This window comes from Streptomyces sp. NPDC027663, assembly GCF_055566415.1.
The window spans coordinates 486192-597841 of the sequence record NZ_JBVHSK010000002.1; the positions used below are offsets into that span (position 1 = coordinate 486192).

99 protein-coding genes and 5 pseudogenes (2 of these 104 cut by a window edge) are annotated in these 111650 nt (G+C 71.1%); 50 read left to right on the top strand and 54 right to left on the bottom strand.

Annotated elements, in window-relative coordinates; genetic code table 11:
- The 4 genes and pseudogenes from ACZ4SF_RS07050 to ACZ4SF_RS07065 form a co-directional block, all read left to right on the top strand.
- On the top strand, positions 1–42 hold the final stretch of the coding sequence (locus ACZ4SF_RS07050) for a hypothetical protein (protein ID WP_468379340.1). 1077 nt of this gene lie to the left of the window's left edge; 42 of the gene's 1119 nt are visible here — the last part of the coding sequence; its start codon lies off the left edge, out of view; its stop codon occupies positions 40–42.
- Between the two features lie 421 nt (positions 43–463).
- Positions 464–2095: a M48 family metallopeptidase gene (locus tag ACZ4SF_RS07055; protein ID WP_468379343.1), complete on the top strand. Its 1632-nt coding sequence runs from the start codon at positions 464–466 to the stop codon at positions 2093–2095.
- A 100-nt stretch (positions 2096–2195) separates the two neighbouring features.
- A complete protein-coding gene (locus ACZ4SF_RS07060; protein ID WP_468379345.1) occupies positions 2196–3284 on the top strand; it encodes a hypothetical protein in 1089 nt (362 codons plus the stop codon).
- A gap of 165 nt (positions 3285–3449) precedes the next feature.
- Positions 3450–3596 (top strand): annotated as a pseudogene (locus ACZ4SF_RS07065) (DUF4291 family protein); the annotation flags it as partial.
- A gap of 60 nt (positions 3597–3656) precedes the next feature.
- Here ACZ4SF_RS07065 and ACZ4SF_RS07070 read toward each other — a convergent pair.
- Entirely contained in the window at positions 3657–5717 is a 2061-nt protein-coding gene (locus tag ACZ4SF_RS07070; RefSeq protein ID WP_468379348.1) for a restriction endonuclease, read from the bottom strand.
- On the opposite strand from ACZ4SF_RS07070, the gene ACZ4SF_RS07075 reads away from it, so the two are divergent.
- The 4 genes and pseudogenes from ACZ4SF_RS07075 to ACZ4SF_RS07090 all read left to right on the top strand — a co-directional run.
- Positions 5610–6266, top strand: a complete 657-nt coding sequence (locus tag ACZ4SF_RS07075; RefSeq protein WP_468379351.1) for a restriction endonuclease — start codon at positions 5610–5612, stop codon at positions 6264–6266. The genes ACZ4SF_RS07070 and ACZ4SF_RS07075 overlap by 108 nt on opposite strands.
- 83 nt (positions 6267–6349) lie before the next feature.
- Entirely contained in the window at positions 6350–7000 is a 651-nt protein-coding gene (locus tag ACZ4SF_RS07080; protein ID WP_468379353.1) for a hypothetical protein, read from the top strand.
- A 135-nt stretch (positions 7001–7135) separates the two neighbouring features.
- Positions 7136–7612 carry a DUF4291 domain-containing protein gene (locus ACZ4SF_RS07085; RefSeq protein WP_468379356.1) on the top strand — a complete coding sequence of 159 codons (477 nt, stop codon included), beginning with the start codon at positions 7136–7138 and terminating at the stop codon, positions 7610–7612.
- 75 nt (positions 7613–7687) lie between these two features.
- Positions 7688–7906: pseudogene (locus tag ACZ4SF_RS07090) on the top strand (hypothetical protein); the annotation flags it as partial.
- Here the strand turns inward: ACZ4SF_RS07090 and ACZ4SF_RS07095 are convergent.
- The gene (locus ACZ4SF_RS07095; protein WP_468379358.1) at positions 7896–9212 is read right to left on the bottom strand and encodes a vanadium-dependent haloperoxidase; all 1317 of its coding nucleotides are present in this window, start codon (positions 9210–9212) and stop codon (positions 7896–7898) included. The pseudogene ACZ4SF_RS07090 and the gene ACZ4SF_RS07095 sit on opposite strands and share 11 nt — an antisense overlap.
- Positions 9213–9652: 440 nt before the next feature.
- Between ACZ4SF_RS07095 and ACZ4SF_RS07100 the strand changes: the two genes are divergently transcribed.
- Together ACZ4SF_RS07100 and ACZ4SF_RS07105 are read left to right on the top strand one after the other, a co-directional pair.
- Complete coding sequence (locus tag ACZ4SF_RS07100; RefSeq protein ID WP_468379361.1) at positions 9653–11911, top strand: tetratricopeptide repeat protein; 2259 nt, start codon at positions 9653–9655, stop codon at positions 11909–11911.
- A 145-nt stretch (positions 11912–12056) separates the two neighbouring features.
- The gene (locus tag ACZ4SF_RS07105) at positions 12057–12653 is read left to right on the top strand and encodes a DUF3885 domain-containing protein (RefSeq protein ID WP_468379364.1); all 597 of its coding nucleotides are present in this window, start codon (positions 12057–12059) and stop codon (positions 12651–12653) included.
- Positions 12654–13130: 477 nt separating this feature from the next.
- On the opposite strand, the pseudogene sigJ reads toward ACZ4SF_RS07105, so the two are convergent.
- Positions 13131–14012 (bottom strand): annotated as a pseudogene (sigJ, locus tag ACZ4SF_RS07110) (RNA polymerase sigma factor SigJ); the annotation flags it as partial.
- 449 nt (positions 14013–14461) lie between these two features.
- Here sigJ and ACZ4SF_RS07115 point away from each other — a divergent pair.
- Positions 14462–14869 carry a hypothetical protein gene (locus ACZ4SF_RS07115; RefSeq protein ID WP_468379366.1) on the top strand — a complete coding sequence of 136 codons (408 nt, stop codon included), beginning with the start codon at positions 14462–14464 and terminating at the stop codon, positions 14867–14869.
- 175 nt (positions 14870–15044) lie between these two features.
- Entirely contained in the window at positions 15045–15806 is a 762-nt protein-coding gene (locus ACZ4SF_RS07120) for a type 1 glutamine amidotransferase family protein (RefSeq protein WP_468379368.1), read from the top strand.
- A 143-nt stretch (positions 15807–15949) separates the two neighbouring features.
- On the opposite strand, the gene ACZ4SF_RS07125 is transcribed toward ACZ4SF_RS07120, so the two are convergent.
- The gene (locus ACZ4SF_RS07125; protein WP_468379371.1) at positions 15950–16993 is read right to left on the bottom strand and encodes an NAD(P)-dependent alcohol dehydrogenase; all 1044 of its coding nucleotides are present in this window, start codon (positions 16991–16993) and stop codon (positions 15950–15952) included.
- Between the two features lie 169 nt (positions 16994–17162).
- Here ACZ4SF_RS07125 and ACZ4SF_RS07130 point away from each other — a divergent pair, with 169 nt between their 5' ends.
- Positions 17163–18074 carry an MmyB family transcriptional regulator gene (locus ACZ4SF_RS07130; protein WP_468379372.1) on the top strand — a complete coding sequence of 304 codons (912 nt, stop codon included), beginning with the start codon at positions 17163–17165 and terminating at the stop codon, positions 18072–18074.
- 15 nt (positions 18075–18089) lie between these two features.
- Here the strand turns inward: ACZ4SF_RS07130 and ACZ4SF_RS07135 are convergent, their stop codons facing one another.
- The 6 genes and pseudogenes from ACZ4SF_RS07135 to ACZ4SF_RS07160 all read right to left on the bottom strand — a co-directional run bounded on the left by ACZ4SF_RS07135 (position 18090) and on the right by ACZ4SF_RS07160 (position 26109).
- Positions 18090–18860, bottom strand: coding sequence for a globin domain-containing protein (locus tag ACZ4SF_RS07135; RefSeq protein WP_468379375.1), 771 nt, complete (start codon positions 18858–18860; stop codon positions 18090–18092).
- 78 nt (positions 18861–18938) lie between these two features.
- On the bottom strand, positions 18939–22187 hold the full coding sequence (locus tag ACZ4SF_RS07140) for a S8 family peptidase (protein ID WP_468379378.1): 3249 nt from the start codon (positions 22185–22187) through the stop codon (positions 18939–18941).
- 302 nt (positions 22188–22489) lie between these two features.
- A complete protein-coding gene (locus tag ACZ4SF_RS07145) occupies positions 22490–23173 on the bottom strand; it encodes an ABC transporter ATP-binding protein (protein WP_468380411.1) in 684 nt (227 codons plus the stop codon).
- Between the two features lie 201 nt (positions 23174–23374).
- Positions 23375–24162, bottom strand: a pseudogene (locus ACZ4SF_RS07150) (ABC transporter permease); the annotation flags it as partial.
- 133 nt (positions 24163–24295) lie between these two features.
- Entirely contained in the window at positions 24296–25546 is a 1251-nt protein-coding gene (locus ACZ4SF_RS07155; protein WP_468379382.1) for a L,D-transpeptidase, read from the bottom strand.
- A 218-nt stretch (positions 25547–25764) separates the two neighbouring features.
- A complete protein-coding gene (locus tag ACZ4SF_RS07160; RefSeq protein ID WP_468379385.1) occupies positions 25765–26109 on the bottom strand; it encodes a hypothetical protein in 345 nt (114 codons plus the stop codon).
- A 109-nt stretch (positions 26110–26218) separates the two neighbouring features.
- Here ACZ4SF_RS07160 and ACZ4SF_RS07165 point away from each other — a divergent pair, with 109 nt between their 5' ends.
- Together ACZ4SF_RS07165 and ACZ4SF_RS07170 are read left to right on the top strand one after the other, a co-directional pair.
- A complete protein-coding gene (locus ACZ4SF_RS07165; protein WP_468379388.1) occupies positions 26219–26542 on the top strand; it encodes an LAETG motif-containing sortase-dependent surface protein in 324 nt (107 codons plus the stop codon).
- Between the two features lie 42 nt (positions 26543–26584).
- Positions 26585–27367, top strand: coding sequence for a hypothetical protein (locus tag ACZ4SF_RS07170; RefSeq protein ID WP_468379391.1), 783 nt, complete (start codon positions 26585–26587; stop codon positions 27365–27367).
- Positions 27368–27419: 52 nt separating this feature from the next.
- On the opposite strand, the gene hutH is transcribed toward ACZ4SF_RS07170, so the two are convergent.
- The 3 genes from hutH to ACZ4SF_RS07185 all read right to left on the bottom strand — a co-directional run bounded on the left by hutH (position 27420) and on the right by ACZ4SF_RS07185 (position 31312).
- Positions 27420–28958 (bottom strand): histidine ammonia-lyase, encoded by a 1539-nt coding sequence (hutH, locus tag ACZ4SF_RS07175; protein WP_468380413.1) that lies wholly within the window; start codon positions 28956–28958, stop codon positions 27420–27422.
- An 88-nt stretch (positions 28959–29046) separates the two neighbouring features.
- On the bottom strand, positions 29047–30189 hold the full coding sequence (locus tag ACZ4SF_RS07180) for a GGDEF domain-containing protein (RefSeq protein ID WP_468379394.1): 1143 nt from the start codon (positions 30187–30189) through the stop codon (positions 29047–29049).
- A 328-nt stretch (positions 30190–30517) separates the two neighbouring features.
- Positions 30518–31312: an enoyl-CoA hydratase/isomerase family protein gene (locus ACZ4SF_RS07185; protein WP_468379396.1), complete on the bottom strand. Its 795-nt coding sequence runs from the start codon at positions 31310–31312 to the stop codon at positions 30518–30520.
- Between the two features lie 188 nt (positions 31313–31500).
- Here ACZ4SF_RS07185 and ACZ4SF_RS07190 point away from each other — a divergent pair, with 188 nt between their 5' ends.
- Positions 31501–32118 carry a hypothetical protein gene (locus tag ACZ4SF_RS07190; protein WP_468379399.1) on the top strand — a complete coding sequence of 206 codons (618 nt, stop codon included), beginning with the start codon at positions 31501–31503 and terminating at the stop codon, positions 32116–32118.
- A 3-nt stretch (positions 32119–32121) separates the two neighbouring features.
- On the opposite strand, the gene ACZ4SF_RS07195 is transcribed toward ACZ4SF_RS07190, so the two are convergent.
- The gene (locus ACZ4SF_RS07195; RefSeq protein WP_468379402.1) at positions 32122–33243 is read right to left on the bottom strand and encodes an adenylate/guanylate cyclase domain-containing protein; all 1122 of its coding nucleotides are present in this window, start codon (positions 33241–33243) and stop codon (positions 32122–32124) included.
- A 230-nt stretch (positions 33244–33473) separates the two neighbouring features.
- On the bottom strand, positions 33474–34334 hold the full coding sequence (locus tag ACZ4SF_RS07200; RefSeq protein WP_468379405.1) for a biotin--[acetyl-CoA-carboxylase] ligase: 861 nt from the start codon (positions 34332–34334) through the stop codon (positions 33474–33476).
- Between the two features lie 110 nt (positions 34335–34444).
- On the opposite strand from ACZ4SF_RS07200, the gene ACZ4SF_RS07205 reads away from it, so the two are divergent.
- The 4 genes from ACZ4SF_RS07205 (at position 34445) to ACZ4SF_RS07220 (ending at position 37235) form a co-directional block, all read left to right on the top strand.
- The gene (locus ACZ4SF_RS07205) at positions 34445–36055 is read left to right on the top strand and encodes an acyl-CoA carboxylase subunit beta (protein ID WP_468379408.1); all 1611 of its coding nucleotides are present in this window, start codon (positions 34445–34447) and stop codon (positions 36053–36055) included.
- Between the two features lie 24 nt (positions 36056–36079).
- Complete coding sequence (locus ACZ4SF_RS07210; RefSeq protein WP_468379411.1) at positions 36080–36289, top strand: acyl-CoA carboxylase epsilon subunit; 210 nt, start codon at positions 36080–36082, stop codon at positions 36287–36289.
- Between the two features lie 167 nt (positions 36290–36456).
- Positions 36457–36585: a morphogenic membrane protein MmpB gene (gene mmpB / locus ACZ4SF_RS07215; protein ID WP_468379414.1), complete on the top strand. Its 129-nt coding sequence runs from the start codon at positions 36457–36459 to the stop codon at positions 36583–36585.
- Between the two features lie 32 nt (positions 36586–36617).
- Positions 36618–37235 (top strand): Maf family protein, encoded by a 618-nt coding sequence (locus ACZ4SF_RS07220; RefSeq protein WP_468379417.1) that lies wholly within the window; start codon positions 36618–36620, stop codon positions 37233–37235.
- Here ACZ4SF_RS07220 and ACZ4SF_RS07225 read toward each other — a convergent pair.
- Positions 37207–37776: a hypothetical protein gene (locus tag ACZ4SF_RS07225; RefSeq protein ID WP_468379420.1), complete on the bottom strand. Its 570-nt coding sequence runs from the start codon at positions 37774–37776 to the stop codon at positions 37207–37209. The two genes, ACZ4SF_RS07220 and ACZ4SF_RS07225, sit on opposite strands and share 29 nt — an antisense overlap.
- Before the next feature lie 365 nt (positions 37777–38141).
- On the opposite strand from ACZ4SF_RS07225, the gene ACZ4SF_RS07230 reads away from it, so the two are divergent.
- Positions 38142–39914, top strand: a complete 1773-nt coding sequence (locus ACZ4SF_RS07230; RefSeq protein ID WP_468379423.1) for an acetyl/propionyl/methylcrotonyl-CoA carboxylase subunit alpha — start codon at positions 38142–38144, stop codon at positions 39912–39914.
- A gap of 376 nt (positions 39915–40290) precedes the next feature.
- Here ACZ4SF_RS07230 and ACZ4SF_RS07235 read toward each other — a convergent pair whose 3' ends face one another.
- Together ACZ4SF_RS07235 and ACZ4SF_RS07240 are read right to left on the bottom strand one after the other, a co-directional pair.
- The gene (locus ACZ4SF_RS07235; protein WP_468379426.1) at positions 40291–41220 is read right to left on the bottom strand and encodes a DeoR/GlpR family DNA-binding transcription regulator; all 930 of its coding nucleotides are present in this window, start codon (positions 41218–41220) and stop codon (positions 40291–40293) included.
- A gap of 166 nt (positions 41221–41386) precedes the next feature.
- Positions 41387–42835 (bottom strand): NAD(P)H-quinone dehydrogenase, encoded by a 1449-nt coding sequence (locus tag ACZ4SF_RS07240; RefSeq protein ID WP_468379428.1) that lies wholly within the window; start codon positions 42833–42835, stop codon positions 41387–41389.
- A gap of 95 nt (positions 42836–42930) precedes the next feature.
- Between ACZ4SF_RS07240 and ACZ4SF_RS07245 the strand changes: the two genes are divergently transcribed.
- From ACZ4SF_RS07245 to ACZ4SF_RS07255, 3 genes are all read left to right on the top strand, one after another.
- Positions 42931–43368 carry a gamma-glutamylcyclotransferase family protein gene (locus ACZ4SF_RS07245; RefSeq protein WP_201831960.1) on the top strand — a complete coding sequence of 146 codons (438 nt, stop codon included), beginning with the start codon at positions 42931–42933 and terminating at the stop codon, positions 43366–43368.
- A gap of 134 nt (positions 43369–43502) precedes the next feature.
- A complete protein-coding gene (locus ACZ4SF_RS07250) occupies positions 43503–44327 on the top strand; it encodes a purine-nucleoside phosphorylase (RefSeq protein WP_468379431.1) in 825 nt (274 codons plus the stop codon).
- Positions 44328–44627: 300 nt separating this feature from the next.
- Positions 44628–46274 (top strand): phospho-sugar mutase, encoded by a 1647-nt coding sequence (locus ACZ4SF_RS07255; RefSeq protein ID WP_468379433.1) that lies wholly within the window; start codon positions 44628–44630, stop codon positions 46272–46274.
- 57 nt (positions 46275–46331) lie between these two features.
- Here the strand turns inward: ACZ4SF_RS07255 and ACZ4SF_RS07260 are convergent, their stop codons facing one another.
- Positions 46332–48044, bottom strand: a complete 1713-nt coding sequence (locus ACZ4SF_RS07260) for a hypothetical protein (protein WP_468379435.1) — start codon at positions 48042–48044, stop codon at positions 46332–46334.
- Between the two features lie 266 nt (positions 48045–48310).
- Positions 48311–49012 (bottom strand): PH domain-containing protein, encoded by a 702-nt coding sequence (locus tag ACZ4SF_RS07265; protein ID WP_468379438.1) that lies wholly within the window; start codon positions 49010–49012, stop codon positions 48311–48313.
- Positions 49013–49148: 136 nt separating this feature from the next.
- On the opposite strand from ACZ4SF_RS07265, the gene deoC reads away from it, so the two are divergent.
- From deoC to ACZ4SF_RS07280, 3 genes are read left to right on the top strand one after another with little or no spacing between them, the layout of a single operon-like run.
- Positions 49149–50186, top strand: coding sequence for a deoxyribose-phosphate aldolase (deoC, locus tag ACZ4SF_RS07270; RefSeq protein ID WP_468380416.1), 1038 nt, complete (start codon positions 49149–49151; stop codon positions 50184–50186).
- A 5-nt stretch (positions 50187–50191) separates the two neighbouring features.
- The gene (locus ACZ4SF_RS07275; RefSeq protein ID WP_468379441.1) at positions 50192–51643 is read left to right on the top strand and encodes an aldehyde dehydrogenase family protein; all 1452 of its coding nucleotides are present in this window, start codon (positions 50192–50194) and stop codon (positions 51641–51643) included.
- Complete coding sequence (locus ACZ4SF_RS07280; protein WP_468379444.1) at positions 51636–52520, top strand: aldehyde dehydrogenase family protein; 885 nt, start codon at positions 51636–51638, stop codon at positions 52518–52520. The genes ACZ4SF_RS07275 and ACZ4SF_RS07280 overlap by 8 nt, the downstream gene beginning before the upstream one ends.
- An 87-nt stretch (positions 52521–52607) precedes the next feature.
- Here ACZ4SF_RS07280 and ACZ4SF_RS07285 read toward each other — a convergent pair whose 3' ends face one another.
- Positions 52608–53006: a hypothetical protein gene (locus ACZ4SF_RS07285; protein WP_468379447.1), complete on the bottom strand. Its 399-nt coding sequence runs from the start codon at positions 53004–53006 to the stop codon at positions 52608–52610.
- Positions 53007–53133: 127 nt separating this feature from the next.
- On the opposite strand from ACZ4SF_RS07285, the gene ACZ4SF_RS07290 reads away from it, so the two are divergent.
- Entirely contained in the window at positions 53134–53769 is a 636-nt protein-coding gene (locus tag ACZ4SF_RS07290) for a uridine kinase family protein (protein ID WP_468379450.1), read from the top strand.
- A gap of 161 nt (positions 53770–53930) precedes the next feature.
- Here ACZ4SF_RS07290 and ACZ4SF_RS07295 read toward each other — a convergent pair whose 3' ends face one another.
- Positions 53931–54671 carry a SigE family RNA polymerase sigma factor gene (locus ACZ4SF_RS07295; RefSeq protein ID WP_468379453.1) on the bottom strand — a complete coding sequence of 247 codons (741 nt, stop codon included), beginning with the start codon at positions 54669–54671 and terminating at the stop codon, positions 53931–53933.
- A gap of 240 nt (positions 54672–54911) precedes the next feature.
- Between ACZ4SF_RS07295 and afsQ1 the strand changes: the two genes are divergently transcribed.
- The 6 genes from afsQ1 to ACZ4SF_RS07325 all read left to right on the top strand — a co-directional run bounded on the left by afsQ1 (position 54912) and on the right by ACZ4SF_RS07325 (position 59466).
- Positions 54912–55589 (top strand): two-component system response regulator AfsQ1, encoded by a 678-nt coding sequence (gene afsQ1, locus ACZ4SF_RS07300; protein WP_468379456.1) that lies wholly within the window; start codon positions 54912–54914, stop codon positions 55587–55589.
- Complete coding sequence (locus ACZ4SF_RS07305) at positions 55586–57175, top strand: ATP-binding protein (protein WP_468379459.1); 1590 nt, start codon at positions 55586–55588, stop codon at positions 57173–57175. Before afsQ1 ends, ACZ4SF_RS07305 begins: the two co-directional genes overlap by 4 nt.
- Complete coding sequence (locus tag ACZ4SF_RS07310; protein WP_468379462.1) at positions 57172–57774, top strand: hypothetical protein; 603 nt, start codon at positions 57172–57174, stop codon at positions 57772–57774. The genes ACZ4SF_RS07305 and ACZ4SF_RS07310 overlap by 4 nt, the downstream gene beginning before the upstream one ends.
- Before the next feature lie 65 nt (positions 57775–57839).
- Positions 57840–58358, top strand: a complete 519-nt coding sequence (locus tag ACZ4SF_RS07315; protein ID WP_468379465.1) for a hypothetical protein — start codon at positions 57840–57842, stop codon at positions 58356–58358.
- 233 nt (positions 58359–58591) lie between these two features.
- Positions 58592–59155, top strand: a complete 564-nt coding sequence (locus ACZ4SF_RS07320) for a VanZ family protein (RefSeq protein ID WP_468379467.1) — start codon at positions 58592–58594, stop codon at positions 59153–59155.
- Positions 59156–59265: 110 nt separating this feature from the next.
- A complete protein-coding gene (locus ACZ4SF_RS07325) occupies positions 59266–59466 on the top strand; it encodes a PspC domain-containing protein (RefSeq protein WP_468379470.1) in 201 nt (66 codons plus the stop codon).
- Between the two features lie 80 nt (positions 59467–59546).
- Here ACZ4SF_RS07325 and ACZ4SF_RS07330 read toward each other — a convergent pair whose 3' ends face one another.
- Both ACZ4SF_RS07330 and ACZ4SF_RS07335 read right to left on the bottom strand, forming a co-directional pair.
- Positions 59547–59930 (bottom strand): ATP-binding protein, encoded by a 384-nt coding sequence (locus ACZ4SF_RS07330; protein WP_468379472.1) that lies wholly within the window; start codon positions 59928–59930, stop codon positions 59547–59549.
- Positions 59931–60081: 151 nt separating this feature from the next.
- Entirely contained in the window at positions 60082–61257 is a 1176-nt protein-coding gene (locus tag ACZ4SF_RS07335) for an adenosine deaminase (protein ID WP_468379474.1), read from the bottom strand.
- Between the two features lie 134 nt (positions 61258–61391).
- Between ACZ4SF_RS07335 and ACZ4SF_RS07340 the strand changes: the two genes are divergently transcribed.
- Complete coding sequence (locus ACZ4SF_RS07340) at positions 61392–62153, top strand: prolyl oligopeptidase family serine peptidase (RefSeq protein ID WP_468379477.1); 762 nt, start codon at positions 61392–61394, stop codon at positions 62151–62153.
- Positions 62154–62352: 199 nt separating this feature from the next.
- Here ACZ4SF_RS07340 and ACZ4SF_RS07345 read toward each other — a convergent pair whose 3' ends face one another.
- Complete coding sequence (locus ACZ4SF_RS07345; RefSeq protein ID WP_468379480.1) at positions 62353–63315, bottom strand: LysR family transcriptional regulator; 963 nt, start codon at positions 63313–63315, stop codon at positions 62353–62355.
- A 63-nt stretch (positions 63316–63378) separates the two neighbouring features.
- Here ACZ4SF_RS07345 and ACZ4SF_RS07350 point away from each other — a divergent pair, with 63 nt between their 5' ends.
- A complete protein-coding gene (locus ACZ4SF_RS07350) occupies positions 63379–64662 on the top strand; it encodes an MFS transporter (protein WP_468379483.1) in 1284 nt (427 codons plus the stop codon).
- A 118-nt stretch (positions 64663–64780) separates the two neighbouring features.
- Positions 64781–65794, top strand: coding sequence for a sigma-70 family RNA polymerase sigma factor (locus ACZ4SF_RS07355; RefSeq protein ID WP_468379485.1), 1014 nt, complete (start codon positions 64781–64783; stop codon positions 65792–65794).
- Here the strand turns inward: ACZ4SF_RS07355 and ACZ4SF_RS07360 are convergent.
- Entirely contained in the window at positions 65678–66064 is a 387-nt protein-coding gene (locus tag ACZ4SF_RS07360) for an STAS domain-containing protein (RefSeq protein ID WP_468379487.1), read from the bottom strand. The two genes, ACZ4SF_RS07355 and ACZ4SF_RS07360, sit on opposite strands and share 117 nt — an antisense overlap.
- A gap of 208 nt (positions 66065–66272) precedes the next feature.
- Between ACZ4SF_RS07360 and ACZ4SF_RS07365 the strand changes: the two genes are divergently transcribed.
- A complete protein-coding gene (locus ACZ4SF_RS07365; RefSeq protein ID WP_468379490.1) occupies positions 66273–67193 on the top strand; it encodes an AEC family transporter in 921 nt (306 codons plus the stop codon).
- An 8-nt stretch (positions 67194–67201) separates the two neighbouring features.
- Here the strand turns inward: ACZ4SF_RS07365 and ACZ4SF_RS07370 are convergent.
- The 8 genes and pseudogenes from ACZ4SF_RS07370 to ACZ4SF_RS07405 all read right to left on the bottom strand — a co-directional run.
- Positions 67202–67380 (bottom strand): annotated as a pseudogene (locus ACZ4SF_RS07370) (Uma2 family endonuclease); the annotation flags it as partial.
- A gap of 95 nt (positions 67381–67475) precedes the next feature.
- The gene (locus ACZ4SF_RS07375) at positions 67476–68759 is read right to left on the bottom strand and encodes a thymidine phosphorylase (protein ID WP_468379493.1); all 1284 of its coding nucleotides are present in this window, start codon (positions 68757–68759) and stop codon (positions 67476–67478) included.
- Positions 68760–68833: 74 nt separating this feature from the next.
- Complete coding sequence (locus ACZ4SF_RS07380; protein ID WP_468379496.1) at positions 68834–69238, bottom strand: cytidine deaminase; 405 nt, start codon at positions 69236–69238, stop codon at positions 68834–68836.
- A complete protein-coding gene (locus tag ACZ4SF_RS07385) occupies positions 69235–70521 on the bottom strand; it encodes an ABC transporter permease (RefSeq protein WP_468379499.1) in 1287 nt (428 codons plus the stop codon). The genes ACZ4SF_RS07380 and ACZ4SF_RS07385 overlap by 4 nt, the downstream gene beginning before the upstream one ends.
- Positions 70521–71648, bottom strand: a complete 1128-nt coding sequence (locus ACZ4SF_RS07390) for an ABC transporter permease (RefSeq protein ID WP_468379502.1) — start codon at positions 71646–71648, stop codon at positions 70521–70523. Before ACZ4SF_RS07390 ends, ACZ4SF_RS07385 begins: the two co-directional genes overlap by 1 nt.
- The gene (locus tag ACZ4SF_RS07395) at positions 71645–73171 is read right to left on the bottom strand and encodes an ABC transporter ATP-binding protein (RefSeq protein WP_468380418.1); all 1527 of its coding nucleotides are present in this window, start codon (positions 73169–73171) and stop codon (positions 71645–71647) included. Before ACZ4SF_RS07395 ends, ACZ4SF_RS07390 begins: the two co-directional genes overlap by 4 nt.
- Before the next feature lie 199 nt (positions 73172–73370).
- Positions 73371–74426: a BMP family lipoprotein gene (locus ACZ4SF_RS07400; protein ID WP_468379505.1), complete on the bottom strand. Its 1056-nt coding sequence runs from the start codon at positions 74424–74426 to the stop codon at positions 73371–73373.
- Positions 74427–74704: 278 nt separating this feature from the next.
- Positions 74705–75943 (bottom strand): amidohydrolase, encoded by a 1239-nt coding sequence (locus tag ACZ4SF_RS07405; RefSeq protein WP_468379508.1) that lies wholly within the window; start codon positions 75941–75943, stop codon positions 74705–74707.
- Between the two features lie 235 nt (positions 75944–76178).
- On the opposite strand from ACZ4SF_RS07405, the gene ACZ4SF_RS07410 reads away from it, so the two are divergent.
- The gene (locus ACZ4SF_RS07410; protein ID WP_468379510.1) at positions 76179–76832 is read left to right on the top strand and encodes a class I SAM-dependent DNA methyltransferase; all 654 of its coding nucleotides are present in this window, start codon (positions 76179–76181) and stop codon (positions 76830–76832) included.
- 44 nt (positions 76833–76876) lie between these two features.
- On the opposite strand, the gene ACZ4SF_RS07415 is transcribed toward ACZ4SF_RS07410, so the two are convergent.
- The 7 genes from ACZ4SF_RS07415 to ACZ4SF_RS07445 all read right to left on the bottom strand — a co-directional run bounded on the left by ACZ4SF_RS07415 (position 76877) and on the right by ACZ4SF_RS07445 (position 84557).
- Entirely contained in the window at positions 76877–77404 is a 528-nt protein-coding gene (locus tag ACZ4SF_RS07415; protein WP_468379513.1) for a hypothetical protein, read from the bottom strand.
- A gap of 15 nt (positions 77405–77419) precedes the next feature.
- The gene (locus ACZ4SF_RS07420; protein WP_468379516.1) at positions 77420–79240 is read right to left on the bottom strand and encodes an alpha/beta hydrolase; all 1821 of its coding nucleotides are present in this window, start codon (positions 79238–79240) and stop codon (positions 77420–77422) included.
- A 10-nt stretch (positions 79241–79250) separates the two neighbouring features.
- The gene (locus ACZ4SF_RS07425) at positions 79251–79706 is read right to left on the bottom strand and encodes a hypothetical protein (RefSeq protein WP_468379519.1); all 456 of its coding nucleotides are present in this window, start codon (positions 79704–79706) and stop codon (positions 79251–79253) included.
- A 132-nt stretch (positions 79707–79838) separates the two neighbouring features.
- Positions 79839–80984: a hypothetical protein gene (locus ACZ4SF_RS07430; RefSeq protein ID WP_468379522.1), complete on the bottom strand. Its 1146-nt coding sequence runs from the start codon at positions 80982–80984 to the stop codon at positions 79839–79841.
- 49 nt (positions 80985–81033) lie between these two features.
- Entirely contained in the window at positions 81034–81972 is a 939-nt protein-coding gene (locus tag ACZ4SF_RS07435; RefSeq protein ID WP_468379525.1) for an N-acetylneuraminate synthase family protein, read from the bottom strand.
- A gap of 12 nt (positions 81973–81984) precedes the next feature.
- Complete coding sequence (locus ACZ4SF_RS07440) at positions 81985–83214, bottom strand: cytidylyltransferase domain-containing protein (RefSeq protein ID WP_468379528.1); 1230 nt, start codon at positions 83212–83214, stop codon at positions 81985–81987.
- Positions 83215–83237: 23 nt separating this feature from the next.
- Positions 83238–84557 (bottom strand): DUF6716 putative glycosyltransferase, encoded by a 1320-nt coding sequence (locus ACZ4SF_RS07445; RefSeq protein ID WP_468379530.1) that lies wholly within the window; start codon positions 84555–84557, stop codon positions 83238–83240.
- A 198-nt stretch (positions 84558–84755) separates the two neighbouring features.
- Between ACZ4SF_RS07445 and ACZ4SF_RS07450 the strand changes: the two genes are divergently transcribed.
- Both ACZ4SF_RS07450 and ACZ4SF_RS07455 read left to right on the top strand, forming a co-directional pair.
- A complete protein-coding gene (locus ACZ4SF_RS07450) occupies positions 84756–85733 on the top strand; it encodes a glycosyltransferase family 2 protein (protein WP_468380421.1) in 978 nt (325 codons plus the stop codon).
- A complete protein-coding gene (locus ACZ4SF_RS07455; protein WP_468379533.1) occupies positions 85730–87064 on the top strand; it encodes an alpha-2,8-polysialyltransferase family protein in 1335 nt (444 codons plus the stop codon). The genes ACZ4SF_RS07450 and ACZ4SF_RS07455 overlap by 4 nt, the downstream gene beginning before the upstream one ends.
- A 182-nt stretch (positions 87065–87246) precedes the next feature.
- Here the strand turns inward: ACZ4SF_RS07455 and ACZ4SF_RS07460 are convergent, their stop codons facing one another.
- Positions 87247–89568, bottom strand: a complete 2322-nt coding sequence (locus ACZ4SF_RS07460) for a glycosyltransferase (protein ID WP_468379535.1) — start codon at positions 89566–89568, stop codon at positions 87247–87249.
- Complete coding sequence (locus tag ACZ4SF_RS07465; protein ID WP_468379538.1) at positions 89565–91022, bottom strand: glycosyltransferase family 29 protein; 1458 nt, start codon at positions 91020–91022, stop codon at positions 89565–89567. The genes ACZ4SF_RS07460 and ACZ4SF_RS07465 overlap by 4 nt, the downstream gene beginning before the upstream one ends.
- Before the next feature lie 261 nt (positions 91023–91283).
- On the opposite strand from ACZ4SF_RS07465, the gene ACZ4SF_RS07470 reads away from it, so the two are divergent.
- Positions 91284–92468 (top strand): acyltransferase family protein, encoded by a 1185-nt coding sequence (locus ACZ4SF_RS07470; protein ID WP_468379541.1) that lies wholly within the window; start codon positions 91284–91286, stop codon positions 92466–92468.
- Here ACZ4SF_RS07470 and ACZ4SF_RS07475 read toward each other — a convergent pair.
- Positions 92461–93111: a TetR/AcrR family transcriptional regulator C-terminal domain-containing protein gene (locus ACZ4SF_RS07475; RefSeq protein WP_468379544.1), complete on the bottom strand. Its 651-nt coding sequence runs from the start codon at positions 93109–93111 to the stop codon at positions 92461–92463. The two genes, ACZ4SF_RS07470 and ACZ4SF_RS07475, sit on opposite strands and share 8 nt — an antisense overlap.
- Before the next feature lie 71 nt (positions 93112–93182).
- Here ACZ4SF_RS07475 and ACZ4SF_RS07480 point away from each other — a divergent pair, with 71 nt between their 5' ends.
- Positions 93183–94547, top strand: a complete 1365-nt coding sequence (locus ACZ4SF_RS07480; RefSeq protein WP_468379547.1) for an FAD-dependent monooxygenase — start codon at positions 93183–93185, stop codon at positions 94545–94547.
- A 7-nt stretch (positions 94548–94554) separates the two neighbouring features.
- Here the strand turns inward: ACZ4SF_RS07480 and leuE are convergent, their stop codons facing one another.
- Together leuE and ACZ4SF_RS07490 are read right to left on the bottom strand one after the other, a co-directional pair.
- A complete protein-coding gene (leuE, locus tag ACZ4SF_RS07485; RefSeq protein ID WP_468379549.1) occupies positions 94555–95205 on the bottom strand; it encodes a leucine efflux protein LeuE in 651 nt (216 codons plus the stop codon).
- A gap of 71 nt (positions 95206–95276) precedes the next feature.
- Positions 95277–96857, bottom strand: a complete 1581-nt coding sequence (locus ACZ4SF_RS07490; RefSeq protein WP_468379551.1) for an acyl-CoA mutase large subunit family protein — start codon at positions 96855–96857, stop codon at positions 95277–95279.
- Positions 96858–96936: 79 nt separating this feature from the next.
- Here ACZ4SF_RS07490 and ACZ4SF_RS07495 point away from each other — a divergent pair, with 79 nt between their 5' ends.
- Positions 96937–97749 carry a L,D-transpeptidase family protein gene (locus tag ACZ4SF_RS07495; protein ID WP_468379553.1) on the top strand — a complete coding sequence of 271 codons (813 nt, stop codon included), beginning with the start codon at positions 96937–96939 and terminating at the stop codon, positions 97747–97749.
- A 716-nt stretch (positions 97750–98465) separates the two neighbouring features.
- Here the strand turns inward: ACZ4SF_RS07495 and ACZ4SF_RS07500 are convergent.
- The 8 genes from ACZ4SF_RS07500 to ACZ4SF_RS07535 form a co-directional block, all read right to left on the bottom strand.
- Positions 98466–99671 carry a hypothetical protein gene (locus ACZ4SF_RS07500; RefSeq protein WP_468379556.1) on the bottom strand — a complete coding sequence of 402 codons (1206 nt, stop codon included), beginning with the start codon at positions 99669–99671 and terminating at the stop codon, positions 98466–98468.
- Positions 99671–100333: an RNA polymerase sigma factor gene (locus ACZ4SF_RS07505; protein ID WP_468379559.1), complete on the bottom strand. Its 663-nt coding sequence runs from the start codon at positions 100331–100333 to the stop codon at positions 99671–99673. The genes ACZ4SF_RS07500 and ACZ4SF_RS07505 overlap by 1 nt, the downstream gene beginning before the upstream one ends.
- A gap of 594 nt (positions 100334–100927) precedes the next feature.
- Positions 100928–101866 carry a hypothetical protein gene (locus tag ACZ4SF_RS07510; RefSeq protein WP_468379561.1) on the bottom strand — a complete coding sequence of 313 codons (939 nt, stop codon included), beginning with the start codon at positions 101864–101866 and terminating at the stop codon, positions 100928–100930.
- The gene (locus ACZ4SF_RS07515; protein WP_468379564.1) at positions 101863–102504 is read right to left on the bottom strand and encodes an RNA polymerase sigma factor; all 642 of its coding nucleotides are present in this window, start codon (positions 102502–102504) and stop codon (positions 101863–101865) included. Before ACZ4SF_RS07515 ends, ACZ4SF_RS07510 begins: the two co-directional genes overlap by 4 nt.
- Positions 102505–102877: 373 nt before the next feature.
- On the bottom strand, positions 102878–103189 hold the full coding sequence (locus tag ACZ4SF_RS07520; RefSeq protein ID WP_468380423.1) for a hypothetical protein: 312 nt from the start codon (positions 103187–103189) through the stop codon (positions 102878–102880).
- A gap of 221 nt (positions 103190–103410) precedes the next feature.
- On the bottom strand, positions 103411–103998 hold the full coding sequence (locus tag ACZ4SF_RS07525; RefSeq protein ID WP_468379567.1) for a hypothetical protein: 588 nt from the start codon (positions 103996–103998) through the stop codon (positions 103411–103413).
- A gap of 92 nt (positions 103999–104090) precedes the next feature.
- Positions 104091–104795: a DUF4328 domain-containing protein gene (locus tag ACZ4SF_RS07530; RefSeq protein WP_468379570.1), complete on the bottom strand. Its 705-nt coding sequence runs from the start codon at positions 104793–104795 to the stop codon at positions 104091–104093.
- A gap of 162 nt (positions 104796–104957) precedes the next feature.
- On the bottom strand, positions 104958–106577 hold the full coding sequence (locus tag ACZ4SF_RS07535; RefSeq protein ID WP_468380426.1) for a beta-N-acetylhexosaminidase: 1620 nt from the start codon (positions 106575–106577) through the stop codon (positions 104958–104960).
- A gap of 197 nt (positions 106578–106774) precedes the next feature.
- Here ACZ4SF_RS07535 and ACZ4SF_RS07540 point away from each other — a divergent pair, with 197 nt between their 5' ends.
- From ACZ4SF_RS07540 to ACZ4SF_RS07565, 6 genes are all read left to right on the top strand, one after another.
- Entirely contained in the window at positions 106775–107323 is a 549-nt protein-coding gene (locus ACZ4SF_RS07540) for a 2-oxo-4-hydroxy-4-carboxy-5-ureidoimidazoline decarboxylase (protein WP_468379573.1), read from the top strand.
- A gap of 191 nt (positions 107324–107514) precedes the next feature.
- Entirely contained in the window at positions 107515–107895 is a 381-nt protein-coding gene (gene sdhC, locus ACZ4SF_RS07545; protein ID WP_468379575.1) for a succinate dehydrogenase, cytochrome b556 subunit, read from the top strand.
- Between the two features lie 5 nt (positions 107896–107900).
- A complete protein-coding gene (locus ACZ4SF_RS07550) occupies positions 107901–108383 on the top strand; it encodes a succinate dehydrogenase hydrophobic membrane anchor subunit (protein WP_468379578.1) in 483 nt (160 codons plus the stop codon).
- A 19-nt stretch (positions 108384–108402) separates the two neighbouring features.
- Positions 108403–110157 (top strand): succinate dehydrogenase flavoprotein subunit, encoded by a 1755-nt coding sequence (gene sdhA / locus ACZ4SF_RS07555; protein WP_468379581.1) that lies wholly within the window; start codon positions 108403–108405, stop codon positions 110155–110157.
- A complete protein-coding gene (locus ACZ4SF_RS07560) occupies positions 110157–110936 on the top strand; it encodes a succinate dehydrogenase iron-sulfur subunit (RefSeq protein ID WP_468379583.1) in 780 nt (259 codons plus the stop codon). The genes sdhA and ACZ4SF_RS07560 overlap by 1 nt, the downstream gene beginning before the upstream one ends.
- Positions 110937–111061: 125 nt before the next feature.
- A protein-coding gene (locus ACZ4SF_RS07565) for an FG-GAP and VCBS repeat-containing protein (protein WP_468379586.1) crosses the window boundary here: on the top strand, positions 111062–111650 show its 5' portion. 779 nt of this gene lie beyond the right edge of the window; 589 of the gene's 1368 nt are visible here — the first part of the coding sequence; its start codon is at positions 111062–111064; its stop codon lies off the right edge, out of view.

Sequence of the window (111650 nt, forward strand, 5' to 3'; positions counted from 1 at the left end):
TACGAGGCGAACGGCGGCAGTCCGGCGGGCCTGCCCGGCTGACCGGTGGACATGCTGACCAGCGGGCACGGCTGACCGGTGGACATGCTGACCGACGGACACGGCTGACCGGTGGACATGCTGACCGACGGACACGGCTGACCGGCGGGCACGGCTGACCGGCCGGACGTGCCGGAGCAGGCCGGACACCCTCGCCGCACCCGCACACCGGCCGGCTCACCCCGCCCCCGAGCCACCCCCGGCCTTTTCACATTGCCCTGCTGACCTGCAGTAGGGCATACTCCGCATCCCCCCACACGCACCGCCTGCACCGCCTGCACCACCTGAGCACCTGCACCAGCTGCACACGGCACAACCTGCACAACCTGCACAACCGCACCACCCCTAGTGCATCCACCGGCCGCCAGGTCCGGTGTTCTGTCATGTCCCGTTCCTTCTGAGGTCCTGTGGGGGGATCTGCCCGATGGGCGCAACTCTGCGCGCGCTGCGCGCCCTCGTCCTGCTGCTCGGCTTCTATCTGCTGAGCCTCGCCCTGCTCGCCGCGCTGATCGGCCTGGACGTCCTCGTGTTCACGTGGGGACACGGCCCGCTCACGGTGAAGGTCGGCTTCATCACGGTGCTGCTGGCCATCCCCGTCGTCCGCGGCATGCTCATGCTGCGCACCCCGAAGGGTGACGACGGGCCCGGCATCCAGGTCACCGAGGCCGACGAACCCCGGCTGTGGGCACTGGTCCGGGAACTCGCCGCGGAGGCCGGCACCCGTGCCCCCGACCGGATCCTGCTCACCGGCGACGTCAACGCGGCCGTCAGTGAGAATCCGCGGCTGCTCGGTCTGTTCCCCGGCCGGCGCCGCCTCTACCTCGGCGTACCGCTGCTGATCGGCCTGACCGAGGCTCAGCTGCGGTCCGTACTCGCCCACGAATACGGACACTTCACCGGCGGCGACACCCGGCTGTCCGCGCTCGTCGTGCGCGGGCGTGTGCAGATCGGCCGGGTCATCGGCCAGTTCCACGCCAGGGCGGACGACAAGGTGGCCGCCGACCGGGCCCGGCAGGAGAAGGCGTCCGCCAAGCGGGTCGCCAAGGGCAAGAAGGCCAAGCACATCGACACCACCGGCGTCGGGGCGACGTACCGGACGATGGCGAAGATCTACACCGCGTACGGCAAGCTCTACCTGCGCACCTCGCTGTCCACCGCGCGCGGCCAGGAGTACGCCGCCGACCTGACCGCCGCCCGGATCGCCGGACGCGACGCCACCGCGTCGGCGCTGCGCGAGATCCCGGTCCTGTCCGCCTCGCACGACTTCTACATCGACTCCTACGCCACCCTGGGCCTGCAGGCCCGGATGCTCCCGCCGCGCGGCGAGTTCTTCGGCGGCTTCGGCCGGCTGCTGACGGCCCGTGAACCGGAGCTGGTGAAGCTGCGTTCGGACCTGCCGGAGGAGCCCGCGGGCCCCTACGACTCGCACCCGCCGATCGCCGACCGGGTACGCCGGATCGAGGCACTGCCCGCCGACGGCCGCACCGAGGAGGCCAGGAGCGCGGCGCTGTCCCTGCTGACCGACCCGGCGCGCACGCTGGCAGCGCTGGAGGATGCCGTCCTCGTCGACGAGTTGCTCTCCTACCCGCGCGCCGCCGGCTGGGAGGAGCTGCTGGACGCCTCCATGGCCGCGGGCCTGTCCGCCACGCAGACCCCCCTGCACCGTGCGCTGGCCGCGTACACCGGGCAGCCGGCGACGCTTTCGGCGCTGCTCGACGTCATCGACGACGGCCGGCTGTGGCGGCTGGCGGAGCAGCTGCAGCTGTCGGAGGAGGCGTCCGCCGCGAAGGGCCGGGCGTTCCGCGAGTTCGTACGGCCCTCGCTGCGCCGCTCGCTGCGCACCATGGTGCTGGCCGAGTTCAGCTCCCGTTCCCTGCTGCACTGGGAGTTCTCCTGGACCCGCCCGGCGTCCGTGCGGCTGCCCGGCTGGGGCTCGGAGACGGAGGACGACGGTCCCGAGGCCGCGCTGGAGGCGGCGGTGGATGCGGCACTCGCCGACCACCCCGACACCACGGCGCTGCGGGCACTGCTGCCCCCGGCCGTCCTGAACGCCTGACCGGCCGCTGCGCGCCAGCCAGCCACCGTCCCTCCAGCCGCCGTCACTCCCGCCTCCGCCCCTCCCGCCGCCGTCCCTCCCCACGAACGGAACGACCCCGATGACCGTCCTCCTCTGGATCCTGGCCGTCCTGGCCGTCCCCACGCTGATCATCGTGTTGTGGCTCGCCAAGGTGTTTTTGAAGGAATTGTTCTCCCCGACCCCCGACGACAGCACGCAGGCCGCAGAGGCCGCGGAGAAGCTCGGCCTGCTGCCCGCCGAGCGGCAGAACACCGACCTCGCCGCTCCCCTGCCGGCGGAGTGGTCCGCCGCCCTCGCCGCGACGCGCGGCGGCGACTGGCAGCCGGCAGCCGAACTGCTCGCCGTGATCGGCCGGGACTGGGACCGGCGCTCGGCGGTCGCCTACCTGCTGGCGGAGAGCGCGGCCGAGGAGGACGAGTGGCTGCTGGCGTGGGAGGCGGCACGGCCCGGTGACCCCGACGCGGCCGTGGTCCGCGCGCGCAGCACGGTGATCCTGGCCTGGAACGTCCGCGGCGGCAAGCAGGCCCAGTACACGACGCGGGAGCAGTTCGAAGGGTTCCACCGCACGCTGGCCTCCGCCCGCGACGAGGTCGCCAAGGCGGCGGAGCTGAACCCGGACGACCCGACCCCGTACATCGCGGAGATCTGGGTGGCGCTGGGCCTCGGCTATCCGAACGCCGAGATGGACAAGCTGTGGTCGGAGATCACCTCCCGCGCCCCGCACCACTACGAGGCACACTTCTCGGCGCTGCAGTACTGGTGCGCGAAGTGGCGCGGATCCGAGCGGCTGGCCTTCGAGTTCGCCGAGCGCGCGGCGGCCGACGCGCCCGTGGGCAGCCTGCTGACGGCGCTGCCGCTCATCGCGCACTTCGAGCACGACGACTCGGAGGACGCCGCGGCTGACAACACCCCGGAGATGGTGGCCAGGGTCGAGGCGGCTCTCGCGGACGTGGCGGCAGCGGACCCCTCCCACCCGCGCCTGCCGGAACTGCGCCACCTGCTGGCCTTCTACCTCCACCTCCAGGACCGCAACGAGGCGGCGCTGGAGCAGTTCAAGCTGGTCGACGGCTATGTGGACGCCCTGCCGTGGCGCTACCGGCACGATGTGGCCGGCTACTACTGCCAGGTCCGCAACTCGGTGGTGCACGCGGTGGCGGGAACGGTCTGACCGGAATCCGCCGGGCTTCCCGGACGTTGCGCGGGGCCGGTTCCGCCGAGGCGGCCGGCCCCCGCTCCGGACCGACAGGGAGACCCCGCGCTCCTCGCCGGATTGCGATGCGCAGCAACCGAGGACCAGTGCCTGCCCGGACCTGGCGGCCCCACGCTGTACGCCATGGAAGAACCGCAACGCAGGATCCGTGCGGCCTATACGGAATCCACGGTCACCGTCTACCAGGCGTACCGCCCGGAGACCGGCCGGCCCGCTGCCCGTTCGGGCCGATTCCCCTCCTCGTGGAAGCGGGACAGGATGACGTGGATCATCAAGGCTCGTTCACAGACCCCAGCCAGTGCAGCGGGACTGGAACCCTGAGCCCTGGCTCTACTCCACCTCGATGCCGAAATCCTGAACGAGCTCTTCCAGACCGCCCGTGTAGCCCCTGCCGCCCAGGACGAAGTCCCAGTCCCCGTTCGACCTGCGGCGGAAGGAGCCGAGCACCAAGGCGGTTTCGCCTGGTCGGCCGTCAGAGACTTCCAGTCGTCCCAGCTCTGCCAGCCTCGGGTCGAGCAGACGGATGCATGCGTCGGTGAAGCCCGAGAGGTCGGCGTTCGGGTTGACCTCTGGGTCGACGGCAGCCACGAGTACGAATCGGTCGGCCTCATCCGGCAGCGCGTCGAAGGAGACGCAGATCGCGGCTTTGTCAGGCGCGGTGGCGGGAAGGGCGCGCACGGAGCCGTCGGGTGTCTGCGGGTTGTTGTAGAAGACGAAGTGATCGTCGTCGAGGACGCGGTTGCCGCCGCAGACGAGAGCGCATACGTCCAGGGCAACGCTGCCGGTCCACGACATGCCCAAGACGTTGTAGTCGTCGGGCAGTCGAGTGTCCGCAACCGTCGGTGTCGGCTGAGCCGCGGATTGACGGGCACCATCGCCCAGGCGCCCCCGCAGCCCATGACGGTGCAGCAGGTCGACGAGCTCGGTTCCCGAGATCAGTTCCAACGGCTTGCCGTTGGCGAAGGTGTGGGAGCCAGGGCCGAATTTCGACGTCGTCACGAGGACGCCCTTGTTGGCGCCGGCGTCCTGTACGGTCCCGTACAAGTCACGCACAGCGGTGGGCGGCACCGTGTTGCGGTAGCGCTTCACCTGCACGACGATCTTGCCGCCTCGGATCGGTGTCGGATCCAGTGCGTCGACGTCCACCCCGCCGTCGTTCGAGCGCTGGGTGGTGACCGCCTGCATCCCCATGGCCCGGAAGAGATCAGCAACGAGGTTTTCGAAGGCGATGGGATCCATCTCGTACAGGTCGGGTTCCTCATCGCTGCCGTGGGTGACGACACGGTTCCCGACCTCCTGCGGCCGGCGGCTCGGCCGCACCGGCGTGAGTTGGTCGGGACGAGCCGAGAGTTGTCCGCGCAGCGCATCAGCCAGGCAGCTACCGGCGTCCACCTGTGCCAAGTGCAGGTCACGGAAGGTTGAGCGCGGGGCCATGACGGTTGCCAGACAGATGTGACCTGGTCGGCCCGTCGTGGGATCATGCCCGTCCACGAACCCGTTCAAGATTACTGACTCGAGCGCGCCCAGCTCATCCGCGGCGAAGAGTTCGCGCAGGACGAGCAGCATGCACTGCGCCAGAACCTCTCGGTAAAGAGCCCGACGCTGAGTTACTGGCCGGGGACTCTCCTTGTGTTGGTCCACCCCGTACATGTACCGAACAGATTTGGCCTCAGGAACGACGCTGTAAGCAGGCAGCTCCCAGTCCAGCACCAACTCTCCGGCTGCGGAGTCGTAGGCCGCCGCCACCTGACGTGGGAAGCCCTCCGGCCATGCAGTCGATGCGTAGAGGGCAGCGGAGAAGTACTCGACTACGGCGTCGGGATCGCGGCGCCTCGCTCCTTCGGTCAGCTCGACGACGCCGGCGTTGTGTCGCCGCACCTCTGCCAGCTGGGCATCGGCCCACTGCTGGTACTCCCTCTGGTACGCCGCCAACTGTTGCTGCCGCTGCACCTCCGCCGCCTGGGCCGCGTGCCAGTCCCGCTCGAAGCGCGCCCGAGCTTCGGCCTGCGCCTGAGCGCGGCGACCGGCAGTCCATCCGCTCTGCGCTTGGTACTGAGCAGAATCCGGCATGGGCACAGGCTGCGCCAGTGGGCCTGGGGCGAATGGTTGGACCTCTTCAGTACGCATAAGGGAGGAAGCCCTGAAAGCCGGAGCCTGACAACCCGAGGCGAGAAGACCTTGCAGCGACGCAACCTGTGCGTCCAGTTCCTCAGTGCGACGCAGTGCCTCTGTTTGCATGTACTCGCGGTGGCTCTGGGCTGCTCGCCGTTGGTAGGCACGTGCTTGCTGCGCTTCTTGTCTCTGTCGCCTGGCGTCGGCCTCCAACTGGCGCTGCTGCTGCCTCTGCATCTCAGCCCAGACGCCGACCAAACCATCAGAACGACGACTCATGCGTTGCAGGTCCTCCCCGAGACGCTCTGGTTGTCCCCACAACCAGTTGTAACGGGACGACTTTATCCAGTGATGGCCACCTCGCATACCGCCCAGCAAGAGCAACCTGCTCAGGCGTCTCCGCAAGCCGATGTGACCGGTCCGATCGAGTTCGAGCACCTCGTTCGGCGCCTGTTCGAGGCCATTGGCCTCAAGGTCTGGGTGACGCAGGTTTCCCCCGATGACGGTATCGACGCCGTCGCCACCACCGAGGATCCCATCGTGGGTGGGCTGTGCATCATCCAAGCGAAGCGCACCCGCAATGCGGTACCAGCCGACACGGTGCGCGCTCTGGCCGGCGTCATGCATGACAAAGCCGCAGCGAAGGGGATCATCGTCACCACCGCATGGTTCGGTAAGGCCGGCAAGGATTTCTCCTACCGCACCGGCCGTATGGAACTCATCGACGGCCGCGGACTCAAAGCTCTCCTGCTGGAGCACCTAGGGATCGATGCTCTGATCGGCCCGCCCAAGACTCCGCCCGGCTGGGAGCCCCGTGACCGGCACTGACCGCTGAGCCGGTGCGCTCTGGGCTGCTGCCTGGATGTTGGAACTGCGTTGGGCGAAACTGATGCAGTATGGATCATGGTCGCGTGACGAAGTGGACGAAGGACGAACCTCCGGTCGAGCAGCCAGGTCCTGAGCCGGAGCTTTCCCCGTACCAGCAGGCGATGAGGCAAAGGCTCCTCGCCGCCCCGGTGGTACAGGCCCCCGAGCCCTGGCGGCGCATCGCGTACGCCCCCGTCGGCGGACTTCTCGGTATCGGCTTCGCCTCGCACCCCGGCACCGGCCAGGACTTGGTGATGGTCGTCTCGCACGACGGTCACGGTCTCTTCGACGCCGTCACGGGAGAGAAGATCGCGCGGGATCGTGACGCGGACCCCGAGGACAGCAGCCCCGACGCGGATCCCGCTCTGCGGTGTCCTGGATTGGGACCGGTCGCCGGAAGCAGGGTGCGCATCGCCGGGCTTTTCGGAGGCGGGCTGCACACCACCAGCGGAGACGGCTGGAAGCTGGAGGTCGTTGCCCCGGCCTGGCCGAATGAGCGCGTCCTGCTCTCTCGCGACGGCGGTCTGCCGCACTCCGGTCAGCACGGGGAGCGCTGGTGGCACATCTTCCACTCCAACTACTCCGAGCTCCGTGCCGCTGGATTCTCGCCCTCAGGGCGGACCCTCGCCGTAGCGACGAGCAGCGATCTGTCACTGTGGACTCGTGGCGCCGACCACAGTCGCAGTAACGACTGATGATCAGCTAGAACCTGGGAGTGAGATCGTCAGTCTGCTGATTCTCGCTGGCCACCAGGCGCAGGCTACGAGGTTCCAGGTGTGGCCCGTCGCGTTGCCCGCGCTCGGAAGCGGGGGTGTCGCCCCGCTCCACACATGGTTTGTGAGCGCGACTTGACGTGGATCAAGCCGTCGTTCCTGTGGATGATGTACCGGTGCGGCTGGGGCGCCAAGGAGGGGCAGGAGACCGTCCTCGCTGTCGACATCAGCCGTGACGGCTTCGAGTGGGCGCTGCGTCACGCGTGCCTGTCCAGCTACGCCCGCGGGGTACACACCGACCGAGCCGCCTGGCAGCGTCCGTTGAAGCGGGCACCGACTCGCGTGCAGTGGGACCCCGAGCAGGACCTGCACCTGCGGCCCCTGCCGTACCGTTCCCTGCAACTCGGCCTCTCCGGTGAGGCCGCACGACGCTACGCGGACGAGTGGACAGTGGCCATCCGCGACGTGACCCCACTCGCCCACGACATCCACGCCCTGGTCAACGGCGGCGACCTGGACTCCGCCGCCCGGCTGCTCCCCCAGGAACGCCCCTATCCCCTGGGAAACGGACCGCTTGCCCACCTACTCGGATGACGGACCCGTCCACCCGACAGCCGGCTTCGGCCCATGGATCACACTGCGGTACAGGCCCGTCGGGACGGTGGCGAGGTGAGTACTCCGTTCGAGACGAACCGGGGCGCCTCGTGCCCGACGGACATCTCTTCCACGGTGGCCGACGTAGGCCGATCTCGCGCCTCCCACACCGGCGTTCTCGGTGGTGAGGTGGTGCTCGGGGAAAACCCCTGCACCATCAAGCTCGCCGACGGACGGATCATCATGAACCCGGGCGGCGGCCCCGCCCCCGACAAGCCGGACGTCACCCTGCGCCAGGGTCGTCGCCGCACTTCGGCTCGGTGAGCCGGTCCTGCCGGGCCGTTCGCGTCGGCGGGGACGGGTGGCCGTGCTTGGCGACCGGCTGGAAGTAGTGGTCCAGCGCCCAGGCGGCCACGTGGGTGCCGGCCCGGCAGCCGGCTACGTCCGCCGTGCGGGAGTGGACGCCGCCCCACACACGGGCGTCGACGACGTCCCGGTTGAGGTCGTCGGCGGATCCGTAGAACCGCGTGGTGCCGGTGACGTCGGAGGGGACGTGGAGGTCGATGCGCGAGGTGCCGAGGACGCCGGTCAGGGCGCGTGCCACGGCGGCGGCGACGGTCGTGTGGCCGGCGATGTAGTCCGGGTGTGGTGGGGTGAGGAGCAGCGGTTCCCAGGCCGGGTCTGCCGTCGTCGCGGGGTTGCCGTCGGTGTCGGCGAGGCGGATGGCGGTGATCGGCCGCCAGGTGCCGTAGTGGTACTTGGCGTCCCATGCGGTGACGACGGCGTCGGTCGCCGACGCGTTCACCGCGGCGAACAGCCGGGCCGTCTCGGTGATGCCGAGCCGGTGCCGGGCGGCGTGGTCCCGTACCGCTGCCTGGACCTGTTCGACCAGGTTGCCGCTGAAGAAGAGGGCGGTCTCGGTCTGCTGGGCGCTCCTGCCCGAGCCGGTCTTCGCGCCCATGGCCTGCAACTCCCGCACGTCCTCGGCGTAGGCGGCCGAGGAGAGGGCGGGTGGTTCGGCGGGGCGGAACTGCTGCGGGGAGGCGAGGAGGAGGGGGCGGAGCCTGGCGAGCCAGGTGTCGAAGAAGGGCTGGAACGCGGGCGGGGTGGGCCGCCAGACCCCCGGTGCCGGGGAAGCGGTGAAGGGAACGTCCGCGAACCTTCCGTCTCCTTCCCGGAGTTCGATGATGCGGGCGGCGGCGCGCTTTCCGTAGTCCACGCCCCGGTCTCGGGCCTGACCGGCCGGCACAGCGGCGAGCGAGTCCGCGTAGGCGGTGTCGAGCCGCTCCTTGAAGGCAGGGAAGTAGGTGAGCAGCACGTCGTGGGCCGCAGTGGCGGCGGCCGCCGCGGAGGATGCCTTGGCCGGACCGCGCTCGCGCCATTTGTACGGGGCGTAGCCGCCTTCGATCCCCACCACGGCGTTGTACACGGCGAGGGAGACGAACCCCTCCCAGATCGCTGCCTGCCCGGAGGGGCGTGGGCCGAGGCTGGTCCTGATCGTGTCGGTGGCGATGGCGTTCCACTCGCGGACCGTGGCTGCCGGGTCCGCCGCGGTCCGGGTGTCCGCGTCGGGGGGACTTGTCGCGGCGGTGAGCGTCACGAGGGCGATGGCCGCGACGGCGCAGATGAATGCCCTGATACGTGGACGCGGAGGAACGGGAAGAGGGGGCTCTTGATGCACAGCGTGCTCCCTGGAGTCGAGTGCCCCAGGCTTAGCAACGGCCCACTGCGTGGGCAAGACAACTCGCCGCGAACCGGGCAGGCCAAGGATGCCTCGAACGCCAAGGACCAGCAGCAGGCCGCATGGCAGCCTCCGGTCGAGCGATCAGGCTTGGTCAGGCAGCCGGACCACGCGGGCGTGGAGCCGGGCTGCGTTGAGGACGCATCAGGCTTTCCGGTGTCGCCGGCCCGAACCGCGGGCATGGATAGCTCCGTAACGGCACGCCGGGCGAGGAGCAGGGCATGCGGCGGCGGTCACGGGCCCGCACGGGTGCGGGAGTGTCCGGCTTACTGGCTGCCATCACGATGCTCCTGGGCCCGGTGACGAACTACGCCAGCGACTCCGTGCCGGCGTGGGCCAGTCGTGCGTGGGTGATCTGGCCGGCCTTCGCCGGGTTGGCCGCGCTCAGCGTCGGTCTGACGTGGTTCAGCCAGCAGCTGGGTGGCGGGGATCCCCCGCTCTCTGCGCTGCCCCCTGTACGCCCACTCGCCGAGGCAAGTCCGGTATCCCTGCGGCCCCCGCACATCGATACGGAGCGCATGCGCGGCCGACAGGCGGACCTGGACCGTCTGACCTCCCTGCTCCGCACGCCGAACGGACGCTTCGCAGTGGTCTGCGCAGGTGGCGGCATCGGCAAGACCACGGTGGCCGCGATGCTGTGCGCCGACGCGGTGGGCATGGGGTACGACGTCTTCTGGATACGCTGGCAGGGCCTTGCGCCCTTGCAGGCTCAATTGATACAGGTCGCCGTTGCCTGTGGCCTACCCAACGAGCTCTTGGAACGGGCCCGGGCAGGTCATGACAACCTGCCGGACGTCTTCTGGCTGCACCTGGCCCGCACGCGCAAGTGGCTGCTTGTCATCGACAACATCGACGATCCCAGTCCGATCGTCCCGGGCACCGAACAACTCAGTGACTACCGTGGCTGGATCCGGCCCTATGGCGGTGGCCTCCTGCTCATCACGAGCCGTGACACGAGCCAAGACGTCTGGGGCCCGGCAGCCGAACTGTTGAAGCTCCGGCCGCTGACGACACCGGCAGGAGGGCAGGTTCTTCTCGACCTGGCTCCCCGGGCGGGCACGTTGTCCGAGGCCGAGTCGCTCGCTGCCCGCTTGGGGGGCCTTCCCCTTGCACTGCGGGCAGCCGGCCGCTACCTGACCGAGCAGACCAGCCGATACCGCGGGTTCACCGAGTACCAGCAGGCGCTGGACCAGGATCTGGCTCCCTTGCTCGGCCCGGAACAGCCCGATGCCACCGACCCGGATACAGCCCGCGCCCTGGTCCGCCACACCTGGGAGCTCTCCCTCGATCAGCTCGCCGCGGACCGGAGGCCACTCGCCCGCCCCGTTCTGCGGCTGCTGTCGCTGTTCGCCGACGCACCCATTCCCCGGGACCTGATCGTCGGAGACTTCGTCCAGGCGGTCGTCGGCGAGACCGTCGGTGAAGGGGCCCTCGACGAGGCCCTGTCCGGCCTCCGCCGTTATGACCTCCTGCAGACCACGGAGATTCACCTCGGGAACGAAGTCTCGGTCCCATGCCTCGTCCTGCACCCGCTGGTGCGCGAAGTGAACGCGTACATCCTGTCAGCGACGACAGCGGACCTTCCGGGGTGGCGCCGGAAGGTCGCGATGCATCTGATGTCAGGAGCCCGGGAACTGTCCGCAGTCGCGCAGCCGTCATGGGACCGCGCCCGGCTCATTGCTCCGCACTTCGGTCTCGTCGCCGAACTCGGTGCAGAGGGCTCCATTCCGCTGACCGATGCCCGGGACGCACTCGAGAATCTCGCCGCACTCCTCAGTGACGCGGGCGCTCATCCGCTCCAGCTCACCTTGCGGCGAAGCGCACACGACATGGCCCGGCAGGTTCTGGGGGCCGACCACCCGGACACCCTGGAGTGTCTGGGCAAGTACGCTCGCGCGCTCCGTGCCATGGGTGACTACAGCGCGGCCGTCGACCGGCACAGAGAGGTCCTGGCCGCAAGGATCCGCGTGCTCGGCCGACGTCACCTCGACACGATCACGAGCCGTCACCACCTGGCAAGGGCGCTGCGGTACCTGGGTCGTCACGCCGAGAGTGCTGATCTGGCCAGGGACACCACCAACGCCCTGACCACCGTGCTCGGCCCGGGCCATCCCGAAACGCTGGCCAGCCGTGATGTGCTCGCCCTGGCCCTGGACAGCTTGGGAAGTCACCGGGAGGCGGCCGAGATCCACACCGAGGTGGCGGAGATCCGTACGCGGGTGCTGGGGCCTGCCCATCCTCGTACGATCTCCAGCTTCAACCACCTGGCCGACTCGCTGAACCGCCTGGGCGAACACGCGCAAGCCGCTCGTCTCGCGCGCGAGACCGTGCGGACGGCCCACGAGGCACTCGGTCCTGATCACCCTCGCACCCTGAACGGCCGCCACGCACTCGCCACGGCCCTGCACGGGCTGGGTGAGTACGGGGCGGCGGCCCGAATCCACCAGGAGGTGCTACAGGCCAGGACGCGGATCCTGGACGCCGAACATCCGGAAGCTGTAGAAAGCCGTGACGCACTCGAACGCTCTTTGGCCGCGCTGCGCCTGACCGGCCGCTGACATCCCCGGAGACGAGTTTCTTGCGCACCTGCACGGATGACGAGCCGGTCCGGCCGGCGGCCGGCTCCGGCCTTGCGTCGCACGGCGGTACGGACTCGCCGGGACGGGCGTGTCCTGCCCGGCCGGCGCTGCCGGGGGCCGACCGATGAGCGCTGACGTCACACCCGCCCGGCTCGCGGCGTTGTGGCGGGAGCGGCGGCCGGAGGGACCGCCCATCGCCCACGGATTCCGCACCCTGTACGCGGACCGCTGGGTGCGGTTCCACAGTCTCCCCGAGTCCAAGCGCTACCCGGAGTCCGAGGACGAGTACGCGGTCGTGCTGGAGCGGTACAACACGGTCCTCGACGAACTGTTTGCCGGCCTGGACGTGTTCGTCGTGACCATGGACTGGTCGTACACCCCGACCGGCCCCGCCGGCTACCCGACCCGGCGCGCAGAACTCCACCCGCAGGGCGCTCACTGGTGGACCGAGCCGGACCGGGACGACCCCGACCCCGATCTCCACGTCTGCACACGCCTCTACGCGGACCGGCGTCCGTGGCGGCACGGCTGCGTCGATGCGTTGCTGCGCGCCGTCGCCGACGACGCGGTGGTCGAGGTGTTCGTCACCGACACAGAGCTGCGACGTGTCCACCATCCCTACGACGGCGGCGCGGACGTCATCCTGACCACGCCCGCCGAACGAGACCTGCTCCGCGCCCGGTACTCCGGCTGGCTCCCCTCGAACGCGGCCGGACTCTGACGGAGGAGCGCCCACCGGGGCCCGCCGGTCGAGGCCGGGACGGGTACGGGCGCTCAGAAGTACCGGCGCTCAGAAGCGGCCGTCGGGGCCGACGGCCGTCTCGCACGCATCGCAGAGAGTCAGTTCGATCGGCCGGGTCTCGCGCAGCATCCCGGTGTTGCCGCAGCGTTCGCAGACACGCTCGCTGGCGGCCCTGAAGCCGTCGGTCAGCGCGTCGAGTCTGTTCGCCTCCTCGGTCGTCCAGCTCCCGTTCCGCTGCCGCGGCCGAGGAATCGCCTGGAAGGCCAGGGCTCCCCACTTCTGCTTCACGGCCAGAAGTTCGTACTCGGGAAACTCCGCGACGACCGCCTCGTGGCACCGCAGCACGAGGGACCGCCAGCCGGGGCCCACATCGCATGTGGCCGAGGGGTCACGGAAGTGCTGTCGGAGCGGCTCCGGCTCACACGAGCCGGGCGGTTCGGCCGGGTCCGGGACCTCGGTCCAGGGGCGGAGCTTTTCCGGGTTGCGGATCGCCCAGATGTGACTGACACAGCCGTCGGTGAGGCCGAACGCCGCCACGGTCACGGTGACGCCGGAGTGCTGGGCGACCAGGCCGGGCTGCCCGTTGACCGTCCGTTCAAGGAGCGTCATCCCGGGTGCCTTGCCGGCGATGTGGATCAGGTACTGGGCGATGCGCTCGCCGCCCTCGACCGGGCGAAGGGCGGAGCTGACGAGTCCGCCGCCGTCGGCGACCATCGTGGCGTCGGGGTCGAGGAGCCCGACCAGGGCCTCTATGTCCTTGCTCTCCCACGCCTTCTTGAACCGTCGCACCACGCCCGCCTGCCCGGTCGCCGCGACCGCCGGAGCCCGCGCCGCGCGGACACGCCGACGGGCCGAGGACGCCAGTTGCCGGCAGGCCGCCGGTGTGCGGCCGACAATCCCGGCGACCTCGTCGAAGGGGTACCGGAAGACGTCGTGCAGGATGAACGCCACGCGTTCGGCCGGCGTCATCGACTCCAGTACGACGAGGAAGGCCATGTTCACCGACTCGTCCAGGGTGACCCGGTCGGCCGGGTCCTCCCTGCCGCCGCCCGCCGGCCCGCCGACCCACTCCGTACGGTCCGGAAGCGGCTCGGGTATCCACTCGCCGACGTACCGCTCGCGCCGGACCCGCGCCGAGCCGAGCTGGTCCAGGCAGATGCGGCCCGCCACCGTCGTCAGCCAGGCGCCGGGCGACTTGATCGCCTCCTGCTGCGGCCGCGACATCGCGTACCAGCGGGCGTAGGCCTCCTGCACGGCGTCCTCGGCCTCGGTCAGCGAACCGAGCAGCCGGTAGGCGACGTTGATCAGCCTGCGCCGCTCGCCGAGGACCACCCGCAGACCCGGCTCGGACCCGTCATGCCCGGACTCGGAGCGGTCACGTCCTGGCTCGGAGCGGTCATGCGCCGGCTCGGAGCGGTCACGCCCCGGCTCGGGCCCGTCATGTCCCGGCTCGGAGCCGTCGTACTCCGGCTCGGGTGAGGTGCTCATGGCTGCGACCGCTCCCTGCTTCTGCTCGTCCGGTTCCGCTGCTCCGGTTCCGCTGGTCCGGTTCCGCTGGTCCGGTTCCGCTGGTCCGGTTCCGCTGGTCCGGTTCCGGTCGTCCGGTTCCGGTCGTCCGGTTCCGGTCGCTCCTGGCCTGCCAGTCCGCTTCCGCTCACGCCGCCTTGCGGAAATCCCGCGCCGCTGCAAGAAGTTCGGCTCGCCGCCTCACATGTCGCGGGGCTGCGTCGTCGGACTACCGAGACAGTACCGATCATCGCCGCGAGGCAGACAAGGGGGACCGCGTCATGGCCACCACACAGACGACGGCAGGACAGCGCACACTCACGTTCGTGCAGGTTGCGATAGCCCTGCAGACCCTGGCCATCTTCTTCCAGGCGGTCACCGCCGGACTGCTGCTGTCCACCTCCCACGGCGAGGTGCTGCACGGCGTCGGAGCGCGCGTGATGTACGGCGCCTCGATGCTGTACGTGCTCGCTGCGATCCTGGCGTGGCGGCCGGGCGGTGGGGCGCCGCGCCCCATCCTGTACGCGTCCGGCTTCCTCGTCCTCGCCTCGGTGCAGGTGGTGCTGGGCATCGCTCACGTGCCCTCGTTCCATGTCCCCCTGGGTGTCCTGATGTTCGGTCTGAGCGTGCTGGCTCTGGGTCAGGCGCTGTCCGCCCGGTTCTCGGGGCGCTCCGGTACCCGGTCCTAACCCCCGCTGATTCGTGCGACGATTCCCACGCCCGGCCCGTAGATTCGCCCCTCGGCCACGAGCCGGAAGCCAAGCCGAGTGCCGGAAACCGGAAGCCGGAAAGCAGACGGCGGAACGGAAAGCGCAGACGGCAGACGGCGGACCAAGGACGAAGGACGAAGAGGAGGGGGAGGGCGTGGGCAGTCGTGCGTTTCTGATCGGCGGTGGATGGAGCCGTGCCGAGGTGTACGAGCCGTTCCTGCGGGCGGTGCGCGGGGAGCGGCGGGTCGGGTGCCTGATCGTGGACGAGGGGGACGGGACCGCGCAGTTCGAGCGGTATGCGGGGGCGCTGCGGACGGTGGATCCGTCGTGCGTGCCGGTGCCGTTGCTCGTACCGCTCGGCGGGCGCTTCCCGCCGGAGTCCGCGCCGAAGTCCACACTGGAGTCCGCGCCGGATTCCGCGCTGGACGGGATCGACGGACTGCTGGTCTGTGGTGGGCTCACGCCCGCGTATCAGGAGGCGCTGGCCGGGTGCCGGGAGTGGCTGGCGCCGCTGCTGGCCGCACGTGGGATGCCGTACGCCGGTTTCTCCGCCGGTGCCGCCGTCGCCGCCCGGCGGGCCGTCGTCGGCGGGTGGCTGGTGGGCGGGGTGCCGGTGTGTCCGGAGGAGACCGGCGAGGATCTCGACGAGGTCGAGGTGCGGGAGGGGCTCGGGCTGGTGCCGTTCGCCGTGGACGTGCATGCCGCCCAGTGGGGGACGCTGGCCCGGCTGGTCGCGGCGGTCGGACGCGGGGACGTCCCGTACGGGGCCGCCGTGGACGAGGACACGCTGCTCACCGTGGCGGACGGCGAGGCCCGGGTGGCGGGGGCCGGGCGGGTCCATGTCGTACGGCCCGGCGGGGACGGGGGCGTGGTCGTGCGGGCCTACGGCGCCGGGGAAGGATTCCGCGCGGAGTAGGCCACGGCCCGCGCCCACCACCGGCGGCTGTGAACGCTCCGGCCGCCCGCCCGCGCTCCGCCGGCGGTGCTCACACCCACCGTTGCCCGGAAGCACGGCCGACCCCCGTAGTCCGAGGCCCGGTCGTGCTCCCGTCGGCGGGGTCAGAGCGTGGCCGTGTCGATGACGAAGCGGTAGCGGACGTCGCTGGCCTGTACCCGCTCGTACGCCTCGTTGATCTGGTCGGCGCGGATCAGCTCGATCTCCGCGCCCAGGCCGTGCGCGGCGCAGAAGTCCAGCATCTCCTGGGTCTCGGCGATGCCGCCGATGCCGGAGCTGCTGACGCTGCGGCGGTTGCCGAACAGGGACTGCAGGACGATCTGGACCGGCTCCTCGGGGAGGCCTACGTTCACCAATGTGCCGTCCGTGCGCAGCAGGGACAGGAACGCGGAGAAGTCGAGCGGCGCCGAGACGGTGTTCAGGATGATGTCGAAGGTGCCGGCCAGTTCCTCGAAGGTGTCCGGGTCGCTGGTGGCGTGGTAGTGATCGGCACCCAGCCGCAGGCCGTCGTCCTTCTTGCGCAGGGACTGCGACAGCACGGTGACCTCGGCACCGAGCGCGTGCGCGATCTTGACGCCCATGTGGCCCAGACCGCCCAGGCCGACGACGGCGACCTTCTTGCCGGGGCCGGCGTTCCAGTGCTTCAGGGGCGAGTACGTGGTGATGCCCGCGCACAGCAGCGGCGCGGCCACGTCCAGTGACAGGCCCTCGGGGATCCGGACGACGTAGTTCTCGTCGACGACGACCTTCTCCGAGTAGCCGCCGTACGTGGGCTCGCCGTCCTTGCCGACGGCGTTGTACGTCCAGACGGGGCCGCCGCCGGTGCAGTACTGCTCCAGACCGGCCTTGCAGTCGTCGCACTCGCGGCAGGAGTCGACCATGCAGCCCACGCCCACCCGGTCACCGACGGCGAACCGGGTCACGCCGGAGCCGACCTCGGCGACGACGCCGGCGATCTCGTGGCCGGGGACCATCGGGAAGATGCCGGGGGCCCAGCCGTCCTGGGCCTGGTGGATGTCGGAGTGGCAGATACCGGCGAACTTGATGTCGATGAGGACGTCGAATTCACCGACCGCGCGCCGCTCGATGGTGGTCCGCTCCAGCGGGGCCTTCGGTGCGGGCGCGGCGTAAGCAGCAACAGTGGTCATGCCGGGGTTCTCCTCATGGGGTGACGCGTCCGGTTGCCTTCCGACCGGGCACATGTCCAGCCTGCATCCGGTCCGGGTGCACCACCCAGTCCACGGGTCTGCGTACGACCGCTGTGCCTACCACCGGCAAGGTCAGGCTCCCGTGCCTGCCACCGGGAATACTGGACGCATGGACAGCAGGGACGAGCAGCCGGACGCAGCAGCCGCCACCGGCCGGCCCCTGGACCGGCGGGCGGAGCTGAGTGAGTTCCTGCGCAGCCGGCGGGCCCGGCTGAAGCCGGAGGACGTGGGGCTGCCCGACTTCGGGCGGCACCGCAGGGTGCCGGGGCTGCGCCGCGAGGAGCTTGCGCAGCTGGCCGGGGTGTCGGTGGCGTACTACACCCGCCTCGAGCAGGGCAACGGACGGAACGTCTCGGCGGAGGTGCTGGACTCGATCGCGCGGGCGCTGCGGCTGACGGACGCCGAGCACGCCCACCTCACCCATCTGGCGAAGCCGAAGACGCACAAGAAGAAGCCGGCGGCACGGCAGCAGCAGGTGCGTGCGGTGCTGCGGCAGCTGCTGGACACGCTGGACGGCGTACCGGCGTACCTCGTGGGCCGGCGCTCGGAGATCCTCGCCTGGAACCGGATGGCGGCGGCTCTGTTCGGCGACTGGGGGCAGCTGCCGCCCGCCGAACGCAACTGGGCCCGGCTGGTGTTCCTGAAGCCCGAGTACCGGGAGCTGTTCGTCGACTGGGAGCAGAAGGCGATCGACATCGTGTGCGCGCTGCGCATGGATGCGGGCTGCTACCCGGACGACCCGCGGCTGTCGGCTCTGGTGGGTGAACTCTCCGTCAAGAGTGGGGAGTTCCGGCGGCTGTGGGCCACGCACGACGTCAAGGAGAAGAGCCACGGCCTCAAGCGGCTGCACCATCCCCTGGTCGGCGATCTCGCCCTCAACTTCGAGAGCTTCCGGCTGACCGACGGCACCGAGCAGTCCCTGATCACCTACCACGCCGAACCGGGCTCCCCGTCCGCGGACTCGCTGCGTCTGCTGGCCAGTTGGGGCACGGACGCGACCCGCGCCGTACCGTCGGTCTGAGCCGCCGGGCCCTCGTCACCCCTGGTAGGGCGGCATGGCTCCCCATGTCCACTTCGGTACCGGCTGCTCGGCGGGCGGCTGGGCGTCCGGGCCGGAGAAGTACACGGCCAGGCGCGTCCCCCACTCCACGTACGCCACGAAAGCCGAGCGGAACTCCGCGTCCGTCGGCAGGCCCGCCTCGTCGGCAGCGTCCTGGACGAGGTTCACCCAGCGGCGGCGCTGGGCCTCGGTGATGTTGCGGCCGAAGTGCTTGGCGACCATGTGGCCGTGGCCGCCCTGGGTCTCGGAGTAGCGTGCCGGTCCGCCGAAGACCTCGGCAAGCCACAGGGCCACGTGCTCCGCGTGCTCGGGGGCCAGGCCGGCGAAGAGGGGGGCCAGGAGGTCGTCCTTCAGTACCTTGGCGTAGAAGACCTCGGTCAGGCGGGAGAAGGCCTCGGCGCCACCGGCCCAGTCGTACAGGGTGGGGACGGCGGCCCCGCTGCCGTGCACGCCGGTCGGCCGGTAGTGGCGCATCTCCTCGATGTTCCCGACGTACGGGCGGATCTGTGCGAGGAACGGCGGGAACAGCTGCGACTTGCGAAAGCCCTCCAGATGCTGCTCCGTGGACGTCCAGGTGATCCGCAGGGTCCAGGACTCGGGCTCCTCCTCGCAGCGGGCCAGGTCGTAGTCGACGCACTGCGGTGCCGCGGTCAGCTGGGCCGCGGCGCGGGTGTAGGCGGCGAGGAACTCCGCCGACTGCTGCTCGGGGATGCGATACCGGATGTATTCGATCGTGTGAGCCGTCATATGTGTACCCAAGCACGAACGGCCCACCGGACGCTGCTGCTCCGGTGGGCCGTTCGTTTCTGGCTCAGCGCCTGCGGCTCACTTGCCGAAGTAGGCGTTGTAGATCGTGATCTCCGACGTGTTGCCCTTCTTGTCGGTGATCTTGGCGCGGAACGAGATGGCCTTGTCCTTCGCCGGGTTCTTCACGGTGATCTTGCCGCCCCGGACGTCGGCCTTCTTGAAGTTCTTGCCGTCGTAGGAGACGTAGACGGCGAGGGACTTCAGGTTGCCGCCCGCGGCCGAGCCCTCCACGGTGACCGGGAAGGTGACCTTCTTGCCGGCCTCGACCCGGCTGTCCAGGCCGGTCGTGGCGCCGAAGTCCAGGGTCGATGCGGGCAGCTGGGCGAAGTCGTCGGACGGCTTCTTGGAGCGGAAGGTCCAGGCCGCGTCGATCCGCGTCGAGGCCTCCGACACCTTCGCGGACCGCTTGACCGAGGTGGTCAGCTTGTACGCCGCGTCACCGGCCGGCACCTTGAAGGTCTTGTCACCGAACAGCGGGTCGTTGTTGGAACCGACCTTGGTGCCGTTGCGGTACAGGGTGGTGGTCACCGAGGTGTAGTCCGAGTACCCGGCGTGCCTGGCGGAGTCCGCGACCAGCGGCAGCACACCGAAGATCTCGTTGCCGTCGCGGAAGAGGCCGAGGTCCTTGCTGACGTGCGGGGCGAACACCGCGGTGTTGACCGTCTTGGTGTAGGTCCGGCCGGCCTTGAAGGTGAACTGGCCGAGGTTGTAGCCGGCGTCGGCGACCGGGAAGCCGTCCTGGTCGACCCCGGCGGTCTGCTCGAAGTCCAGCCCCCAGCTCACGCCGCCCTGGGCGGACAGGTGCAGGGTGCGGGTGCCGGGCAGGGTCTGCGGCACGCTGATGGAGGAGGCGCCGGAGCTGCCGGGCAGCCAGCCGATCGCCGAGACGGAGCCCTTCTTGCCGCTCGCGGCCGCACCCAGCCGGGCCTTCACCGTGGCGAGGTCGCCGGCCTTGTAGTGCTTGGTGTAGCCGGTGGCGAGCTGCTTGACCGCGCCGCCGGAAGTGACGGCGTACTCCTCGTTCGCCCCCTTGGTCCAGTGGCCGTCCCACTGCTGGCGCAGCGTTCCGGCGGGCAGCTGCGGGCCGAGGTGGGCGGTGCGGAAGTTCTGGTACGTGTCCAGGAACCAGCCGTAGCCGTACTGGCCGTTGCCGATCGTGACGTCGTACTCCGGCGAGGCGAACGCGGACTTCACGCCCGAGGCGGGGACGGTGATGTCGACCGGCTTGGCCTTGCGCGCGTCGATGGTGATCGTCTGCTTCTTGCCGACGGTCAGCTTCGGCTGCGCGATCCAGTCGATGCCCTTGGAGGCGTCCTGCGGGTCGCCGTAGATGGCGGTGTTGAGGATGTACGTGCCCTTGGGCGCGCGCACCTTCACCGTGCCGGACTTGTCGTACGGGGTCAGCCAGACGCCGTTGGCCAGGCCCGCCACGCCGCTGAGGTCGGCGCCGTAGTAGGGGGCCGGCTTGCCGTCACGGCCGATGAACTTCAGGGTGACGTCGTACGACTCCACCTCGCGCTGCACCGCTGCGGCCGTGCGGACCGTCTGGCCGCCGCCCGTCGCGGTCACGTACGCGGAATAGGCGCCGTCGAGGGTGCCGCCCAGCTTGGTGTTGACGGTGAAGCCGACCGAGGCCTTGCCGTGCGCCGGGACGGTCACGGTCGTCCTGGCCAGCTTGAAGAAGCCGGACGGGGCCGCCGCGCCCTTGGGGTTGGTGGCGGTGGAGGCCAGCTTGAGCGTGACGTCCTTGGCACCGAGGTTGCGGTAGGTCAGTTTCTCGGTGGCCGGCTTGTCGTCGGTGTGCGGCCACTGCTGCACACCGAAGCTCACCGAGACCGGGTCGGCGACGATCGACTGCTTGATGGCCTTGTCGACCTGGATGCGGCCCGAACCCTGCTGGAAGGGCGTGTACTTGCCGCCCTTGGTGGAGCCGGTCAGCGCCCCCTTCAGCTCGGAGGAGCCCCAGCCGGGGTGCTCCTGCTTCAGGATGGCGGCGGCGCCCGCGACGTGCGGGGTGGCCATGGACGTGCCGGAGATGGTCAGGTAGCCCTCGGGCTTCTCACCGACCTCCTGGTCGAGGACGCTGCCCTTGGCCGCGGCCGCGGTGATGTCCACGCCGGGCGCGGTGACGTCCGGCTTGATGGCGCCGTCGCCGGCGCGCGGGCCGGTGGAGGAGAAGTCCGCCAGGACGTCCTTCTTGTCGACGGCGCCGACGGTGAGCGCGGCGTCCGCGCTGCCCGGCGAACCGATCGACTGCGGTCCTTCGTTGCCCGCGGCGATCGCGAACAGGATGCCCTTCTCGGCGGAGAGCTTGTTGACCTCGGCCTCGAGCGGGTCGATCTCGGGCGTGTCGTAGCCGCCGAGGCTCAGGTTGATGACGGAGGCGCCCTGGGAGGCCGCCCACTCCATGCCGGCGAGGATGCCGGAGTCGTCACCGGATCCGGTGTCGTCCAGGACCTTGCCGTTGAGGATCTTGGCGTCCGGGGCCACGCCCTTGTATTTGCCGCCCGACTTGGCGCCGGTGCCCGCCACGATGGAGGCGACGTGTGTGCCGTGGCCGAAGTGGTCCTTGGCGTCGGTGGCGGCGGTGAAGTTCTTGGACTCGGTCACCTGGTCCTTGAGGTCCGGGTGCGAGGCGTCCACGCCGGTGTCGAGGACGGCGACCTTGACGCCCTTGCCGGTGTAGCCGGCCTTCCAGGCGGTGGGGGCGCCGATCTGCGGCACGGACTTGTCGAGCGAGGCCTTGCGGACGCCGTCGAGCCAGACGTGCGCGATGCCGGAGGCGGTCCCGTCTCCGTCGGTGACCGCGTCCCAGAGATCGGCGGTGTCCTTGACGGGGGTCTGCACGGCGTCCGCGTTGAGCGCCTTCAGGCTGCGGCGCAGGGTGCCGGCGTCGCGGACGTCGGCCTTGGTGGCCGTGGCGGCACCGCGGTAGCCGACGATGACCTTGAGGCCGTTCTTCTGGGCCTTGCGGGTGGCGGCCTTGTTCAGCTCGGTGATGTCGAACAGGCGCTGGTCCAGCGTGCCGGAGGCGACCAGGTGGGCCGCGTCGGCGGGGATGACCAGCATGTGTCCGGCGGCCTTGCGGACCTGGAAGGGTATGTGCTCGCGTCCTTCGGCCCGCTGCAGACCGACGATCCGGCCCTTGGCGTCGAGGGCGACACGGTCGCCGGTGATCAGGGTGACGTGGTGCTTGGCAGTGACCTTCGAGGCGGCCGCGGCAGCCGCCGAGGCGCGTGCGGGCTTCGCCGACGCGGGGCTGGTCATACCCACTGCGAGGGCGACGGCTGCGGCCGATGCCACGGTGGCCGCAGCTGCACTTTTCACTTGTCTGCGCAAGTTCTCCCCCTGGAGATGGAGTACCGGGCGAATTCCCCGTTCACCCGGCCGAGGGGAGTTTCGTACGTATGCACGTCAACCCCCCGGGTGACGAAGTATGCCGGGGGGTGATCAGACGGCTCAATAGATGAGAGGACGGTGTGAAAGCGCGTCCTGAAACTGTTACGGGGTGGCCGAGACACCGTTACACAACCGGGAAGTGCCGTGTGTTTCGGCGGTGTTGTACGCCGTCAGGCGCCGGCGTTCTCCTTCACCGCGATCCTGCCCTTGCGCAGCGTGGCCAGGCGTGGGGCCTTCTTCGCGAGCGTGGAGTCGTGGGTGACCATGATGAAGGTCAGCCCGTGTTCCTTCCACAGGCGTTCGAGTACGTCCATGATCTCGTCCCGCATGCCCTCGTCCAGGTTGCCGGTCGGTTCGTCGGCCAGCAGCACCTTCGGCTTCTTCACCAGGGCCCGGGCGATGGCGACGCGCTGCTGCTGGCCTCCGGACATCTTGGAGGGAAGGTGGACGAGGCGTTCTCCGAGGCCGACGGATTCCAGTGCCGCGACGGCCAGTTCACGGCGTTCCCTGACCTTGATACCCAGAGGGACGAGGGCGGTTTCCACGTTCTCCTGCGCGGTGAGGGTGGGGATCAGGTTGAAGGACTGGAAGACGAAGCCGATGTTCTCGCTGCGGACCCTGGTCAGCCGTGCCTCGGTCAGCGTGGCCAGGTCCGTGCCGTCCAGGAGCACTTCGCCGGAGGTGGGGCGGTCGAGACCGCCGAGCATCTGGAGGAGGGTGGATTTCCCGCCGCCGGTGGGGCCTTGGACGACCAGGCGGTCGCCGTCGCCGATGGTCAGGTCTATGCCGTCGAGGGCGTGAACGGTGTCCTTGCCTCGCGTGTAGCGCTTGGTGACGTTTCTCAATTCGTACATGTTGGCTCCTGGGAGGGGTTCGGGGTGGTGCGCATCGTCGTTCGGCTGCGGGTGGGTGGGGGCCGGCCGCGCCCGCGCGGCGGAGCCGCCTGCCGATGCGGCCCCGGCCCCTTCGGCCGGTCCCGTCGCCCTCTTCGTCCGCTGACCGCTACTCCACCCGTCGCAGCGCGTCCGCCGGACGGAGCCTCGACGCCCGCCAGGGGAGGTGGTGACCGTCGTGCCGGAGACGTTCTTCCGGATGGCGCTCTTGACGGTGCCGATCTGCTGGGAGTCGGTCGCCTTGACGTAGATCGTGGTGACCTTGTTCTTCCGGCCCGCGAGGGTCTGCGCCTGCTTCAGCGGGATGTACAGGTCGGCCGCCGAGTCACCGCTGGTCGCGGTGGCGATGCCGATCACTATGAACTTGCTGCCCTTGACCGTGACGGTGGAACCGACCTTGTACTTCTTCTCCTTGGCGTACGAGGAGTCGGCCACGGCCACCTCGGCGTCGGTCTCGGTGGTCGTGAAGCCGCGACCGCTGGTGATCTCCGAGGAGGTCAGCGGGCCGAGGCCGGTCCGGGTGATGTCGGTGCCGTAGACCGAGTACTGGTCGATGCCGAAGTCGGCAGCGCCGCCTTGGACCTCGCCCTGCGGCCGGCCGGTGCCGCCGCCCCGCTGGGATCCGCCGGCCCCTCCGTCGCCGTTGTCCTGCAACCGGCCCCGGGTGGACTGCCCGCTGACCTTGACCACATCGAGGCTCAGGCCGCCGACGGCCTGCGCAACGCCGGCCGCTGGGAGTTGCTCGCGGCCGGCGTGGCCGCCTTGGTGACCGTCATGTCCGTACCGAGCCCGTACAGCGACTGGAGGACCTCGTCCTGGGCCTTGCCCATGCCGTTGGACACGGAGTTGACCACGATGACCAGCGCGATGCCCAGCGCGAGTCCGGAGGCGACGACGAGGGCCGCCTTTCTGCGGCGGTGCAGTTCGCGCCTCAGGTAGGTGAAGAACATGGCCCGCAAGCCAGGGACGGACCGTGATGACACCATAAGGCCGTCATAAGAGAAGCATGAGAAGGCCGTGGCCGGGCCCGGAAACACCGATGCCGCCCCTGGGGGCGGCATCGGCGAGGAGATACAAGGGGCGTCAGACGGCCGAACCGGCCTTCCACTGCGCCCAGTCGATGTTCCAGCCGTTGAGGCCGTTGTCCGGCGAGACCGTCTTGTCGCCGGTGTGCTGGACGACCACGACGTCACCGATCAGCGTGTGGTCGTAGAACCAGGCCGCCGGCGTCCCCGAGTCGTTCGCGCCCTTCTTGTCCTGCAGGCCGACACAGCCGTGGCTGGTGTTGACGTTGCCGAACACCGAGGGGGCGCCCCAGTAGTTGCCGTGGATGAAGGTGCCGGAGGTGGTCAGACGCATGGCGTGCGGCACGTCCTTGATGTCGTACTCGCCCTTGCCGTCGTCGTCGGTGAAGCCGACCGTCGCACCGTTCATGCGGGTCTGCTTGAACTTCTCGGAGATCACCATCTGGCCCTCGTACGTCTTGTTGTCGGGAGAGCCGGCGGAGATCGGGATGGTCTTGACGACCTTGCCGTCCTGCGTGATCTTCATCTGCTTGGTCTGCGCGTCGACGTAGGTGACCTGGTTGCGGCCGATGTGGAAGGTGACCGTCTTCTGCTGGACGCCGTAGACGCCGCTCGCGCCCTCGACGCCGTCGAGCGCCAGCTTCAGGGTGACGGTGGAGCCTTCCTTCCAGTACTCCTCCGGGCGGCAGTCCATGCGGTTGGCGTTGAACCAGTGGCAGGCGACCTCCTGGCCGCCGCTGGAGGTGACCGTGATGCCCTTCTGCACGGCCGCCTTGTTGCTGATCGCCTTGTCGAAGTTGATCGACACCGGCATGCCGACGCCGACCGTGGCGCCGTCGTCGGGCGTGAAGGTGCCGATGAAGCTGTTGGCCGGGGAGACCGTGGTGAAGGAGGCGTTCTCGTGGGCTATGCGGCCCTCGGAGTCCTTGGCCTCGGCGGCGAGCTTGTAGGTGGTGGAGCGCTCCAGCTGGGTGCTGGGCTTCCAGCTCTTCTTGTCGGCGGACAGCTGGCCGGCGACGGACTTGCCGTCCTGGGCGGTCATGGTGACGGCGGTGAGTGTGCCCTTGCTCACGGTGACACCGGCGGAGTTGTTGATGGAGGCGTTGTTGGAGCCGTCCTTGGGCGTGATCTTGATCTGCGCCTCGGACGACTTCTTGGCCGCCGCCGCGTCGGCCTGTGCCTGCGAGGAGTCGCCGCTGCCACTTCCGGAGGCGTTGTCGTCGCCGCCCGAACACGCCGTGAGCACCAGCACACCGCCGAGCAGAGCGGACGCGGCCATCAGGCCCTTGCGCCGCTTACTGTCCGTCATCACAAGCTTCTCCATCGTTGCCGAGTAGCGAAAACCCCGAGTGTCCCCGTAAGAACCTTCAACGCTACGGCCGCTCCGTGCCGTTCCACATCCGTTGGATCTGTGGGGCACACCACGTCCGCGGGGCGCGGGTGGCGCGTGAGCGGTCCGTGCGCCCCCTGGGACGACAAAACCCCGGACGGCGGTTGCCGTCCGGGGTCAGGGGTTCCCCCGTCGGCTCAGCCGATGCCGTCCTCTTCGTCCTCGTCCCGCCCATCATCCTCGTCCAGGTCCCAGTCGGGCGAATCGGGGTCGTAGTCGACCCGCTCGCTGGACCAGGAGGCCTGCTGCAGCTCCACCCCGGGCACCTCACTGACCAGGTCGAACGGGTCCACGAGGTAGGCCAGGGCCTCCGCGGTGTCTTCCGTCACAGTGCTTTCGGCCTGGGCCCGCTCCTCCTCGGGCAGTTCATGGTCCGCGGCGAGCCTGCGGACGGCGGCCTTGGTCAGCTCGTCGTCGTCCTGCACTTCCAGCACCAGCTCCAGGCGAAGCCGTACAAAACGTGATGTCTCTTCAGTGGTCATGGCGGGAGCGTACGACCGAAACCTCCCGTGACTTTCCTGTGACCCGCGACTTTCACTAACATCGCCCCACACGGCCAATTCGCCAGCGTCACAAGGGGATCGATATTCCGTGTCATCCGCTCGCCGTCCGCTGCTGACCGCCACCGCCGCGGGCACCCTGCTCTGCGCGCTGTGGTTCGTCCCGTCCGCGAACGCCTCGCAGGAAGCCCCGGCGAGAGAGACGGCGGTCAAGTCCGCCCCGATGCAGGTGACACAGGCCAGAGCGGTGACGGCGGTGACCACCGAGTCCGGGGAGCAGCCGGCGCAGGAGACCGAACTGGCCGACACGGGGAGCCCCGACACCACCCCGTACGTCGTCGGGGGCAGCCTTTTCCTCGCCGTGGGCGCCGGTTTCGTCATGTATTCGGTGCGACGGGAACGTCTGGGCTTTTAATTCTTCTTGACGAATGTTTGACAGTCCACACATAGTTCGCTCATGAAGAGATCATCGGGCGTGCGGCTGTGCGCCACTGCAGCTGTGGGCGCTCTGTCGCTCGCCCTCGTCACGGGCTGTGGCGACAAGGGCTCGGACGGCTCCGGGTCCACGTCGGACAAGCCCGCCGCAAAGGCGCTGAGCGCCGCGGAGTTGGCAAAGCGGATCATCGGCAAGAACGACGTGCCGGGCTACAAGGTGGGACCCGTCGAGGGCGGCATCCCGGCCGAGAGCAAGGTCAAGTCGGACAACGCCACGTGCGACCCGATCGTCAAGGCGCTGACGGGCATCGCGCCCGGTGACCCGGCTGCGAACACCAGCCGCATGGCGACGCAGGACAAGAAGGCCCCCACGGACGACGCCACGTCCCTGGACGACCTGGCCGACGGCAAGTTCGAGGACGCCCTCAACGATTCCATGGACCTGGACGTCACCGTGGTCACCCTGGCCTCGTACGACGGCGACGGCGCCGAGCAGGCCCTGAAGTCGGTCTCCGACGCGGTCAAGTCCTGCTCGGGCGGCTTCTCCGGCGAGCAGGACGGTGAGAAGGGCAAGTTCACCAAGGTCGGCGAGGAGAAGTCCTCGGGGACCGGTGACGAGTCGGTGGCGTTCACCGCGACCAACGACGCGGGCAAGGACGGCGCCCTGCCGCTGCACGCCGAGGTGGTGCGGCACGGGAACACCCTCGCCACCTACACCACCATCAACATCGGCGCGATGATGACCAAGAAGGCCTACACGGTCTCCGCCCCGGTCGTGAAGGCCCAGGCGGCGAAGCTGAAGTGACGCGCTGAAGCAACGTTTCGGGGCCCCGGCTGCTGCCGGGGCCCCTTCGCGTTCACAGGAGCGGGCCGGTGACCTTCTCCACGGCCGCGACCAGCTCTCCGCGGCGCACGAAGGCGTCGGCGGCGGCCAGGTCGGGCGCCAGGAACCGGTCCGGGCCCGGGCCCTGCACGCCGGCGGCCCGTACGGCCTCGATGACGGCCTGCGAGGCGGGTGCCGGGGTGAGGCCCTCGCGCAGCTCGATGGCGCGGGTGGCCGCGTACAGCTCGATGGCGACGATCCGGGTGAGGTTGTCGACGGCGGTGCGCAGCTTGCGCGCGGCCGACCAGCCCATGGACACGTGGTCCTCCTGCATGGCGGAGGACGGGATGGAGTCGGCCGAGGCCGGTACGGCCAGCCGCTTCATCTCGCTGACCAGGGCGGCCTGCGTGTACTGGGCGATCATGAGCCCGGAGTCGACACCGGCGTCGTCGGCGAGGAACGGCGGCAGCCCGTGGCTGCGGTTCTTGTCCAGCAGCCGGTCGGTGCGCCGCTCGGCGATGGAGCCGAGGTCGGCGGCGGCGACGGCGAGGAAGTCCAGGACGTAGGCCACGGGAGCGCCGTGGAAGTTGCCGTTGGACTCCACGCGGCCGTCGGGCAGCACGACGGGGTTGTCCACGGCGGAGGCGAGTTCCCGCTCGGCGACCAGGCGGGCGTGCGCGATCGTGTCGCGTCCGGCACCGGCGACCTGCGGGGCGCAGCGTACGGAGTAGGCGTCCTGGACGCGGGGCGCGTCGTCCTGGTGGTGCCCGGTGAGTTCCGAACCCTGGAGGACCGCCAGCATGTTGGCGGCCGAGGCGCCCTGTCCCGGGTGCGGCCGGATGGCGTGCAGCTCGGGCGCGAGGACCTTGTCGGTGCCGAGCAGCGCCTCCAGGCTGAGGGCGGCAGTGACGTCGGCGGACTTGTAGAGGGTGTCGAGGTCGGCGAGGGCCATCACCAGCATGCCGAGCATGCCGTCGGTGCCGTTGAGAAGGGCGAGGCCCTCCTTCTCGCGCAGCTCGACGGGCTGGATGCCGTGCTCGGCGAGCAGCTCGCCGGCGGGCCGGACGCGCCCGTCGGGGCCCTCCGCGTCCCCTTCTCCCATCAGGGCGAGGGCGCAGTGGGAGAGCGGGGCCAGGTCGCCGGAGCAGCCGAGGGAGCCGTACTCGTGCACGACCGGGGTGATTCCGGCGTTGAGCACGTCGGCCATGGTCTGCGCGACCTCGGGCCGCACGCCGGTGTGACCCGAGCAGACGGTCTTGAGCCGCAGGAACATCAGGGCCCGTACGACCTCACGCTCCACCCGCGGGCCCATGCCGGCGGCGTGCGAGCGGACGATGTTGCGCTGCAGCTGGGCGCGCAGTTCCTGGCTGATGTGCCGGGTCGCCAGGGCGCCGAAGCCGGTGGAGACGCCGTAGACGGGCTCCGGCTTGGCCGCCAGCGCGTCCACGATCTCCCGGGCAGCCGCGAGGGCCGCCACCGCCTCCGCCGACAGCTCGATGCGGGCACCGCCGCGCGCCACGGCGAGAACGTCGGACGCCGTGACACCGGACGTCCCCACCACCACAGTGTGCATATCCATATTCAGGAGCGTACGCATTGAATGCGGTGATGTCACTAGTGGGGAGCGGGGGTGACCCTTACCGCGGGATGTGGGCTTCGCCTCATGGCCGGCGCCCGCGGAACCGGCGCCGTTCGGCACGCGCGGGCGGCGGCTCGTCGGCCAGCCGCACCACCGGATCGTTCGGCCCCTCCCGGCCCGCCACCACCGGTCGGTCCGCGCGCAGCGCCTTGGCCCGGTACTGGGCCGCGTCCGCGAGCCGGAACAGCCGCCGGGCGTCCCGCACCTCGCCGATGGGATCCTCGGTCGAGGCGACTCCGCACGCCACCCCCTCCCCAGGCTCCAACTCGGCTGCCCTGCGGCACAGTTCGTCCGCCGCCTTCACCACGTCATCGGCCGGCGGCCCGACCGCGACCAGGCAGAACTCGTCCCCGCCGAGCCGCGCGGCCAGCGCGCCGGGCACCATCGCACCGCACAGCGACAGCACCGAGCCGAAGCGCTCGAGGAGCCGGTCGCCGACGGCGTGCCCCAGGGTGTCGTTGACCCGCTTGAGCCCGTTGAGGTCGCAGACGACGAGGGTGACGGCGGCGCCCTCCGCGCGGTGCCGCTCGACGGCCTCCTCCAGATGCACGTCCACGGCACGGCGGTTGGCGAGACCGGTCAGGGCGTCGGTGAACGCGAGCCGGCGGGCCTCCTCCAGCCGCTCGGTCTGGGCGAGGCCCGCGGCGACGACGGCCGCGAGTACGGTGGCGAAGTCGGCGTCCGCCCGCCCGAACAGGGGCTCGCCGGCCGCGCGGGCCACGTACAGCTCGCCCCAGGCCCTGCCGTGCAGCACGACGGGGGCGACGACACAGCAGCCGCGGCCCCGGCGGCGCAGGGCGGCGACCCGCTGGTGGAAGTAGCCGGGGGTGCCCGCGGCCTCCCCCTCGGCGGTCTCCACCCAGGCGTTGGGGCCACCGCCGCCGGCCCACCGCTCGTGCAGGAACTCGGTGATCTCCGGGAACTGGTGCACCGGGTAGGTCTCGGCCTCCGGGAACTCCTCCTCGTCCGAAGCGCGCTCCCCCACGTTCGCGAGGACGCGCAGCCGGCCCAGCTGCCGCTCCCACACCGACAGTGCGGCGAAGCTGCCGTCCAGCGCGTGGCAGGCGCCGAGGGCGGCGGCCTGCCAGCACTCCCGCGGGGTGTGAGCCGCCGCCATTCCCTGCGCCAGCGCCACGACGGCGGCCAGCCGCTTGTCCTGACCCATTACTCCAGGCTAGGGAGGAATGGGGCATTGCGGGACATCGGTGCGGCGATCAGGTGGACCGCGCGGGTGCGGGGGCGAACCGTGCGGCTACGAGCACGGGGATGCGGACCGGCGCCGGGTGCGGGTCCGCCACGACTGATCGCGCAGTTCTGGTCGCGCAGTTCCCCGCGCCCCTGGGGAACTGCAGCCCCCTCGGCCGCATGGTGGCGCCCCGCCGGCGCGGGCAAGTGGACCCGTGCCCGCCCCGCCCAGGACGCCTCGCTCGGCCGCATGATGGCGCCCCGCCGGCGCGGGCAAGCGGACCCGTGCCCGCCCCGCCCAGGACGCCTCACTCCCCCGGCCACTGCGGCCGGCGCTTCTCGTTGAAGGCGGCCACGCCCTCCGCACGGTCCCCCGAGAACGCCACCGAGCGCCACGCCGCGTCCTCCACGTCCAGCCCGGCCCGCAGATCCAGCCCGTGCCCCAGACGCAGCGCCCGCTTCGCGGCACGCAGGCCGACGGGCGAGTTCGCGGCGATCCGCGCACCCAGGGCCAGCGCCTCCTCCCGGTCCCGCCCGTCCTCGACCAACTGGTCCACCAGCCCCAGCCCGGCCGCCTCGGCCGCCTCCACCCGCCGCGCCGAGAAGATCAGCTCGGCCGCACGCGCCGCACCGACCCGCCGCGGCAACAGCTGCGTGCCGCCACCGCCCGGGATCACCCCCACGGACACCTCGGGCAGCCCCACGACGGCCGTACGGTCGGCCACGATCAGGTCGCAGGAGAGCGCCAGCTCGAAACCGCCGCCCAGCGCGAACCCGTGCACCGCGGCGATCGTCGGCATCGGCAGCTCCAGCACCCCGGTGTAGGCCGCCCGCGCCACCGGCCGCTGCCGTACGAGATCGGCGTCGGTGAAGGAGTTCCGCTCCTTCAGGTCGGCACCCACGCAGAACGCCCGTTCGTGCGAGGAGGTCAGGACGACCACGCGGGCGTCCCGGTCGGCGGCGAGCGCGGCGCACGCACCCGCGAGGGAGCGGGCCATCTCCGTCGAGACGGCGTTCATGGCCTTGGGCCGGTCCAGCACCAGCTCGACGACGTGCCCGTGCCGCCGCACCAGCACGAACTCCCCGAACCGCTCCTCGCTCATGACACCCTCCGGTTAACGCGGGTTAACTGACTGTCGCCCGATCATCGCAGCCGGGCCCGATCTCGTGAAGCCCGGGGGGCTACACCCGTTCGAGTGACATCCCGGCCGTCTCCACCCACACCGCCCACGGCAGCGCATAGCGTGCGCTCCGCCACGGCGCGCCCGGGGCGCACGGCGGGGAGGGAACCATGACACCGATACCTGCACAGTCCGGAGCGGAGCAGGAACGCGAGCCGGGCGGCACGCCCGGCGTACGCCGCGGGCGCCATCGCAAGCCCCGTCCCCGCAAGGCCCTGCTCGCCGCAGGCGGACTCGCACTCGCCGCAGGGGTGCTCAGCCTGGTCCGGGTCGCCCCGGAGTCGGGGGTCGGCGCGCCGGGCACCGCGGAGGCCGAGGCCCGGCTCGATCCGGGCGGCGGCAGCGTCACGGACCGCTCCGCCAACACCGCGGCCACCATCGCCGCCGCCCCCACCGCGCTGCCCTCGGCGACCTCCGTCATGGGCGGCAGAAGCCCCGCCCCCACACCCACCGGCTCCCCTGCTCCCACGGCCCCGGGCACGGTCACGGCACCGGCCGACGACACCGCCGTACCCACCCCCGTCCCGACCGGCGCCCCGGACACACCCGGCGGCACATCCCGGCCCGCACCCACGGCATCCGCCCCGCGCCCGGTCCCGGCGACGCCGGCCCCCACTCCGACACCGAAACCGACCCAAGGTCACGGCCCGAAGGATCCCGACCCGGGCGGAGTGTGCCTGCCGGTGATCGGCCTGTGCGTGGACCTGTCCGGCGGCTCGGACGAGTAGCGGTTACGGCCGGCCGTCGCGGCGCGCGAGCAGCCAGGGCTCGACGACACCGAGCCCACGCACCGGGCGCTGCCACATCGGCTGGAGCGCGAAGCGGTACGCCGGCGGCTCCTCGCCCTCCTTCTCGGCGGCCGCCGCGGCCTCCGCCGCCTCCGCCTCCGAGGCGGGCGCCTCACCGGAGCGGATCAGTTCCTCGGCGAAGGCGCTGTCCACCAGCACCGCGTCCCGGGGCGCTATCGAGGTCAGCCGGGAGGCCAGGTTCACCGTCGTACCGAACACATCGCCCATTCGGGTGGTCACCGTGCCGAACGCCATGCCGACGCGCAGCTCGGGCATCGTCTCGTCGTTCGCCAGCGTCTCCACCAGCCGCAGTGCGATGTCCGCGGCGACACCCGCGTCGTCCGCCGCGTACAGCACCTCGTCACCGAGGGTCTTGATGAGGCGGCCGCCGCGCGCGGCCACCAGGTCGGCGGCGGTCGTCTCGAAGGCCTCGACCAGCTCGCCCAGCTCCTCCTCCTCCATCCGGCGGGTCAGCCGCGTGAACCCCACGAGGTCGGCGAAGCCGACGGCCAGCCGCCGGTCGACCATCTCCTCGTCGTCACCCGTCTGCACCACCCGCCCGGCCGAGGCGGCGAGCTGGCGGCGCCACACATAGACCAGGAACTCCTCCAGCTCGGGCAGGAGCAGTTCGACGATCGGGTACGTCACCTCGGTCCGGGTCATCCCCGGCTCCGGCGGCTCGGTCAGCCCCTCCAGGAAGGAATCGATCTGCCACTCGGCCAGACGGGCGGTGGTCTGCCCGGTCGACCGGGCCACCTGCACGGCCATGGCCTCGCTCAGCAGCCCCGCCTCCACCAGACCGGCGAGCCGCCGCAGCGCCAGCACGTCGGCCTCGGTGAGCGCCTTGGCCTGCCCGATGTCGGCGAAGCCCATGGCCCGCCAGAACCGGGACGCCAGCTCCATGGAGACGCCGGCGCTGCGGGCGGCCTGGAACGGCGTGTAGCGGCGCTCGGCGCCCAGGATGAGCTGTTCGAGCCGCAGGGCCAGCGGGTCCTCGCCGTTCTCGGGGGCGTGGGGATCCACCCGGCCGTCCCCGCCGCCGGAGCCCGTGTCGTCGACGGTCACGCCTGCTGCCCTTCCGATCTGCCGCGGTCATGTATCGACCGGCCTCAACTCTACGGCAGGTGTGCGCCAGCTCACTCCGTCGGGTTCGGCCGGCGGCACGGGTGTGTTACACCGACAAGCACATTCGAAACCGCGAGGACCGCACCGGGGCCTGCAGCCCCCGCAACGACCGGTCGAGGCCCACCCACGGACCCGCAGCAGCAATCACCACCCGCACCCCCCGCACCCCCTCACGCCGGCCGCAGATGCACGATGTCCCCCGCCCCCACCGGCTCCTGCACCCCGCTGTCCGTGGCGATGACCAGCCGCCCGTCCCCGTCCACGGCCACGGCCTCCCCCACCAGCGCCCGGCCCCCCGGCAGCTCCGCCCGCACCACCCGCCCGAGCGTTGCGCACCCCGCTGTGTACGTCTCGTGCAGCCCGCTCACCGCGGCGTCCCCACCCGCGGCCCGCCACCGCCCGTACCAGTCCTCCAGCGCCCGCAGCACCGCCCGCAACAGCGGATCCCGGTCCGTCCCCACCGCCCCGGCCAGCGCCAGCGACCCCGCCTGCGGAACCGGAAGCTCGTCCGCCCGAAGGGTGACGTTGATGCCGACGCCGATGACGACACCGTCGTCGCCGGCCCGCTCCGCGAGGATGCCTCCGGCCTTCCGCTCCTCGCCCCTCACGGAAACCAGCAGGTCGTTCGGCCACTTGAGTGCCGTGTCCACGCCCGCCGCCCGGGACAGCCCGGTCGCCACCGCCACACCCGTCAGCAGCGGCAGCCACCCCCAGCGCTCCACCGGCACCTCGACGGGTTTCAGCAGCACGGAGAAGAACAGCCCGGACCGCGGCGGTGCCGTCCACTGCCGGTCCAGCCGGCCCCGGCCGGCCGTCTGCTCCTCCGCCACCAGCACCGCCCCTTCGTCGGCGTTCCCGGCGGCAGCCAGCCCGGCGAGGTCGGAATTGGTGGATCCGGTCCGCTGCACCACCTCGATGTCGCAGTACAGGCTGTCCTCCTGGACCAGCCCTCGCCGCAGCGCCGCGGCGTTCAGGGGCGGACGGTCCAGGTCGGACCAGCGGCTGTCGTCTGATGCATTGTGCGGCGTCATGCAAGCCACCCTAGGTGTGGTAAACGACGCACTGCTGATCGGTAGGCGCGCCACTACCCTACGAATGAGTAACCGTCCCCCCTTTTGAGCAGGCAGGGAGCCGCATCCCGATGTCCGAGCCGGAAGAGCGTCAAGAGATCCAAGCGATCGACATCCACACGACCGCGGGGAAGCTCGCGGATCTCCAGCGCCGCATCCACGAAGCGACGCACGCCGGCTCGGAACGTGCCGTCGAGAAGCAGCACGCGAAGGGCAAGCTGACGGCCCGTGAGCGGATCGAACTCCTCCTGGACGAGGACTCCTTCGTCGAACTCGACGAGTTCGCCCGCCACCGCTCCACCAACTTCGGCCTGGACAAGAACCGCCCGTACGGCGACGGCGTCGTCACCGGCTACGGCACGGTCGACGGCCGCCCGGTCGCGGTCTTCTCGCAGGACTTCACGGTCTTCGGCGGAGCCCTCGGCGAGGTCTACGGCCAGAAGATCGTCAAGGTCATGGACTTCGCGCTGAAGACCGGCTGCCCGGTGATCGGTATCAACGACTCCGGCGGCGCCCGCATCCAGGAAGGCGTGGCCTCCCTGGGCGCCTACGGCGAGATCTTCCGCCGCAACACCCACGCCTCCGGCGTCATCCCGCAGATCAGCCTGGTCGTCGGCCCCTGCGCGGGCGGCGCGGTCTACTCCCCGGCGATCACCGACTTCACGGTGATGGTCGACCAGACCTCGCACATGTTCATCACCGGCCCGGACGTCATCAAGACCGTCACCGGTGAGGACGTCGGCTTCGAGGAGCTGGGCGGCGCCCGGACCCACAACGCCGCCTCCGGCGTGGCGCACCACATGGCGGGCGACGAGAAGGACGCCATCGAGTACGTCAAGCAGCTGCTGTCGTACCTGCCGTCCAACAACCTCTCGGAGGCCCCGGTCTTCCCGGAGGAGGCGGACCTCGCCGTCAGTGCCGAGGACCTGGAGCTGGACACCCTGGTCCCGGACAGCGCGAACCAGCCGTACGACATCCGCACGGTGATCGAGCACGTCCTGGACGACGCCGAGTTCTTCGAGACGCAGGCGCTGTTCGCGCCGAACATCGTGACCGGCTTCGGCCGGGTCGAGGGCCACCCCGTCGGCATCGTCGCCAACCAGCCGATGCAGTTCGCCGGCTGCCTGGACATCGACGCGTCCGAGAAGGCCGCCCGCTTCGTCCGCACCTGCGATGCGTTCAACGTCCCGGTGCTGACCTTCGTGGACGTGCCCGGCTTCCTGCCGGGTGTCGACCAGGAGCACACCGGCATCATCCGCCGCGGCGCCAAGCTGATCTACGCCTACGCGGAAGCCACCGTCCCGCTCATCACGGTCATCACCCGCAAGGCCTTCGGCGGCGCCTACGACGTCATGGGCTCCAAGCACCTGGGCGCCGACCTCAACCTGGCCTGGCCGACCGCCCAGATCGCCGTCATGGGCGCCCAGGGTGCGGTCAACATCCTGCACCGCCGCACGATCGCGGAGGCGGAGGCCGCCGGAGAAGGCGAGGCGACCCGCGCCCGGCTGATCCAGGAGTACGAGGACACCCTCCTCAACCCCTACGTCGCGGCCGAGCGCGGCTACATCGACGCGGTGATCATGCCGTCCGACACCCGCGCCCACATCGTCCGGGGCCTGCGTCAGCTGCGCACGAAGCGGGAATCCCTGCCTCCGAAGAAGCACGGCAACATCCCCCTCTAGGCCCCGCGGACCCTGGGAGCGGTCATGAACATCAAGGTCGTACGAGGCAACCCGACCCCGGAGGAGCTGGCCGCCGCTCTGGCGGTGGTCCGTGTCCGCGCCGCGGCGGCTGCTACGGCACCGCCCGGCGCGGAGGGCCCGAAGGACGCGTGGGCGGACCCGTCCCGCATCGCGGCGGCCCGCGTCCCCCAGCCCGGGCCGGCGTCGTGGACGCGCACCTTCTGGCCGAGCTGAGGGAAGCCGGCCTCGAGGCACACGAGGCCGTACCGGTGTGTGACCCCGTGGCGGGGCCGCACACCGGTGCGGCCCCGCCACGGGGTCGCACACAAGCACGGAAGAGGGCGCCGACTTGAGTACCTCTACTCAGGCGCCCTCCCCGGCCCAAGCCGCACGCTGGGGGCATGCTGTGGTCAGACCCGGAGAACGAGCCGCCCCAAGAACTGCGCGACATGCAGAACATGCTGCGGCGGCTCGGCGTCTTCATGGCTCTGGCCATGGTCCTGATCATGATCGTGATCGGTACGAGGTGAGCCGGACGGCACCGCCTGACTAACCTGACCGCATGACTGCTACGCGCCGCAGGCGACTCGTGCTCGCTTCCCAGTCCCCCGCCCGGCTGGGTCTGCTCCGGCAGGCCGGCCTCGCCCCCGAGGTGATCGTGAGCGGCGTCGACGAGGACGCCGTCACCGCACCCACCCCCGCCGAGCTGGCGCTCGCCCTGGCCGAGGCGAAGGCGTCGGTCGTCGCGGCGAAGCCGGAGGTGCAGGGCGCCCTGGTGATCGGCTGTGACTCGGTGCTGGAGCTGGACGGCCAGGCGCTGGGCAAGCCCGCGGACACCGAGGAGGCCGGTGCCCGCTGGAAGGCGATGCGCGGGCGGGCCGGAGTGCTCCAGACGGGTCACTGCATCTGGGACACGGAGGCCAAGCGGTACGTTTCGGCGACCGCGTCCACCGTCGTCCGTTTCGGTGACCCGACCGACGAGGAGATCGCCGCCTACGTGGCCTCCGGAGAGCCTCTCCACGTCGCGGGGGCGTTCACCCTGGACGGCCGTTCGGCGCCGTTCATCGAGGGCATCGACGGCGACCACGGCAATGTGATCGGCATCAGCCTGCCCCTGGTCCGCAAGCTCCTCGCCGAACTGGGTGTAGGTATCACGGAGTTGTGGGCGCCGGCCGGGTGACCTGGGCGGGGACGGAGTCCTGCGGCTCGTCGTCCCCGTCCTGCGGCTCGTCCGTGCGGCTCGCCGGCGCACCCGCGCCAGCGCCGGCCGCGGCCGGCTCCGTCCGGGCCACCGGGCCGCCGCCCTCCTCGGGCGTGCCTCCGGAACCCGCGTCCTCGGGGCCGCCCGTGCGGTCGTACGTCATCAGGAGCAGGACGATCAGGCCGAGCACGACGACCATGAAGAGGAACGCCGTCCAGCCGACCAGGCCCCAGGCGAACGCGCCCAGCAGGCCGTGCACCACGGCCGCGCTGATCAGCAGGACCCGGCCGAAGCCGGCCGGGGCGCGGTTGCGGACCGCGACGAGCACGGCCACCAGCGCGCACAGTGCGAAGTAGGCACCGAAGACGATGCCGCCGATCTTCGAGGACGTCGCCATGGTGGACGGGTCGAGGCCGGCCAGGGACATGTCCTGACGGTCGACGACCACCCCGAGGAACCAGTTGAGCGCCGCGATGAGGACCGCCTCCGCAAGGAGGACGACCGCCACGATCCCTGCCACCGGTCTGCGTATCACCGGTCCCACCCACTCTCACGCCAGCAGCCTGTTTTTGCGCAGCGCGAACGCTACTAACGGGTAAACCCTGGGACAAGGGTTCGGGCGCCGGCAAAGAATCATTGGGCCATTCGTAGGGACTCGACAAAGAATCCGAGTGGGCCGCGGCACGCTCTCACAGAGACCTTGACCACATGACAGGGCTAGGGTTTCCCGAAGGAGCCCTGCGTACCGAGGTGCGACAAGGGCTTTCGCGGGTCGGGCGAGCCTCGCATCACGCTCCGTGTGGGCAAGCTCACCATTGGGGACGGGTCGAAGTGTCGTGTCGGCAGTCCCTAAACTCGGCTTGTTTCAAGGAGGGAGCCTCAATCGTGCGCAAGGTGCTCATCGCCAACCGTGGCGAAATCGCTGTCCGCGTGGCCCGGGCCTGCCGGGACTCCGGGATCGCGAGCGTGGCCGTCTACGCCGACCCGGACCGGGACGCTCTGCATGTCCGCGCCGCGGATGAGGCGTTCGCTCTGGGCGGTGACACTCCGGCGACCAGCTATCTGGTCATCGAAAAGATCCTGAACGCCGCGCGCGAGTCCGGCGCGGACGCCGTCCATCCGGGTTACGGCTTCCTCTCGGAGAACGCCGACTTCGCGCAGGCGGTCCTCGACGCCGGCCTGATCTGGATCGGCCCGCCGCCGCAGGCCATCCGCGACCTCGGTGACAAGGTCGCCGCCCGGCACATCGCCCAGCGGGCCGGTGCCCCCCTCGTGGCGGGCACGCCGGACCCGGTGAGCGGCGCCGACGAGGTCGTGGCCTTCGCCCGGGAGCACGGCCTGCCGATCGCCATCAAGGCCGCCTTCGGCGGCGGCGGACGCGGCCTGAAGGTCGCCCGCACTCTCGAAGAGGTCCCGGAGCTGTACGAGTCGGCGGTGCGCGAGGCGGTGGCCGCCTTCGGCCGCGGCGAGTGCTTCGTCGAGCGCTACCTGGACCGCCCCCGGCACGTGGAGACCCAGTGCCTGGCCGACAAGCACGGCAACGTGGTCGTCGTCTCCACCCGTGACTGCTCGCTGCAGCGCCGCCACCAGAAGCTGGTCGAGGAGGCCCCTGCGCCGTTCCTCTCGGACGAGCAGGTCGCCGAGCTGTACCGGGCCTCGAAGGCCATCCTGAAGGAGGCCCGCTACGAGGGCGCCGGTACCTGTGAGTTCCTGGTCGGCCAGGACGGCACGATCTCCTTCCTGGAGGTCAACACCCGCCTCCAGGTCGAGCACCCGGTGACCGAGGAGGTCGCCGGCATCGACCTGGTCCGCGAGATGTTCCGGATCGCCGACGGCGAGGAGCTGGGCTACGACGACCCGCCGCTGCGCGGACACTCGTTCGAGTTCCGCATCAACGGCGAGGACCCGGGCCGCAACTTCCTCCCGGCCCCCGGCACGGTCACCCGGTTCGACCCGCCGGCGGGTCCCGGTGTCCGGCTGGACGCGGGCGTGGAGTCCGGCAGCGTGATCGGCCCGGCGTGGGACTCGCTCCTCGCCAAGCTGGTCGTCACGGGCCGCACCCGCAAGGAGGCCCTGGAGCGGGCCGCCCGTGCCCTGGAGGAGTTCCAGGTCGAGGGCATGGCTACGGCGATCCCCTTCCACCGCGTGGTCGTGAAGGACCCGGCGTTCGCTCCCGAGCTGACCGGCTCCGCAGAGCCGTTCACCGTGCACACGCGGTGGATCGAGACCGAGTTCGTCAACGAGATCAAGCCCTTCGCCGCCCCGGCCGACGCCGAGGCGGAGGAGGAGGTGGGCCGCGAGACCGTCGTCGTCGAGGTCGGCGGCAAGCGCCTGGAGGTCTCCCTTCCGTCCTCCCTGGGCATGTCGCTGGCCCGCACGGGTCTGGCGGCCGGTGCCAAGCCCAAGCGGCGCGCTGCGAAGAAGTCCGGGCCCGTCGCCTCCGGCGACACCCTCGCCTCTCCCATGCAGGGCACGATCGTGAAGGTCGCGGTCGAGGAGGGCCAGGAGGTGAAGGAGGGCGACCTGGTCGTCGTCCTGGAGGCCATGAAGATGGAGCAGCCCCTGAACGCCCACAAGGCGGGCACCATCAAGGGCCTGAGCGCCGAGGTCGGCGCCTCCCTCACCTCGGGCGCCGCGATCTGCGAGATCAAGGACTGACCCCAGCCTCACAGTGACGCCCGGTGGACCGGTTGCTCCGGTCTGCCGGGCGTCGCCTTTGCAGAGACGCATCGGGCAACTCGCCACACGCCACGAGCCCCGAGACACGACCACCCTCAAGGGGCGCGAGAAACGGCGCAACAAGCCCGCCCCACCGCTTCACTCCCTGGAGACCGGCCGACCTGAAGGGGCGCGAGGAACTGCGCGACAAGCCACGACGCACCCGCACCCGCCGACGACCGCCCGCCCGCCCCACAGCTTCACTCCTCGGAGACCGACCACCCTCAAGGGGCGCGAGGAACTGCGCGACAAGCCACGACGCACCCGCACCCGCCGACGGACCGCAGCCCGCTACGGCGACAGGGCGCCGCGCCCCTCAACGTCGCCGCAGATCAGCGACCCGCCCCCGCTCAGCCCCCGTCGGCTCCCCATAACCCGCGCCGGACCGAAGCGCCATCCCCCTGCGTGGCCCCGGCAGGGGAGCGCGCCGCGCCGGGGCCTGCTCACCCCCCGGAGGCGCTCCGTTCGCCCCCGCCACGGCGATGTGCACCCCCTGGTCGGCGAGCGCCTGCAACTCCGTGACGGCACGGTCGTCGTGGCCCGGCGGCTCATCGGTGACCAGCCGGGTGACGAGGTCCGTCGGCACGGTCTGGAACATGGTGTCCGTGCCGAGCTTGGTGTGGTCGGCGAGGACCACGACCTCCGCGGCGGCCTGCACCAGCGCCCGGTCGACGGACGCGGAGAGCATGTTGGAGGTGGACAGCCCGCGTTCGGCGGTCAGACCGCTCCCGGAGAGGAAGGCCTTGGACACCCGCAGCCCCTGGAGGGACTGTTCGGCGCCGGAGCCGACGAGGGCGTAGTTGGAGCCGCGCAGGGTGCCGCCGGTCATCACGACCTCCACCCGGTTGGCGTGGGCCAACGCCTGGGCGACCAGCAGGGAGTTGGTGACCACCGTCAGGCCCGGGACGCGGGCGAGCCGGCGGGCCAGCTCCTGTGTGGTGGTACCGGCGCCGACCACGATGGCCTCGCCTTCTTCGACGAGGCCCGCGGCGAGGTCGGCGATGGCCGTCTTCTCGGCGGTCGCGAGATGCGACTTCTGCGGGAAGCCGGACTCTCGCGTGAACCCGCCCGGCAGTACCGCACCGCCGTGCCGGCGGTCGAGGAGTCCTTCTGCCTCCAGTGCCCGCACGTCCCGCCGTACGGTCACTTCAGAGGTCTGGACGACGCGGGCGAGCTCACGGAGCGACACGGCACCGTTCGCTCGCACCATTTCGAGGATCAATTGGCGACGTTCAGCAGCGAACACGAAACTGACAGTAACCCCAGCGACCGTCTGCTTTCAGCAGTTTGCGCCGAATAACAGAAGTTGTTCGCATGGCAGGCCGGGAGGTGGTATAGCACCTACCCGCCCCGACTATGCCGCCCGCACACGCGGCAACTCCCTGTGACCAGCGGGGAGAACGCCCTGGCCGTCAGGCCTCCGCGCTCGCCTTGCGGGTGTGCAGCTGCCGGGCGACCTCCGCGATCGACCCCGAAAGGGAGGGGTACACCGTGAACGCGTTCGCGATCTGTTCGACCGTCAGATTGTTGTCGACGGCGATCGAGATGGGGTGGATGAGTTCCGAGGCGCGCGGGGCCACGACCACACCGCCGACGACGATGCCCGTGCCCGGCCGGCAGAAGATCTTCACGAAGCCGTCCCGGATGCCCTGCATCTTGGCGCGCGGGTTGCGCAGCAGGGGCAGCTTCACGACCCGGGCGTCGATCTTGCCGGCGTCGACGTCGGCCTGCGTGTAGCCGACGGTGGCGATCTCGGGGTCGGTGAAGACGTTCGAGGAGACCGTCTTGAGGTTCAGCGGGGCCACCGCGTCGCCGAGGAAGTGGTACATGGCGATACGTCCCTGCATGGCGGCGACGGACGCGAGAGCGAAGACCCCGGTCACGTCACCGGCCGCGTAGACGCCGGGAGCGGTCGTGCGCGAGACCTTGTCGGTCCAGATGTGCCCGGAGTCGCGCAGCTTGACCCCGGCCTCCTCCAGGCCGAGACCCGCGCTGTTGGGGATGGCGCCGACGGCCATGAGGCAGTGCGAGCCGGTGATCACGCGGCCGTCGGCCAGTGTCACCTCGACCCGGTCGCCGACGCGCTTGGCTGACTGCGCGCGGGAGCGGGCCATGACGTTCATGCCGCGGCGCCGGAAGACGTCCTCGAGGACGGCGGCGGCGTCGGGGTCCTCGCCGGGCAGCACGCGGTCCCGGGAGGAGACGAGGGTGACCTTCGACCCCAGCGCCTGGTAGGCACCGGCGAACTCGGCACCGGTCACACCGGAGCCGACCACGATCAGCTCGTCCGGCAGCTCGTTGAGGTCGTAGACCTGGGTCCAGTTCAGGATGCGCTCGCCGTCGGGCTGGGCGTCGGGCAGCTCGCGCGGGTGACCGCCCGTGGCGATGAGCACGGCGTCGGCGGCGAGGGTCTCCTCAGTGCCGTCGGCGGCGGTGACGACGACCTTCCGGGACCCGTCGAGGGCCTGCATGCCGTCGAGCCGGCCACGGCCGCGCATGACCCGGGCGCCGGCGCGCGTGACGGAGGCGGTGATGTCATGGGACTGGGCGAGCGCGAGCCGCTTCACACGCCGGTTGACCTTGCCCAGGTCCACCCCGACGACCCGGGCCGCCTGCTCCATCGGCGGGGTGTCGTCGGCGACGATGATCCCCAGCTCCTCGTAGGAGGAGTCGAAGGTGGTCATCACCTCGGCCGTAGCGATTAGGGTCTTCGACGGCACGCAGTCGGTCAGTACCGACGCTCCGCCCAGACCGTCGCAGTCGACGACGGTCACCTCCGCGCCGAGCTGAGCGGCCACCAGCGCCGCTTCGTATCCGCCGGGTCCGCCACCGATGATCACGATCCGAGTCACGTACTCCATTGTCCCGCACGCTTCAAGGTGCTACTGCCCGGGGGCGCCACGGGCGACTCACGGGACACCGGGGCCGCGCGGTGCGCCTGCCGTACCCTCTCTTCATGTCGCTCTATGCCGCGTACGCCGGCAATCTCGACGCGCGTCTGATGTCGCGCCGCGCCCCGCACTCCCCGCTGCGCGCCACCGGCTGGCTGAACGGCTGGCGGCTGACCTTCGGCGGCGAGCAGCTGGGCTGGGAGGGCGCACTGGCGACGATCGTCGAGGACCCGCTGGCCCAGGTCTTCGTCGGCCTGTACGACATCGCGCCCATGGACGAGGAGTCGCTCGACCGGTGGGAGGGCGTGGGCCTGGAGATCTACCGGCGGGCACGCGTGCGCGTGCACACCCTGGACGGCGAGGAGCCGGCCTGGACGTACGTCCTCAACGGCTACGAGGGCGGGCTGCCGTCGGCGCGCTATCTGGGCGAGATCGCCGACGCGGTGGAGTCGGCGGGAGCCCCGCACGACTATGTGATGGAACTCCGCAAGCGCCCCTGCTGAGCAGGTCTCTCCCTCCGGCCTGCGGTTTTGCGCCCTTTTCTGCCGGGTTTGTGGAAACCGACAAGACAACGGACCCCAATCCCGTGGGCTCTGTCATCTACGCGCGTAGGCGAAGACCGGTTACCCTCGTCGGCGTGAACGCATTTCTTCTTCCGGACGACATCCAGGGCGACCCGTACGCCGCCGCCGACGCCGCCGCCGCGCGCCTGCGCGAACTCACCGGCGCCGAGACCCACGACGTCGCCCTCGTGATGGGCTCCGGCTGGGCTCCGGCCGTCGACGCCCTGGGCGCACCCGACGCCGAGTTCCAGGTCACCGAGCTGCCCGGCTTCCCGCCGCCGGCCGTCGAGGGACACGGCGGCAAGATCCGCTCGTACTCCTCCGGTGACAAGCGCGCCCTGGTCTTCCTGGGCCGCACGCACTACTACGAGGGCCGTGGCGTCGCCGCCGTCGCCCACGGCGTCCGCACCGCCGTCGCCGCCGGCTGCAAGACCATCGTGCTGACCAACGGCTGCGGCGGCCTGCGCGAGGGCATGCGCCCCGGCCAGCCGGTACTGATCAGCGACCACATCAACCTCACGGCGACCTCTCCGATCGTCGGCGCCAACTTCGTCGACCTGACGGACCTGTACTCGCCGCGCCTGCGCGCCCTGTGCAAGGAGATCGACCCCACGCTGGAGGAGGGCGTCTACGCCCAGTTCCCCGGCCCGCACTACGAGACCCCGGCCGAGATCCGCATGGCCCGCGTCATCGGCGCGGACCTGGTCGGCATGTCCACGGTCCTCGAGGCGATCGCCGCGCGTGAGGCGGGCGCCGAGGTCCTGGGCATCTCCCTGGTCACCAACCTGGCCGCGGGCATGACCGGCGAGCCCCTCAACCACGAGGAGGTCCTCCAGGCGGGCCGCGACTCGGCAGCCCGGATGGGCGAACTGCTCGGCCAGGTGCTGGGCAAGCTGTAACAGGCACCCCGCGTCGGACCGACGCGCCGGGCCAGGTGGTGGGCAAGCTGTAGCAGGCAGCCGACGTCGGACCGACGCAAGCACGCCGCCGGTGGCACGCACCGGTGGCACGCACCGGTGGCACGCACCGGTGGCGCGCCGGCGGTGGCGGGCCGGTGCCGGCACGCAGCAGGTGGCGCGCCGGCGGCGGTGTGATCCCTTCCGCCCGCTTCCCGGCCGACCGAGTCGGGCGGGACGGGTGGGCGAACGGGGGTCTGGGGGCGGAGCCCCCAGCGAAGACGAGGAGAGGTTGATCCCAAGGTGCACGACGATCTCATGGCCAAGGCCGAAGCATGGCTCGCCGAGGACCCCGACCAGGAGACGCGCGACGAACTCGCCAAGCTGATCGAGTCCGGTGACGTGACAGAGCTGTCGACCCGCTTCAGCGGCACGCTCCAGTTCGGCACCGCCGGCCTGCGCGGCGAGCTGGGCGCCGGCCCGATGCGCATGAACCGCGCGGTGGTCATCCGCGCCGCCGCCGGTCTCGCCGCGTACCTGAAGAAGAACGGGACCCCACACGGGGACGCGGGCGCCGGCCTCGTCGTGATCGGCTACGACGCCCGCCACAAGTCCGCGGACTTCGCCCGCGACACCGCCGCCGTGATGACCGGCGCCGGCCTGCGCGCGGCCGTACTCCCCCGCCCGCTCCCCACCCCCGTCCTGGCCTTCGCGATAAGGCACCTCGGCGCGGTCGCCGGCGTGGAGGTCACCGCCAGCCACAACCCGCCCCGGGACAACGGCTACAAGGTCTACCTCGGCGACGGCTCCCAGATCGTGCCGCCCGCCGACGCGGAGATCGCCGCCGAGATCGACGCGATCGCCTCGCTGAACGACGTACCCCGCCCGGAGGCCGGCTGGGAGATCCTGGACGACGCGGTCCTGGACGCCTATCTGGCCCGTACGGACGCCGTCCTGGCCACAGACTCCCCGCGTACCGCCCGCACGGTCTACACGGCCATGCACGGCGTCGGCCGGGACGTCCTGCTGGCCGCGTTCGCCCGCGCCGGCTTCCCCGAGCCGGTGCTGGTGGCCGAGCAGGCCGACCCGGACCCGGACTTCCCGACGGTCGCCTTCCCGAACCCGGAGGAGCCGGGCGCGATGGACCTGGCGTTCGCGCAGGCCCGCGCCACCGACCCGGACCTGGTCGTCGCGAACGACCCGGACGCCGACCGCTGCGCGGTGGCCGTGAAGGACGGCGGCGACTGGCGGATGCTGCGCGGCGACGAGGTCGGCGCGCTGCTCGCCGCCCACCTGGTCCGCCGCGGGGCGACCGGCACCTTCGCCGAGTCGATCGTCTCCTCCTCCCTGCTCGGCCGGATCGCCGGGAAGGCGGGGCTGCCGTACGAGGAGACGCTGACCGGCTTCAAGTGGATCGCCCGCGTCGACGGCCTGCGCTACGGCTACGAGGAGGCCCTCGGTTACTGCGTGGACCCGGAGGGCGTGCGCGACAAGGACGGCATCACCGCCGCGCTGCTGATCACCGAGCTGGCGTCCGTCCTGAAGGAGGAGGGCCGTACCCTCCTGGACCTGCTGGACGAGCTCGCCGTGGAGCACGGTCTGCACGCCACCGACCAGCTGTCGGTCCGTGTCCAGGACCTGTCGCTGATCGCGGACGCGATGCGCCGCCTGCGCGAGCAGCCGCCGACCGAGCTGGCCGGCCTGCCCATCACCCGGGCCGAGGACCTGACCCGGGGGACGGACAAGCTGCCGCCCACGGACGGCCTGCGCTACACCCTCGACGGTGCCCGGGTCATCGTCCGCCCGAGCGGTACCGAGCCGAAGCTCAAGTGCTACCTGGAGGTCGTCGTTCCGGTCGCCGCGCACGCCGGCCTGCCGGCCGCGCGCGCCCGCGCGACCGAACTGCTGGCGGCCGTGAAGCGGGATCTGTCGGCGGCTGCCGGCATCTGAGGCGCCACAACACCGTCGGGGTGCCCCTGGCCGGCTCCAGGGGCACCCCGACGGCGTCTACACGACGAACACCAGGCCGGCCGTCCAGGCCACGGCCAGCAGGACCGCGAGCGGCCACAGCGGGCGGCCCCGGCCGCTCTCCTCACCGGGAACGAGCGGGCGCAGCGCGGGGTCCCGCCACAGCGCGGTGATCTCGGCGGCCGTCCGCTCGAACGGGTGCAGCAGACCGAACCTGCGCTCCAGCCAGGGCACGCGGGGCGCGTAGACGGACCACGCGTGGAACGTCGCCCGCCGGCTGTCCACCTTCAGCTCGACCCCGTCGCACTCGACCGCCCGCACGTCGTCCCAGGCGATGTGCCGGGTGCCGCGCAGCCCGTTGAACCACAGCCCCGCGCGGTCGGCGGTGATCCGCCAGGCGAACCAGCGCGGCAGGCAGAGCACCACCGCCAGGCCGACGACCCCGCCGAGCAGACGGCCCCACACGTCGCTCTCGCCCCTGAACAGGCTGAGCGCCCAGAGGAAGACCGTGAGCGCCGTGAGCCGGCCCAGCAGGCCCGCCCGCCACTGCCGTACGCCCGCCGGGACGTCGCCAGCCGCCTCCCGGGCGACCGCCTCTCCGGCCGACCGCCGCAGCTGCGCGTAGGCAGCCTGCCGGTCCGCCCGGCGCCTCTCCGCGGCCAGCGCCCGTCGTACCGCCCGGTCCGGCAGCGGCCGCACGATCCCCGCCGACCGTTCCAGCACCGGCGGAGCGTCCGCCTCCTCGGCGGCCGTGAGCAGCAGGACCTCCGCTCCGTCGCAGGGCACGCCGTACAGCACGGCCTCGCGCAACGGCCCCGGTCCCTCCCGGTCGATCCGGGCCAGGAACGCCTCCAGCTCCTCCTCGTCCTCGTCGCCCTCGTCGCGCTCGTCGCCCTCGTCCCCGTCGTCCTCCTCGCCGGTCTTCTCGTCGGCCACCTCGGTGACGGCGACCCGGAACAGCGGCCGCAGCCCGGAGGTGTCGGCGGCGGCGAAGACCTCCGTGTCGAGGTCGGCGCCCTCCCGTACGAGCACCCGCAGCACCGGCGCGGGCGCACCCCGCAGCGCGCGGGCCCGGTGACGGGAGAGCAGCCCGGAGACCAGCATGGTCAGGCCCTGTCCCGCCACCAGCCAGGCGAGCGCCGGTACGGCGCGGGCCGCCTCGGCCGAGGCCGGGGTGCGGGCCGGAGTGCAGCCGACGGCAGCCAGACCGAGCGCGAGCAGCAGGCCCCCGCACACGATCAGGAACAGGCCGCGGGGCAGCGGCCGGCCCGCGTCCGGCAGCGGCGCGGTGACCCCGCGGGCCGCCTCCCGGGCCCGCTCCCGCTGCCTGCGCCGGGCCATCAGCCGCAGCACGGCCACCGCCCAGGCAGCCGCCAGGACGGCCCCGGCCGCCGCTGCCTCCGGCAGGCTCAGCCCGGGCCGCAGTACGAGCAGCAGCACCGCGAGCACGGGTGCCGACCACGGCACGATCTCCGGACGAGCCCACAGCCACAGCCCGTGCAGCGCCAGCAGGGCCGCGGCCCACGGGTGCCACGCGGCGGGCAGGGCCAGCAGCCCGGTGATGCCCGCGGTGCCGGCCAGCACGGTCACCACGTGCCGGTTGCGCACGGGCACGGGCACCCACCACGGCGGCAGCGCGTCGAGCCAGCGGCGGGGATGTTCCCCGCTCCAGGGCGGGCAGCCGTCGGGCCCGGGTGCGGCGGGCAGGGCGGACGGGGGCAGCGGCAGCGGCCGTCGCGGAGTCGTACTCATCGCTCACCAGACACTCGGTGGGGGTGAAAGGTTGGTGCCCCGCGGCTGCGGGACGGTGCGGCAGGCGTCGGCTGCCGGAAAGCCACGTGGAGACCCCCCGGACCGCGCCGGCCGCACCAAAGCCGACCAAGAACGCCTCGGCCTCACCGGACACCCGGTGGACCGCCTCAGCCGTACCGAGCGCAGCAGAGCGCGCCTCGCCGCACCGAAGCGCCGCAGACCACCTCAACCTCGGCCGAGCGCAGCAGTCCGCGCCGCGGAGCGTCTCAGCCCACAGCCAGCAGGACCGCCAGCAGTACGGCCCCCGCCACCGCCGGCGCGATCACCTCGTAGGCCCAGCGCACGGTGATCTCTCCCTGGGCGGACTCGGCCTCGCCGCGGTGCTCCAGGAGTTCGCGCAGGTCGTCCATGACCTTGTCGGTCTCCGCCCGGGCCGGGCCGTGGTCGCCGCCGCGCAGGCCGAAGCCGCCGAAGCCGAAGCCGCTCGGTGCGAGCCCCCCGCCGGAGCTGCCGGGTGTGATGCCACGGGCCGCCTCCGCCGCCGCCCGCTGCTGTCGGCGGGCCGCCTTCTTGCGTGCCCGCAGCGAGACGGGGACGGCCCACAGCTGGTACTTGGTGCCGGAGCCGGCGACGACCTCGTTGGAGAAGCTGGAGCGCAGGCCGCCGACCGCGCCCCAGGGCAGGGTGATCACCCGGAGGGGGTTGCGGATGCGCAGCCGGTCCTCGTTGGCGAAGACCGCGGGACGGATCGTGAAGGCGGTCACCAGCGGCAGGGCCAGGATCATCCCGGCGAGCGCCAGCCACGGGACCCGGCCGTGGCCCTTGATCAGAGCGTCGAAGCCCAGCCAGAGGACGACGCCGATCAGCAGCACGCCGGCCACGATGCCCATGGGCGAGCGGTAGGTCCGGTCGGGAGCGGCGGGCACCGGGGGCTGTGACGCGGGTGACGGGCGGTCCGGGGTGGTCATGGCCCCGATTGTGCACGACACCGCCGATGGTGCGGCCGCGCACCCTGGAACCGGCGCTCATCCGTGATCCCGGGACCCGGAACGAGCAGCGGGGGTGTACAGCCGCTACGCGCGTAGATATGCTCGTCTGGTGACCATGCCCACCTCCCCCAAGTTCTCGGCTTCGCTCGAAGAGGGCGGTGCCCCCACACCCGCAGCGCGCTCCCCCAGGCTCTCGGCTGCGCTGGAGCGGGACAACACCCCCTTCACCGACGTCACCGCGTCCGACAGCACGCTGCGCCGCTTCCTGCACGGCCTGCCCGGCGTCGACGCGGTCGGTCTGGAGGCGCGTGCCGCGTCTCTGGGCACCCGTTCCATCAAGACCACCGCGAAGGCGTACGCCATCGACCTCGCCATCTCGATGGTCGACCTGACGACGCTGGAAGGCGCGGACACCCCGGGCAAGGTCCGGGCGCTCGGCGCCAAGGCGGTCCACCCCGATCCCACGGACCGGACGGCCCCCACCACGGCCGCGGTCTGCGTCTATCCCGACATGGTGGCCGTCGCCAAGGAGGCCGTCGCCGGTTCCGGCGTCAAGGTCGCCTCCGTGGCCACCGCCTTCCCGGCCGGCCGTGCCGCCCTCGACGTGAAGCTGGCCGACGTGCGCGACGCCGTCGACGCCGGCGCCGACGAGATCGACATGGTCATCGACCGGGGCGCGTTCCTCGCCGGCAAGTACCTGAAGGTGTACGACGAGATCGTCGCCGTGAAGGAGGCCTGCGGGGACAGTGCCCGGCTGAAGGTCATCTTCGAGACCGGCGAGCTGTCGACGTACGACAACATCCGCCGCGCCTCCTGGCTCGGCATGCTCGCCGGCGCCGACTTCATCAAGACCTCCACCGGCAAGGTCGCCGTCAACGCGACCCCCGCCAACACCCTGCTGATGCTGGAGGCGGTGCGCGACTTCCGCGCCCAGACCGGCGTCCAGGTGGGCGTGAAGCCTGCGGGCGGCATCCGCACCAGCAAGGACGCGATCAAGTTCCTGGTCCTGGTCAACGAGACCGCCGGCGAGGACTGGCTGGACAACCACTGGTTCCGCTTCGGCGCCTCCTCGCTCCTGAACGACCTGCTGATGCAGCGCCAGAAGCTGGCCACCGGCCGCTACTCCGGCCCCGACTACGTGACGGTGGACTGATCACCATGACCATCGAGAAGCGGTCTTCCGCATTCGAGTACGCACCGGCGCCCGAGTCCCGCTCCGTCGTCGACATCGCCCCCTCCTACGGCCTCTTCATCGACGGCGAGTTCGTGGAGGCGGCCGACGGCAAGGTGTTCAAGAGCATCTCGCCGTCCACCGAGGAGGTCCTCTCCGAGGTCGCCCAGGCCGGCGCCGAGGACGTCGACCGCGCGGTGAAGGCCGCCCGCAAGGCCTTCGGGACGTGGTCGGCGCTGCCCGGCTCCGAGCGTGCCAAGTACCTGTTCCGCATCGCCCGCATCATCCAGGAGCGCAGCCGCGAGCTGGCCGTCCTGGAGACGCTGGACAACGGCAAGCCGATCAAGGAGACCCGCGACGCGGACCTCCCGCTCGTCGCCGCGCACTTCTTCTACTACGCGGGCTGGGCCGACAAGCTCGACCACGCCGGCTTCGGCGCGGACCCGAAGCCGCTGGGCGTGGCCGGCCAGGTCATCCCGTGGAACTTCCCGCTGCTGATGCTGGCGTGGAAGATCGCCCCGGCTCTCGCCACCGGCAACACGGTGGTCCTGAAGCCGGCCGAGACGACGCCGCTCTCGGCGCTGTTCTTCGCGGACATCTGCCGCCAGGCCGGCCTGCCCAGGGGTGTCGTCAACATCCTCCCGGGCTACGGCGACGCGGGCGCCGCGCTCGTCGCGCACCCGGACGTGAACAAGGTCGCCTTCACCGGCTCCACGGCCGTCGGCAAGGAGATCGCCCGCACGGTCGCCGGGACGAAGAAGAAGCTCACCCTCGAACTGGGCGGCAAGGGCGCCAACATCGTCTTCGACGACGCCCCGATCGACCAGGCCGTCGAGGGCATCGTGACCGGCATCTTCTTCAACCAGGGCCAGGTCTGCTGCGCCGGTTCCCGTCTCCTCGTCCAGGAGTCCGTCCAGGACGAGCTGCTGGACTCCCTCAAGCGCCGTCTGTCCACGCTGCGCCTCGGCGACCCGCTGGACAAGAACACCGACATCGGCGCGATCAACTCCGCCGAGCAGCTGGCCCGGATCACCGCGCTGGCCGAGCAGGGCGAGGCGGAGGGCGCCGAGCGCTGGTCCCCGGCCTGCGAACTGCCGTCGTCCGGCTACTGGTTCGCGCCGACGCTCTTCACGAACGTCACCCAGGCGCACACCGTCGCCCGTGACGAGATCTTCGGTCCGGTGCTGTCGGTCCTCACCTTCCGCACGCCGGACGAGGCCGTCGCCAAGGCGAACAACACGCAGTACGGCCTGTCGGCGGGCATCTGGACCGAGAAGGGGTCGCGGATCCTGGCGGTCGCGAACAAGCTGCGCGCCGGTGTCGTCTGGTCCAACACGTTCAACAAGTTCGACCCGACCTCGCCGTTCGGCGGTTACAAGGAGTCGGGCTTCGGCCGCGAGGGCGGCCGCCACGGCCTGGAGGCTTACCTCGATGTCTGACCGTTTGAGCGTCTTCAAGACCTACAAGCTGTACGTCGGCGGGAAGTTCCCGCGTTCCGAGAGCGGCCGGGTGTACGAGGTGACGGACTCGAAGGGCAACTGGCTGGCCAACGCACCGCAGTCCTCCCGCAAGGACGCCCGTGACGCGGTCGTCGCCGCGCGCAAGGCGTTCGGCGGCTGGTCGGGCGCGACGGCGTACAACCGGGGCCAGGTCCTCTACCGCGTCGCGGAGATGCTGGAGGGCCGCCGTGAGCAGTTCGTGCGCGAGGTGGCCGACGCCGAGGGCCTGTCGAAGCCGAAGGCGGCCGCGGTGGTGGACGCGACGATCGACCGCTGGGTCTGGTACGCGGGCTGGACGGACAAGATCGCCCAGGTGACCGGCGGCGCCAACCCGGTCGCGGGCCCGTACTTCAACCTCTCCTCGCCCGAGCCGACCGGCGTGGTCGCCGTCGTGGCCCCGCAGGAGTCGTCGTTCCTCGGCCTGGTCTCGGTCGTGGCCCCGGTGATCGCCACCGGCAACACGGCGGTGGTCATCGCCTCCGAGAAGGCCCCGCTGCCCGCCCTGTCCCTGGGCGAGGTGCTGGCCACCTCCGACGTCCCGGGCGGCGTGGTGAACGTCCTGTCCGGCCGTACGGCGGAGATCGCGGCGCCGTTGGCCGCGCACCAGGACGTCAACGCGATCGACCTCGCGGGCGCCGGCGAGGAACTGGCGAAGGAGCTGGAGATCGCGGCGGCCGACAACCTCAAGCGCGTCCTGCGTCCACAGGCTGTGGACTACTCCGGGACGCCGGGGACCGAGCGGATGACGGCGTTCCTGGAGACGAAGACCGTCTGGCATCCGACGGGGTCGCTGGGAGCGTCCGGGTCCTCCTACTGACCGGGTCCGGGTGGGGAACTGCCGCCGTCCGCCGACTGCGGTTCGTCGTGGCGTGCCGCGCAGTTCCCCCGCGCCCCCAGGGCGCTGTCAGCGGCCCGGGGCCTGCAGCAGACCGCCCACCACCGGCACGCTGCCGAGCGACGGCGCCTGGGCCACCGGGCGCGTCAGCGTCTGGGAGCCGACCGGCTTGAAGTCGGCCAGCTGGGTGCCGACCCCGTTGTCCAGCGGGTCGACGCCCGTGCCCGCGAGAGGGTTGGGCTTGAGGCCGGCGACCGGCCCGGTGACGTAGCCGACGATGCCCGTCGTGGCGGCCACGCCCGCTTCCGGGTTCACGTTGCCGAGCCCCGCGGGCCGGGAGTCGAGACCGGCGGCGGGCACCGAGTCGGCGGACGCGGTCGCCGCCCCCACGCCCAGGGCCGCTCCGGCGGTCGCCAGGGCGATCAGGGCGCGCTGCGCGGTGGGCTGGTGAGAGGTGTGTCGGGCCATTGCTGGTGCCACCTTCTGGTGCGCAAGGTAATGAGGTCGGCACTCAGGGTAGTTGAGGTGAGACTCACGCTCAAAAGCCGACCCGCGGGGTCGGCAGGGCACTCGCCATACGTCAAACTGGTGTTCCGTGAGCATTCATCCTCCGTCCCCCGCCCGCGTCGTGCTGCTGTGCGGCCCCTCGGGCTCGGGCAAGTCCCTCGTCGCCGCCCGCTCCGGGCTGCCCGTGCTGCGCCTGGACGACTTCTACAAGGAGGGTGACGACCCGACTCTGCCCCTGGTGGAGGGGAGTTCGGACATCGACTGGGACCATCCGGGGTCCTGGGACGCAGACGTCGCGGTCGAGGCCATCGCCCGGCTGTGCGCCACGGGATCGACACCGGTCCCGGTCTACGACCTCGCGCTGAGCGCCCGTACCGGCGACGAGACGCTGCACATCGGCCGCACCCCGCTGTTCATCGCGGAGGGCATCTTCGCCGCGGAGATCGTCGGGCGCTGCCAGGAGCTGGGGCTGCTCGCCGACGCGCTGTGCCTGTCCCGGGGCCCGGTCACCACCTTCCGGCGGCGCTTCCTGCGGGATCTGCAGGAGGGGCGCAAGTCGGTGCCGTTCCTGCTGCGCCGTGGGTGGCGGCTGATGCGGGCCGAGCGCTCGATCGTGGCCCGCCAGGTGTCCCTGGGTGCACACCCCTGCGACCGGGACGAGGCGCTGGGCCGTCTGGCGGCGGCAGCGGCGGGCCGGCAGGTGCGTCAGCAGACGGTGGCGTGACGCCGTAGCACGCGGCACGGGACCGGTAGAACGCGAAACGGGACTGGTCGGGCCCCCGGCCCACCAGTCCCGTTCCTCTGTGCTCCCCCGTGTTTCCCCCGTGGGCCCACCCCCCAGTGGTCCCCCGTGCCCCCCGGGTCACCCCCCAGTGACCCTCACCCTCAGGCGACCAGCTCGCCGAAGGCGTTCTCCTCGTCACGGCCGAAGCTGAGGATCTCGTCCTCGCGCAGCCGGCGGAGCGACCGCCAGATGCTGGACTTCACCGTGCCGACACTGATGCCGAGGATGTCGGCGATCTCCGGGTCCGTGCGGCCCTCGTAGTAGCGGAGGACCAGCATGGTGCGCTGGAGTTCGGGCAGCCGGGTGAGCGCCTGCCACAGGACCGCGCGCAGCTCGGTGCCGCGCATCGCGTCCGTCTCGCCGGGCGTCTCCGGCAGTTCCTCGGTCGGGTACTCGTTGAGCTTGCGGCGCCGCCAGGCGCTGATGTGCAGGTTGGTCATGGTGCGGCGGAGGTACCCGCCGACCGCCGCCTTGTCGCTGATCCGTTCCCAGGCCTTGTAGGTCGAGAACAGCGCGCTCTGCAGCAGGTCCTCGGCCTCGAAGCGGTCGCCGGTCAGGTGGTAGGCGGTGGCGTACAGGGAGGCGCGGCGCTCCTGGACGTAGGCGGTGAACTCCGCCTCCGTCAGCGAACGGCGCTGCTCCCCCGAGTCCTCCCTGTACGCGGTTCCCCCGTGCGTTTCCCCCGTGCGCGCGTCAACCACCGTCATGTAGGCGGTGTGCTGACGCCCGGTGCCGCGAGCGCACCCCCGCCCGTTCACGGCACCGGACTTCTCGGAACCCCGGTGCACGTCGTGCAGACGCGTGACCACTGCGCTGGTGCTGATGCTGTGCAGCGTGTTCATCTCGCGCTCCCCGTCGTGGACTTCCGGTGATTCGGTCTTGCCGGGCCGGTCCCGGCTTCCCGTCCGACCCGTGACCAAAAGACTGCCGGGGTGACTTCATCGCCGTGTCCGTCGACTGTCACAGACCTGTCACAGGGGCCCCGCACACGCCGGTCACGGAGTGCGCACAGACGGTCGCGTTGAAGAAGGCATGGTGCCCGCAGGTCGTACGAGGGCCCGTCCATGGGCCAGAATGTGCCCGTGCCTTCCCTGTTGCTGATCGAGGACGACGACGCCATCCGCACGGCCCTGGAGCTGTCCCTGACGCGCCAGGGACACCGGGTGGCCACCGCCGCCAGTGGCGAGGACGGTCTGAAGCTGCTGCGCGAGCAGCGGCCGGACCTGATCGTGCTGGACGTCATGCTGCCCGGCATCGACGGGTTCGAGGTGTGCCGGCGCATCCGGCGCACGGACCAGTTGCCGATCATCCTGCTGACCGCGCGCAGCGACGACATCGACGTCGTGGTCGGGCTGGAGTCGGGTGCCGACGACTACGTCGTCAAGCCGGTGCAGGGCCGGGTGCTCGACGCCCGGATCCGGGCCGTGCTGCGGCGCGGGGAGCGTGAGTCCAGCGATTCGGCGACCTTCGGCAGCCTCGTCATCGACCGGTCGGCCATGACCGTCACGAAGAACGGCGAGGATCTCCAGCTGACCCCGACCGAGCTGCGCCTGCTGCTGGAGCTGAGCCGGCGGCCCGGTCAGGCGCTGTCCCGGCAGCAGTTGCTGCGGCTGGTGTGGGAGCACGACTATCTGGGTGACTCCCGCCTGGTGGACGCGTGTGTGCAGCGGCTGCGCGCCAAGGTGGAGGACGTGCCCTCGTCCCCGACGCTCATCCGTACCGTCCGTGGTGTCGGCTACCGCCTGGATGTACCTCAGTGACCGACGAGCAAGGGGGGCTGCGCGGCTGGGCCGCGGGGCGCAAGGGAAGTCTGTCGCGGCTGCGGTTCACCAGCCTCAGGCTGCGACTGGTACTGGTCTTCGGTCTGGTCGCGCTCACCGCCGCGGTGTCGGCGTCGGGCATCGCCTACTGGCTCAACCGGGAGGCCGTGCTCACCCGCGCCCAGGACGCGGTGCTGCGCGACTTCCGGCAGGAGATGCAGAACCGCGCGGGCGCGCTGCCGGAGCACCCCACGCAGGACCAGCTGCAGCGGGCGGCGAGCCAGATGGCCGCCAGCAGCCAGCGGTTCAGCGTGCTGCTGGTCGCCCAGGACGCCGACGGCAAGACGGTGTACGGCAACTCGGGCGGCATCAACGGCTTCGCTCTGGAGGACGTGCCGAAGTCGCTGCGCGCGGCCGTGACCAAGCGGCAGGAGCCGAGCGACACCAACAAGGAGCCGTACCACCTGTACTGGCAGCGGGTCACGGAGGACGGCACGCCGTATCTGGTGGCAGGCACCCGGGTGATCGGCGGCGGTCCGACCGGCTACATGGCGAAGTCGCTCGAGCCGGAGGCCAAGGACCTCAACTCGCTGGCCTGGTCGCTCGGCATCGCCACCGGGCTCGCGCTGATCGGTGCCGCGCTGCTCGCGCAGGCCGCCGCCACCACCGTGCTGAAGCCGGTGCACCGGCTCGGCGTGGCCGCGCGACGGCTCGGCGAGGGCAAGCTGGACACCCGGCTGCGCGTGTCCGGCACCGACGAACTCGCCGATCTGTCGCGGACGTTCAACAACGCGGCCGAGGCGCTGGAGCAGCGGGTCGCGGAGATGGCCGCGCGGGACGACGCGTCCCGCCGGTTCGTGGCCGACATGTCCCACGAGCTGCGCACCCCGCTCACCGCCATCACCGCCGTCACGGAGGTGCTGGAGGAGGAGCTGGAGGCGGAGGCCGGGAGCATGGACCCGATGATCGAGCCCGCCGTGCGGCTGGTGGTCAGCGAGACCCGGCGGCTGAACGACCTGGTCGAGAACCTGATGGAGGTCACCCGCTTCGACGCGGGCACCGCCCGGCTGGTGCTGGACGACGTCGACATCGCCGACCAGATCACCGCCTGCATCGACGCCCGCGCCTGGCTGGACGCGGTCGAGCTGGACGTCGAGCGAGGCCTGCACGCCCGCCTCGACCCGCGCCGCCTGGACGTCATCCTCGCCAACCTGATCGGCAACGCGCTCAAGCACGGCGGGTCGCCGGTGCGGGTGTCGGTGCGGCAGGCGGACGACTCGTTGGTGATCCGGGTCCGCGACCACGGGCCCGGCATCCCGGAGGACGTCCTCCCGCACGTCTTCGACCGCTTCTACAAGGCGAGCGCCTCCCGGCCGCGCTCCGAGGGCAGCGGGCTCGGACTGTCCATCGCCCTGGAGAACGCCCACATCCACGGCGGCGAGATCACCGCGGCCAACTCCCCGGAGGGCGGGGCGGTGTTCACCCTGCGGCTGCCACGGGACGCCTCGGAGCTGACCGAGGAGAACGGCGAGGGCAGCGGGGACACCAGGACCGACGAGCACAGATCAGGAAAGGAGGGGTCATGACCGTACGACGCCTGCTGGCGCTGCCCCTCCTCGCGGCGCTCCTCACCGGCTGCGGCATCCGGCCCACGGAGGTACCGACCGACTTCGGGGCGGCGCCGTCCCGGGTGCCGTGCTCCCTGGCCGGGCCCGACCGGTCCACCCAGTCCTCGCACGGCGTGCCGGTGCAGGTCTTCCTGCTGTGCGGGGCTTCCCTGGTCGCCGTCGACCGGACGGTACGGGTCCCGGAAGGCACCCCGGACGCCCAGCGCCGGGTGATCGTGGCGCAGGGGCTGCTGGACCAGCTCGCCGTGTCGCCGTCGGCCGCGGAGAAGGACGCGCGCTACACGACGTACGTGCCGGGCGGCATGAACGTGACCGGGCCCGGCCCGAAGGACCCCGAGGAGGCGCTCCGCCTCAGCACGGCACCGGCGCGGCTCACCTCTTACGCGCTGGCCCAGCTGGTGTGCACGCTGTCCGACTCGGCGGCGACGGAGGGCGACGGCTCGGTCATCCTGGGCGGCCCCGGCACGCAGCCCCTGCGGCGCTACGACTGCACGGACGAGGTCCGCGAACGCCCGGGCTCCGCCCAGCCGCCGTCCAGCGAGGTCCCGGACGCCTAGGGGCCGCCCAGGGCCTGGCCGGTGGGTCGGCAGGGGTCCCCTTGCCCGCCCCTTAGGCTGGCGCCGTGGACAACGAGCTCGCTCATGAGGGAAGCGCCTTCGTCAACTTCCGACACTACGTCCGGGATCCGAAGGAGCACGGGTTTCGGTGGGTCGACGTCAAGCAGCTCCGCTTCTCTGCGGAGTCCGCGGACGACAGAGAGCTGCTTGCCGCACTGATCGGGCATGAGCAGTTCCGGGACGACTACGCAGGCGGTGGAGTGCTGCCTGAGGGGCCCCGGCACGGTCCGTATTGGCTGCGGTTGATCACTCCCGACCTCTACGAGCCCGTCAGCCAGGAGAAGGCCGTACGGATCCTGCGGGAGTGGGTGGATCCGCTCTGGGACGTGCCCGCCGAGCTGGAGGACGGTCTGCAGCGGGAGGTGTTCGACCGCCTGGCTGCAGCCGATGGCATCTACTGTCTCGGCGAACTCGGTGATGAGGCGATTCATGACTGGGGACGTGTGCACGACTGCTTCCACGAGTTCGTGCTGATCGACCGCTCGGCCGGGCAGATCTCCCTCGTCGTCGCGGCCGACGACTGAGCCGATCAGCCGGGCAGATCTCCCTCGTCGTCGCGGCCGACGACTGAGCCGGCCATCGGGGCATCCGCTGCGGTGGCTGAGATCAGTAGCGGAGAGCGTCCGCAGGACACCGCCCCCAGGCACCCTGTCGGTGCCTGCAGGCGGCCCCTCTCCGTCCGGCTGCCGCACAGGATGGCCACGCAGAATGCTTCCGGCGCGGAACCAATCGGCCCTGCTCCCGCGTCTTGGGGTTCGTGCAGCGTCAAGGCTCCATCCGCGGCAGCGCCGCAATCCGCATCCGTGTGACAGGGGGTGTCCTCCTCGTCGCGCATCTCGCTCTCGTCGCCTGGCTGATGCTGCGCCCCCTGGACGTCCCCTGGGTGATGCCCCCGAACCTGCATCCGCTGGCCGGCATCCGTGCCGACCTCGCGCTGGGCTGGCCGCAGGCCGGCAGACCCCTCGGCGAGGGCCTCGCGCTGCTCGCGCCGCTGGGTGTGCTGCTGCCGATGGCGCACGGCCGGCTCGTCGTCTCCACGCCGGCCTCCCTGGCCCGTACGGCCGCGGCGGGCACCCTGATCTCCCTGGGCATCGCCCTGTTGCAGACCGGCGTGCCGGGCCGGGTCGTGGACGTCGACTCGATGCTGCTGAACACGCTGGGCGTCATCGTGGCCCACCTGGCCGTCGTACCGGCGGGCCGCGCATGGCTGCGGCGGCGGGGCGCGCGGGAGTCCGGCACGGCCGAGCAGCAGATCACCGTCCAGGAGGGGCTGTCTCAGGGGCGTACCCCGACGATTCCCAGGGTCGGGATCGCCCCGTAGATCGACGCTTCGTCCTGTTCGTCTCCCTACCGTGGAAGACAGCTGGGGACGCCACTCGGGCGGCCCCGATCACGGCCCGGCAGCGGCCCGACGACCACGGAGGAACCCACATGACCGCCCTTGCCCGCCCCACCCACGGCCGCATGATCGGCGGAGTGTGCGCCGCCCTGGCCCGCCGCTTCGGCACCTCCGCGACGACGATGCGGGTGATCTTCCTGGTGTCCTGTCTGCTGCCGGGCCCGCAGTTCCTGCTCTACATAGCGCTGTGGCTGCTGCTGCCGGCGGAGAGCAAGACCGGTACCGCCTGGTGAGGCCCCCGGTCCCGCGCACACCAGAGGGGCGCTTCCGGACACACCGGAGCGCCCCGTCGGCGTCGTCGGGGAGAGTGGCCTCAGCCGACCGGGATCCCGTTGACCGGCGCCCCGTGCGTGGGCAGGCCCTTCACCGGCATTCCGCCGAGCAGGCCGGCGGCCGGCTTGGTCGGGCTCTCGGCGAGGACGCTCGCGGCGGCAGGCTTCGCTGCGGCCACACCCTTGCCGACGGCCGGCATCGCGGCGGCGACCCCGCGCTTGGCCACGGGCTTGGCCGTCTTCAACGCACCGCTGTCGGGCAGCGCCTCGATGACCTTCTCGGGGGGCAGCGTCTTGGTGACGGTGTCCAGGGTCCGGCCGGCGTCCGGGGTGGCCGGGGCGGCGTTGGCCGCGCCCGCACCGACGGCGGCGATAGCGGCACCGAGGGCGGCGACACCGAGGGTCTTGGCAGCAGACTGCTTCATCGTGAATGCGTCCTTGAATGCGGAGACGGGTGATCACAAAACGTTTGAGCGGTCCACGACCGTAAACATCCCGGGCCGCCCCCCGCAAACACCGAAATGCGGACGCCTTGTGAAAGTGCGTCCGCATTCCGGGTCGAGCGGCGTCGGGCCGCTAGTCTCCGATCTCCACAGAACCGCTGGTGGAGGCGGTCTGCCGGAACAGCCATTCGGATTTCAGCTCGGCATATCCAGGCTTGATCACGTCATTGATCATCGCGAGTCGTTCATCGAAAGGAATGAACGCTGATTTCATCGCATTGACGGAGAACCACTGCATGTCGTCGAGCGTGTAACCGAACGCCTCGACGAGGTGCTCGAATTCACGGCTCATGGTGGTGTGCGACATCAGCCGGTTGTCGGTGTTCACGGTGGCCCTGAAGTGCAGCCGGCGCAGCAGCCCGAGCGGATGCTCGGCGTAGGAGGTCGCCGCCCCGGTCTGCAGGTTGGAACTGGGGCACAGCTCCAGCGGGATCCGCTTGTCCCGCACGTACGACGCGAGCCGGCCGAGCTTGACCGAGCCGTCCTCGCGGACCTCGATGTCGTCGATGATCCGCACGCCGTGCCCGAGCCGGTCGGCGCCGCACCACTGCAGCGCCTGCCAGATGGACGGCAGCCCGAAGGCCTCGCCGGCGTGGATGGTGAAGTGGTTGTTCTCGCGCTTGAGGTACTCGAAGGCGTCCAGGTGCCGGGTGGGCGGGTAGCCGGCCTCGGCACCGGCGATGTCGAAGCCGACCACGCCGCAGTCCCGGTGCCGGTTGGCGAGTTCGGCGATCTCCAGGGAGCGGGCCGCATGCCGCATGGCGGTCAGCAGGGCGCCGACCCGGATGCGCCGGCCGTTCTCCCGGGCGAGCCGCTCGCCCTGCCGGAACCCCTCGTTGACGGCTTCGACCACCTCTTCCAGGGTCAGCCCCGCATCGAGGTGCTGTTCGGGTGCGTAGCGCACCTCGGCGTAGACGACCCCGTCCTCGGCCAGGTCCTCGGCGCACTCGCGGGCGACCCGGATCAGGGCGTCCCGGGTCTGCATCACGCCGACGGTGTGCCGGAAAGTCTCCAGATACCGTTCCAGCGAGCCGGAGTCGGCGGCCTCGTGGAACCAGATACCCAGCTTGTCCGGGTCGGTCTCGGGAAGGTCGGGGTAGCCCGTCTCGCGGGCGAGATCGACGACGGTCCCCGGGCGGAGTCCGCCGTCGAGATGATCGTGCAGCACTACCTTGGGCGCCCGGCGGATCTGGTCCGGCGTCGGAACGTGCGCCGGGACGGCCCCCGTCGGCGGAGTCTGGCTCGTCATTTCCGCACTCTAACGCCTACGCGCGTAGAGCGCCCGGTGTACGCGTGAGTTGTTTTGCGGCACTTTTCCGTCGATACGCAACGGTGACCGCACGTACGGGTTTCGTACACCACGCCTTCTGACACTGTTCTGTCATGGGACAGCAAGCGACGCCGGTCCGAACGGCCGGGCTGGGGAAGGCAGTCGGCCCGGAGCCGACGTCGGTGGGCGGAGCGGTACTGCTGCTCCCCGGCGGCGAGGAGACCTCGGCCCGCCGCCCGTCCCCCGTCCGGGCCATGACGCTCGTCCGCTCCCTGGGCCGCGCGTTCGCCCGCGCGGGCCGCGACGAAGGACTGGCCGTCCATCACGTCCGCTACCGCTACCGGGGCTGGAACGGCAGCGAAGCGCATCTGGCGGCGGACGCCGAATGGGCCGCCGACGAGGTCGTACGGCGGTACGGGGACGTGCCCGTCTGCCTGGCCGGGATCGACATGGGCGGACGTGCGGCGCTCCGGGCCGGCGGCCACGAGGCCGTCAACTCCGTGGTCGCGCTGGCCCCATGGCTCCCCGAGGAGGACGTCGCCGCCCCTGCGGAGCCGGTGAAGCAGCTTGCCGGGCGCCGGGTGCTGATCGTGCACGGCACGAACGACGAACGCACCGATCCCGAGCTGTCCTTCCGGTTCGCGGCGAGGGCGAAGAAGGCGAACCGGGAGGTGTGCCGGTTCGAAGTGCACACCGACGGGCACGGGTTGAACGGTCACCGGGAGGAGGTGCTGTGCCTCGCGTCCGACTTCGTGATGGGGGCGCTGTTCGGGCACTCCGTGTCCCGCCCGGTGGAGGACGCGCTCGCCGCGCCGCCACCGATCGGACTGCGCATGCCGTTGGCCGCGGGGTTCGGGCGGTCGTGGAAGCGGTAGGACCCGTGGGCTTGGGGTGCGCGTAGGCCGTGGAAGCCGCAGGGGTCGTGGGCTTCGGAATTCGGGTAGGCCGTGGAAGCGGCAGGGCCCGGGGGCTTCGGGGTGCGCGTAGGCCGCGGGAGTGCCAGGAACCGTGGGCTTCGGGTGCGCGTAGGCCGTGGCTTGGCGCGCGGTTAGCCGCGTACCGGGCCGGTTGCCCTCAGGTGGGCAGCAAGTTGCCCCTCCGGGACAGCAGGAACTTCTTGAACGCGGCCACCGGGGGTGTGTCCGGACGGTCGGCCAGCCAGGCGACGCCGATCTCACGGACCGCCCTCGGCGCCGTGACCGTCAGTTCCACCACGCCCGGGCGGGGGACGGTCGGCGGTGGCAGCAGCGCCACTCCCAGTCCGGCCGCCACCAGGCCCCTGAGCGTCTCCGCCTCCTCGCCCTCGAAGGCGATGCGGGGCTTGAAGCCGACCTCGCGGCACAGGTCGTCGGTGATCCGCCGCAGGCCGTAGCCCGGCTCCAGGGTGACGAAGGTTTCGTCGGCCGCCTCGGCCAGGCGGATGCGGCGCCGGGCGGCCAGACGGTGGTCCGCGGGGACGACCAGGCGCAGTTTCTGCTCGTCCAGGCGGCGGGCGACCAGGTCGGGAGCGTCCGGTACCGGTGAGGTCAGACAGAGATCCAGCTCCCCCGCCCGCAGCCGCTCCAGCATGGCCTCGCCGTAGTTCTGGACCAGGCTGAAGCGGACGCGCGGGTGGTCGGCGCGGAAGGCGTGCAGCAGACCGGGTACGGTCTCGGCACCCATGGTGTGCAGGAAGCCGAAGGCGACCTTGCCGGTGGCCGGGTCGGCGTCCGCGCGGACCTCCTCGGCGGCGCGGTCGATCTCGGCGAGGGCCCGCTCGACGGAGACCAGGAAGGTGCGGCCTGCGGTGGTCAGGGATACCGTGCGGCCGTGGCGGGCGAACAGGTCGACGCCCAGGTCCTGCTCCAGACGGGCCATCGCCCGGGACAGCGTGGACTGCGGGACGTTCATCTCCAGCGCGGCCCGGGTGACGTGCTCGGTGCGGGCCACACCGGCGAAGTACGCGAGGCGGGGCGCGAGCAGCCGCGACATCTCGCTCATGTCTTCTGTGTCACCGGACGGTGACAGCCGCGCCTGTGACCTCTGCTGATGCTCCATGGGAACGATTATGGCGATTCCATGCATTGGACGGATGAGGGGCGCCGTACCTACGGTCGAAGCATGTCTCCCGCCAGTACCGGGGCGTCCACCGTCGTGGACGCCGTTCCGTCCGTCCCTGCTTCCGGCTCCGACACCCGCATGACCCCCGGCGGCCCCGGCTACCGCCGGATGAGCTTCGCCCTCTTCCTCGCCGGAGTCGCCACCTTCGCCCTCCTGTACTCCACCCAGGCGCTGCTGCCGCTGATCTCCGGGGAGTTCGGGGTCGCGGCGAGCGAGGCGAGCTGGACGGTGGCGGCAGCGACCGGCGGGCTGGCCCTGTTCGTCCTGCCGATGAGCGCCCTGTCGGAGCGCTTCGGCCGCCGCACGGTGATGACGGCCTCCCTGGCCGTCGCCGTCACGCTCGGCATGCTGGTGCCCTTCGCGCCGTCGCTCGGCACGCTGGTGGTGCTGCGGGCGGTGCAGGGCGCCGCGCTGGCCGGACTTCCGGCCTCGGCGGCGGCGTACCTGGCCGAGGAGGTGCGGCCCAAGGCACTGGTCACGGCGATCGGGCTGTTCGTGGCGGGCAACAGCGTCGGCGGGATGAGCGGCCGGGTGATCACCGGCTGGGTCGCGCAGGAGTGGGGCTGGCGGGTCTCGGTCGGCGTGATCGGCGCGCTCGCCGTCGCCTGCGCGGTGGCCTTCCGGCTGCTGCTGCCGGCGCCCCGGCACTTCAAGGCCGGTTCCCTGCGCCCGCAGGTCCTGCTCGGCACGGTCCGCGACCACCTGTCCGACCCGCTGCTGCGCCGCCTGTACGCGATCGGCGCGCTGTTCATGACGGTGTTCGGCGGCGTGTACACGGTGATCGGATACCGGCTGACGGCGGAGCCGTTCGGGCTGCCGCAGGGCATCGTGGGCTCGGTCTTCCTGATCTACCTGGTGGGCACGGTCTCGGCGTCCGCCGCGGGCCGGCTGGTGGGACGGTTCGGCCGCCGGGGCGCGCTGTACTTGGCGGGCGGTACGACGGCGGCGGGTCTGCTGCTGTCCCTGGCCGGCTCCCTGCCGCTGGTCCTGCCGGGCCTGGTGCTGATCACGGCGGGCTTCTTCGCCGGGCACGCGGTCGCCTCCTCGGCGGTCGGCAAGACGGCCACCCACGGCCGGGCCCAGGCCTCGGCGCTGTACCAGTCCGCGTACTACGTCGGCTCCAGCGTGGGCAGCACGGCCGGCGCGCTGGCCTTCCGCGCGAACGGCTGGACCGGCACGGTCGGCGTCGGCCTCCTGGCGGTCCTCGGCGTCGTCGCCATCACGGTCCTCGGCTCCCGTGCGGCCCGGGTCGCGGCCCGGCGCGAGCCGGTGGGCGCGCACTGAAGCACCCACTTCTCACCTGCGCGTTTCCCGACTCCGGGGGCCGTTGTCAGTCCCCTGCGGTAGCTTCCCAAGTGGCGCGAAGGTGTGCCACGGGAACAGCCGCAGGGGTGGGTGGACGATGGGCGACAGCACGGCGACGGCGGATCTCGACGTCGCACTGGAGAAGCACCGGACCGAGCTGACCGGGTACTGCTACCGGATGCTCGGTTCCTCCTTCGAGGCCGAGGACGCGGTACAGGACACCCTGGTGCGGGCCTGGCGGAGCTACGACAAGTTCGAGGGCCGGTCCTCCCTGCGCTCGTGGCTGTACCGGATCGCGACGAACGTGTGCCTGGACATGCTGACGGCGGGCAGCAAGCGGGCGCGGCCGATGGACCTGACCGAGTCGACCCCGCTGGCCCAGGCGGCGCTCGCGCCGCGCCCCGACAACACCTGGCTGGAACCGGTGCCGGACGCGCGCGTGCTGCCGAGGGTGGACGATCCGGCGGAGGCGGCGGTGGCCAAGGAGTCCGTCCGGCTCGCGTTCATGGCAGCCCTGCAGCAGCTGCCGCCCAAGCAGCGGGCGGTGCTGATCCTGCGTGAGGTGCTGGCCTGGAAGGCGAGCGAGGTCGCCGAACTGCTGGGCACCACGGTCGCATCCGTCAACAGCGCGCTGCAACGAGCCCGGGCCACGCTGGCCGAGCGGGAGCAGTCCGGCGCCCACGCGGAGGTCTCCGACCCGCTCGACGCGGAGCAGCAGAAACTCCTCGAGCGCTATGTCGCGGCCTTCGAGGGGTACGACATGACGGCGCTGACGGCGCTCCTCCACGAGGACGCCATCATGACGATGCCGCCGTTCGACCTGTGGCTGACCGGACACGAGGACATCACCGGCTTCATGACCACCATCGGCTCCGCATGCGAGGGCTCCCGGCTGCTCCCCGTACAGGTCAACGGCCTGCCCGGCTTCGCCCAGTACAAGCCCGACCCGGACACCGGCGGCTACAGCCCCTGGGCCGTGCAGGTCCTGGAGATCTCAGACGGCAGGCTGACCGGGTTCCACTTCTTCCTCGACACCCAGCGCTGGTTCCCGCTCTTCGATCTGCCCCTCCACCTGGAAGCGGAGCCCGACGAGGTCCAGAAGGGCGTGTAGCGCGGGATCGGCGTCCCGCAACCGGATCCGCCCGCCGGCCCGGCGGGCGGCCAGCTCCAGCCGGGCCAGCAGCTCCACGACCGCCAGCCCCGGCGGCCCGACCCCGCCCACGTCGCACACGACCACCCCGCCCCCGCCGCCCTCCAGCAACACCCGCACCTCGGCACACAGCACCGGCACCTGAGCGCGACTGACGGGTCCGGGCAGCACGAGTACGGCTGGGGTCTTGGCATCCACGTGCGGTAGACCGGCACAACAGCCCCAACTCATCGCCGACGCCCGGCACCACACCGACCTCAGACCGACCTGCGCCTCGCGGACGGCCCGGCTCCGCCCTGCACCACACCGACCTGCGCCTCCCGAACGGCCCGGCCCGCCCAGCACCACACCGACCTCAGACCGACCGGCACCTCGCGGACGGCCCGGCTCCGCTCAACATCACATTGACCTGCGCCGCTCCCCCACGGAGGGTGGCCCTGTGGCGGGGGTGCTGAGCGGGTTCGCGGTGATCGCGGTCGTCATCGGGGTGGGCTATGTGCTCGGGCGGCGGGGGACGCTCGGCACGCAGGGCGGTGAGGTGCTGACGAGGCTGGCCTTCACCGTGGCCGGCCCCGCGCTCCTCTTCACGACCCTCGCGCGGGCCGACCTCTCCGTCCTCTTCTCCAGCCGGCTGCTGGTGACGGCACTGAGCACGGCGGCGGTCTGCGGGACCTTCGTGGCGATCGGCGCGCTACGGCGCTGGGGGGTGGGCCGTACGACGATCGGCGCCCTGTGCTCCGGCTACGTCAACTCGGGCAACCTGGGCATCCCGATCGCCGCGTACGTTCTGGGCGACGCGTCGCTGGTGGCGCCGGTGCTGCTCTTCCAGGTCGTCCTGGTCACCCCCGTCGCCCTCACCGTCCTGGACCTCTCCGGCATGGGCGAGAAAGGCACGGTGTGGCGGCGCCTGCTGACGCCGCTCCGGAACCCGATAGCGGTCGGCTCCCTGTCCGGGGTGGTGGTGTCGGCGGCGGGCCTGCACCTACCCGGCCCGCTCATGAACCCGCTCACCCTGATCGGCAACATGTCCGTCCCGGCGGCGCTGCTGGCCTTCGGCATGTCCCTGCACGGTGGCGCGGCCCTTGGGCGGGGGCGGGACAGGCAGCTGGTCCTGCTGTCGGTGGCGTTGAAGTCGCTCGGGCAGCCGCTCGTGGCGTGGGTGCTGGCGAGCGCGGTCTTCGGGCTGCACGGCGCCCCACTGCTGGACGTCGTGGTGACCTCCGCCCTCCCGGCCGCCCAGAACCTGTTCACCTACGCGAGCCGCTACCGGGTGGCCGAGGGCCTGGCGAGGGAGTCGATCCTGCTGTCGACGGTCGTGTCGGTGCCGGTGCTGGTGGGAGTGGCGGCGGTGCTGGGGTGAGGCCGCGTCAGTCGGCGGGGAACTCGGGCCGCGATCACGTTGTGGCCGTAGGCGGGAGCAGGTGACACGGTGATGATCCCCTCGATGATCTCCACCTTGCTGCCCTCGGGCCACTCCGTCTCCTCCAGTACCGGACGGGGTCGTCCCAGTTCTGGTCGGGGTCCTGGCTGACGGTGAGTGCGCTCACGGCGGTCTCCTATCGGTGCGTCACCGATCCCAACATGCCGAACGGGACCGGTGGCGATCCACCGGTCCCGTTCGCGCGGGAGAGGAAACCGCAGGTCAGGCGATTCGTTCCAGCACCACCGGCGTGGCCTGGAAGCCCGTGCCCGTCGCCGCGATGTCGTACGCACCCTGCACCGCCTGGAGCGCGTACTCGAAGCGCTCGGGGGTGTCGGTGTGCAGGGTGAGGAGGGGCTGGCCCTCGGTCACGGTGTCGCCCGGCTTGGCGTGCATCTCGACGCCCGCCGCCGCCTGCACCGGGTCCTCCTTGCGGGCGCGGCCGGCGCCCAGGCGCCAGGCGGCGATGCCGATGTCGTAGGCGTCGAGCCGGGTCAGGACACCGGAGGACGGGGCCTTGATGACGTGCTGCTCCTTCGACGTGGGCAGCTCGGCGTCCGGATCGCCGCCCTGCGCCGCGATCATCCGGCGCCAGACGTCCATCGCCGAGCCGTCGGCCAGCGCCTTCGCCGGGTCGGCGTCCTTGACGCCGGCCGCGTCCAGCATCTCGCGGGCCAGGGCGATCGTCAGCTCGACGACGTCCGCGGGGCCGCCGCCCGCCAGGACCTCGACCGACTCGCGGACCTCTAGGGCGTTGCCCGCCGTCAGGCCGAGCGGGGTCGACATGTCCGTCAGGAGCGCGACCGTCTTCACGCCGTGGTCGGTGCCGAGGCCGACCATCGTGGAGGCCAGCTCGCGGGCGTCCTCGATCGTCTTCATGAAGGCGCCCGTGCCGACCTTCACGTCCAGGACCAGCGAGCCGGTGCCCTCGGCGATCTTCTTGGACATGATCGAGGAAGCGATCAGCGGGATCGCCTCGACCGTGCCGGTGACGTCCCGGAGCGCGTACAGCTTCTTGTCCGCGGGGGCCAGGCCGTCGCCCGCCGCGCAGATCACCGCGCCGGTGGTGTCGAGGACGTGCAGCATCTCCTCGTTCGACAGCAGCGCGCGCCAGCCGGGGATCGACTCCAGCTTGTCCAGGGTGCCGCCGGTGTGGCCGAGGCCCCGGCCGGAGAGCTGCGGGACGGCGGCGCCGCAGGCCGCGACGAGGGGCGCCAGCGGGAGGGTGATCTTGTCGCCGACGCCGCCGGTGGAGTGTTTGTCGGCCGTCGGGCGGGACAGCGACGAGAAGTCCATGCGCTCGCCGGAGGCAATCATGGCCGCGGTCCAGGTGGCGATCTCGCGGCGGTTCATGCCGTTCAGCAGGATCGCCATGTTGAGCGCGGCCATCTGGTAGTCGGCGACCTCACCGCGGGTGTACGCGTCGATGACCCAGTCGATCTGCTCGTCGGTCAGCTCGCCGCGGTCCCGCTTGGTGCGGATCACGGAGATGGCGTCCATGGCCATGGCTGGTGTGGTTCCTTCCGGGAGGTGCGAAGTGTGCGGCCCCCCTGCGAGCGGGGCAGGGGGGCCGTACGGCGTTACTTGGTGAGATGGTCCGGGCCGAAGGCCTGGGGCAGCATCTCCGAGAGCGGGAGGACGCCCGCGGGGGTGTCCAGGAGGAGATCCGGGCCGCCGAACTCGTACAGCAGCTGGCGGCAGCGGCCGCACGGGACCAGCAGGGCGCCCTCGCCGTCCACGCAGCTGAAGTGGGTCAGCCGGCCGCCGCCCGTGCGCTGCAGCTCCGAGACCAGCCCGCACTCGGCGCACAGGCCGAGCCCGTAGGAGGCGTTCTCGACGTTGCAGCCGCTGACCGTGCGTCCGTCGTCGACCAGGGCCGCCACGCCGACCGGGTACCCCGAGTAGGGGGCGTAGGCGTGGGACATGGCCTCCCGCGCCTCGGCGCGCAGCGCCTCCCAGTCGAACGTGTCGGATCCCTGAGTCACTTGCCCTGACCCTTCCGGTAGCGCATGCCGTCCGCCTTCGGCATCCGCAGACGCTGCGCGGACAGCGACAGCACGAGCAGGGTGACGACGTACGGGGTGGCGCCCACGAAGTCGCTCGGGACCTCGTCGGTGAACAGGTACCAGACCAGGACCAGCGCAGCCGTCATGAGGGCGATCCCGCCCTGCCAGTGTGCCTTCTTGTACATCTTCCAGCCGGCGAGCAGCGCGAGCAGGACGACCAGCAGGAGGAGCAGGGCGTGGACGGTGACACCGCCGTTGCGGAGCTGGAGCGCGTCGGAGTAACCGAACAGGCCCGCGCCCATGGCCAGGCCGCCCGGGCGCCAGTTACCGAAGATCATCGCCGCGAGACCGATGTAACCGCGGCCACCGGTCTGGCCCTCGAGGTAGGTGTGCGAGGTGACCAGCGCGAGGAAGGCACCGCCGAGGCCGGCGAGGCCGCCGGAGACGGCCACGGCCGCGTACTTGTACTTGTACACGTTGACGCCGAGGGACTCCGCGGCAGTCGGGTTCTCACCGCAGGAGCGCAGCCGCAGCCCGAACGGGGTGCGCCACAGCAGCCACCAGCTGCCGACGAACAGCAGCACGGCGAGGATCGTGACCACGGACAGGTTGGTGACCAGACCGCCGACGATGCCGGCGAGGTCGGAGACCAGGAACCAGTGGTGCTTCTCGATCGACGAGAGGCCGTCCGAGAGGCCGGGGACGGTGATGTGCGGCAGCGAGTCCGCCGGCGGGGACTGCTTGGGGTTGCCGCCCGCCTCCGAGGCCTTGCCCTCGGCGAAGAACAGCTTGGCGAGGTACTGGGTGGCGCCGAGCGCGAGCAGGTTGACGGCGACACCGGAGACGATGTGGTCGACGCCGAAGGTGACGGTGGCGACGGCGTGCACCAGACCGCCGATGACACCGAAGCCGATACCGCACAGCAGGCCGAGCCAGGGGCTGGACTGCCAGCCGACCCAGCCGGCGCCGAAGGTGCCGAGGATCATCATGCCCTCGAGGCCGATGTTGACCACACCGGCCCGCTCGGACCACAGGCCGGCGAGACCGGCGAGGCCGATCGGCACGGCCAGGCCGAGCGCGGCGGCGACCTGGCCGGCGGAGTCGAGCTGGTTGGCGCCGGTGATCATGCGGACCGCGGCGAGGAGCAGCAGGGCGCCCGCGACGATCATGAGGGTGAGGCCCAGGGAGCGGCCGGAGCGCTGGGGGGCGCCCGCTGCCTTGGGGGCCGCCGGCGGCGGCGCGTCGGTCATCGTGGCAGTCATCACGCCACCTCCTGCTTCTTCGTCGCGGCGGCGGCCTGGGCGGCGAGTTCGGCGCCGACCTTCTGCTGCTGGCGCTTCATGCCGTAGCGGCGTACGACCTCGTATGCGATGACGACGCACAGGACGATGACGCCCTGGATGACGCCGAGGATTTCCTTGTCGTAGCCCTGGAATTCCAGGTGGTTGGTGGTGCGCTCCAGGAAGCCCCACAGCAGGGCGCCGAGCGCGATGCCGATCGGGCTGTTGCGGCCGAGCAGCGCGATGGCGATACCGGTGAAGCCGATGCCGGCCGGGAAGTCGTTGCTGAACTGATGGCTGTCGTTGAGCAGGGTCGGCATGCCGATCAGACCGGCCACCGCACCCGAGATGACCATGCTGGTGGCGACCATCTTCTTCACGGACACGCCGCTCGCGCTGGCCGCGCTCTCCGACTGGCCGACGGTGCGCAGGTCGAAGCCGAACCGGGTACGGCCGAGCACGAACCAGTACGCGACGCCGACGAGCACGGCGACGACGATGAAGCCCCACAGGACGCCGGCCGGGCCGGTGTCGAAGCTGAAGAAGTACGAGGACGACGGCAGCGGCTTGGTGGAGACGAGGGTGCCCGCCTGGTCCAGCTGGCCGAGCTTCCCGGGCTGGAGCAGGTAGGCGATGATCGCGGTGGCGATCGAGTTCAGCATGATGGTCGAGATGACCTCGCTGACGCCCCGGGTGACCTTGAGGATGCCCGCGATGGACGCCCACAGGGCGCCGGTCGCCATGGCGCAGAGGATGATCAGCGGGATGGCGATCCAGCCGGGCACGGTCAGCGCCCCGCCGAGGACGGCGGCCATGAACGCGGCGAGCCGGTACTGGCCGTCGACACCGATGTTGAACAGGTTCATGCGGAAGCCGATGGCCACCGCGACACCCGCGAGGTAGTACGTCGTCGCCTTGTTCAGGATGTAGACCTGGCTGTCGCTGGCGAAGCCGTAGGTCGCCATGTCGCTGAACGCGGCGCCGGGGTCCTTGCCGGTCGCGAGGATCACCAGGGTGGTGACGACGAGCGCGGCGACGATCGCCAGCAGCGGCGCGGCGATGCCGAGGAGCAGCCGCTCCTTGTCGATGCGTTGGGTCAGCTTCTTCATCGCTCGTCGTCCTCTGTGTGCTCCAGGTGGCCGGTGGCCGCACCCGTCATGGCGGAGCCCAGCTCTTCGGGGGTGATCGTGGCGGGGTCGGCGTCGGCGACCAGACGGCCGCGGTACATCACCCGCAGGGTGTCGGAGAGGCCGATCAGCTCGTCCAGGTCGGCGGAGATCAGCAGCACCGCCAGGCCCTCGCGGCGGGCCTCACGGATGTAGTCCCAGATGGCCGCCTGCGCGCCGACGTCCACACCGCGGGTGGGGTGGGCGGCGATGAGCAGCTTGGGGTCGTGGCTCATCTCGCGGCCGACGATCAGCTTCTGCTGGTTGCCGCCGGACAGCGAGGCCGCGGTCACGTCGATGCCGGGGGTGCGGACGTCGTAGGCCTCGACGATCCGCTCGGTGTCGGTGCGGGCCGCCTTGATGTCGAGCAGTCCGCCGCGCGAGTTGGGCTTCTCGGTGACGTGGCCGAGGATGCGGTTCTCCCACAGCGGTGCTTCCAGGAGCAGGCCGTGGCGGTGGCGGTCCTCGGGGATGTAGCCGATGCCGGACTCGCGGCGATGGCGGGTCGGGGCGTGGGAGATGTCGGTGCCGTCGAGCGTGACGACGCCGGCGTCCGGGTGGCGCATGCCCATGATCGCCTCGACCAGCTCGGACTGGCCGTTGCCCTCCACGCCGGCGATGCCCAGGACCTCGCCCTTGTGGATGGTGAAGGAGATCTCGTCCAGGATGATCCGCTCGACGCCGTCGAGGTCGGTCTGCACCAGGTGCAGTCCGTCCAGCTTCAGCATCGGGACGTCCGTGACCGTGGACTCCTCGGTCTCCGGCGTGGGCAGTTCGCTGCCGACCATCAGCTCGGCGAGCTGCTTGGGGGTGGTGCCCCGCGGCTCGACCGTGCCCACGGTGGTGCCGCGCCGGATCACGGTGATCTCGTCGGCGACCGACAGCACCTCGCCCAGCTTGTGGGAGATGAAGATGACGGTGAGGCCCTCGGCCTTCAGCTCGCGCAGGTTGGCGAAGAGGGCGTCGACCTCCTGCGGGACCAGGACGGCGGTGGGCTCGTCCAGGATGAGGGTCTTGGCGCCGCGGTAGAGGACCTTGAGGATCTCCACGCGCTGGCGGTCGGCGACGCCCAGCTCCTCCACGAGGACGTCGGGGCGGATGTTCAGGCTGTACGCGTCCGAGATCTCCTTGATCCTGGCGCGGGCCTTGCCGCCGATGCCGTACAGCTTCTCCGCGCCGAGGACGACGTTCTCCAGCACGGTCAGGTTGTCGGCGAGCATGAAGTGCTGGTGCACCATGCCGATGCCGCGGGCGATCGCGTCGCCGGGGTTGTGGAAGACGACTTGTTCGCCACCCACGGTGATGGTGCCCTCGTCCGGCTGCTGCATGCCGTAGAGGATCTTCATCAGGGTGGACTTGCCGGCGCCGTTCTCACCGCACAGGGCGTGGACGGTGCCCGTGCGGACCGTGATGTCGATGTCGCGGTTGGCGACGACGCCGGGGAAACGCTTGGTGATGCCGCGCAGTTCGACGGCAGCGGGAGGGCTGGACGCGTTGATGGCGCACTCTCCTCGGGGAAAGGGGCTGCGGGGAGGGGGCAGGCGTCGGCGACGCTAGCGCGGCAACTCCATGCTACACGCGTAGAGTTGACACATTGTTATGGCTCGGCGGGGGGCTCCGGAAGGCGCCCCCGCGCCGAGCCTGGGTCCGACGGGACCCGTCAGGTCACGGGGTGGTCTTGACCTTGATCGAGCCGTCGATGATCTTCTTCTTCGCCTCGTCCAGCTTGGTCTGGAGGTCGTCGATGAAGCCGCCGCTGGTGGACAGCGAGACACCGTCCTTGGCGAGCGAGTAGCTGTTGGTGCCGCTCAGCGGCTTGCCGTCGTGGACGGACTTGACGAAGTCGTAGACGCCGACGTCGACGTTCTTGACCATCGAGGTCAGGATCGCGCTCTTGTACTTGGCGAGACCCGGGATGTTGTACTGGTCCGAGTCGACGCCGATGGCCCAGGCGCCCTTCTTGCCGCTGACGGCCTCGATCGCGCCGTTGCCGGAGGAGCCGGCCGCGGTGTAGACGACGTCCGCGCCGTTGTCGAGCATGCCCTGCGCGGCCTCCTTGCCCTTGTCGGGGCTGGCGAAGCCGGAGGTGTCCGAGCCGTGGCTCAGGTACTGGGTGTCGACCTTGACCTTCGGGTTGGTGTCCTTGACACCCTGGACGTAACCCGCCTCGAACTTCTTGATCAGCGGGACGTCGACGCCGCCGATGAAGCCGACGTGCTTGGTCTTGGTCTTCAGCGCGGCGGCGACACCGGCCAGGTAGGAGCCCTGCTCCTCGGTGAAGGTGATGCTGTCGACGTTGGTGCCGTTCACGACCGAGTCGACGATGCCGAAGCTGGTCTTCGGATACTTCGCGGCGACCTTGGTCATGGAGGCGGAGTAGGCGTAGCCGACACCGATGACGGGGTTGTAGCCGGCCTCCGCCAGGTCCGACAGGCGCTGCTCGCGGTCGGCCTCGGTGTCCGAGGTCTTCGCGGTCAGCTCCTTGATCTCGCCGCCGAACTCCTTCTTGGCCTTGTCGGCACCGCGCGCGGCGGAGTCGTTGAAGGAGCGGTCACCACGACCGCCGACGTCGAACGCGAGACCGATCTTGACGCCCTTGCCGCCGCCCGAGGAGGACGGGCTGGACTCGTTGTCGGACGAGGTGCTGCCACAGGCAGTGGCAGTCATTGCGAGTGCTGCGGAGGCGATACACGCAGCGGAAAGCTTGGCTACCCGGCGCACGGGAAGGCTCCTTCACCTGACCTGAGCGCCATGTCGGCGCTTGATGTGAGCACCATGCCAGTGCTCGAGCCGGGACGCCCCTTCGGCGTCGGCTTCGCGGCATCGTAACGCGCGTAGATGTCGCAAAAAACCCTCTCGCGAAGCCGTTATCGATTCGAGGCAAACAGCATCTGAACTCGGGCTCCCGGGCCTGTCATCGCGCTGTTGCGGTCCGTGTGCGAATGGCTTGGATACGTGTTGCGCCGGTCAGGGGAACGGCCCCCGAGGGGACCGCCCCCTCAGCTGGGGCTGGTTCCGCCCGCGTCCAGGAAGGCCGCCGCGGTGAACATCTCCACACCGACCGTGATCGCGTGCTCGTCGGCGTCGAAGTCGCCCTGGTGGAGATCCCGGACGACGCGGTCGCCCGGCCGGCGCACCCCGAGGCGGGCCATCGCGCCGGGCACCTCCTCCAGGTACCAGGAGAAGTCCTCGCCGCCCAGACTCTGCTCGGTGCTCTCGACGGACTTCATGCCGCGCCGCGCGACCATGGCCCGGCGCAGCAGTTCGGTGGACTCCCGGTCGTTGACGACGGGCGGCACCCCGCGCATGTAGTTGATCTCGGACTTGGCGCGGTGCAGGGTGGCGACCTCGTCGATGGCCGCATGGATGACGTCGGGCGCGTCCCGCCAGGCATCGATGTCCAGGCAGCGGATGGTCCCGGACAGCTCGGCGTGCTGGGGGATGACGTTCGGGGCATGGCCGCACTCGATCCGGCCCCAGGTCAGGGCGAGGCCGGCGCGGGTGTCGACACGGCGGGCGACGAGCGCCGGGACGTCGACGGCGACGCGGGCGGCAGCGGTGACCAGGTCGGTGGTCAGGTGGGGGCGGGCGGTGTGCCCACCGGGGCCGTCCAGGCTGATCTCCAGCCGGTCACAGGCGCTGGTGATGGGGCCGTGGCGCAGTCCGACCTTCCCCGCGTCGACCTTGGGATCGCAGTGCGCGGCGAGGATCCGGCCGACCCCGTCGAGCACCCCGTCCGAAATGGCGCCGAGTGCCCCACCGGGCAGGACCTCCTCGGCGGGCTGGAAGAGCAGCCGCACCGGGCGGGGCAGCAGGCGCTTGGCGTGCAGGTCGGCGAGGACGAGCCCGGCGCCGAGGACGACGGTCGTGTGCACGTCGTGACCACACGCGTGCGCCCGGTCGGGCACGGTGGACCGGTAGGGGCAGTCGGTCTTGGTGTCCGGGATGGGCAGGGCGTCGATGTCGGCGCGCAGCGCGAGAATCCGTTCGGCCGGCTGCTCACCCTGTGCGAGCCCGATGTCACAGACGAGTCCGGTTCCGGAGGCGAGGACACGGGGCTTGAGCCCTGCTCGCTCCAGCCGCTCCTTGATCGCGGCGGTGGTACGGAACTCCTGGTTGCCCAGCTCTGGGTGCATGTGCAAGTCGCGGCGGAACGCGACGAGTTCGGCGTGCAGGGACTCGCTCAGCACACCGGGGAGCACATCCCCCGCGAGGCCGGCCTCGGACTCTAGGGACATCAATTGCTTCACCCTCTGAAGGGTAGGACGCCCGGGTGGTCAACTACCCCTCGATCAACAAAACTTCAGCCCGTTAGGGGAAGAAAATCTGACCGGCGGACGCATGGCGGCGGACTGTGGTGGGTAAAAACCTTTCTTTCCTTCTTCCACGCATACCACGCATCGCCTGGGTCACGCGCGTCATGTCCACGAACCGGACCCCACGGGGTCCCCCCTGGCGGTAGCGTCCACGGGCGTGAGCGACTCGACCGCGGACTTCCTGCAGACGACCCGCGTCTCCTACGACACGATCGCCGAGGACTACACCGCCTGCTTCCCCGGCGGGCCGGCCCATCCGCTGGACCGGACCCTGATCACCGCCTTCGCCGAGCTGGTCACGGCGAACGGTTCCGCCCCCGTGGCCGACCTGGGCAGCGGCCCCGGCCATGTCACCGCGCTGCTGCACGAGCGGGGTGTCCCGGTCTTCGGTGTGGACCTCTCCCCCGCCATGGTGGCCCTCGCCCGGACGGCCCACCCCGAACTGCGCTTCCACGTCGGCTCGATGACGTCGCTCGACCTGCCCGGCGCCACGCTGGGCGGCATCCTCGCCCTGTACTCCACGATCCACGTGCCCGACGATCACCTGCCGACCGCCTTCGCGGAGTTCCGCCGCACCCTGGTCCCCGGCGGCCACGTCCTGCTCTCGTTCCAGTCCGGCACCGAGCCGGGCCGCCTCCATCTGGCCGAGCGCTTCGGCCACGGCATCGACCTGCACTACTACTGGCGTACGCCCGAACAGGTCACCGAGGCGCTGGCCGGAGCGGGCCTGGAGACGGTGGCGACCGTCCTGCGGGAGCCGGCCGGCGAGGAGACCCGCAGCCGGGCGTTCGTGCTGGCGCGGCGGGAGTGAGGCCGGGCGGAGCCGCGGGAAGTGCTCGAAGCGTCCGATCAGCGCTACAAGTACTCGACCTTCTGGCCCTCGGGGACCTGGTAACAGCCGGAGATGACATTCAGGCTCAGCATCGCCGGATTTTCCTTGGCCATCTGAATGACGTGCACACTGGCCTTCTTCGCGTCGTTGTCAGCCGTGAGCCGCAGGTTCTTGTTCTTGCTGGCGTCCGGCCCGTACTCGACGATCTTCCAGCCGTGCTTCGGCAGTCCCGCCTTGAGCTGTTGCATGGCTGTCTCGAGGTCACCGGAGGACGCCGGGGTGAAGCTCCAGGGGTGGAGGACCCGGAAGTACTTGTCCGGGTCCTTGTCCGCGCACTCGGTCACCGTCGCGCGGTTGTCGGACGTCTTCCCCTTGACGCCGATCAGGTCGTAGATGCCGCTGGAAACGCCCTCCAGCTCGTCTGCGGCGTCTCTCGTCGTGCTCGTGCCGGCGGAGGGGATGTCAGAACCGCTGTCAGTCATGTTGCATCCGGTGAGGGTAGTGAGCGCAAGGGGTATGGCGACGGCGAGGGCACCGAGCTTGATCTTCACGGCGGGGAGTTTCTCCTACTTCACATGATCCCAGGAACCGGGCGGCCCGAACGTGCCGTACGAGGGTTTCAGCTCCACGTTGTCAGACTTCCCCACGACGACCAGCGCCTGGTTCAACAGGCTCTTGGAGCCGGGGTCCCAGTACCCGCCGTGTCCATGGGTGTTCGTCGCCATCTGGTTGGCGCCGAAGTCCTTGTCGCTCGGGATGATGGAGCCGTCCCCGCCGAGGTAATAACGGCCGAGCTCCGGAACCGGGTCCGAGCCGCCCTCCTCGTTCCACACGTGCCCCTTGGGGACGTCCATCTCGTCGGCACCGGACACCAGGACGCCGGGGCTGCCCGCGAAGACGACGTCGTCGGCGTTGAGGGTCCCCTTCTGGGCCGCGGCACCGATGAGGGACGATCCGTACGAGTGGCCGATCACGGTCCGGTGCGGTGGCGTGTCACCGGAGTGTGACGCCTCCAGCCCGTCCAGGAACTTGTTGAACGCCGGCGCACCGTCGTACGCGTAACTGTCGTGCGTCGCGTCCTTGGCGACGACGTCGGGCGCGTCGTAGCCCAGCCAGGTGATCGTGGAGACGGTCTGGCCGCCGGACGTGGAGTGGGCCTCGTTCCAGACGTTGACCATCCGGTTGATGTTGCCTCCGATACTGTTCAGGTCCGACGTCGTACCCGGCACGTAGACGGCCTGGTGGTCCGCCGTGTCCGGGTTCCCGTTGGCCACGATCGCGCGGCCGTCGTCATCGGCGCTGAAGCCCAGCAGGTAGGCCTCGGGGAGCCCCTGCTCACCGGTCCGGTCGAAACGGCTCTGGATGGCCTCCATGCCGTGGAGCGATTTGTCGAGGTGGTCGTACCGCTCACCGTACTTCTCGTGCCAGGCCGTCCATTCGGCGGTGTGGACCCTGGACGACCAGCCGAACTCGGAGATCTCGGTCCACTCGTTCTTCGGTGGCTTCGGGATGGTGTTGAATTCCAGCTGGTAGCGGGCCCGGGTCTCGTCCAGGACGATGCGGTTGGCCTCGTCGCGCACCGTGGAGGGCAAGCCGTCGAGCTTGCCCACGCTGTCGGGGCGCATGGAGACGTAGGCCGCCTGCTGCTCGTCGGTGAGCCCCTTCCACCAGGCCGCGTTGTCCTTCGGGGCGCCGTCCTTGGGCGGCTGCGGAAGCGAGTCGAGGTACTTCTTGCCGGCCTCGCTCACCCCGTCCTGGTCCGACTTCACATCCGACCAGTCCCGGTCCGAGACCTTCAGGTCGTCGTCGGCCTTCAGCGCGCGCAGCTTCGGCGCCCACTTGGCGTCCGCCTCCGTGGCCTCCTGCAAGGCGTCACCGATGCGGTTCGCGAAACCGACCGCCTTGCCGAAGTTCGGGTTCGGGTGCATGTTGATCGCCTGGCGTTCGATCGCCGCCGACGTCGGGTCGGTCATGCTGGTGCTCGGCGACACGGTGTCGCCCTCGGGCACCTTGCCGTCGACCTCCTTGCCGCCCGGCGGGAAGGACACCGAGCCGTCCGCACCGACCGTGCAGCCGGCAGCCTTGGCGTCATCCATGGCCGCTTCGAGCTTCTTCTTGGCCGCGGCCATCTCGAAGGCGAAGGCGTTCAGCGCGGTACTGGCCAGCGCACACTCGGTCTGAACGTAGTGGAAGTTCTGGCCCAGGTCCTTCAGCTCCCGCAGGGCCGCCTCCAACGCCTTGCCCTCGAGCTGGTTGCGCAGACTCGGAGCGATCTTGTTCTCGATCGTGTCCTTGGCCGTGCTCGCCATGTCGCTCGTGGCCCGGTACCCGTCGGCGGCCTCCTCGAACTGGGAGGGCTTCAGCGCCTTCAGCGTCGCTATGTCCATGACCGCCCCGTCACCGGCCCTTCGCCTGGCCGCCGACGGCCTCGGTGTCCGCGTACTTCGTCTTCAGCTTGTCCAGCGCTGCCTGCACATCCCCGTCGGTCTTCGACAGATCGTGCCCGGCACTCTCCATGACCCCGCCGAGATCGACGCAACGGCCCTTCACGTCACCGACGTACTTCTTCCAGGAGTCGTACAGCTCCTTCTGCGCCGCCGCCGACTCACAACCCGACGTCTCACCGAGCCCCGACTGACCGTCGTCCAGCTTGCCCAGTGCCTTGCCGATGCCGTCCTGCAGACCCTTGGTGTCCTCGCCGGCCATCGTCCAGGTCTTCTTGTCCGACCTGAGCTTGCCCGCGGCACCGCTGCCGCCCGGATCCATCGGAATATGGTTCAGCTGCATCTGCGCGGAGCCGTCGGCGCGGGCCGCCGCGTCCGCCTTCAACTGCTCCCACTCGTCCCACGCCATGGCGTGATGTCCCCCGCTTCCCCGTTTTGGCGGACTTCCGCCGCCTCGCGCTTGGACCCGTACACCAGGCAGAAAATCTTACCGGGAGGCGATCACATGGCGCCTGAGTACCCCTACTCAGTTCGGGCCGGGCTAGGCGAGGCTCACCGCCGCCAGCCGGTGGACGTCCCGGGCTGTGCCGGTCACGCCGGACAGGAAGCCCTGGGCCCGCGGGGAGGCCGTGTCCGTGAGCCAGGCCGGGTCGATGTCGCAGACCGCGACGCGGACGCCCGTGCCGGCCAGGGCCAGCGGCAGGGTGTGGACGACCGTGGAGGGGAAGCTGAGGATCGTGCGGCCGATGGGGCCGCGGCGGGCGATCAGCTCCAGGGGGAGGTCCGGGCGGACTATCTCCAGGCCCGTCTCGGCGGCCAGGCGGTGCAGCTTGTCGGCGCTCTCGCGGCGGTGGGCGAAGTAGCGGGTCGCGCCGTGCGCCCTGGCCAGGCTGCGGACGGCCTCCAGATAGCGGTCGCCGTCCACGACCCCGGTCTCCACCAGGGAGGTGCCGACCATGTCCGAGGTCCTGGTGATGCGCGGCGGCCCGAAGCGGGCGCGGGTCCAGGAGAAGTCGTTGCCGGTGACGGTGACACCGTCGGGGACCTCGGTCACCGGCATGGAGGAGAAGACCTCGACGCGGCGGCGGGCGCTCGGGGTGAGGCGGCGCCGGGCGGAGGAGGAAACGGGGGCGAAGAGCAGGTCGCGGGCGCCGGGGCGGCCGCCCTTGCGGTGCCAGCGCACCAGGCGTTCGCCGCGCGCCAGCTGGGCGACGAACTCCATGGTCGCCGTGCCGTCGTCGACCACGACCAGGTCCTTCGCCCGGGTGATCGTGAGCAGCAGCTGTACGTAGCGGGAGAACGGGTCTCCCATCACGATGCGGTCGGCGCGGCGGAGGGAACCCGCCAGGCCGCCGATCGTGTGGAAGGGCGCGGTCGTGCCGCCCCGCGCGTCCTCCCAGCGCACCCGGTACCCCTCGTCCCGGGCCAGGTCGGCCATGCGGCGCAGCTGGCCCCGGGTCATGGGGTCGGTCGGGGACAGGACGACGACGGTGAGCTCCGCGCCGGCGGGCGGCGCCCAGGCCGGCTGCCGCCGGGCCTGCGCGGGCACGGCCGGCCGGGCCGGCTCGGCACCGTGGTGCAGGCCGTGGACGTGCGCCCACTCCAGTACGTTCAGCAGCTGTACCGGGCTCTCCACGAAGGCGAGCGTGTGGGCAGGGTGGCCGGCGTGACCGGCGCGGGGGCTCATCGGCGTACGACCGTCCCGTCGTAGGGCAATCCGTATGGAGTCAGTGCGCTCAGACAGAGACGGGCTCGCCCGCGGCGGCGGCGATCTCCGCCTCGGCGACGACGCCGGCGACGCGGCGCAGCTTCTTCATCGGGCCCATCTCGGAGTCGTAGACCTTCTTGACGCCGTCACCGAGGGAGGCCTCGATGGTGCGGATGTCGCGCACCAGGCGGGTGAGGCCCTGCGGCTCGACGGAGGCGGCCTGGTCGGAGCCCCACATGGCGCGGTCGAGGGTGATGTGACGCTCGACGAAGGTCGCCCCGAGCGCGACCGCGGCGAGGGTGGTCTGCAGGCCGGTCTCGTGGCCGGAGTAGCCGATCGGGACGTTCGGGAACTCCTTCTCCAGCGTGTTGATCACGCGGAGGTTCAGCTCCTCGGCCTTCGCCGGGTAGGTGGAGGTGGCGTGGCACATGAGGATGTTGTCCGAGCCGAGGACCTCGACCGCGTGGCGGATCTGCTTCGGGGTGGACATGCCGGTGGAGAGGATGACCGAGCGGCCGGTGGCGCGCAGGGCGCGCAGCAGCTCGTCGTCGGTCAGGGAGGCGGAGGCCACCTTGTGGGCCGGGACGTCGAACTTCTCCAGGAAGGCGACGGCCTCGGTGTCCCACGGGGAGGCGAACCAGTCGATCCCCTTCTCCTTGCAGTACTCGTCGATCTGGCGGTACTCGTCCTCACCGAACTCCACGCGGTGGCGGTAGTCGATGTAGGTCATCCGGCCCCAGGGGGTGTCGCGCTCGATGTCCCACTGGTCGCGGGGGGTGCAGATCTCGGGGGTGCGCTTCTGGAACTTGACGGCGTCGCAGCCGGCCTCGGCGGCGACGTCGATCAGCTTGAAGGCGTTCTCCAGCTCACCGTTGTGGTTGATGCCGATCTCGCCGCAGATGTAGACGGGACGGCCGGGGCCGACCTCGCGCGAACCGAACGTACGCAGACGGGAGTTGGTGCTCATCAGGGGGTGTCCTTACTTGGGGAGGGAATCGAGAGAGGGGCCGAGGATCCAGCTGGCGATCTCTCGGATGGCGCCGTCACCGCCGGGAACGGTGGTGACCGCGCGTGCGGCGCCGCGTACGACGTCGTGAGCGCTCGCGACCGCCACGGGCCAGCCGACGAGGGCGAAGCACGGAAGGTCGTTGACGTCGTTGCCGACGTAGAGCACGCGCTCCGGCGCGATGCCCTGCTCCTCGCACCACTGCTTCAGTGCGAGGTCTTTCCGGTCGATGCCGTGCAGCACGGGGATCTGCAGCTTCCGTGCGCGGGCGGCGACCACCGGATTCTGTTCCGTGGACAGGATCAGCAGCTTCAGGCCGCTCCTGCGGAGGGCCGCGATACCGAGCCCGTCGCCGCGGTGCACGGCGACGAACTCCCGTCCGTCGGAGTCGATCAGCACCCGGTCGTCGGTCTGGGTGCCGTCGAAGTCGAGCACGACCGCGTCGATGTCGTCGGCGGTCGGCAGCGCGCCGGGGCGGTCCGCGTCGAAGAGCGGCGCGAGGGCGCGGGCGCGGGCCAGGTCGTGCGGGTCGTCGATCTCCAGCACCCGGGCCGGGTCGGTGCGGACCAGCTCGGTGTGGCCGAAGAAGCGGTGGCTGTGCTTGCGGAAGCCGGCTGCGTCCATCGCGTAGGCGGCGCCGGTCTCCAGGAAGTCCTGGGGGCGGTCCTGGCGGCGCGGGCGGTAGGACTTGTCGTGGTTGACGCCGACCCCGCCCTCGGACTCGGAGCCGGCCTCGCGCCAGACGAAGCCGTGGAAGGGGGCCACGGTGACGGCGGTGTCGGCGCCGTTCTCGGCGACCGCGGCGGCCACCCCGTCGATGTCCTCGCGGATCAGGAACGGGCTGGTGCACTGCACGAGCAGCACCACGTCGACGGAGGCGCCGTGCAGCGTCTCGTGGGCGTCCATGGCGTGCAGGACGGCGGCCTCCGAGGTGGCCGTGTCGCCGGCGATGGCGGCGGGCCGCAGCACGACCTCGGCGCCGGCCTCCCTCGCGGCTGCGGCGATGGCCTGGTCGTCGGTGGACACGACGACGTCGGTCACCAGCCGGGTCGCGCGGCACTCGCGCACCGCGCGCGCCACCAGCGGGACACCGCCCACGGGAGCGAGGTTCTTCGCGGGCACGCCCTTGGAGCCGCCGCGTGCGGGGATCACCGCGAGCACCCGGCGGACCGAAGCGCCTGAGCCTGCTGCCGAGTCGGTCATGGGGTCTACTCCTTGGGAAGAGGTCACAGCTCGCCCATCCGCCGGATCACCGGGGCGACCCGCTGGACGCCGTGGCGGTAGGCGCCGCGCGCGGCGCGGCGCACGATCTGCCGGACGGCGCCGGGCGCCTTGTCGGCGGCCGGTGCGCCGGGCAGCGGGGAGCCGTCGGGGCCGAGGTGGTGGCGGGCGAGGATGCCGGGCAGATAGCCGGGCGCGGTCTCGGGGGTGTAGTAGGGCGTGAGGGGCGGCAGCCCTCCCGGCCGGTCCAGCAGTTCGGCGATGCGCTCGCGGGCGGTGTCGAAGGCGTTCGCGTACGAGCCGTCGGCCGCCACGCCCTGCCGGGCCACCCACTCCTCGTCCGGCACCGGCCGGTGACCGGCGTCGAGCTGGTCCCAGGAGGCGAGGCAGCCGGAGCCGGTGAAGTGGTGGTTGCCGAGCACCTCGCGCACCCCGAGGTCGGTGAGGACGGCCGTGGGGACCCTGCGGTGCAGGGCCTCCAGGGCGGCCGTGGAGCTGACCGTGACCAGCAGGTCGGTGCGGTCCAGCACCTCGCCCATGTGCCCGTACACCAGCTGGAAGTTGGCCGGCAGGTCCTTGCCCTGGGCCAGCTTCTGGTACGGCAGCTCCTCGATGTGGGTGGTGTGTTCGCCGGGCTTGGACCGCAGCTTGAGCAGCACCTCGCGTTCGGGGTGCTTGCGGGCGTGTTCGATGAGGCGGTCGAGCAGGTAGCCGCGGTCCCGGCGGTTGTCCGGCACGGACGGCTGGACCGCGAACACCACGGTGTAGGGGTCGTGTTCACCGGTGTACGGTTCCCCGCCGAGGAAGGGCAGCGCGACCTCGGTGACCGAGGAGGCGTCGGCGCCCACGCCCTCGTACACGGCCCGGAACCGGTCCGCGTCGTGACGGGAGTTGGCGAGGACGAGGTCCGCGCCGTGCCGCAGCAGCAGCCCGTCGGCGAGCTTCTCGTAGACGACGCCGACATAGCCGGTGACGACGACGGGACGCTTCCCGGAACCCCAGGCGGCGCGCAGCCCGTGCAGCATCGCCTGGACTCCGCCGCCGACCAGGGCGAGGACGAGGATGTCGTACGGGTCCTCGGAGCGTTCGGTCATCGCGCGCAGGAACTCGACGCCGGTGACCTCGCGCAGGGAGTCCGCCTGGACGCCGACTTCCTGCAGCTGGCGGGCGGTGGGGGTGGCGCGGCCCCGCAGGAGGTAGCCGTCGAGCCGGACCTCGGCAGCCGCGGGAGTGAGACGCTGCGCGGTGAGCGCGCCCCACTTCCACCGGGTGTCGGAGTCCGCGATGACGGCGACCCGCAGGGACTTCGTTGCACTTGCTGGCACGTCGAAGACGCTAGGAAGCGATTCCGAGGATCCGCCCAACCAGAATCCAACAAACGGTTAACAGCACATCGCCGAATGGCGAATCGGCCCGGGATCGCACCGGAAATAAGCCCGGTTCACAGCTTCGCCACGTGTCGTTCACCCAGTATCAAGCAAGCCGTCAAGACGAATGACGGGCTGCGCCCTAACGTCCCTGACGTGGTCAAGCTCTCCGTCATCGTGCCGTTTTACAACGTGCAGCAATACGCGCCCGACACACTCAGGAGTCTCAGGTCGAACGCGCGTGAGGACTTCGAATTCATTCTCGTCGACGACTGTTCCCGCGACGGGACACCAGAGATTCTCGCGCGCGCGGAGCGCGAGCTGCCGGGCGCGGTGTTCGTCCGGCACGAGCAGAACGGGGGGCTGGCGACCGCGCGCAACACCGGCATCGACCGGGCGAGCGGCGAATACCTGACCTTCCTGGACGGCGACGACTGGCTCGCCCCCGGCTACTTCCCGAAGCTGCTCACGGCCATCGAGGAGCTGGGCTGTGACTTCCTCCGCACCGACCATGTGCAGTGCACCGCCCGGGCGCGCAGCGTGCACCGGGTGCCGGTGGGGCGGCGGAACACGGTGCTGAACCCGCGGGAGGCGATCCTGCCCGCCGACCGGTCCACCTCCGTGGACTACGCCTACGCCTGGGCGGGCATCTACCACCGCCGGCTGGTGGACAGGGGTCTGCTGCACTTCACCGACGGGCTGCGCACGGCCGAGGACCGGCCGTGGATCTGGAAGCTGCACCGGGAGGCGGAGTCCTTCGCCGCGGTGAGCCTGCTCGGCGTGTTCTACCGGCGTGGGGTCGCCTCGTCGCTCACCCAGATCGGTGACGTACGGCAGCTCGATTTCATTCGAGCGTTCGATCAGGTCATCGCGGAGACCGCGGCGGATCCGGAGGCGGGCGCGCTGCTGCCGAAGGCCGTCCGCACCTATTGCGCGATCATTTCCCATCACCTGGGATCCATCGAAAGGTTCGAGCCAGCGGTGGCGAAGAAACTGAAATCCATGAGTGCCGCCGCGCTGCGGCGCATGCCGCAGGACGTGCTGGACGAGGCGCTGGACTCCATGGACCTGCAGCGCGCCACCAAGCTGCGCCGGCTGCGCCGCCGTCCCGCCCCCGCGGGGGTCGCCGCGTGACCACCCAGATCTTCCAGGCGTCGACGCTGTACGGCACGGCCACGCTCGCCGCCGCCCTGGACTCCGGCTGCTTCCGCCCCGCCGACCGGCGGATCCTGCTGGTCTGCAACAACGCGGCCACGCCGGAGACGACTCCGGCACTGGACGAGATGCCGGGCTTCGAGCGGCTGCGCGACCGGTTCGACGACGTGGTCTCGTACAACGAGGCGATCTTCCCGTTCCACCCGGGCGGCTGGGCGCCCCGCGGGGACGATTCTCCGCTCTGGGAGCGGTACTTGCGTCACGAGTGGCGGCTCGGCACCGACGACGTCGAGCTGGCCGTCGAGTCGATCCAGGTCAACCCGTCGCTCGCGCTCGCGCAGATCTTCACCGGTGCGCCGGTCACCGTCTACGCCGACGGCCTGATGAGCTACGGCCCCACCCGCAACAAGATCGACCCGCTGGTCGGCACCCGTGTGGACCGTGTCCTCCACCTGGACCTGGTGCCGGGCCTGGAGCCGCTGCTGCTCACGGAGTTCGGCGTGCCCGGCGAGATCGTGCCGACGCCGGCCTTCACCAAGGTGCTGGCCGCACTCGCTCCGCTCGGCGACGAGCTGCCCGGGATCGAGGAGCCCGCGCTGCTGCTCGGCCAGTACCTGTCGGCGCTGGACATCCTCACCGCCGAGCAGGAGGAGAACCTGCATGTGCGGATGCTGAAGGGCGCGGTCGGACTCGGCCACACCAAGGTGGTGTTCAAGCCGCACCCGTCCGCCCCGGCCCGCTTCACCCGGTCCCTGGAGCAGGAGGCGGAGAAGCTGAAGGTCGAGCTGACCGTGCTCGACACGCCGGTGCTCGCCGAGGTGCTGTACCAGCGGATGCGTCCGGCGCTGGTCGTCGGCTGCTTCTCCACCGCCCTGCTGACCGCGTCCGCGCTGTACGGCCTGCCGGTCGCCCGGGTGGGCACCGAACTGCTGCTGGAGCGGCTGACGCCGTACGAGAACAGCAACCGCATCCCGGTCACCCTCGTGGACGCGCTGCTGCCGGACGTGTCCGACAAGGCGGCCGTCGCCGGGCAGCGCCCGGGCATGGACGTGGAGACCCTGGGCTCGCTGGTGCGGGCGGTGGGCTTCGCGATGCAGCCGAAGATCCTGCCGAGGCTGCGCGGCGAGACCGAGGGCTGGCTCGCGAAGAACCTGGACGAACGGACCCTGCGCTACTTCAAGCGCAAGCGGCTGACCTCGCTGGCGCTGCCCGGCGGAGTGCCCGCCCAGCTGTCGTTCATCCCGCGCAACGCGACGGTGCGCCGGGTGGCGCGCAAGGCGCGCAGTCTGCGCAGAGCCGTACGACGCTGACGCCACAGACCCCGGCGGCGGAGAGGCTGACGGCAGAAATACCCATGCCTCAGACGTCGGCGCCGACGCCGACGCCGACGCCGACGTCTACGCCTGCGCCTGCGCCGCGCCGGTGAGGCTGACGCCGGGAGACGCCGAGACCGCGGATGGGCGGGCCCGCTGCCGGGCCCGCCCTTCGCGTCTCACCTGCCGAGGACGGTCCGGATCCGGGCCGCGTTCTCCTGGGTGACCTTCCACAGCAGTTCCTGCCGGTCGTGCACGTCGGCGACGGTCCGGCTGTGGTGGTCGAGGATGTGCAGGGCCCGTTCCGTGAGCACGGCGCCGAGGTTCTTCTCGTGGACGGAGACGCCCCACTCCGGGCGCTCGATGTCGCTGAGGAAGTACGCCATCTTCGAGTGCGAGATCAGGCTGACGATGGGCGTGCCGACGCCGAACGGGATCATGCCGGCGTGCCCGCGCATGCCGATGACCAGCCGGGTCCTGGCGTAGGTCTCGCGGATCTCGTCGTTGTCGAAGTCGTACATCGGGATGACCGGCAGCGAGATCCCGTGCTCGCGGCGCAGGTCGAAGGCGATCCGCTCGTCGTCCAGGGAGTGGGCGACGCACCGGACCTCGGTGTGGGCGCCGATCGCGCGGACGGCCTTGGCCAGCTCGGCCAGGAAGTGGCCGTAGTCGTGGCCGAAGCGCAGGCCCGCGCGGTCGTAGGCGGCGTTGAGCAGGACGGTGTCCTCGCGGTGCAGCGGGTCGCTCCAGCCGGGCAGCAGCTGGCGCATGACCGTGGTCGGGCAGGGCTGGAAGACGACCTTGTCGTGCAGCTCGGCCGGGAGCAGTGAGCGGACCCTGGCGATGGAGCCGTGGTTGCGCAAGCCGAAGAAGGCGGACTTCTCCACCAGCAGCCTGAGGCTGTCGTTGAACCGCCGCGCCCGGTACGACTGCCCGTCGAAGGCGTTGAAGCCGACCGCGAACACCATGATCGGTACGTCGATGGCGTTCAGGTGCTCGTCCGGCACGTTCCACTGCCAGGCGCTGTTGCCGTTGGGCATGGTGTCCGGGATGAACAGTCCGCCGCCGCCGATGACCAGACCGCGCCGGGCGTTGACGCGCTCCAGAGCGGCACGGTCGAACAGCCGGTGCGCGTGGACGGAGTGCCAGCGCCGGGAGGTCGTGTCGGCGCCGAAGGCGAGCCGGACGGTCTCGGGCAGCAGCTTGTCGCCGGCGTTGCCCTGACGGTCCATGTAGAACGCGACGTGGGCCAGCTGGTCCTCGGCGGCGCCCTGCTCCTGGGAGGGCACTGCGGCGGCCCGCTGGGCCCACAGCCGGCTGGAGCGGTGGGTGGGGTCGACGGTGAGGCCGGCGGTGGCGTACCTGAGCGCCTCGGTGTTGTCGCCGTGCACCCACGCCATCTGCGCGAGGCGGGAGTAGGCGGTGGCGGCCCGGTTGGGTGCCGCGGTGGCCAAGAGCAGCTGGGTCCTGGCCTCCTCGTGGCGGGAGACGCTCAGCAGGGCGTGGCCGAGGATCTCGTGCGGCCAGGCCTCGTCCAGCGGGATGCGGACACTGCTCAGGATGTCGACGGCGTCCTGGTACTCGCCGGCCGCGATGTGCGCGGCGGCGACCTTGCGGGCGGCCTCCACGTCCGCGGTGCGGCGGACGTGCGGGGTGCCGTAGTGCACCAGCAGGTCGTGGTGGTGGCCGCCCTTGGCGAGGTAGGCCGCGTGGAACTCGGCGTCGCTCAGCTCGAACTCGCGCCAGCGCTCCTCGGCCTGGGCGTACCCGCTCTCGCCGCCCTGCCAGGGCTTGTGCCGGCCGGTGAAGTGCAGGACGGCGGTGTCGTCCGGGACCGGCAGGTCACCGGACAGGCGCCGCTTGACGAAGTTGTAGCGGGCGTCCAGGCGGACGAAGTCACCGTCGAGGACGGCGTTGAGGATGCCCTGGTCGTGCTTGTCCAGCTCGTACGTGCCGGCGCGCCCGACCCGGTCGATCTTCGCGCAGAACGCGTCGGAGAGGTACTCGCGCTGGATGACCAGCAGCCCGGAGTTGAGTTTGTGCTGCCCGTGGAAGAACTGCGGTACGGCGGCGAGCCCCTCGCGCAGGGTCAGCAGCTCGCCCAGGTCGCCGAGGACGACCATGTCGGTGTCCAGGGTGATGACCGTGTCGTAGTCGCGGATCTTGAAGACGTCGAGGATGAAGTACGCCTTGCGGACCAGGTAGTTGTCCTGGTCGCCCTTGGCGAAGGAGTCGTAGTGCCCGGCGTCGACGCGGCGCAGCACGATCCGGGGGTGCAGGGCGCGGATGCGGGCGATGGAGGACGGCTTCAGGTCGTCGTGCAGGACGACGAAGTCCTCGCAGACGCCCGGGTTGGACAGGGCGAGACTGCGCAGCAGGGCGAGGAAGCCGGGCAGGTAGTTCTCGTCGACGAACGAGGCGAAGGCGATCCGGCGCTTGCCGGTGAGCGCAGCGCCGGAAGAGGAGGTGGTGTCCGGTACTACCGGGGTGCTGGTGATCATCGCAGGGATATCCTCATGTCGGTCACGCTCTGGGCCCGCTCCATGACCCATGCCTTCTCGCTGGTGTATTCGTGCACGGAGGTGATGGTGAGCTTCATGGCCTCGGGCACGCGGTAGGCGCCGGACTCGTAGAAGTCGAAGCCGATCAGGTCGAGCTTCGGGCTGACGTCCAGGAAGTCGAGCAGCCACAGCATGTTGAAGCCGGTGGTCGGGATGGCGGACCACGCGTCGGCGCCGAGCCGGCCGATGTTGCGGACGGGCCAGCGCAGCGACTCGTCGCCGAGGTACTGCTGGGCGCCGGGCACCAGGCGGTTGCGCAGGCTGTGCTTCCAGTCGCCGGAGACGCCGCCGAAGACGAGCCGGGTGGTGACCGGTCTGTCCCAGTTGAAGCCGTGCTTGTGGATGGTGGCGTGGATGTCGGTGCGGCTGCCGGTGTGCTTCGGGTCGATCCGGTACGAGTTGAAGCGCACGACGAGGTCGTAGCCGTCGATCTCGGCGCCCATCGAACTCGCGCCGACCCGCCCGGAGTTGGCGACCAGGCAGACCGACTTGCCGGTGATCTGGTTGCGGAACTCGCCGAGGCCGATCCAGTGGACCCCGCCGATGGTGGGGTCGGCGACCGGGCCGCGCATGCGGACGCGGCGCTGCTCGGCGTAGAGGGCGATGACCTCGGTCAGGTCGTCGCCGGGGATGCCTGTGCGCAGGTCCAGGTACTGGCTGAGCAGCTCCTGCCGGTCGGCGACCGGGGCCTCGTCGGCGGCGAGCGCGAGCAGCGCGCCGATCAGCCGGGGTTCGGCGGCCGCCCAGTCGCCGGCGGCGTGCAGGGCGAGGCCCTCGGCCCAGACGTCGGTGGCGGGTCCGGTGGCGAACCCGACGGCGCGCGGGCACCCGCGGCGCAGCAGGTCCAGCAGCTCGCGCTCCCGGTCGCCGGCCAGGCGCAGGCCCGCGACCCGGGCGGCGACGCCGAAGCCGTCCTCGGTGGTCAGCTCCAGGTAGCGCTGGTAGGCCTCGACAGCCTCGCGTTCCTCGCCGAGCGCCTCCAGCACACGGGCGCGCAGCCGCCAGCCGGCGCGGGAGTTCCTGCGGTGGGCGAGGACGGTGTCGCTGATCTGCAGCGCGAGGTTCAGCTCGTCGCCGTACCCGCATTCCAGGGCCTTGTTGGCGACGGCCAGCAGGGCGTCCAGCAGGTCGGGGGCGATGCCGCCGGCCGGGGCGGCGGCACCCTTCACGGCCCGCTTGAGCAGGGCGGTGGCGCCGCCTGCCGGGGCGGGTGCGGGGGTGGTCGCGCCGGTGGTGCTGAACACCACGAGCAACTTGCGCAGCTGCTCGGCCAGTTCCGTGCGACGACGGTCGAGACTGCCGACGAGCTTGCCGCTGTGCACGGCGCATGCGTGCAGGCAGTCGTCCAGCTGCCCCTCACGCCCAGGTGTCCGCCGGTTCTGGACCCTTGTCATAGCTCTCCTGATGTGCCAGGCACACATAGCTTTCACGGCCGTGTGCCATGCGTTTACCGAAGCGTGGGGGTGGATGGAGAAACTAGGAAGGCAAAGCGACATTCGGGTTAACTGATCAGGGCACACAAGCGAATGGTTGGCTCGTCAACCAAGTCATTTCTGTGATTTGCCCAGGTGACGGCGAAAGCCGCTTGGCATCTTGGTGACGTTCACAAAAAAATCCGAGATGAGTAACGTTTGTTCGGGAAGATGTCGAGCACCATGTCCTCTTCGCCCTCCACCCTCGCCGCCGTTCCGGCTCCGCCGGTCCCCGGGACGGCCCCTGCCACCCCTGCCCGCGGCGGGCGCCAGAACCGTCTGCAAGCCCTGGACGGCCTGCGGCTCGTGGCCGCCCTGATGGTCTGCCTCTACCACTACGCGGGGCGGGGCGGCCCGGTCTCCGCGTCCTGGCACCAGACCCCGGCCCATGTCTTCCCGACTCTGTCGCAGGCGGCCACCTACGGCTGCCTCGGCGTGCAGTTCTTCTTCGTCATCAGCGGTTTCGTGATCTGCATGAGCAGCTGGGGCCGCTCCCTCGGCGACTTCTTCCGCTCCCGGGTCGCCCGCCTGTACCCCGCCTACTGGGTGGCTCTGGTGCTGGTGACCGCGGCGGCCGTCGCGCTGCCCGTCGTCGTCCACCCGGTCCGGCCGGACGAGTTCCTGGTCAACCTGACGATGTTCCAGCAGCCCATGGGCGCCCACCGGGTGCTCGGGGTGTGCTGGACGCTCTGGGTCGAGGTGCGCTTCTACGCGCTGTTCGCCCTGCTCGTGGTCGTGCGCGGGGTCACCTACCGCCGCGTCGTGCTCTTCTGCTGCGTCTGGACGCTGGCCGCGGTGGTGTGCCGGACCTCCGGGAACGCGCTCACGGACCAGTTGGTCATGCCCGACTACGCGCCCTTCTTCATCGGCGGGCTCGCCCTCTACCTGATCCACCGCTTCGGCAGCGACCTGCTGCTGTGGGGCATCGTCGCGGTGTCCTGGCTGCTCGGGCAGAGCAACGCCACGCGCGGACTGTGGCATCCCGGCGCACAGGGCGACTTCCACCGCGAACCGTGGGTCATACTCGCGATCGTCACCCTCGCCTTCGCCGCCGTCGCAGCCGTGGCGCTGGGCTGGACACGCCGGGCGAACTGGCCCTGGCTGGTCACGGCCGGCGCGCTGACGTACCCGTTCTATCTGGTCCACGAGCACCTGGGCTGGTTCGCCATCCGGGTGCTGCACCGCGGTCTCGGCCTGCCGGCGTGGCCGACGCTCGGCGCGAGCATGGCGGGCATGCTGGTGCTGGCCTGGCTGATCCACCGGTTCGTGGAGAAACCATTCGGCCCGCGGTTGAAGAAGGCGCTGAAGCGCACTCCGGCACTGTCCCGGGAGTTCGGCTCACCCGCGGGCGGCAAGCCCCTCAGCTGATCCCGTACCGCGCCGCCACACCGGCGACGACCAGCGCCAGCCCCTCCTCGAACTGCTGGTCGAAGCCGTCGAAGAGCAGGTTCCCGGCCTCCGCCGCGAGGGGGAACCCGGCCAGGCGCCGGGCGCGCTCCTCGACGTCGTACCCCTCCCGTCGCTCGCCCGGGAGGGGCTGCACGCCCTGTTCCTCGGTGACGAACCCGAGGGTGTACATGTGCGCCGTCCGGCCCGCGTCGACCGCCTGGGCGAGGGTGAATCCGGCCTCCGTCAGCAGGCGCAGGTTCGCCTCCAGGTCGGGGGCGTGGTCCGTGCCCGTGAAGCGTGAGCCGCTGAAGACCCTGGCCCCGTCACGGTAGTCCAGCAGCGCGGCCCGCAGCCCGCGGTTGATCTTCAGCAGCCGCTCCTGCCAGGTGTCGGCCGGGTCGAGCGCACTGCCGGTGACCATCCGCCGGTACATCTCCGTCGCCATCTCGTCCAGCAGCGCCTGCTTGTCCTTGAAGTGCCAGTAGAGGGCGGGCGCCTTGACGTCCAGCTCCCTGGCGATGGCCCGCAGGGTCAGGCCGTCCAGGCCGACCTCGTTCAGCAGCCGCAGGGCCGTGTCCGTGACCCGTCCGCGGTCCAGGGGCGCGCGTCGTTCCGTACTCACACTTGACAGCTTAACAGCGTTAAGGGCACGCTCGTCGGCGACGGCACTTAACGACGTTAAGGGGAGTTGTGATGGATGTTCTGATTGTGGGGGCCGGCCCCACCGGTCTCACCCTCGGCATCGACCTGGCCCGGCGCGGAGTGGAGGCACTCGTGGTGGAGCGGGCCGACGGACTCTTCCCCGGCTCCCGCGGCAAGGGGCTCCAGCCGCGCACCCAGGAGGTCTTCCACGACCTCGGCGTGCTGGACGCTATCCGCGCGGCGAGCGGGCCCTACATCAACCGGATGATCTGGAAGGACGGCGAACGGCTCGGTGAGCAGTCGATGTTCGAGACGGTCGAGGCGGACGAGGGCACGCCGTACACCGACCCGCTGATGATCCCGCAGTGGCGCACCCAGGAGGTGCTGTACGCGCGGCTGCTGGAACTGGGCGGCCGGGTCGCCTTCGCGCGCGAGGTGACGGGCCTGACGCAGGACGCGGACGGCGTGAGCGTGGCGTTCGCCGACGGTACGGTGCTCCGCGCGCGGTACGTGGTCGCGGCCGACGGAGGACGCTCGGCGGTGCGGCGCGCCGTGGGCGTCGGCATGACCGGGGAGACCGTCGACCCGGCACCCTTCGTGGTGGCGGACGTGCGGCTGAACGGCCTGGACCGGAACCACTGGCACGCGTTCCCCGAGGACGACGGCAGCGCCCTCGCGCTGTGCCCGCTGACCGGCACGGAGGACTTCCAGCTGCAGGCACGTCTGCCGGAGGACTCGGTACCGGACCTGTCCGCCGACGGCATCCGGGGGCTCGTCGCCCGGTACACGCACCTGGACGCCGCGGACGTGACCGAGGTGCGCTGGGTCTCCGACTTCCGGCCGCGGGCGGCGCTCGCCGACCGCTTCCGGGTGGGCCGGGTCTTCCTCGCCGGCGACGCGGCGCACGTGCACTCGCCGGCCGGCGCGCAGGGCCTGAACACCAGCATCCAGGACGCCTACAACCTGGGCTGGAAGCTGGGCGCGGTGCTGCGCGACGGCGCACCGGACGCGCTGCTGGACACCTACGAGGAGGAGCGGCGGGCCAACGCCGCGGCCATGCTGGAGCTTTCGACGAACGTCCACCGCGGCCGGGTGCAGCGCGGCAGGGCGACCGTGCAGCTCGGACTGGGCTACGGGGAGTCGTCCCTGAGCGTCGAGACCCGCGCGGCCGCCGGCCCGGTGCGCGCGGGCGACCGGGCGCCGGACGGCACGGTGGACGGCGTACGGCTCTTCGACGCGTTCCGCGGACCGCACTGGACGCTGCTCGGGGCGACGGCGGCCGCGGTCCGCTCCCTGCCGGCGCCCCCGGAGTCCTACGGCCCCGGTGTCTTCCTGGTCCGCCCGGACGGGTACGTCGGCTGGGCGGGCGGCACGGCGGACGGCATCGAGACCTACCTGGCCGAGGTCGGTCTCTGAGCGTGCACTACGCGCCGGCCAGCGACAGCTTCACCGCGAACCCGAGGAACAGGGCACCCGCGGCCGAAGTGGCCGTCGCCGACAGCCGCTTGCGGCGGCGGAAGGCGGCGGCGAGGCGGGTGCCGCCGAATATCAGGGCGCTCAGGTACAGGAAGCTGGCCACCTGGGCGAAGGCGCCCAGGACGACGAAGGACAGGGCCGGGTAGGCATAGCCCGGGTCCACGAACTGCACGAAGAAGGCGACGAAGAACAGGATCGCCTTGGGGTTGAAGAGGCTGACGACGAGGGCACGGCGGAAGGGCCGCTCGTCGGTGCCCCCGGCGGGCGCGGCGTCCTCGACGGTCCTGTCCCGCCGCGTCCGCCACATCTGCAGCGCCGCCCGCAGCATCCCGAACGCCAGCCAGGACAGATATCCGGCACCGGCGTACTTCACGATCCCGAACAGCACGGCGTTGGCCTGCAGCAGTGAGGCGACTCCGGCGGCGGACAACGTCATGAGCACCGTGTCCCCGCACCACACGCCGGCCGCGGCGGTGTACCCGGCCCGCACGCCGCGCCGGGCGGCCACCGAGAGCACGTACAGGGAGTTGGGACCGGGCAGCAGAACGATCAGAGCGAGGCCTGCCAGGTAGGTGGGGAGGTCGATGACGCCGAACATGGAAAGGAGTGTCGCACGGGGGTACGACAGCCGGTCGGCGCCGTCCACGAAGCGGATCCGGAAGCCGGGACTCAGAAGGCGTCGCTCGGCACGTGGCTCCCCCAGACCTCCCGGAGCGCGTTGCACACCTCCCCCACCGTCGCCCGCCCCCGCAACGCGTCCTTCATCGGATACAGGACGTTGTCCCCGCCCTCGGCCGCCTTCCGCAACGCGTCCAGTGCCCCGGCCACCGCCCCCTGGTCGCGCCCGGCCCGCAACTCGGCCAGGCGCTGCGCCTGCCGGGCCTCGATGGCCGGGTCGACGCGCAGGGGCTCGTACGGCTCCTCCTCGTCCAGCTGGAAGCGGTTCACCCCGACGACCACACGCTCCCCGCAGTCCGTCTCCTGCGCGATCCGGTAGGCGTTCTTCTCGATCTCCGCCTTCTGGAAGCCCCCCTCGATCGCCGCGACCGCCCCGCCCAGGTCCTCGACCCTGCGCATCAGGTCGACGGCCGCCTCCTCCACGTCGTCGGTCAGCTTCTCCACGGCGTAGGAGCCCGCGAAGGGGTCGACGGTCGCCGTCACGTCGGTCTCGTACGCCAGCACCTGCTGCGTACGCAGCGCCAGCCGCGCACTCTTGTCGGTCGGCAGGGCGATCGCCTCGTCGAAGGAGTTGGTGTGCAGGGACTGGGTGCCGCCCAGCACGGCACCGAGGGCCTGCACCGCGACCCGGACCAGGTTCACCTCCGGCTGCTGGGCCGTCAGCTGGACCCCCGCCGTCTGGGTGTGGAAGCGCAGCATCAGGGACTTCGGGTTCCGCGCGCCGAAGTCCTCCTTCATCACCCGCGCCCAGATCCTGCGCGCCGCGCGGAACTTGGCGACCTCCTCCAGCAGCGTCGTACGGGCCACGAAGAAGAAGGACAGGCGCGGGGCGAAGTCGTCCACGTCCATGCCGGCCGCGACCGCCGTACGGACGTACTCGATGCCGTCGGCGAGGGTGAACGCGATCTCCTGCGCCGGGGACGCGCCCGCCTCCGCCATGTGGTAGCCGGAGATCGAGATCGTGTTCCACCTCGGGATCTCGGCGGTGCAGTACTTGAAGATGTCGGCGGTCAGCCGCAGCGACGGCTTCGGCGGGAAGATGTACGTGCCCCGCGCGATGTACTCCTTCAGCACGTCGTTCTGGATCGTGCCGGTCAGCCGGTCAGCCGCCACTCCCTGTTCCTCCGCGACCAGCTGGTACAGCAGCAGGAGCAGTGCGGCCGGCGCGTTGATCGTCATCGACGTCGACACCCGGTCCAGCGGGATGCCGCCGAACAGCACCCGCATGTCCTCGACGGAGTCGATCGCCACGCCCACCTTGCCGACCTCGCCGTGCGCGAGGGGCGCGTCGGAGTCGTGGCCCATCTGCGTGGGCAGGTCGAAGGCGACGGACAGTCCGGTGGTGCCGTGGGCGATCAGCTGCCGGTAACGGGCGTTGGACTCGGCGGCCGTGCCGAAGCCGGCGTACTGGCGCATGGTCCACGGGCGGCCCGTGTACATGGTCGGGTACACCCCGCGGGTGTACGGATACGCGCCCGGTGCGCCCAGCTTGCGCTCCGGGTCCCAGCCGGTCAGGTCGGCGGGCCCGTAGACCGGCTCGACCGGCAGCCCCGACTCCGACTCACGTGCCATGGATGCCTCCGCAGTACGAGCAGTACTCCTCACCATGCCCCGTAGTTCGCCGGCGGTCACGCGGGGAAGCATCCCGGGCATGAGGATCCCGGGGAGACCTGTCGCTCTGCTCGCCTCGACCGCCGCGCTCGCCGCGCTCTGCGGGTGCACCGTGCAGCCGGCGGACGCCGACGGCAAACACGGCCTGCCGGTGCACGTGGAGCTGCCCGGGAGCCGTGCTCCCGCATCCGCCCCGACGGCACCGGCCGCCTCACCGGCGCCGCAGGTCCTGTGGTCGCGCGGGGACAGCGGTGCGGGGGTGCGGGAGCTGCAGGCCCGGCTGCGTCAGGTCGCCTGGCTCCTCGACGGGCCGACGGGCACGTACGACGATGCCACCGTGCAGGCGGTCACGGGCTTCCAGGGCAAGCGCGGCCTGCCGCGGACCGGCGAACTGGACACCGTCACCTGGCAGCGGCTGCTGGCCATGACGCACGAGCCGGGCCGGTGGGAGCTGTACCTGATGGGCGGCCAGCCGGCTGCCGCGCCGGACCCGCGCTGTCTGACCGGACGGGTGCTGTGCATCAGCAAGACCGGCCGGACCCTGCGCTGGATGGTCGACGGCCGGACGCTGACCACCCTGGCCGTGCGCTTCGGCACGCAGTACACACCCACCCGGGAGGGTGTGTTCCACGTCTACTGGAAGTCACGGCACCATGTGTCGACCCTCTATAACGCGCCGATGCCGTACGCGATGTTCTTCAGCGGCGGCCAGGCGGTGCACTACTCGTACGACTTCGCGGCGCGCGGTTACGCGGGCGGCTCGCACGGCTGCGTGAACGTGCGGGACGAGACGGCGATCGCGGGGCTCTTCGCGCAGGTGCGGGTCGGCGACAAGGTCGTCGTGTACCGGTGAGGAGCGGGGCGAGAGTGCAGTGAGCGGGGCGGGGGGGGGGGGGGGGGGGGGGGGGGCGGTGGGGGGGGGGGGGGGGGGGGGGGGGGGGGGGGGGGGGGGGGAAGGGGAAACCCCCCCCCCCCCCCCGCCAGGTGCACGAGCCGTGGGTACGGGGGGAACCCCGGCTCAGTGCGATGGCCGATGACCAGTCGGCTCACTCAGTACTGCGTCGGAGGCTTCAGAAACGTCACACCTCTCACCGAAAAATTTCCGCCCCGCACAAAGCTGCAGGTCAGCGGGGTGGTGGGGACGGAGGGGCGGCGCGGTCAGGGCGCGCCGGGGGCCGGGGGCCGGGTCCAGGCACAAGGGGTTGAGTGGCGGAGCTGCCATGCACAGGAAGGGGCGGCGGGTCGGCGGCAGTCTGCCGGCCGGAGGAGTGTCACCGGCCCTGAAACGGGAGCAGGGTCGGCGGCAGTCTGCCGGTCGCGGGAGTGTCACCGGCCCCGGGACGGGAGCAGGGTCGCCAGCCGGGGCGGTGGAGGAGGCGGGTGGCCGGGGTGGGTGGAGGGGGGCGGACGGCCGGGGTGAGTCAGAGTGCGGTGTACGTCGGGTACGGGGCCGGGCGCGAGTGGTTCTGGCCCGGGCGGGCGGGATGGGTGGTGAAGGCGGAGGGAGCGGGTGCGGCGGCACCGTGATGCCGGCTGTCCTGGCCGCCACGCCTACCGGAGTTGCCGCCGCTAGCCGGAGTGGCCGCCCCTGCCGGAGTGGCCGCCCCCGCCCTCGCCGCCGCTACCGGAGTGGCCGTCCTTGCCGCCGCCCCTGCCCGAGTGGCCGTCCTTGCCGCCGCCCCCGCCGGAGTGGCCGCCCCTGCCCGAGTGGCCGTGCTTGCCGCCCCCGCCGGAGTGGCCGCCCCTGCCGCCCCCGCCGGAGTGGCCGTCCTTGCCGCCGCCCCTGCCCGAGTGGCCGCCCCTGCCCCCGCCTTGGTGTCTGCCCTCGCCCCTGTCGCCCTTGCCCTTGCCGTCCTCGTCCTTGTCGCCCTTGTCGTTCTTGTCCTTGCCGCCCTTGCCCTGCCCCGTGCCGGTGTCGTCCTCGCCGCCGGTCTTTCCGCCGTTCGCGGTGCCGGAGTCGGCGTTCGCCAGCAGGACCCTGCAGAACTTGGTCACCCGGGCTGAGCCGCCCGCCAGGTTCTCCAGCGCGCGCCTGCGGCCCGCGTCCAGCCCCTTGCCGTCCCGGAGAACCCGGCAGGCCTCGGCGGCACCACGCCACCCGGTGCCGGGCGCGGCGGAGGGCGCTCCGGACCCGGGCACGGCACCCGCGCGCGTGTCCTCGTCCGGTCCGGCGGCCTCGTCGGAGGTGTCGCCGCGACTCGTTCCGGGGTTGCTGCCCGGCGTGCCCGTGCCGGTCCCGTCGCCGGGTGTGGCCTGCGGGGACGGCGAGGCGAGCGGCTGTCCGGTGTTCGCGTCGGTGGTGACGGAGGCCGTGGGGCCGGGGTGCTCCTCGCCGAACGGCGTGGGCAGCACTCCGCTGCCGGCGGCCATGGCGACTCCGCCGAGCGTGCCCACGGCCACCGCAGCGGCGAGCGCGAGACGCACCGGTCGGGCCCAGTGGGGGCGCCGGGCCCGGATTCCGCTACGGTCCGGGGCACCGATGCGGACCAGGCCCGCGTCGGCTCGGGGTACCGGGGCGGGGGCAGCACCGGAGGCGCGGGCGGCGGCCGGCTCGGCGGCGGCCGCCTCGCGGGCCTTGCGGAACGCGGCCAGGGCGGCCTGCTCCCCGGGGAGTTCGCCGATGGCGGGGGCTGCCTCCGCGGACAGCGCGCCGAGCGCCTGGGAGAGGCGTTCGGCCTGGTCACGAGCAGAGGGGTCGACGGCTTCCAGCGGCTCACCGCGCAACAGACGTTCAGCCGTATCACGGTTCAGCCACTTGTACTGCTCGTCGGCCATCACATGTCCTTCTGCGTCCGCGCACGCGTATGCGTCACAGTTGCGGACGTCGCCGCTCCTCGGCGCGGTTCTCGCTGGGCGGGGAGGGCGTCGAGCCCGCCCGCCGATTCCGGATCGGCGCCGATCAGCTCCGCGAGCCGCTTCAGACCGCGGTGTGCGGCGGTGCGGACGGCGCCCGCGCGTTTGCCGAGCGTCTCGGCGGCGGTCTTGGCGTCCAGGCCCACCACCACGCGCAGGACGACCGCCTCGGCCTGGTCCTGCGGGAGCCGGGCGATCAGGGAGAGGGTGCTGTCGGTGGCCAGGGCCTCGATGGCCTCGCCGGCGGTGTCGGACTCGGCGGCCCGGCCGGTCAGCTCCGTCTCGTCGCCACCGATGGCGGGACGGCGGCCCCGCATGCGTATGTGGTCGAGGGCGCGGTTGCGGGCGATCCGGGCGGCCCAGCCGCGGAACCGGTCGGCGTCGCCGCTGAACCGGTCCAGATCCCGGGCGATCTGCAACCAGGCCTCGGACGCGACGTCCTCCGCGTCCGGATCTCCGACCAGTGTGCGTACATAGCCCAGCAGCCGGGGATGCACCGCGCGGTACACCGCACGGAACGCGGTCTCATCACCGGTCTGTGCCGCACGCACCGCGGCGGTCAGCTCCGCGTCGTCCCCCAGCACCGCACTCCCTTTACGCCTGTCTTCGGTCGGCGCGAAAGGCACGTTACGGCGTGAAACCGTTCGCCGTCCATGTCTGTAGAAGATGCAACTAACTCGTGACCGGGTTCGGATGTGCACAGGGTGAGGTTCGGGCGTGGCCGGGTGTGACAGAAACCGCACTCATGGCGCTGAAGAAAGTACGGGCCGCGCGCGGCCCGTCCGCGCGACGGCCGGGGCCTCTCCTGTGGGGGGTGGCGGCCCCGGCCGTTGCCTAGGTCTACCGCTCTGACCTGGGGCGATGCGCGTCATCGGTGACGAACCCGGTCAGCGCGTGACCGACCGGTCGGGCGCCTCACGTGAGGCTGTCCAGCCCGATGCGCCGAGCCGTCCCGGCCGCCGGCTTGCCGGCCCCTCCGGCACGGCGTTCACCGTACTGGGCCATGGCGCAGCCCGGTGAGCGGTGCCTCACGCTGGCGGAAACCATGGTGCTCCAGCCCGGCTACGCGGGCCAGATCGTCTCGGGCGCGCTGCGCGTCGGCGAGCCGGTGACCGTGCTTCCGTCCGGCCGCACCAGCACCGAGGACCGGCCCGGCACTCGGCACCCGCCCCCGGCACCTATCGCTTGCCGGCCGGCTTCCCGTCGCTCGCCCCTGCGCCGGGTGCTTTCTCGTCGCCCTGCCCCGGCTTGACTCCCGTACGACCCGGTTCGCGGCTTCCGCCCTTGTCCTCACCCTTGCCGCTTTTGCGGCTTTCGCCGGATTCATCGGTCTTGCCGGTGTCCTTGCCCGGTGCCTGTGCCAGGCGGGCCGCGCAGTAGGCCCTCACCTTTACCGGGCCGCCCGCCGCCGTGACGAGCCGCTGCCAGGCCGTCGCGTCCAGGGCTCCGCCCCGGTCCCCGGCGCGGACGTAGGTGCGGCAGTGGGCCAGGGTGTCCCGGGCGGTGGCCGGGTGCCCGGGGTGCGGGGAGCGGCCGGCGGAGGCGGTGTCCGACGGCCCGGCTTCGGCACCGTCGGCCGCGGCGCCGCCGGGGGCGCGCCGCGTGTCCGCCGTCGGATGGGCGGGGGACGTGGTGTCCCGGCCCGCCTCGGTGCCGGACCCGGCGGAGCCGATCACGGCGACGGCGACCCCGCCCAGCGTGAGGCTCGCCAGCGCCAGTGCGAGCGTGGTCCGCAGGCGGCGGGTGCGCCGCGGTCGCGCGGGGCGCCAGTCGTCCCGGGCGCGGGTGCGCCCGGCGCGGGCTCCGGCGGCGCGCGCGGCCCGGAAGGCGGCCACCGCGCTGCGCTCGGCCTCGGGGTCGACGACCGCGGGGCGCAGCGCGGCGCCGATCCGCGTCTCCAGGTCGAGTACGCCACCGGACGTACCGGCCCGCTCCGGTGCGGAGACGGTGCCGCCAGGGTGCGCGCGCCGGCGGCCGGGCAGCCCCTCGCCGCTGTGCCGTTCACCCATGTCCGTTCCGTCCTCGTTGCTCTCCGCCAGAGATGCATGCGCCTGTTGCCGCGCGCCGGGTGCGGCTGCTGCCGCGTACGTATACGTGCCGCGCGCCGGGGCGTTCATCCCGACTCCCCCAGCGTCGGCGGATCGCCATCCGTCACACCTGTGGTGCCGTCACCGCCCGGTGCCTGGGCGCCGAGCTGCCGGGCCAGACGGCGCAGTCCCCGGTACGCGGCGGTGCGGACCGCACCGGGGCGCTTGCCGAGAACCCGCGCGGCGGCCGGGCCGTCGAGGCCCACGACCACCCGGAGCAGTACCGCCTCGGCCTGGTCCCGGGGCAGCGCACGCACCAGCTCCAGCGCATGTGCGGTGGCCAGGGACTCCAGGGCCTGGTCGTGGGTGCTGTGCCGGCCGGGCAGCTCCAGGGCGTCCTGTTCGAGCTGCGCCGCCCGGGGCCGTACCCGCTGGCGGCGCAGATGGTCCAGGGCACGGTGCCGGGCGATGGTCGCGGTCCAGCCGCGGAATCCGGCGCCGTCGCCACGGAACCGGCCGAGGTCCCGGGCTATCTCCAGCCAGGCGTCGGAGGCGACGTCCTCCGCGTCCTCGCCGACCATGCCGCGCAGATAGCCGAGCAGGCCGGGCTGCACGATCCGGTAGGCCACCGCGAAGGCGGTCTCGTCACCGTCCTGGGCCCGCGCGACGGCCGCGCCCAGCTCCCCGTCCCGCGGCTGCGGGCGCCGGGGTTCCCCTCCCTGGCCCAAGACCGTCCTCGTTCGTGCCGAGTTCCTGGCCACTGCGTGGCGCCTGCCGCACGGTCCGACACGCTCCGGCCGTGTCGCCGCCCTCCACGATCATCAGCGCCGGCCCGGACCGAAGTGTCACAGCCGAGCAGACGGGACCCCGGGCGGCGCCGGTCAACGGCGGACGGTGACATCCCTGCCGAGCAGGACAGCCCCCGGGCCGAACCGGTCAACCGCGGGCGGTGGCGTCACGGCCGAACAGACGGGACCCCCGGCCGAACCGGTCAACCGCGGACGGCGACACCCCTGCCGAGCAGACAGGACCCCCGGGCCGAACGGTCAACCGCGGACGGCGACATCCCTGCCGAGCAGGCCAACCCCCGGGCCGAACCGGTCAACCGCAGGCCGTGGCGTCACGGCAGAGCAGGCGGAGCGAGCCGTGGCCGTCGAAGCAGCGGCGGGCCTCTTCCAGGGGATCCCAGAGCCGGCCGTCGGGGGTGCGCACCCAGTGGTCGCCGCCGGTGGCCCACCACTCGGCGCCGGTCTGGCGGACGATCACCTCGCCGGCGTAGGCGCCGAAGCCGCGCAGCACGCTCTCGACGGCCGCGTACGGCGGCTCCTCGCGGCGGATCTCCTCGATCATCCGGTCGACCCGCCACAGACTCTGTGCGGAGTAGTCGAGCCGGACCCGGGCCCCCTCGCGCATGGTCGCCACGGCGTCCGCCGCCCACCGCGCGGGCTTCACCGCGGCATGTGGTCTCGTCTCCCGCTGTGCCGTCGCGTACGGGCCTGTCGCATGGGCTGTCACATCGGCTGTCACATAGGAAAGAGCGAGCCGGACGGGACTTCCGTCACTCGGATCCGAAGCGTTCGGCCGAACGTCGCAGGACCACCCCACGGTCACCGCAGGACGCTCACAGGATTGCCTCAGGCCCCCGGTTCCGCGGCGCTGCGTGCCCGGCGGGAGACCACCGCGCGCAGCACACGGCGGCCCTCGACCGACACGTCCAGCGCCCGGCGCAGGCCGTTCACACCGTGCCCGGCCAGGAGTTCCAGCACCGCGGCCTGGCGGCGCAGCTCGGCCGCGACCAGCGGAGGCAGGCCCGCCGTGTCCCCCGTCCGCCCGGCGTCGAGGCCGTCCGGGCCCGTGGCGCCGTCCGCGGCCGGGTCGAGCAGCCGGTGAATCCGCAGCGAGGCGACGGAGCAGGCGTCGGCCCAGGGCCGCACCGCGTCGGCGGCGCGTTCGGCCGGGGCCGCGTCCAGCATGCGGCGGGCGAGCCGCACGGCCTCGTCGCCGGCAGGCTCGGCCGAATCGCCGGGCTCGCCGGAGCCGAGCGCTGCCCGGGCCTTCTCCAGGCCCGTGCCCCAGCCGGAGCCGTCGGCGAGGCTCGCCCACAGCGGCCGGAGCAGCTCGTCGTCGCCGCCGAGCAGCGGCAGGCACCGGTCCAAACAAGCCAACCCGCTGGCGGCCAGTCCGCGTTCGTCGGCCTGTGCGATCAGTTCCACCAGGCTCATGAATGCCTCCCTCGCCGGGGCGCCAACCGGTACGGAGCCCGCACTTCCCCTTACTGCGTGCAACGGCTCGCGAGTGTCACTGCCATCGGCTTTCAGCCAAGAACCGGGGCCGGCACAGGACCCTCGAGGGCCCGCTGGTGCTGCATCCGGGTGATCTTGAGGACGACGAGGACGGCCAGGACGGCCGCCACGATGTCGAGCACGTCCGCGAAGAGCATCTGCCGGGCGGCGTCCCGGATCTCGGCGGCGGTCTCGGCCCGCGCGGACATCCGCGCCGCCACCCGGCCGGCGAGGAGGGAGACGATCCACAGTGTCCACCAGGAGTTGACGAGGGCGTGGCCGGGGCGCTTGGCCCAGGCGGCGCTGGAGTCCCAGATGTCGAGGACGATGCGGCGCGGGAACCACAGGTTCACGATCGGGCAGAACCAGCCGCCGATCGTCCAGCCGCGCGACTTGCTGTGCCCGCCCGGGTTGAACACCTCGGCGTTCACCCGCACCCGCCACACCCAGCACAGGTACACGATCATCGTGGCGAGCAGGGCGACCGTCTGCACCACGCCGGCGGCGCTGTAGAAGGTGTCGGCGCGGTCGGCCCGGTCGATGATGCCGGCGCCGGTGACGCCGTCGGCGAGGTCGCCGGCGACGTCGATCTCGCCGATGCCGGCCCAGACGGCGAACAGGTCCGTGGCGATGACCAGCCCGAGCAGCGCGGCGGTGGCCCGGCCGAGGCCCACCGGCGGACGCAGGACGGGACCGGGCACCACGGGCAGGGGCGGCGCGGGCATGGGTGAGGTCATGAAGAGTTCCCCCCGGAACGGCAAGTGGTGATGCGAAGGGCGTCCGGCTCTTGGCGAGCGGAACGCGCGAACACCGGAACTTACGTCGAGGGGGGCCCTGCGTCCACTCCGATTCCCAGCCCGGCCGGGCCCGCGAGCCGCTCAGCCCGGCCGGTCCGACGCTCAGCCCAGCCGGTCCGCGAGCTTTGTGAATTCCGCCCACGACAGGGCCGGCTCGCCCGGGTCCCACAGCTTCTGCACGGTGGCCCGCAGCGGCATCCTGATCCCGGCGGCCACCTGCTCTTCCGTCTGGGCGTTCGGGAAGTCGCCCCACACGGCGAACGTCCCGCCGAGGATCTGCCCGTCGTGGCGCGCCGGCACAGCGGTCGTGCCGCGCAGCACCCGCGGGTTCCACTGCTCGTAGATGCGCTGTCCCGTCGGATAGACGAAGGTCTGCGGCTGCCCGAGCACGTAGTACAGGAACTCGTCGTTGTAGTTGATGACCTTCCGCCCCGCGCTCAGGTACTCGTCCGGCGGGCGGGCACCGATCTCCTTGCCGGTCCAGTAGGCGACCTGGAGGTCCTCGGCGGGCTGCACGGAGGTGCCACGGAGGAAACCGTCGTTCCAGGCCCGCATCGTCCTGTCGTGGGCGCGGACGGTGTCGGCGCGGTCGTTGAGCCAGCCGGTCGCGAGGTCGGCGACCGTGCCGCCGGCGCCGTACTTCTCCCGGGCCGCGGCCGCCAGCTGCGGATACGAGGCCTGCGGGTCCTTCACGGTCAGCGCCTGGTACTCGTCCCCGCCCAGGTGCCACTGATTCCCGGTGAAGAGCCCCGTGTACTCGTTCAGCAGGTCGTCGACGATCTTCGCGGAGGCGTCCTTGGAGATGTCGATGGCTCCCCTGGTGGCGACCCCGCTCGCGTTGCGCAGCTGCAGATCGGGGTGGGCGGCGATGACGGCCCCCAGGTGCCCCGGCGAGTCGATCTCCGGTACGACGGTGATGTGCCGGCTGTTCGCGAGGTCCACGATCTTCTTGACCTGCGCCGTGCTCAGGTGCTCCGGGGAGACGATCTCCGGGTGCGTGGTGGACTCGATCCGGAAGGCCTGGTCGTCGGAGAAGTGCAGCCCCAGCTCGTTGAACTTCAGGTCCCCCAGCTCGCGTATCCGGTCCTCTATCCAGCTCTCGCCGAACGGCTTGCGCGCGATGTCCAGCATGAACCCGCGCACCGGCTTGGCGGGCTCGTCCCGTACGACGCCCTCCGGTGCCGTGCCACCGCCGTGGACCTCCTGCTTCAGGGTGCGGGTGCCGTAGAAGACCCCGGCCTCGCCGGGGCCGCTGATGTCGACCCGCCCGCCGCGGACGGTCATGGTGTAGGACTCCGCGTTGCCGCCCCCGCCGAGCGCGAGCCGTACGTCACCGGCCCCGGCGTCGTTCTTCACGCCCGCGTAGGTCAGCCCCAGTTCTCCGGCGGTCAGCCGCCCCTCGTCGGCCAGCCCGGCGTCGCTCACCACCACCCGGCCGCCGGCTTGCGGCTTCCAGCCCGGTCCGCGCTCCGGGGTGTGGGAGCGCACCGCGGGTATCGTGCGCGGCGCCTGCGAGAGCGGGTACGGCCGGCTCGGCGCGGGGCTTGCCGACGGTGTCCCGGGCTCGGCAGGATCGGCGCCGGGCACGCGGCCGGACGACCGCCGTGCGCTCTCCTCCCGCTTCCCCTCGCCCCCGTCCGCCGCGGCCCACACGCCGACGCCCGTGCCGAGCGCGACCGCGCCGACGACCGCGGCGGCCACCGCCGCCCGCTTCCGTATCACCTGCCGCGCCGTGCCCCGACGCCTGGGCCTGTGCTGGGTCACCCAGTCAACGTACGTCCGATCGCCCGCTCATCCGTCATCGAGGCGTTCTGAAACTCTCCCATCCGAGTGAAAATTCGGGCATCGCTCGGACACACCAGGAACACTCTCGATAACCTGACGACACACCTTTCACAGCATCCCCTGGCACGCCACATGTGACGCGAGGACCCACGCTGCCCGCCCACCGTCTCCCGTACCTCCCCACGCCCCTCGACGCCTTCAACACCGCTTCGGACGACGAGGCCCGCACCCTCCTCCTGTGCTGCCTGCACAGCCTGCGCTGGTCCCTGCGGATCGCGGACCACCGCCCCTACCCCGACCTGGACGCGCTGCTGGCCGCGGCGGACGAGGCGGCGTACGACCTCTCCCCGGCCGATCTCGGGGAGGCTCTCGCGGGCGAGTCCCTCCCCGAGCTGCCGGAGGACACGTACTCGGCGGCCCACATGGCTCTGGGTGCGGCGCACGCCGCGTACGAGGCCAGATTCGGACACGCGTTCGTCATCTATCTGGGTGATGTGCCGCCGTACGAGGTCATCGACCGCATTCTGGAGGCGATCCGATCACGATTGGCGAACGATCCGGAGGAGGAGCGCGTCATAGCGGCGGAAGAACTCCGGCGTCTCGCGAAAGGCAGGCTGGCGGCCGTTCTGAGAGGCGCAGGGAATCGCGCGACCAGCCACAACGCCGCAGCACCGGGCACATGACGGGGCACCCGCCCCCGGATGCCGCCTCGGCTAGCCCAACCGCGTGCCAATTTGATCACACAGGTAGGCCCCCCGTAAGGCACAGCGCAGCGCCTCGCTACGATGCTGGGGGCCGGTGGACCGTACCCGGCCGGGCCCGACCGACAGTGAAGCCGGCGCGGCCCTAGTCCCCGCTCCCGGAGGGTTCTTCCGTGCCGGCTGGAACGCTGTACCGCGGCCGGGAAGGAATGTGGTCGTGGGTGGCTCATCGAGTCACCGGTGTCCTCATCTTCTTCTTCCTGTTCGTTCATGTGCTGGACACCGCTCTCGTGCGTGTCTCCCCCGAGGACTACGACAAGGTCGTAGCCACGTACAAGACGCCGATCGTCGCGCTGCTGGAGTACGGCCTCGTCGCCGCCATCCTCTTCCACGCGCTCAACGGCCTGCGTGTCATCGCCGTCGACTTCTGGTCGAAGGGCCCGCGCTACCAGAAGCAGATGTTCTGGTCCGTGATGATCGTCTGGATCATCCTGATGGGCTGCGCGATCTACCCCGTCCTCGGCCACGCCTACCGTGCCCTCTTTGGGAGCTGACGCCGATGTCCACGACTGAAACCGCGGCCTCCGGAGTCGGCCCCGTCGAGGGTGCCCCCGTCTACACCGTCGACAACCCTGCCCCGCTGATCGAGGCACCCCGCAAGCGGACCAAGAAGTCCCCGAAGTCGACCCGGGGCAACTTCGAGCTGGCGGCCTGGCTGTTCATGCGCCTGTCCGGCATCGTGCTGGTCGTCCTCGTCATCGGCCACCTGCTGATCCAGCTCGTGCTGGACGGCGGCGTCTCCAAGATCGGCTTCGCCTTCGTGGCCGGCCGCTGGGCGTCCCCGTTCTGGCAGGTCTGGGACCTGCTGATGCTGTGGCTCGCCATGCTGCACGGCGCCAACGGTCTGCGCACGGTCATCAACGACTACGCCGAGCGGCCGAACAGCCGGCTGTGGCTCAAGGGCCTGCTCTACACCGCCACGGTGTTCACCATCCTGCTCGGCACGCTGGTGATCTTCACCTTCGACCCGAACATCCGCTAGGCACGGGGCTGCGAGAATCATGAAGATCCACAAGTACGACACCGTCATCGTCGGCGCCGGCGGCGCGGGCATGCGTGCCGCCATCGAGGCGACGAAGCGCAGCCGCACCGCGGTCCTGACCAAGCTCTACCCCACCCGCTCCCACACGGGCGCCGCGCAGGGCGGCATGGCCGCCGCGCTGGCCAACGTGGAGGAGGACAACTGGGAGTGGCACACCTTCGACACGGTCAAGGGCGGTGACTACCTGGTCGACCAGGACGCCGCCGAGATCCTGGCGAAGGAGGCCATCGACGCCGTCCTCGACCTGGAGAAGATGGGCCTGCCGTTCAACCGGACCCCGGACGGCACCATCGACCAGCGCCGCTTCGGCGGCCACTCCCGCAACCACGGCGAGGCCCCGGTCCGCCGGTCCTGCTACGCCGCGGACCGCACCGGCCACATGATCCTCCAGACGCTGTACCAGAACTGCGTCAAGGAGGGCGTGGAGTTCTTCAACGAGTTCTACGTCCTCGACCAGCTGATCACCGAGGTCGACGGCGTCAAGAAGTCGTCCGGTGTGGTGGCGTACGAGCTGGCCACCGGCGAGATCCACGTCTTCCAGGCGAAGGCCGTGATCTACGCCTCCGGCGGCACCGGCAAGTTCTTCAAGGTGACCTCCAACGCGCACACCCTCACCGGTGACGGCCAGGCCGCCGTCTACCGCCGGGGCCTGCCGCTGGAGGACATGGAGTTCTTCCAGTTCCACCCGACCGGCATCTGGCGCATGGGCATCCTCCTCACTGAGGGTGCGCGCGGTGAGGGCGGCATCCTCCGCAACAAGGACGGCGAGCGCTTCATGGAGAAGTACGCGCCCGTCATGAAGGACCTCGCCTCCCGTGACGTCGTCTCCCGCTCCATCTACACGGAGATCCGCGAGGGCCGCGGCTGCGGTCCCGAGGGCGACCACGTCTACCTGGACCTGACCCACCTGCCGCCGGAGCAGCTGGACGCCAAGCTCCCGGACATCACCGAGTTCGCGCGTACGTACCTCGGCATCGAGCCGTACACGGACCCGATCCCGATCCAGCCGACCGCGCACTACGCGATGGGCGGCATCCCGACGAACGTCGAGGGTGAGGTCCTGGCGGACAACACCACGGTCGTCCCGGGTCTGTACGCGGCCGGCGAGGTCGCCTGCGTGTCGGTGCACGGCGCCAACCGCCTCGGCACCAACTCGCTGCTGGACATCAACGTGTTCGGCCGCCGCGCGGGCATCGCCGCCGCCGAGTACTCGGCGAAGGCCGACTACGTGGAGCTGCCGGAGAACCCGGCGTCCTTCGTCGTCGAGCAGATCGAGCGGCTGCGCACCTCCACCGGCAACGAGCGGGTCGCGACCCTGCGCCGTGAGCTGCAGGAGACCATGGACGCCAACGTCATGGTGTTCCGCACCGAGCAGACGATCAAGACGGCCGTCGAGAAGATCGCCGAGCTGCGCGAGCGCTACAAGAACGTGGCGATCCAGGACAAGGGCAAGCGGTTCAACACGGACCTCCTCGAGGCGATCGAGCTGGGCAACCTGCTCGACCTGGCCGAGGTCATGGCCGTCTCGGCCCTGGCCCGCAAGGAGTCCCGCGGCGGTCACTACCGCGAGGACTTCCCGAACCGCGACGACGTCAACTTCATGCGCCACACCATGGCGTACCGCGAGGTCGGCGCCGACGGCTCGGAAACCGTCCGTCTCGACTACAAGCCGGTCGTCCAGACCCGCTACCAGCCGATGGAGCGTAAGTACTGATGGCTACCCCTGTTCTGGACAAGGCGGACGCGGCCGGCCAGCCCGAGCCCGGCTTCGCCGACTCCCCCTACATCACGGTCACCTTCCGGGTCCGCCGGTTCAACCCGGAGGTCTCGGCGGAGGCCGCCTGGGAAGACTTCCAGCTGGAGATCGACCCCAAGGAGCGTGTCCTCGACGGCCTCCACAAGATCAAGTGGGACATCGACGGCACCCTCACCTTCCGCCGCTCGTGCGCGCACGGCATCTGCGGCTCGGACGCGATGCGGATCAACGGCAAGAACCGCCTTGCCTGCAAGACGCTGATCAAGGACATCAACCCCGAGAAGCCGATCACGATCGAGCCCATCAAGGGCCTGACGGTCCTGAAGGACCTGGTCGTGGACATGGAGCCGTTCTTCCAGGCCTACCGGGACGTCATGCCGTTCCTGGTCACCAAGGACACGAACGAGCCGACCCGCGAGCGGCTGCAGTCCGCCGAGGACCGCGAGCGCTTCGACGACACGACGAAGTGCATCCTCTGCGCCGCCTGCACCTCCTCCTGCCCGGTGTTCTGGAACGACGGCCAGTACTTCGGTCCGGCCGCGATCGTGAACGCCCACCGCTTCATCTTCGACTCGCGTGACGAGGCGGGCGAGCAGCGCCTGGAGATCCTCAACGACCGCGACGGCGTGTGGCGCTGCCGCACGACCTTCAACTGCACGGACGCCTGCCCGCGCGGTATCGAGGTCACGAAGGCGATCCAGGAAGTGAAGCGCGCGCTGATCACGCGCCGCTACTGATCCGCGGTACGCCTGCGGCACGTGGGCCCCGCCTCCCGGAACGACGATCCGGGAGGCGGGGCCCACGCCGTACAACTGTCCGGGGCTGCCGGGTGTCTTCTGTGTGCACGCGATCAAGGAGACACATGCGCACCCACAGAAAGCTCGCCGTGGCGACGGCCACGGCGCTCTCGCTCACCGGTGGACTGGTCGCCCTCACGGCCGGGACGGCGACCGCGGTCACGCCCGCCAAGTACGCCGACGACTTCAACGGCGACGGGTACCGGGACTACGCCTCCGGCTGGGGCGGTGAGGTCACCGTCACCTACGGCACGGCCACCGGGCCGGGCCCGAAGACGGTCCGGTTCACGCAGGACAGCCCCAACATCCCGGGCAAGGCCGGCGACGCGGGGGGCTACGCCGACGGGTTCGGCGACCAGGTGGCGAACGCCGACTTCAACCGCGACGGGTACGCCGACCTCGCCGTCGCCGACCGCAGCGAGAAGGTCGGTACGAAGGCCGGGGCCGGCGCGGTCACCATCCTGTGGGGTGCCGAGGCGGGCCTCGGCGCGAAGGCCACGCGCATCCCGGCCAAGTCCACGACCGCGTTCGGTGCGGCCCTCGCCTCCGGTGACTTCAACGGCGACGGAAAGCCGGACCTGGCCGTCACCGACGTCACGGGCACCCTCTTCGTGTACCGGGGCGGCTTCTCGCAGTCCGGTACGACGGGCAGCG

What these genes read in the sequence shown, in the direction of transcription:
- hutH (WP_468380413.1), bottom strand. Translation starts at nt 28,958, where the DNA reads ATGCACACTGTGGTGGTGGGGACGTCCGGTGTCACGGCGTCCGACGTT.
- ACZ4SF_RS07435 (WP_468379525.1), bottom strand. Translation starts at nt 81,972, where the DNA reads ATGAGCACCAACTCCCGTCTGCGTACGTTCGGTTCGCGCGAGGTCGGC.
- ACZ4SF_RS07085 (WP_468379356.1), top strand. Translation starts at nt 7,136, where the DNA reads ATGGTTTGTGAGCGCGACTTGACGTGGATCAAGCCGTCGTTCCTGTGG.
- ACZ4SF_RS07420 (WP_468379516.1), bottom strand. Translation starts at nt 79,240, where the DNA reads ATGGACATAGCGACGCTGAAGGCGCTGAAGCCCTCCCAGTTCGAGGAG.
- ACZ4SF_RS07490 (WP_468379551.1), bottom strand. Translation starts at nt 96,857, where the DNA reads ATGGCACGTGAGTCGGAGTCGGGGCTGCCGGTCGAGCCGGTCTACGGG.
- ACZ4SF_RS07310 (WP_468379462.1), top strand. Translation starts at nt 57,172, where the DNA reads ATGACCGTACGACGCCTGCTGGCGCTGCCCCTCCTCGCGGCGCTCCTC.
- ACZ4SF_RS07325 (WP_468379470.1), top strand. Translation starts at nt 59,266, where the DNA reads ATGACCGCCCTTGCCCGCCCCACCCACGGCCGCATGATCGGCGGAGTG.
- ACZ4SF_RS07390 (WP_468379502.1), bottom strand. Translation starts at nt 71,648, where the DNA reads ATGAAGAAGCTGACCCAACGCATCGACAAGGAGCGGCTGCTCCTCGGC.
- ACZ4SF_RS07510 (WP_468379561.1), bottom strand. Translation starts at nt 101,866, where the DNA reads ATGAACGCCCCGGCGCGCGGCACGTATACGTACGCGGCAGCAGCCGCA.
- ACZ4SF_RS07560 (WP_468379583.1), top strand. Translation starts at nt 110,157, where the DNA reads ATGGCTACCCCTGTTCTGGACAAGGCGGACGCGGCCGGCCAGCCCGAG.
- ACZ4SF_RS07180 (WP_468379394.1), bottom strand. Translation starts at nt 30,189, where the DNA reads ATGGGTCAGGACAAGCGGCTGGCCGCCGTCGTGGCGCTGGCGCAGGGA.
- ACZ4SF_RS07185 (WP_468379396.1), bottom strand. Translation starts at nt 31,312, where the DNA reads ATGAGCGAGGAGCGGTTCGGGGAGTTCGTGCTGGTGCGGCGGCACGGG.
- ACZ4SF_RS07495 (WP_468379553.1), top strand. Translation starts at nt 96,937, where the DNA reads ATGAGGATCCCGGGGAGACCTGTCGCTCTGCTCGCCTCGACCGCCGCG.
- ACZ4SF_RS07265 (WP_468379438.1), bottom strand. Translation starts at nt 49,012, where the DNA reads ATGACCACCCCGGACCGCCCGTCACCCGCGTCACAGCCCCCGGTGCCC.
- ACZ4SF_RS07520 (WP_468380423.1), bottom strand. Translation starts at nt 103,189, where the DNA reads ATGCGCGAGGGGGCCCGGGTCCGGCTCGACTACTCCGCACAGAGTCTG.
- ACZ4SF_RS07335 (WP_468379474.1), bottom strand. Translation starts at nt 61,257, where the DNA reads ATGACGAGCCAGACTCCGCCGACGGGGGCCGTCCCGGCGCACGTTCCG.
- sdhA (WP_468379581.1), top strand. Translation starts at nt 108,403, where the DNA reads ATGAAGATCCACAAGTACGACACCGTCATCGTCGGCGCCGGCGGCGCG.
- ACZ4SF_RS07155 (WP_468379382.1), bottom strand. Translation starts at nt 25,546, where the DNA reads ATGACGGACAGTAAGCGGCGCAAGGGCCTGATGGCCGCGTCCGCTCTG.
- ACZ4SF_RS07210 (WP_468379411.1), top strand. Translation starts at nt 36,080, where the DNA reads ATGAACATCAAGGTCGTACGAGGCAACCCGACCCCGGAGGAGCTGGCC.
- ACZ4SF_RS07355 (WP_468379485.1), top strand. Translation starts at nt 64,781, where the DNA reads ATGGGCGACAGCACGGCGACGGCGGATCTCGACGTCGCACTGGAGAAG.
- ACZ4SF_RS07285 (WP_468379447.1), bottom strand. Translation starts at nt 53,006, where the DNA reads ATGGCCCGACACACCTCTCACCAGCCCACCGCGCAGCGCGCCCTGATC.
- ACZ4SF_RS07140 (WP_468379378.1), bottom strand. Translation starts at nt 22,187, where the DNA reads ATGACCAGCCCCGCGTCGGCGAAGCCCGCACGCGCCTCGGCGGCTGCC.
- ACZ4SF_RS07145 (WP_468380411.1), bottom strand. Translation starts at nt 23,173, where the DNA reads ATGTACGAATTGAGAAACGTCACCAAGCGCTACACGCGAGGCAAGGAC.
- ACZ4SF_RS07345 (WP_468379480.1), bottom strand. Translation starts at nt 63,315, where the DNA reads ATGGAGCATCAGCAGAGGTCACAGGCGCGGCTGTCACCGTCCGGTGAC.
- ACZ4SF_RS07060 (WP_468379345.1), top strand. Translation starts at nt 2,196, where the DNA reads ATGACCGTCCTCCTCTGGATCCTGGCCGTCCTGGCCGTCCCCACGCTG.
- ACZ4SF_RS07470 (WP_468379541.1), top strand. Translation starts at nt 91,284, where the DNA reads ATGTCCTCTTCGCCCTCCACCCTCGCCGCCGTTCCGGCTCCGCCGGTC.
- ACZ4SF_RS07360 (WP_468379487.1), bottom strand. Translation starts at nt 66,064, where the DNA reads ATGAGTTGGGGCTGTTGTGCCGGTCTACCGCACGTGGATGCCAAGACC.
- ACZ4SF_RS07340 (WP_468379477.1), top strand. Translation starts at nt 61,392, where the DNA reads ATGGGACAGCAAGCGACGCCGGTCCGAACGGCCGGGCTGGGGAAGGCA.
- ACZ4SF_RS07550 (WP_468379578.1), top strand. Translation starts at nt 107,901, where the DNA reads ATGTCCACGACTGAAACCGCGGCCTCCGGAGTCGGCCCCGTCGAGGGT.
- ACZ4SF_RS07375 (WP_468379493.1), bottom strand. Translation starts at nt 68,759, where the DNA reads ATGGCCATGGACGCCATCTCCGTGATCCGCACCAAGCGGGACCGCGGC.
- ACZ4SF_RS07125 (WP_468379371.1), bottom strand. Translation starts at nt 16,993, where the DNA reads ATGACCACTGTTGCTGCTTACGCCGCGCCCGCACCGAAGGCCCCGCTG.
- ACZ4SF_RS07190 (WP_468379399.1), top strand. Translation starts at nt 31,501, where the DNA reads ATGACACCGATACCTGCACAGTCCGGAGCGGAGCAGGAACGCGAGCCG.
- ACZ4SF_RS07240 (WP_468379428.1), bottom strand. Translation starts at nt 42,835, where the DNA reads ATGGAGTACGTGACTCGGATCGTGATCATCGGTGGCGGACCCGGCGGA.
- ACZ4SF_RS07130 (WP_468379372.1), top strand. Translation starts at nt 17,163, where the DNA reads ATGGACAGCAGGGACGAGCAGCCGGACGCAGCAGCCGCCACCGGCCGG.
- leuE (WP_468379549.1), bottom strand. Translation starts at nt 95,205, where the DNA reads ATGTTCGGCGTCATCGACCTCCCCACCTACCTGGCAGGCCTCGCTCTG.
- ACZ4SF_RS07220 (WP_468379417.1), top strand. Translation starts at nt 36,618, where the DNA reads ATGACTGCTACGCGCCGCAGGCGACTCGTGCTCGCTTCCCAGTCCCCC.
- ACZ4SF_RS07275 (WP_468379441.1), top strand. Translation starts at nt 50,192, where the DNA reads ATGACCATCGAGAAGCGGTCTTCCGCATTCGAGTACGCACCGGCGCCC.
- deoC (WP_468380416.1), top strand. Translation starts at nt 49,149, where the DNA reads ATGCCCACCTCCCCCAAGTTCTCGGCTTCGCTCGAAGAGGGCGGTGCC.
- ACZ4SF_RS07460 (WP_468379535.1), bottom strand. Translation starts at nt 89,568, where the DNA reads ATGATCACCAGCACCCCGGTAGTACCGGACACCACCTCCTCTTCCGGC.
- ACZ4SF_RS07530 (WP_468379570.1), bottom strand. Translation starts at nt 104,795, where the DNA reads ATGACCTCACCCATGCCCGCGCCGCCCCTGCCCGTGGTGCCCGGTCCC.
- ACZ4SF_RS07385 (WP_468379499.1), bottom strand. Translation starts at nt 70,521, where the DNA reads ATGACTGCCACGATGACCGACGCGCCGCCGCCGGCGGCCCCCAAGGCA.
- ACZ4SF_RS07105 (WP_468379364.1), top strand. Translation starts at nt 12,057, where the DNA reads ATGAGCGCTGACGTCACACCCGCCCGGCTCGCGGCGTTGTGGCGGGAG.
- ACZ4SF_RS07440 (WP_468379528.1), bottom strand. Translation starts at nt 83,214, where the DNA reads ATGACCGACTCGGCAGCAGGCTCAGGCGCTTCGGTCCGCCGGGTGCTC.
- ACZ4SF_RS07405 (WP_468379508.1), bottom strand. Translation starts at nt 75,943, where the DNA reads ATGTCCCTAGAGTCCGAGGCCGGCCTCGCGGGGGATGTGCTCCCCGGT.
- ACZ4SF_RS07070 (WP_468379348.1), bottom strand. Translation starts at nt 5,717, where the DNA reads ATGAGTCGTCGTTCTGATGGTTTGGTCGGCGTCTGGGCTGAGATGCAG.
- ACZ4SF_RS07425 (WP_468379519.1), bottom strand. Translation starts at nt 79,706, where the DNA reads ATGGCGTGGGACGAGTGGGAGCAGTTGAAGGCGGACGCGGCGGCCCGC.
- ACZ4SF_RS07200 (WP_468379405.1), bottom strand. Translation starts at nt 34,334, where the DNA reads ATGACGCCGCACAATGCATCAGACGACAGCCGCTGGTCCGACCTGGAC.
- ACZ4SF_RS07350 (WP_468379483.1), top strand. Translation starts at nt 63,379, where the DNA reads ATGTCTCCCGCCAGTACCGGGGCGTCCACCGTCGTGGACGCCGTTCCG.
- ACZ4SF_RS07525 (WP_468379567.1), bottom strand. Translation starts at nt 103,998, where the DNA reads ATGAGCCTGGTGGAACTGATCGCACAGGCCGACGAACGCGGACTGGCC.
- ACZ4SF_RS07260 (WP_468379435.1), bottom strand. Translation starts at nt 48,044, where the DNA reads ATGAGTACGACTCCGCGACGGCCGCTGCCGCTGCCCCCGTCCGCCCTG.
- ACZ4SF_RS07115 (WP_468379366.1), top strand. Translation starts at nt 14,462, where the DNA reads ATGGCCACCACACAGACGACGGCAGGACAGCGCACACTCACGTTCGTG.
- ACZ4SF_RS07480 (WP_468379547.1), top strand. Translation starts at nt 93,183, where the DNA reads ATGGATGTTCTGATTGTGGGGGCCGGCCCCACCGGTCTCACCCTCGGC.
- ACZ4SF_RS07135 (WP_468379375.1), bottom strand. Translation starts at nt 18,860, where the DNA reads ATGACGGCTCACACGATCGAATACATCCGGTATCGCATCCCCGAGCAG.
- ACZ4SF_RS07280 (WP_468379444.1), top strand. Translation starts at nt 51,636, where the DNA reads ATGTCTGACCGTTTGAGCGTCTTCAAGACCTACAAGCTGTACGTCGGC.
- ACZ4SF_RS07295 (WP_468379453.1), bottom strand. Translation starts at nt 54,671, where the DNA reads ATGAACACGCTGCACAGCATCAGCACCAGCGCAGTGGTCACGCGTCTG.
- ACZ4SF_RS07170 (WP_468379391.1), top strand. Translation starts at nt 26,585, where the DNA reads ATGAAGAGATCATCGGGCGTGCGGCTGTGCGCCACTGCAGCTGTGGGC.
- ACZ4SF_RS07245 (WP_201831960.1), top strand. Translation starts at nt 42,931, where the DNA reads ATGTCGCTCTATGCCGCGTACGCCGGCAATCTCGACGCGCGTCTGATG.
- ACZ4SF_RS07055 (WP_468379343.1), top strand. Translation starts at nt 464, where the DNA reads ATGGGCGCAACTCTGCGCGCGCTGCGCGCCCTCGTCCTGCTGCTCGGC.
- ACZ4SF_RS07465 (WP_468379538.1), bottom strand. Translation starts at nt 91,022, where the DNA reads ATGACAAGGGTCCAGAACCGGCGGACACCTGGGCGTGAGGGGCAGCTG.
- ACZ4SF_RS07205 (WP_468379408.1), top strand. Translation starts at nt 34,445, where the DNA reads ATGTCCGAGCCGGAAGAGCGTCAAGAGATCCAAGCGATCGACATCCAC.
- ACZ4SF_RS07500 (WP_468379556.1), bottom strand. Translation starts at nt 99,671, where the DNA reads ATGGCCGACGAGCAGTACAAGTGGCTGAACCGTGATACGGCTGAACGT.
- ACZ4SF_RS07330 (WP_468379472.1), bottom strand. Translation starts at nt 59,930, where the DNA reads ATGAAGCAGTCTGCTGCCAAGACCCTCGGTGTCGCCGCCCTCGGTGCC.
- ACZ4SF_RS07430 (WP_468379522.1), bottom strand. Translation starts at nt 80,984, where the DNA reads ATGAGCCCCCGCGCCGGTCACGCCGGCCACCCTGCCCACACGCTCGCC.
- mmpB (WP_468379414.1), top strand. Translation starts at nt 36,457, where the DNA reads ATGCTGTGGTCAGACCCGGAGAACGAGCCGCCCCAAGAACTGCGCGAC.
- ACZ4SF_RS07160 (WP_468379385.1), bottom strand. Translation starts at nt 26,109, where the DNA reads ATGACCACTGAAGAGACATCACGTTTTGTACGGCTTCGCCTGGAGCTG.